The organism is Streptomyces sp. BBFR25 (assembly GCF_044590125.1).
In the GTDB taxonomy this organism is placed as follows: Bacteria; Actinomycetota; Actinomycetes; order Streptomycetales; family Streptomycetaceae; genus Streptomyces; species Streptomyces canus_D.
This window is the reverse complement of sequence record NZ_CP172447.1, coordinates 6,243,045-6,358,111: the sequence shown is the minus strand read 5'-3', so window position 1 is coordinate 6,358,111 and position 115,067 is coordinate 6,243,045. Positions and strand designations below refer to the sequence as shown.

The following is a 115,067-nucleotide window of genomic DNA, read 5'->3' as shown; positions in this document are numbered from 1 at the left end:
CCCTCGCCTCGGTCGGTCTGCGCGCGGCCTGTCAGCCGCTCGACGCACGTCAGGCGAACGCCTGGGCCCGGCTCCAGGGTGACGGCACCGGGCCCGACCTGATGCTGTACGCGCCCATCGACACCCTCACCGTGGGTGACGAGAGCGAAGACGTACCGTGGATCGGTCCGGAGCTGCGCGAGGACATGCGCCCCGCGGCCACCGTCTACGACGACCTGGTGACCGGCCTCGGCGCCTCCAACCCGAAGGGCCACGCGGCCTGCGTGATGATGGCCGCCGAGGCGATCGCCCTGGCCGGAGTCCCCCTGACGGGGAACCTGGTGGCCGCGTTCGGCGCCGGCGGCATGCCCACCAACGCCCGGCCCGGCAGCGATCGGCTCAACACCGGGCAGGGCGCGGGCTGTTCCTTCCTCCTCGAACAGGGGGTGTGGACCGACTACGCCGTCATCGCCAAGCCCGGCTGGACCGTGTCGTGGGACGAGGTCGGCCTGGTGTGGTTCGAGGTCACAGTGCACGGGACCCACACCTATGCGGGCTCGCGCCACCGGCTCCCCTATGACAACGCGATCAACCGCGCAGGGGACGTCGTACGGCACCTGGAGGGATGGTTCGCCGAGTACGCGAAGCGGCACACCTCCGGCACGGTCGCGCCGCAGGGCATCGTGTCGTCGGTGCGGGGCGGCTGGCCACGCATGGCCGCGGTGACCACGGCGGCCTGCACCCTGCGTGTGGACCTGCGGATCGCGCCCGGGACGACGCCCATGCAGGCCAAACGAGAGTTCACCGCGGCGGTGGCGGAGCTGAAACGCTCCCTGCCGGGACTCGACGCCACCGTCGAGATGATTCTCGCCGTCCCGGGGACCACCACCAGCCGGGAGAGCTGGATCTTCCGCAGCGCGGTCGCCGGATGGGAGGCCCTGGAAGGGCGCCCGCACCAGGTCGTGAACGGCAACAGCGGCGCGACCGACGCGAACATCCTGCGCGGACGGGGCATCCCGACCGTCCGCGTCGGCATGCCGAAGGTGACCGAGGCACCCTTCGACATCGACTTCGCCCGCGGCATGAACACCGTCTCCGTACGGGAGATGCAGAGACTGACCCGCCACCTGATCCGCACCGCGGTCGACACCGTCACCCGTTCCCACGAGGAGTGCGACTCCGCCGTGGAGCAGGAAGGAGCAACGGCATGAGCGAGATCGTGTTCGGTGTGGGGGCCTCCCACAGCACGCTGATGAACACGCACTGGGAGGAGACCCTCCACAAGGACCGCGCCGAACGCTTCCGTGACGCGCTCGGCGCGGCCCGCGCGGAACTGGCCCGAAACCGCCCCGACACCGTCGTCCTGATCGGCTCGAACCACTTCCGCGGGTTCTGGCTCGATCTGATCCCGGCGTTCACCCTCGGTGTCGGGGAATGCATCGCGAGCGGCGAGTCCGGGACGCCGAAGGGCCCGCAGCCGGTGGACGTCCCGCTCGCGCAGCACATCGCCGACTCGTTGGTGGAGGGCGGACGGTTCGATCCGGCCTTCTCCGCCCGGCTCCAGATCGACCACGGGCAGTCGCACGCCATCCAGTACCTCCTCGACGGGCTCGACGTGGAGATCGTGCCTCTGGTGGTGAACGTCTTCGCTCATCCGCTACCGACCCTGGCACGGTGCGATGAGTTGGGGCGCGCCATCCGCGAGGCCGTACTCGCCTTCCCCGGCGACCGGCGCGTCGCGGTGGTCGGCTCGGGCGGGCTCTCGCACCGGCTGCCCTGGCCGGACTGGCGCGAGCCGCACGGCGACGACGAGGAGTTCATGGTCGGCGCGTGGCTCAACGGCCGCGAGAACTGGCAGGACTACGACGCGCGTCGCCGCGAGATCGTCCGGGCCGCCGAGGCGTCCCTCACCCCGGAGTTCGACCACGAGTTCCTCACCCTTCTCGAACGCGGCGAGGCCCACCGCCTCACCGCGTACACGACCGAGGAACTGGAGAAGGCCGCGGGCAACGGCGCACAGGAGCTGCGGACCTGGCTCCTGATGGCCGCCGCCCTCGACCACGCGCCCGCACGACGCCTGGCGTACGAACCGATGCCCGAGTGGCTCACCGGCATGGGCGTCGCGGTCATCGACCCGGCTGCCGTGAACGCGGGGCAGTCGGCATGACAGCGCCGGCCGGGGTGGAGAGGGCCGGTGATCACTCCCTCGCCGGCCCGGTGCCGCATGACTGCGTGTTCTCCGCACACCATGCGGCGCCGGAGTCCGAGGCGGTTCCGGGCGATTCCGCGGGCGGCACCGACCCCATGAACTCCGTGCTGGGAAAGGTCCGACCGATCCTGGAGGCGTTCACCTCCGACGACGCCGCCCTCTCGCTCGCAGAGCTGGTGCGCCGATCGGGGGCGGCCAAGGCCACGGTGCACCGGCTGGCCCAGGAACTGGTCAGCTGGGGGCTGCTGGAGCGGGAAGGGTGCGACTACCGGCTCGGCCTCCGCCTGTTCGAGCTGGGGCAGCGGGTGCACCGCCAGCGCATCCTGCGCGAGGCCGTGCAGCCGTACATGGAGGATCTCCTCCTGATCACCAGGGAGACCATCCACTTCGCCATCCACGACAGCCTGGACGTCGTCTACCTCGACAAGATCTTCCCGCACCGCGGGCTGAACGCCGAGTCACGGGTGGCGGGACGGCTCCCGCTGTACTGCACCGGCACCGGCAAGGCGATCCTCGCGTACTCGCCGCCGTCCCTCTTCGTCGACGTGGTGCGGGGCGGCCTCAAGCCGATCACCAGGCACACCGTGGTCTCCCCGGGCCGCCTGCGCGCCCAGCTCGACCGGATCCGGGAAGAGGGCATCGTTCTCGAGTCCGAGGAGATCAGACTCGGTTACGCGAGTCTGGCAGTCCCGGTGTTCGCCGGCAGCACCACGCTGGTGGGCGCGCTGTCCATCACGGCGCCCACCTACCGGATGGACGCGGTGGGGTACGCGACGGCACTGCGGACGGCCGCGCTGGGCATCGGCCGGTCACTGGCCTGAGCCCCGCCGTACAGGCGGGAGCGGAGACGCAGGACACGCGATACGAACACGAAGGGGCCCGCCGGACGGCGGGCCCCTCGCCGCTTCTCGGGGCCGAGCAGCGCGGCCGTCCTGCTCACCGGAACGACTCCATAGGGAGAACCGCCGCCTCGTTCCTACGCTCACCCCATGAGCCAACTCACCGACGACACCGGCGTCCTGACCACCGACGTCCTGATCATCGGCGCCGGTCCGGCGGGCCTCTACGGCGCTTACTACGCCGGGTTCCGCGGCCTGACCGTCACCGTGATGGACGTGCTGCCGCAGCTCGGGGGGCAGATCAGCGCGATGTACCCCGAGAAGCCGATCTTCGACATCGCCGGCTTCCTGTCCGTACGCGGCCGCGATCTGGTGGACGGTCTCGTCGCGCAGGCCGAGCCGTACTCCCCGCGCTACCTCCTGGGCCACCGGGCCGCCGAGTTGACGCACGACGCCGACGGACTGCCGGTCGTCCGCAGCGATCAGGGAACGTCGGTACGGGCCAAGGCGGTCGTCATCACGGGGGGCGTGGGTACGTTCACGCCCCGCCCCCTGCCGGCCGGGGAGGAGTTCCTCGGGCGCGGCCTCGCCTACTTCGTGCCGGACCCGTCCGTGCACGCGGGCCAGGACGTGGTGGTCGTCGGCGGAGGCGACAGCGCCTTCGACTGGGCAGCCCTCCTCGCGCCGATCGCCCGGTCGGTCACCCTCGTGCACCGCACCGCCCGCTTCCGCGCCCACACGGCGTCCGTGGAGAAGGTCCGCGCTCTCGGAGTGGAGATCGTCACGGACAGCGAGGTGAGCCGGCTCATCGGCGCGGAGCGGGTGGAGCAGGCGGAGATCCGACACCGCACGACCAAGGAGACCCGTCTCGTCCCGGCCCAGGCCGTGGTCGCCGCGCTGGGCTTCCTGGCCGACCTCGGCCCCTTGCAGCACTGGAGGCTCGGCCTCCGAGCCCGGAAGATCACCGTCGACACCCACATGGCGACCAACCTGCCCCGGGTCTTCGCCGCGGGCGACATCACCGACTACCCCGGCAAGGTCCGCCTCATCTCCGTCGGCTTCGGTGAGGCCGCCACCGCCGTCAACAACGCGGCCACCGTCATCGACCCGGAGGCGGCCCTGTTCCCCGGGCACTCCACCGAGAAGGAGCACTGAACACCATGGCGTACGTCATCGGCGCGTCCTGCGTCGACATCATGGACCGGTCCTGCATGGAGGAGTGCCCGGTCGACTGCATCTACGAGGGCGAGCGCAAGCTCTACATCAACCCCATGGAGTGCATCGACTGCGGGGCCTGCGAAGTCGCCTGCCCCGAGCAGGCGATCACGGTCGACCGCAAGGCCGACCCCGACTTCCGCGAGGACAACCGGCGCTTCTTCACCGAGGTCCTCCCCGGCCGGGACAGCGCCCTCGGCTCCCCCGGCGGGGCGACACCCCTCGGCCCACTGGGTGTCGACACTCCGCTGGTGAGCGCCCGGTGAGCGCCGCCGCCGCGACGAAGGCAGCCGACGCCCTGCTGACCGCCGAGCGCACGGGCGAGCCCTGTCCCCCCGTACGGTCCCTGCTCCCCGAGGGCGACATCGACGCCGCGTACGGTGTCCAGCGCCTCAACGCCGAACGGGGCCTGGCCGCGGGACGCCGGGTCGCCGGACGCAAGATCGGGCTGACCTCCCCCGCCGTCCAGACGCAGCTCGGCGTCGACCAGCCGGACTTCGGCACGCTCTTCGCCGACATGGCCGTCCCCGACGGCGGCACCGTCACGGCCGGCCGGCTCATCCAGCCGAAGGTCGAGGCGGAGGTCGCGCTCGTGCTCGGCGCGGACCTGCCACACCGGGACTGCACGGTGGCGGACGTGATCCGGGCGACCGACTTCGCGCTCGCCGCCCTGGAGATCGTGGACAGCCGCATCGCCGACTGGGACATCACCATCGTCGACACCGTCGCCGACAACGCCTCCAGCGGCCTCTACGTGCTCGGCGGCACACCCGTGCCGCTGTCGGGCCTGGACCTGCGTGCCGTGCGGATGACCATAACGCGCGACGGCTCGGCCGAACCGGTGTCCGAGGGAACGGGCGCCGACTGCCTGGGCGGCCCGCTCAACGCCGCCGCCTGGCTCGCCTCGACGCTGGCCGCCGCAGGGGACCCGCTGCGCGCGGGTGACGTCGTGCTCACCGGGGCGCTCGGTCCGATGGCCGTCGCCTCGCCCGGCGACCGCTTCGAGGCACGCATCAGCCAACTGGGCCGCATCAGCGTGCGGTTCGCACCGGAAGGAGGCGCCGCATGAGTGCCACGCATTCCCCGAGCGGCCGTACGAAGGTCGCCGTCATCGGCTCCGGCAACATCGGAACCGACCTGATGATCAAGATACTCCGGCTGTCCGAGACGCTGGAGATCGCCGCGATGGCCGGCATCGACCCGGACTCGGACGGGCTGGCCCGCGCCCGCCGCCTGAAGGTCGCCACCACTCATGAGGGCGTCGAGGGGCTGCTGCGGATGGACGAGTTCGCGGACGTGGAGTACGTCTTCGACGCCACCTCGGCCGGCGCCCACCGCCACCACGAGGACGTCCTGCGCCCCCTGGGCCGTACGCTGATCGATCTGACCCCGGCGGCCGTCGGCCCCTACGTCGTCCCTCCGGTCAACGGCGATGCCCACCTGGACGCCACGAACGTCAACATGGTCACCTGCGGCGGTCAGGCCACCATCCCGGTCGTCGCCGCGGTCAACGCGGTCACCCGGGTCCACTACGGCGAGATCGTCGCCTCCATCTCCTCGCGCTCGGCGGGTCCCGGCACCCGTGCCAACATCGACGAGTTCACGGAGACGACCTCCTCCGCCATCGAGCAGGTCGGCGGCGCCGCACGCGGCAAGGCGATCATCGTCCTCAACCCGGCCGAGCCCCCGCTGATCATGCGGGACACCGTGCACTGCGTCGTCACCGCCTGCGCCGAAGAGGCCGTCACCGCCTCGGTCGAGGACATGGTCGGCCGCGTCCAGGCGTACGTGCCCGGATACCGCCTCAAGCAGAAGGTGCAGTACGAGACGGTCCGCCCGGGCGACCCGCTGCACGCCCTCGCACCGGCCGGGAACGGCGAGGCGCTGAAGGTGTCGGTGTTCCTGGAGGTCGAGGGCGCCGCTCACTACCTGCCCGCGTACGCCGGAAACCTCGACATCATGACGTCGGCCGCGCTGCGCACCGCCGAGCGCATGGCCGCGCACCACGCGACGGAGGCCACCAAGTGACCAGTCTCTACGTCCAGGACGTCACCCTGCGCGACGGCATGCACGCCGTACGCCACCGCTACACCGTCGGCCAGGCCCGCGCCATCGCCACCGCCCTCGACGCCGCCGGGGTCGCCGCCATCGAGATCGCGCACGGTGACGGCCTCGCGGGCTCCAGCGTCAACTACGGTGTCGGCGCGCACACCGACTGGGAGTGGATCGAGGCCGTCGTCGACGCCACGCACACCGCCATCCCCACCACGCTCCTCCTCCCCGGCATCGGCACCATTCACGATCTCAGGCAGGCCCACGCGCTCGGCATCCGCTCGGTGCGCGTCGCCACGCACTGCACCGAGGCCGACATCGCCGCCCAGCACATCGCCGCCGCGCGCGAACTGGGCATGGACGTCGCCGGGTTCCTGATGATGTCCCACATGGCCGAGCCCGCCGAACTGGCCCGTCAGGCCAAGCTGATGGAGTCCTACGGCGCGCACTGCGTCTACGTCACCGACTCGGGCGGCCGCCTCACCATGGACGGTGTACGCGACCGCTTCCGCGCCTACCGCGACGCCCTCGACCCCGCCACCGAACTGGGCATCCACGCCCACCACAACCTCGCCCTCGGAGTCGCCAACACGGTCGTCGCCGTGGAGGAGGGCGTCACCCGCGTCGACGCCTCCCTCGCCGGCCAGGGCGCGGGCGCGGGCAACTGTCCCCTCGAGGCGTTCGTCGCCGTCGCCGACCTGATGGGATGGGAGCACCACTGCGACCTGTTCCCCCTGATGGACGCTGCCGACGATCTCGTCCGTCCACTGCAGGACCGCGACGTGCGGGTGGACCGGGAGACGCTGAGCCTCGGTTACGCGGGCGTGTACTCCAGCTTCCTGCGCCACGCGGAGGCCGCCGCGACCCGCTATGGCCTGGACACCCGCAGCATCCTCGTCGAGGTGGGGCGGCGCGGGATGGTCGGCGGCCAGGAAGACATGATCACGGACATCGCTCTCGACCTGACGGCACGGGCCGGCAAGTGAGGCAGTCGGTGCCTCGGTAATGCTCCCCAGTGACGAAAGAGACCCACGCATGAGGGACAAGACGCATACGACCCTGCGGAAGGGCTATGCGCCCAGCCGCTTCGGTCAGTTGCACTACGTGGAGTGCGGTAGCGGCGAGCCCGTGCTGCTGCTCCACCAGACGCCCCGCTCCTGGACGGAGTACCTGGATGTACTCCCCCTGGTCGGAGAACGGTACCGGGCGATCGCCATGGACACGCTGGGCTATGGAGCATCCGCGCGGCCCACCGGGCCGCACACCATCGAACGCTTCGCGGACGCGGCGGAGGAACTGGTCGAAGCACTCGGCTTGGACCGGTTCCACCTGGTCGGGCATCACACGGGCGGGGTGATCGCCGTCGAGCTGGCAGCGCGCCTCCAGAACCGCGTGGCCAGCCTCATGCTCTCCGCGGCATCGTTCGTCGACGACGAGAAGCGCGCCGGCGCGGTCACCCACGGACGCGTCGACCATGTCGACCCCGCGCCGGACGGCACGCATCTGCGGGAGTTGTGGGACAAGCGCCGCGCCTTCTACCGTCCCGGCGAGGAGGCGGCTCTGGGGCGGTACGTCGTGGACGCGCTGACCGTCCTCGACCGCGTCGAGGAGGGCCACGAGGCGGTACGCCGTTATGTCATGGAGCCCCGCCTGCCACAGATCACCGCGCGCACGCTCGCGGTGTGCGCGCCCGACGATCACTACTCGCGACCGTCCCTGGCGAAGTTCGCAGCAGCGCTGGGCTGCCCGACAAGACTGCTGTCCGACGGGCACGTGGCGGCACCTGAGCAAGTGCCTCAGGAGTTCGCCGCGACCATAGTGGACTGGATCGGTCGCACCTGACCTCCACGTAAGGCGACCCCGGAGTCATGAAACCGGGAACCAGACCGACAGGCGCTTGGCAATGGCCGGTACCTCGACTTTGTCCTGCGCGACATCCTCGACGAACGGGCCGGCCACGGAGACGGGCGGCGGGGCGGTACCGGCGCTGACGCCGTTGAACCGCAGGAAGACACGCATGGCGAGCCACGCGGTGCGCTTGTTGCCGTCGATCAGCGCGTGGTTGCGGGCGACGGAGTGCAGCAGTGCCGCAGCCTTCTCGTGCAGCGTGGGATACAACTCGGCCCCGAACACGTTGGTCCGGGGGCGTTCGATCGCCGACACGAGGAGGCCCATGTCGCGCACGCTGTGTTCGGTGCCGTTGACCGTGCGGGCGATGGCCAGGATCTCGTCGATCTGGAGGTAGCGCACGCCGGTCACTTCAGGTAGTCCAGGATCTCCGCATCGCTGTCCATCAGCTCGGCCAGGACGTCATCGACCTTCAGCTCGGCCCGGTCCTGGGCCTCACGGATGGCCTCGATGGCAAGCTCCTGCTTGCTACGGCCCTCCCGACGGGCCCGCTCCGTAAGCTTCGCGTCCAGGTCGTCAGGCAGTCGGAGTGTCATCGCCATACGGCCATGATACCTGACCGGTATCACGCGGTGCGGTCGAGTGTCCCGTTCCCCAACAGTGTGGGCCGAAGATGGCGACTCGCAGCGCCTGCGAAGGTGCAGCAGAGTCTTCCGCTTCGGGCGTCATCCGAGCGTCAAGAATCCCCGAAAGCCCCTCCGAGGGCGTCGCCCCGCAGGCACCTCACCCACGAACCCGCAGGTCAGCGATCCGCAAAGATTGATCCGTCGCTCGAATCGTTCCACGGAGGGAAACGGGTCGAGCAACTCACCCGGACAATAAAAGCGCAGGTCAGGACCCCTTGGCCGAGGGCTCAAGGATCGCCACGCACTCCACGTGCGACGTCATCGGAAACAGATCGAACACCCGCAGCATCCGCACCCGGTACCCCCCGTCCCGGAAGTACGCCAGGTCCCGGGCCAGCGCGGCCGGGTCGCAGGCGACGTAGGCGATCCTGCGGGCACCCAGGGACGACAGGTGCTGGACCGTCTTTCGGCCGGCGCCCGCGCGGGGCGGGTCGAGGACGATGAGGTCGACCTCGTCGATGCCGGTGCGGGGCAGGACGGACTCGACCTTGCCCTGCTCGATGCGGACGCGGTCGAAGCCGGCGAGGTTGTGGCGGGCGTCCTCGACGGAGCGCTTGCCGGACTCGATGCCGAGGACCGCGCCCTGGTCGCCGACGCGGTCGGCCAGGGCGCCGGCGAATAGGCCGACGCCGCAGTAGAGGTCGAGGGCCATGTCGCCCTTGCGGGGCAGCAGGCCCTGCATGACCGCCGTGACCAGGGTGTCGGCCGCCTTCGGGTGGACCTGCCAGAAGCCGCCGGAGCCGACCCGGTACGTGCGGCCGTCGGCGCGCTCGCGCACGAAGGGGCGGCCGTGGACGCGGTGGACGCCGCCGTCCTTCTCGCCGACGCGCATGACCGAGACCGGGCGGTCCAGTTCCACGATGGGCAGGCGGGCGCCGGGGCGCGGGGTCAGGATGACCTGGCGGTCCTGCGAGCCCGTCGCCGCGATCGCCTCGACCGTCGCCATGCCGGGCCACTCGCGGCGCTCGATGCCCAGCTCGCTGACGCCCTCCGCCGCGATCATGCAGTGGTCGATCGGCTCGATCTCGTGGGAGCGGTGGCGGCGCAGACCGGCGCGACCGTCCGCGTCCACCGCGTACTGCACGCGGGTGCGCCACGACGGGACCTGGCCCGCGGGCACCTTGTCGCCCTCGGCCGGCATCACCGTGCCGTCCCAGCCAACCTCCTCGGGGGTGAGGCCCGCCAGGCGCTGGAGCTGTTCGGTGACGACCTCGCCCTTGAGGCGGCGCTGCGCTCCCGGCTTGGCGTGCTGCCAGTCGCAGCCGCCGCAGCGGCCGGGGCCCGAGAAGGGGCAGGGGGCCTCGATGCGGTCCTTGGAGGGGTCCAGGATCTCGACCGCGTCCGCGCGCAGGAAGCGGGCGCCCTCCTCGCCCTCCGTCACCCGGGCGACGACCCGCTCGCCGGGCAGCGTGTGCCGGACGAACAGCACCTGCCCCTCGGACGTGCGGGCGATGCAGTGGCCGCCGTGGGCGACGGGGCCGACCTCGACCTCGTACTCCTCCCCCACCAGCGAGACCGGCTGCGGGACCGGCTCCGCGACCGCTCGCTGCTCCGCCTGCGACTTCTTCGGTTCTGCCTGCATGGCGGGGTGACTCCAGAGAACGGGGACCAAGGGGGGACGACAGGTGCCGCAAAGGACAACAGCCGTCCAGTCTACGTGGACGAGGAGGAGTCCTTCGTACGGTCACGGTCCTGGTGCTGGGCCGGGCCGCGCCGGACCGCACCGGGCGCGCTCCACTCCTGGCGCTTGCGGGCCCGGCGCCTGGCGGCCTCGGAGGACTCCAGCTGGTACGGGACGGACGTGACCATGACGCCGGGTGTGAACAGCAGGCGGCCCTTGAGGCGCAGGGCGCTCTGGTTGTGCAGCAGGTGCTCGTACCAGTGGCCGACGACGTACTCGGGGATGATGACGGAGACCGCGTCGCGCGGGGACTCCTTGCGCAGGCTCTTGACGTACTCGATGACCGGCCGGGTGATCTCGCGGTAGGGCGAGTCCAGGACCTTCAGGGGTACGGCGATGCCGCGGCGCTCCCACTCCTCACGCAGCGCCTTCGTCTCGACCGGGTCGACGTTGACGCTGAGCGCCTCCAGGCTGTCGGAGCGCATCAGCTTGGCGTAGGCGAGGGCGCGCAGCGTGGGGCGGTGGATCTTGGAGATCAGGACCACCGAGTGGACGCGGGAGGGGCGCACCATGTCGTCGCTCTGTGCCTCCTCGGGGTCCTCCGGGGCCGCGATCTCCTCGGCGACGCGGTCGTAGTGCTTGCGGATCGCCGTCATCGTCGCGAAGAAGATGCACATGCCGAGCAGCGCGACCCAGGCGCCGTGCGTGAACTTGGTCGCCAGGACCACGACCAGGACGAGGCCGGTGAAGAAGGCGCCGAAGGCGTTGATCGCGCGGGAGCGCATCATGTGGCGGCGCTTGGCCTGGTCCCGCTCGGTGGCCAGGTGCCGGTTCCAGTGCCGGACCATGCCGATCTGGCTGAGCGTGAAGGACACGAAGACGCCGACGATGTAGAGCTGGATCAGGCGGGTCGAGTCGGCGCCGTAGACGAAGACCAGCAGCATGGCGGCGCCGGCGAGGAGCACGATGCCGTTGGAGAAGGCCAGACGGTCGCCGCGGGTGTGCAGCTGGCGCGGCAGGTAGCGGTCCTGGGCGAGGATCGAGCCGAGCAGCGGGAAGCCGTTGTAGGCGGTGTTGGCGGCGAGGAAGAGGACCAGCGCGGTGGCGGCGGCCAGCACGATGAACAGGAAGCTCCCCTCACCGAAGACCGCCTCGGCGACCTGGGAGATCACCGGGTGCTGGACGTAGTCCGAGCCGACCGCGACGCCGTCGTGGAACAGCTCGGTGGCCGGGTTCTCGGACATGCGGACGTCGGTCGCGGACGCCAGCGCGATGATGCCGCAGAACATGGTGACGGCGAGCAGGCCCATCATCGCGAGCGTGTTGCCCGCGTTCTTCGACTTGGGCTTGCGGAAGGCCGGGACGCCGTTGGAGATCGCCTCGACGCCGGTGAGCGCGGCGCAGCCGGAGGAGAAGGCGCGCAGCAGGAGGAAGACCAGGGCGAAACCGGCCAGGCCGCCGTGCTCCGGCTTGATCTCGTAGTCCGCCGTCGGGGCGCGCATGGTGTCGTCCAGGACCAGGCCGCGGAACGCGCCCCACGCGATCATGATGAAGACGCCCGCGACGAAGACGTACGTCGGGATCGCGAACAGGGTGCCCGACTCCCTGACCCCGCGCAGGTTCATCAGGGTGAGCAGCAGGATGACGGCGACCGCGCACAGGACCTTGTGCTCGACGACGAAGGGGACCGCCGAGCCGAGGTTCTCGATGCCGGAGGAGATGGAGACGGCGACCGTCAGGACGTAGTCCACCAACAGGGCGCTGGCCACGGTCAGGCCGGCCTTGGGGCCGAGGTTGGTGTTGGCCACCTCGTAGTCGCCGCCGCCGCTCGGGTAGGCGTGCACGTTCTGCCGGTAGGAGGCGACCACGGTGAACATCAGGACCACGACCGCGACCGCGATCCACGGGCTGAAGTGGTACGCCGACACGCCCGCGATGGACAGGACGAGCAGCACCTCGCCGGGCGCGTACGCCACGGAGGACAGCGGGTCGGAGGCGAACACGGGGAGGGCGATGCGCTTCGGCAGGAGCGTCTCGCCCAGCCGGTCGCTGCGCAGTGCGCGCCCGATCAGGATCCGCTTGGGCACGTCGGTCAGTTTGGACACAACAGAGGATCGTAAGCGTTCGAACGGGCGGCCGCCCAACCGCCACCCCCGATCGGTCCGCAGTCTGCTCTACGGGTGAATTCGGGGAGTGCTGCGGCTGCGGATTCCGCAGGTGAGGGGGTTCGCATGTCTATATGACTGCTCACCCGACAAGCACCGTCCGGTTTCCGGCCGTTGCCGCCCCTGGAGGTCCCATGCACCTGAGCGCAGAGCTGATCGGCGGCGCCGCCACGCTCGTCGGCCTCGGAATCCTGACGGCCGCCAGCATCCGGAGCATCTGCCGCCGGGGGTCGTCGGCCAGGGGCTGAGACGCCTCCTGCGAGCCCGCGCGGCTTGCCGATACGTTGGATCCGGACGCCGGTACGTCGGCTCCGGACGGGGGAACCCGGCATCCCGGGCCCCTAGCGGCGTCAGTGTCGGTGCGCACCGGCATGATGTTCCCCTGCGGCCCGCACACTGGCCGCGACGTGTCGCCAGGCGAGCCGAAAGAGAGACATGAGCACGACATCCACTAAGGCCGGCGGGCCCGCAGGAAGCGCGGTGTGAGGCGATGCATATTGTCATCATGGGCTGCGGGCGCGTGGGCTCCGCGCTCGCCCAGACCCTGGAGCAGCAGGGGCACACGGTCGCCGTGATCGACCGGGACCCCACCGCCTTCCGACGCCTCGGTTCCTCCTTCGGCGGCCGCCGGGTCACCGGCATCGGTTTCGACCAGGACACCCTGCGCGAGGCGGGCGTCGAGGAGGCCGGCGCCTTCGCCGCCGTCTCCAGCGGCGACAACTCGAACATCATCGCCGCCCGCGTGGCGCGCGAGATGTTCGGCGTGGAGAACGTCGCGGCCCGCATCTACGACCCGCGCCGCGCCGAGGTCTACCAGCGCCTGGGCATCCCCACCGTGGCCACCGTCCGCTGGACGGCCGACCAGATGCTGCGGCGGCTGCTGCCCTCGGGCGCCGAGCCGCTGTGGCGCGACCCCACCGGCGGTGTCCAGCTCGCCGAGGTGCACACCTCAGCGTCCTGGGTCGGTCACAAGATCAGTCGGCTCCAGGAGGAGACGGGCGTGCGGGTGGCGTTCGTCACCCGGCTCGGGGAGGCGATCCTGCCGTCCTCGCAGACCGTCCTGCAGGAGGGCGACCTCGTGCACGTGATGATGCGCACCGACGAGGTCGACAAGGTCGAGGCGGCGTTCGCCAAGGGTCCCGAAGAGGAGGGCGGTCACTGATGAGGGTCGCCATTGCCGGAGCCGGCGCGGTCGGCCGTTCGATCGCGGGCGAGCTGTTGGAGAACGGCCACGAGGTCCTGCTCATCGACAAGGCGCCGACGGCCATCTCGGTCGAGCGCGTCCCGATGGCGGAGTGGCTGCTCGCCGACGCGTGCGAGATCACGTCCCTGGACGAGGCGGCGCTCCAGCGCTGCAACGTCGTGATCGCCGCGACGGGCGACGACAAGGTCAACCTGGTCGTCTCCCTGCTGGCCAAGACGGAGTACGGCGTGCCGCGCGTCGTGGCCCGGGTGAACAACCCGAAGAACGAGTGGCTGTTCAACGAGTCCTGGGGCGTGGACGTGGCCGTCTCCACCCCGCGGCTGATGTCGGCCCTGGTGGAGGAGGCGGTGAGCGTCGGCGACCTGGTCCGGCTGCTGCGCTTCAGCCACGGCGACGCCAACCTCGTCGAGCTGACGCTGCCGGAGGAGTCGGCCCTGGCCGGTACCCAGGTCGGCGACGTCCAGTGGCCCGAGGACACCTCGCTGGTGACGATCATCCGCGGCACCCGGGTGCTGACGCCGTCCCGGGAGGACTCCCTGGAGGCGGGCGACGAGTTGCTCTTCGTCGCCGCGCAGGCCCGTGAGGAGCAGCTGGAGGACCTGCTGTCGGCCCGGAAGCGGCCCGACGGCGTGGTCTGACCGACGCGGCGGACCCGGCTACGGCGGTGGGGCGCCCGGAATGCTCCGGGCGCCCCACCGCCGTACTCAGCTCCGTCAGCGCCGTACCGCTCCCGTCTACGCCGTACCGCTCCCGTCCGCGCCGTACGCCCCGTCTCGCCCGTCAGGCCTTGCGGTGCCTGCCGGCGCGCGGGTCCGCGGCCTCCCCGTCGGCCTCGGACAGCCCCGGCAGGGTCTGGTCGACCGTCCCCTGCTCGCGCCCTTCCCGCTCGGCCTTCTCCGCCTTCTCGGCCTCCTCCGCCGCCTCCATCTCCGCGAAGACGTCGATGGGCGCCGGCGCCTTGGCCAGGAAGACCCAGGTCAGCCAGACGGCGAGCAGGAAGGGCGGGATCTTCAGGGTGACCAGGACCCAGCCGAGCTGCTCGGTGTCCGCCCACCAGTACAGCGGGAAGAGGATCGCGGACTTGGCGAGCAGGATGAAGCCCCAGGCGTAGCTCGCCTTGGTGTACGCCTTCTTGCGGCCCGGGTTGCGGGTGCGCCAGGAGAGGTTCTCCTTGAAGACCGGGCCGAGGATCAGGCCGATCAGCGGCACCCCGGCCAGCGAGGTGACGATGTACGCCAGCGCCAGGCCCAGGGTGTAGAGCATGCCCGGCAGATAGAAGTTCTTGGCGTTGTCGGTCATCATCGCGAAGACCACGCCGAAGGCGACGCCGAAGACCCCGCTGAAGGCGTGCTTGACGGTGTCCTTCATCACGAGCCGGACGACGACCAGCACCACCGACACGGCCAGGGCCGCGATCGCCGACATGTGCAGGTCGTTGTTGAGGGTGAAGATGGTGACGAAGAGCAGGCCCGGCAGCACCGTCTCGACCATGCCCCGCACGCCGCCGAACGCCTCGAACAGCGCGGCCTCCGTCACCGCCCGGGCGTCGTCGGCCTCTGTCGTCTCTTCGGTCGGCTTGTCGAGCGACGTCACCGGCTACTCCCGTCCGAGGGGTCTCAGTTCGTATTTCGGGTTGAAGAGCACCCGGCGGCCGTGGCTCATGGAGATCCGGCCCGATGCGATGAGCTTGCGCCCCGGCTCTATACCCACGATGGAGCGTCTGCCCAGCCACACCACGTCCAGGGCGGCGGAACCGTCGAACAGCTCGGCCTCCAGGGCCGGAACGCCCGCACGCGGTCGCAGGGTGACCGTGCGCAAGGTACCAGTTACCGACACGACCTGCCGGTCCTGGCAGTCTCCGATGCGCGTGCAGCCGGCGGTGTCGGCGTCCTCGCGCAGTTCCTCCGACTCCAGGTCCTCCTGCGAGGAGGAGAGCCGGTCGAACATGCGCCGGAACCGGCCCACCGGCTTGTCGGAACGCGGAGCAGCACTCATATCTGAAGCGTACCGGGGCCCGCCGACAGCCATGCACCCCTGCCGGGACGGGATGGCGAGGCTCACTTCCCCCTCACCTCCCGTGCACGGCCTCTCACTTCTCGAAGCGGTACCCCATGCCCGGCTCGGTGATGAAGTGCCGCGGGTGCGCGGGGTCCGCCTCCAGCTTGCGGCGCAGCTGGGCCATGTAGACCCGCAGGTAGTTCGTCTCCGTCCCGTACGACGGCCCCCACACCTCCTGCAACAGCTGTTTCTGGCTCACCAGGCGCCCCGTGTTGCGCACCAGCACCTCCAGCAGGTGCCACTCGGTGGGTGTCAGGCGTACGTCCCTGCCGCCCCGGTGGACCTTCTTCGCGGCCAGGTCGACGGTGAACTCCGCGGTGTCCACGACGACCTCGTCCTCGCCGCCGGGGACGGGTTCGGCCCGGCGGACGGCGGCCCGCAGCCGGGCCAGCAGCTCGTCCATGCCGAAGGGCTTGGTGACGTAGTCGTCGGCGCCCGCGTCCAGCGCCTCGACCTTCTCGTCGGAGGAGTGCCGGGCGGACAGCACCAGGATCGGCACCCGGGTCCAGCCGCGCAGTCCCCTGATCACCTCGACGCCGTCCATGTCGGGCAGGCCCAGGTCCAGGACCACCACGTCGGGGTGGCGGGCGGCGGCGAGCTGGAGGGCGGTGGCGCCGTCGTGGGCGGCGTCGACCTCGTAGTGCCGTGCCTTGAGGTTGATCACGAGGGCCCGCACGATCTGCGGTTCGTCGTCGATCACGAGCACCCGGGTCACAGGGCGGCCTGCCTTTCTGCTGTCGCGGGACGGGAGGTCGGCGCGGACGAGCCCACCGCGCGGAGGGTGAGGACCATGGTGAGGCCGCCGCCGGGGGTGTCCTCGGCGTTCAGGGTGCCGCCCATCGCCTCGGCGAAACCGCGGGCCACGGCCAGGCCGAGTCCCACCCCGGCCCCGCGCGGGGCGTCGCCGTAGCGCTGGAAGGGCTCGAAGATGCGGTCCTTGGCCTCGTCCGGCACTCCCGGCCCCCGGTCCACGACCCGCACCTCGACGCGGTCGGCGAGGGCGCTGGCGGCGACCAGGACGGTCCGGTCGTCCGGACTGTACTTGACGGCGTTCTCCACCAGGTTGGCCATCGCCCGCTCCAGGAGCCCGGCGTCCACGGCGACCATGGGCAGCGTCTCGGGGATGTCCAGCTCGGCGCTGCCCTCGGGCACCCCGCCGAGCGCCATCGGCGCCACCTCGTCCACGTCGATCTCGCGGATCAGCGGGGTGACGGTGCCGGTCTGCAGGCGGGACATGTCGAGCAGGTTGCCCACCAGGTGGTCGAGGCGGTCGGCGCCCTCCTCGATGCCCTCGAGCAGTTCCGCCTGGTCCTCCTCGGACCAGGCCACGTCGTCGGACCTGAGGCTGGTCACCGCCGCCTTGATCCCGGCGAGCGGGGTGCGCAGGTCGTGGCTGACGGCGGCCAGCAGCGCCGTGCGGATGCGGTTGCCCTCGGCGAGCGCGCGGGCCTGGTCGGCCTCCTCGCGCAGGCGGCGCCGGTCCAGGACGACGGCGGCCTGGGCGGCGAAGGCGGCCAGCACCCGGCGGTCCTCGGCGGGCAGCACCCGGCCGGTCAGCGCGAGGGCCATGTGGTCGCCGACGGGCATGTCCACGTCGGCGTCCTCCGGGCGGTCCACCGGCGGTCCCGACCCGGCGCGCCCCGCGCAGGTCCACGGCGCCACGTCGCCCTCCCGTTCCAGCAGGGCGGCCGACTCCATGCCGAAGGTCTCGCGCACCCGCTCCAGGAGCGTCTCCAGGCTGGTCTCGCCACGCAGCACGTCCCCGGCCAGGAAGGACAGGATCTCCGACTCGGCGCGCAGCCGGGCGGCCTGGTGGGTGCGGCGGGCCGCGACGTCGACGACCGAGGCGACGGAGAGGGCGACGCCCACGAATATGGCGAGCGCAAGGATGTTCTTCGGGTCCGCGATGGTGATCCGGTTGACGGGGGGCGTGAAGAACCAGTTCAGCAGCACGGACCCGACCGCGGCCGAGGCGAGCGCCGGGTACAGCCCGCCGAGCAGGGCGGCCGCGACGGTCAGCGCCAGGTAGAGCAGGACGTCGTTGGCGAGCCCGAGGTGGACGGTGCTGAGCAGCAGCGTCAGCAGCACGGGACCGCCCAGGCCCGCCAGCCAGCCCCAGACGATCCGGGACCGGCCGAGCCGCGCTCCCCTGGCCACCGGCAGCCCGCGCCCCTTGGCGACCTCCTCGTGGGTCACGATGTGGACGTCCAGGTCGGAGCCGGACTCGCGGGCGACGGTGGCGCCGACGCCGGGTCCGAAGACGTACTGCCAGGTCTTGCGGCGCGAGGAGCCGAGGACGATCTGGGTGGCGTTGACGCCGCGGGCGAAGTCGAGCAGGGCGGCCGGTATGTCCTCGCCGAGCACGTGGTGGAAGGTGCCGCCGAGGTCCTCCACCAGGGTGCGCTGCACGGCCAGCTCCTTCGGGGAGGCGGAGGTCAGCCCGTCGCTCCGGGCTATGTAGACGGCCAGCACCTCGCCGCCCGCGCCCTTCTCGGCGAGGCGCGCGGCCCGTCGTATCAGCGTGCGTCCCTCGGGACCGCCGGTCAGGCCGACCACGATGCGTTCGCGCGAGCCCCAGATCTTCGAGACCCGGTGCTCGCTGCGGTACTGCTGGAGGTACTCGTCGGCCCGGTCCGCGACCCAGAGCAGGGCCAGCTCGCGCAGGGCGGTGAGGTTGCCGGGGCGGAAGTAGTTGGACAGGGCCGCGTCGACCTTGTCCGACTGGTAGATGTTGCCGTGGGCCATGCGGCGGCGCAGCGCCTGTGGCGACATGTCGACCAGTTCGATCTGGTCCGCGCGCCGCACCACCTCGTCCGGCACCGTCTCGCGCTGCCGTACGCCGGTGATGGACTCCACGACGTCGCCCAGTGACTCCAGGTGCTGGATGTTGACGGTCGAGACGACGTCGATCCCGGCGGCGAGGAGTTCCTCGACGTCCTGCCAGCGCTTGGCGTTGCGCACGCCGGGGACGTTGGTGTGGGCCAGCTCGTCCACCAGCGCCACCCGGGGGCGGCGGGCCAGCACCGCGTCCAGGTCCAGCTCGGTGAAGGCGGCGCCCCGGTACTCGACCTCCCGGCGCGGCACCTCCTCCAGGCCGCGCAGCATCACCTCGGTGCGCGCCCTGCCGTGGTGCTCGACGAAGGCCACCACGCAGTCGGTGCCCCGTTCGACGCGCCGGTGGGCCTCGGACAGCATCGCGTACGTCTTGCCGACGCCCGGTGCCGCACCGAGGTAGATCCGAAGCTTGCCGCGTCCCATGGCCTCATTGTCTTCCGGTCACCGCTGATTGCGCAGCGTCGACCCTACGACCCAGAATCACGGCAAAAGGGGCGGGGGCGGGGATGCCGGTCGTCCTTGACGGAACTCTGACGCCGGAGCGTCACTGCTCGACGATCTCCCCGTCCCGCAGCTCCAGCACCCGGTCGGCGAGGTCGAGCAGGGTGGCGTCGTGGGTGGCGACCAGGGCGGTGACCTGCTCGCTGCGTACGACGGCCCGCAGCAGCTCCATCACGGAGTGCCCGGTCTCGGCGTCCAGCTGGCCGGTGGGTTCGTCGGCGATCAGCAGCGCGGGGTCGTTGGCGAGGGCCCGGGCGATGGCGACGCGCTGCTGCTGTCCGCCGGACATCTCGCCGGGGCGCTGGGCGGCGTGGTCGGCGAGGCCCACCAGGGAGAGCAGCAGCTCAACGCGTTCCTCGCGTTCCTTCGGCGCGGCCCGGCGCAGCCGCAGCGGCACGCCGACGTTCTCGGCGGCGGTGAGGATCGGGATGAGCCCGAAGGACTGGAAGACGAACCCGACCCGGTCCCGGCGCAGGGCGAGCAGCCCGTCCTCGTCCAGCTCCGCGAGGTTCCGGCCGTCGACCTCCACCCGCCCGGCGTCCGGGGTGTCGAGGCCGCCGACGATGTTGAGCAGGGTGGTCTTCCCGGATCCCGACCGCCCCTTGAGGGCGACCAGCTCGCCGCGCGGCACGTCGAAGGAGACGCCGCGCAGGGCGTGCACGGCGGCGCTGTCCCTGCCGTACGACTTCCGCACGTCCTCGACGCGCACCATGGTCTCCGTGACCACCTGGCTCATGCTGTGCCCTCCCCCGTCGCGCCGCCGTGGACCGGGCGCCAGTATCGCCACCGCGGGCCGGCGGATTCAACGGCCACGGCCCGATCGCCCGACGCGACCGCCCCGGTCCGCACGGCGAAAGGGCCGCGTCCCCCTGGGGAAGCGGCCCTCGTGGCGCGCGTACGGCGAAGAACCGTGCCGGGTCCTCGCCCGGCGAACCTAGCGAACCTCGGTGATCTCCGGCCCGCGCTGGAGCTGGCCCATGCCGCCGGCGAAGCGGGAGCCCTCCTCCTGCTGGACACCTTCGGGGACCATCTGCGCGTCGTTCGGCAGCTTCAGGACGATGGGGTCCCGGGGGGCCATCGGGCCCTCGCCGCGGACGACGACCGTGTCCCGGAAGATCTGCTCCAGCAGACCGGCGGCCTGCGGCTGCACCGCGCCCTGGCCCGAGATCACGCCGCGCAGGAACCAGCGGGGCCCGTCCACGCCGACGAACCGCACGACCTGGAAGCCGCCCGTGCCGTCCGGCAGCTGCACCGGGACCTGGGCCCGCAGCTCCCAGCCCAACGGACCCTCGACCTCGTCGATGATGCCGCCCTGCTGGGTGATGCCGGAGCCGATCTCCTCGCGCACCTCGCCCCAGATGCCCTCGCGCTTGGGTGCGGCGAAGCCCTGGAGCTGGATGGCGCTGTCGCGCAGGACGACGGTCGCGGCGACGATCGCGTCGCCCGCGACCTCCACCCGCAGTTCCATGCCGTCGACCCCGGGAATGAACAGGCCGCCAAGGTCGACCCGGCCCTCGCCCGGGTCGCGGACCTCGGTGCTGTCCCAGGGCCCGTCGGGGCGCGGCTCGGGCTCGAGCCGCACGCGTGCGCGCTCTTCGTCCGCCTCGGTGTCGACGCTGTCGACGACCTGCTCGGTCTCGCCGGCCGCGTCCTCGGCGGCATCCCTCTTCTTGCGACGTCCGAACACGTCACTGTCCTTCCCGGTCGGATACGACCGAAGCGTATCGATTCCCACCCGTCGGGCCGCCCTCGGCGACCTGACCGCTTGTGCCGCTTGCACGGTCCAACCCGGCGTGGCCGCCGGTGGACCCGAAGCCCCCCTCGGCCCGCGCCGAGTCGGGAAGCTCCGCGACCTGACGGAAGCGGACCCTCTCGACCTGCTGGACGACCAGTTGGGCAATCCGGTCGAAGCGCTCGAACCGCACGCTCTCGCGCGGGTCGAGATTCACCACGATCACCTTGATCTCCCCACGGTACCCGGCATCAATCGTCCCCGGGGCATTCACGAGGGCGACACCGCAGCGGGCGGCCAGTCCGGAACGTGGGTGCACGAAGGCCGCGTACCCCTCGGGGAGCGCCACAGACACGCCCGTGGGCAGAACGGCGCGTTCGCCGGGCGCCAGCTCGCAGTCGACGGTGGTGCGCAGGTCGGCACCCGCGTCGCCGGGCTGCGCGTACGCCGGGAGCGGTACGTCGGGGTCGACGCGGCGGATCAGCACCTCGAGGTCGGCACGGCTCACGGGTTCACCTCGAAGGCGCGGGCGCGGCGGAGCTGGTCGGGGTCGTCCATGGCGGCGCGGATCTCCTCCTCGCGGCCGTTCTGGACGAAGTGCTCGACCTTGACCTCGATGAAGAGAGCGTCGGCGCGGACGGCCACGGGGCCGTCGGGCCCGCCGATCCGGCCCGTGGCGGTGGAGTAGATCTTCCGGCCGGCCACCGCGGTGACCTCGGCCTCCAGGTGGAGCGTCGTGTCCACGGGCACCGGCCGCCGGAAGTCGGTCTCCAGCCGTCCGGTCACCGCGATCGTGCGCAGCAGCCAGTTCAGCGAGCCCAGCGTCTCGTCCAGGGCGGTGGCCAGCACGCCGCCGTGCGCCAGGCCGGGAGCGCCCTGGTGGGCGGGGCGGACGGTGAACTCGGCGGTGATCGACACGCCTTCACCCGCCCGCGCCTGGAGGTGCAGTCCGTGGGGCTGGTCGCCGCCGCAGCCGAAGCACTGGCCGTAGTGGGCGCCGAGCAGCTCGCCGGGGGCGGGCGCGTCGGGGTGCCGTACGGGTTTCACGGCGTCGGCGGGGGGCTTGAGACCTGGGGAAGTACCACTCACAGGCGCAGACCTTACCCGCGCGTCGGCCGAACGCCGATACCGTGCCAAGCTTGGTTCATGCAGCTCTCCACGGCCCCGTACGAAGAACGCCTCACCGCGCCCCGCTCCTGGTGGCTGGTCTCCTTCCTGGTGGGGCTGGCCTTCGCGCTGATCCTGCTGCCCCTCGGCACGCTGCCGATGCTGGGCGGCCTGGCGGGCGGCACGGCGGTGGCCGCGGTGGCGGCCAGTTCGTACGGCGCGGTGCGCATCCGGATCGTGGGCGACTCGCTGATCGCGGGCGAGGCGAGGGTGCCGCTCTCGGCGCTGGGCGAGGCGGAGATCCTCGACCCGGAGGAGGCCCGCGCCTGGCGCACGTACAAGGCCGACACCCGGGCGTTCCTGCTGCTGCGCGCCTACATCCCGCGGGCCGTGCGGGTGCTGGTCACGGACCCCGAGGACCCGACTCCGTACCTGTACCTGTCGACGCGCGAGCCGGAGCGGCTGATCGAGGCCCTGACGGCGGCGAAGGCCGCGGCCGCGTAGCGCCTGTCCGGCGGGCGGGACGCGCGAGCGGTGGGCCGCGCGTCAGCGGCCGTCTTTGCCGAAGTTTTCCCCGTGGGCGGAGCCGGGTCCGATTCCCTTGGTGATCTCGCCCATGTCCAGGGCGTCCCGCGGGCGTTCCAGGGCGGGGAGGTCGTCCAGGGCGCTCCAGGGGACCTGGTTCTTGCGCAGGTCGGCCCGGATCCTGGCGGCCAGCTTTCTGGTGTCGCGGCGGTTCATGACCGCGCCCACGGCCGCACCCACCATGAACGGCATCAGGTTCGGCAGGTCGCGCACCATCCGCTTCATGATCTGCTGGCGCAGCTGGCGCTTCATGTGGCTGTTCATCGCCGAGCCGAGGGTCGACGGCTTGGACACGTCCACACCGCGTTCGTCCGACCACGAGTTCAGGTACGCGGTGCTGCGCTGCCCGAGGCCGCCGGGCGGGCGTACGCCGTAGACCTCGTGGAGTTCGGCGATCATCTTGAGCTCGATCGCCGCTACGCCGGTGATCTCGGCGGCGAGTTCGGTGGGCATCGCGGGTGGTACGGGCAGCATCGCCGCCGCTCCGATGCCCGCTCCCACGGTCGCCGTGCCCTTGGCCGCGCCGGCCACGAGGCGGTCGGCGAGCTCTTCGGGGCCGAGGCCGGGGAACTGCCTGCGCAGCGTCGCCAGGTCCCGTACGGGCACGCGCGGGGCCAGGTCGATGATGCGGTCGGCGAGGTGTGCCAGGGCGGCCCTGGCGCGGGCGCCGCCGTTACGGACGCCCTGTCCCGCCTTCTGCCGGAACGCCGCTGCCCGGCGCCGGGCAGCGGGCGCCGGCGGTCGCGTGGTCGCCCGGAGGTCACTCCGGTCGGCCACCGGCTCGAGCGGGGCCTTCCCCGTATCGGTCGGGCCCCGCTCGTCGTCACGCGCGCTGTACGGACCGTCGGACGGCCCTTGGTCCGCTCCTCGTCGGGAGAAACGGCGCTTCCAGGGAGGGGTCGAGCCAGTCACGGCCGACCCCGCCTCAGTCGCAGTCGCGGCAGATGGGCTGGCCGTTCTTCTCCCGGGCCAGCTGGCTGCGGTGGTGGACCAGGAAGCAGCTCATGCACGTGAACTCGTCCTGCTGCTTCGGCAGTACACGGACCGCCAGTTCCTCGTTCGAGAGGTCGGCGCCGGGAAGTTCGAGGCCTTCCGCGGCCTCGAACTCGTCGACGTCGACGGCCGAGGCGGACTTGTCGTTCCGCCTGGCCTTCAGCTCTTCGAGGCTGTCCGAGTCGACGTCGTCGTCGGTCTTGCGTGGAGTGTCGTAATCGGTTGCCATGGTCGCTCTCCCCCTCTGGGTGTCTGCGGTGTCTTCAGCGCACGTAACGCGTGAGAGGCCGGACTTGTGCCCGACCTGAGGCGGAGATTTTGCCTCACATCAAGGTCTGTTACTCAATCGACACCCAACCGGACTCCTCATGAGTGATCGGCTTGGATGGCGATGGGGACCGTACACGGTCCGAATGCCGCACTTCAAAGGCGTCTCACCGTGTACTTCCCGTGATCAGGGCCCCTGAAAACCGGGATTTTCCCGGCTTTCCGACAGGGTGCATGATCACGGAGAGTAGAGGGCGGGAAAGCCTCCGCTGTGATCGATCACACACGCGACTCCAAGGCCGGTGGCCTGGAAATTCCGCTCAAAGCGAACATCCTCGGGTCTCGGTGCGATGTCGGGGTCATGATCTCAGACGGGCAGGGTCACCCGCATCACGAGCCCTCCGCCCTCGCGCGGCTGCGCGTAGATGTGCCCGCCGTGCGCCCGGGCCACGGACCGCGCGATGGACAGCCCGAGCCCGACGCCCTTGTCGCTGCCCGTCCGCTCGGTGCGCAGCCGCCGGAACGGCTCGAAGAGGTTGTCCACCTCGTACGCCGGCACGACCGGGCCCGTGTTGGTGACCACCAGGACCGCCTGGCCGTTCTCCACGGCCGTGGTGACCTCCACCCAGCCCTGGTCGGCCACGTTGTAGCGCACGGCGTTCTGGACGAGGTTCAGGGCGATCCGCTCCAGCAGGACGCCGTTGCCCTGGACCACGGCGGCCTCGCGGGTGCCGCGGATCTCCACACCCTTGGTCTCGGCCTCGCCGTGCACCTGGTCGATGGCCTGGCCGGCCACTTCGGCGAGGTCCACCGGTTTGCGCTCGACGATCTGGTTGTCGCTGCGGGCCAGCAGCAGCAGGCCCTCGACCAGCTGCTCGCTGCGTTCGTTGGTCGCCAGCAGCGTCTTGCCGAGCTGCTGGAGCTCCACCGGCGCGTTCGGATCGGACAGGTGGACTTCCAGGAGGGTGCGGTTGATCGCCAGCGGCGTGCGCAGCTCGTGGGAGGCGTTGCCGACGAAGCGCTGCTGGGCGGTGAAGGCCCGCTGCAGCCGCTCCAGCATGTCGTCGAAGGTGTCCGCCAGCTCCTTCAGCTCGTCGTCCGGTCCGTCCAGCTCGATACGGCGGGAGAGGTCGGACCCGGCCACCGCGCGCGCGGTGCGGGTGATCCGGCCCAGCGGCGACAGCACGCGTCCGGCCATGGCGTAGCCGAAGGCGAAGGCGATCACGGCGAGGCCGAGCAGCGCCAGCAGCGAGCGGCTGAGCAGGTTGTCCAGGGCGACCTTGCGCTGGTGGTCCATGCAGTCGCTGATCGCCGCGTTGAAGTCGGACAGCGACAGGTTGCCGTTGTCGACCACGGGACAGTCGCTGCTGGAGACCTTGAGGTCGGCGAAGTCGACGATCTTGTACAGCGGTTCGTTGCCGGTGCGCACCGCCTGGGCGGCCAGCAGGTAGATGATCGACAGCAGCAGGATGCCGGCGATCAGGAACATGCCGCCGTACAGCAGCGTGAGCCTTATCCGGATGGTGGGGCGCAGCCACGGCAGGGGTGTGGCCGAGCGGGGGTCCCAGGTGGGCTTGGGTGGCGCCCCGGGGGGCGCGGGTGTCGTCGCCACGGCCGCTCAGATCCGGTAGCCGGAGCCGGGGACGGTGACGATGACGGGCGGCTCGCCCAGCTTGCGGCGCAGGGTCATGACGGTCACGCGCACGACGTTGGTGAACGGGTCGGTGTTCTCGTCCCAGGCCTTCTCCAGCAGCTGCTCCGCGGAGACCACGGCGCCCTCGCTGCGCATGAGGACCTCGAGGACGGCGAACTCCTTGGGGGCGAGCTGCACCTCCTTGCCGTCGCGGAAGACCTCGCGGCGGTTGGGGTCGAGCTTGATCCCGGCGCGCTCCAGGACGGGCGGCAGGGGCACGCTGGTGCGCCGGCCCAGGGCGCGCACGCGGGCGATCAGCTCGCTGAACGCGAAGGGCTTGGGCAGGTAGTCGTCGGCGCCGATCTCCAGGCCCTCGACCCGGTCGCTGACGTCGCCGGAGGCCGTGAGCATGAGCACGCGCGTGGGCATGCCCAGCTCGACGATCTTGCGGCAGACGTCGTCGCCGTGCACGAGGGGGAGGTCGCGGTCGAGGACGACCACGTCGTAGTCGTTGACGCCGATGCGCTCGAGGGCGGCCGCACCGTCGTACACGACGTCGACGGCCATGGCCTCCCGGCGCAGTCCGGTGGCCACCGCATCGGCGAGCAGCTGCTCGTCCTCGACGACGAGTACGCGCACGTCGCTTGTCCTTCCTGTGTCCACCCGCGTAGCGCTTCTGGCACGCACGAGGGCAGGGGGCTGGTGGGTGTGTTGCCTCCATCCTGCCCTTTTCGGTCATAAGTCGGCTGTAAGTCGGGGGAAGGGCCGGTGCCGAGGATCGGTGCGGAAAGGCCGCCGGAGCGGGAATGCGAGATTTTCTCGCGCGGTTGAGGTTTCCGCGAAGGGGAGCTGGGGGAGGACGGCTTTACACCCCGCGATCACGCTCTGCCTGTACCGCGTCACCACGCGGTACGCCGCGGTCCGCTTCCGCAGAGCGGGCGTGGGTGTCCGGCACCGTCGCCGCCCGGTGGGGCAGCGCTGGGCACTCCACCGGAGACGTGATCGCCCCTTTCGACCGGCACACCCCCGTGCCAACGACCCACGACCCAGGACGAGGGGGCGCAGCATGGACGCTTTCACCGCAGGACTTCTGCAGCGCATAAAGACGACCGAGTCCGACCTGTCCCGGGCCCGCGACGAGGGCGACGAGTTCCTTGTCGAGGTGGAGCTGGGCGAGCTGGACGATCTGCGCCGTCTCGCGGCCGAGCACGGTGTGGAGGTCAGCGCGACCAACGCCTGATCGGCCCGCGGAAACAAGGCCCCGGTGGGATCCAGCACCGGGGCCTCGTCATGCGCGCCGCGGTGCTGCCGTGCAGCGCGGGTGGGCGGCTGGGGCAGGTCGGGTGACAGGGCCGGGCCCCGCCTCGCAAGGAGGCGGCGCCGACGCGGAGGGGCAGCCCGGACGCACGCGCCCGGCCGTCCGGCCGACGGGACGACCGTGCGAGCCCGGCACGATCCACTCGTCGGCCCACGACGCCGTGCGACCGGGCGCGGGCGTCGACCGGGCGAGCAAGCCGACGTCGGCCCGCTCGGGCGGAGGAACCGCCTGCGGCGGGAGGTGGCGACCAACGGGGCGCGCGGCGGTGCCGGACCCGCGCGGGCGTCGCGTGCCCGCTCAGGTGTCCCACGCCGCACGGTGTCCCGGGCACAGCACCGGACGACGACACTCCCCCGTACCGGCACTGCCGTCCTCCACCCGGCCGCCGGAGGCCTACGCGCCGAAGTCCGTCAGGAGCCGCTGGAGGGGTTCGAAGACGGCCGGGGTTGCGGCGATGGTCAGGGCGCCGGTGGGGCGCTCACCGGGGCGTCCACCGGTCACGGCGCCCGCCTCACGGGCGATCAGGTCGCCCGCCGCGAGGTCCCAGGGATGCAGTCCGCGCTCGTAGTAGCCGTCGAGGCGCCCCGCGGCCACGTCGCACAGGTCGATCGCGGCCGAGCCGCCACGTCGGATGTCCCGCACCAGCGGGATGAGCCGCCGCGCGATCTCGGCCTGCTCCGCGCGGACGTCGGCGACGTAGTTGAAGCCGGTGGAGACCAGCGCCTGGTCCAGCGGTGCCGCGGACCGGCAGGCGAGCCTGCGCTCGCCCTCCCAGGCACCCGTCGCCCAGGCGCCGCCGCCCAGCAGCGCGTGGTAGGACTCGCCCCGCATCGGGGCCACGACCACGCCGGCCACCCGCTCGCCGTCCTGCTCGGCGGCGATGGAGACCGCCCAGGTGGGCAGCCCGTACAGGTAGTTGACCGTGCCGTCGAGCGGGTCGATGACCCAGCGGACACCGCTGGTGCCCTCCGCGGCGGCGCCCTCCTCGCCGAGGAAGCCGTCGTCGGGACGGCGGTCGGCGATCAGTCCGGTGATCAGCTTCTCCGCCGCGATGTCCATCTCGGTGACCACGTCGATCGGGCTGGACTTGGTGGCGGCCACCGCGAGGTCGGCCGGGCGTCCGTCCCGCAGCAGCTCGCCCGCGCGGTGGGCGGCCTCCTGGGCGATCTTCAGCAGGTCGGCATGGAGCGGGTCGGGCGTCACGTCGGTCACGGGGCTCCTCACGCGTAGGGACTGTCGGCGCCCGCGGCGGCGGGCCGGGGGGCACGGGCGGGGCAGCAGCCGACCGGGCACAGGTTGTGGCTAGCGCCGAGCCTGCCGAGGGCGCAGGGCGTGACCTCCTGCCCGCGCTCGTCGCCCGCCCGCTCCAGGACCAGGTCGCGGACGGCCGCGGCAAAACGCGGGTCGGCGCCCACGGTGGCCGAGCGGCGCACCGGCAGGCCCAGCTCCCCGGCCTTGGCGGTGGCCTCCGTGTCGAGGTCGTAGAGCACCTCCATGTGGTCGGAGACGAACCCGATGGGGGCCATCACCACCGCGGGGGCACCGGCCGCCTGCCGCTCCTCCAGGTGGTCGCAGATGTCGGGCTCGAGCCACGGGATGTGCGGGGCACCGGAGCGCGACTGGTAGACGAGCTGCCAGGGGTGGTCGACGCCGGTGCGCTCGCGCACGGCGTCGGCGATCAGCTGCGCCACGTCCAGGTGCTGGCGCACGTACGCCCCGCCGTCACCGTGCTCCTCGACCGGACCGGACGTGTCGGCGGCGGCGGTGGGGATCGAGTGGGTGCAGAACGCGATGTGCGCGCCGTCCCGGACCTCCTCGGGCAGCTCGGCGAGGGACCGGACGACCCCGTCGACCATGGGCTCGACGAAGCCCGGGTGGTTGAAGTAGTGCCGGAGCTTGTCGACCTTCGGCGGCTCCAGCCCCTCGGACTCCAGGGCGGCCAGGGCGTCCGCGAGGTTCTCGCGGTACTGGCGGCAGCCCGAGTAGGAGGCGTAGGCGCTGGTGGCGAGGACCAGGACGCGGCGGCGGCCGTCGCCGGCCATCTCGCGCAGGGTGTCCGTCAGGTACGGCGCCCAGTTGCGGTTGCCCCAGTAGACCGGCAGGTCCAGGCCGTGCTCGGCGAAGTCCTTGCGCAGGGCGTCCAGCAGGGCGCGGTTCTGGTCGTTGATGGGGCTGACGCCGCCGAAGAGGAAGTAGTGCTGTCCGACTTCCTTGAGGCGTTCCTTGGGGATGCCGCGCCCCCGGGTCACGTTCTCCAGGAACGGGACCACGTCGTCCGGGCCCTCGGGGCCACCGAACGAGAGCAGGAGCAGGGCGTCGTAGGGGCTGGCATCGAGCACGTCTGGCATGCCCCGATCCTGCCACCCGGCACTGACAGCGGGGAAACGGTGGGGTACCGACCGTGCGTTCCACCAGGTCGACAGGGGTGTTTCCGAACGTAGGGGCGAGTAAGCTGTATCGACTGTTGTCGCACCTTACTAAGCCGTGACCGAGCCGCTTCCGGAGACCTCGTTGGCCAGTCCTTACCGCGCCCTGTTCGCCCTCCCCGGCACCAAGGGTTTCTCCGCCGCGGGCTTCCTCGGCCGGATGCCGCTGTCGATGATGGGCATCGGCGTGGTGACGATGATCTCGCAGCTCACCGGGCGGTACGGACTGGCCGGGGCCCTGTCGGCCACCATCGCGCTCGCCGCCGCAGTGGCCGGGCCGCAGGTCTCCCGTCTGGTGGACCGGTACGGACAGCGCCGGGTACTGCGCCCGGCGACCCTGGTGTCGCTGACCGCGGCGGCCGTGCTGCTGCCCGCCGCGCACTACGGGTGGCCGGACTGGGTGCTGTTCGTGGCCTGCGTCGGCATCGGCTGTGTGCCGAGCCTCGGGGCGATGGTCCGGGCCCGCTGGGCGGCCCTGTACCGGGGCACACCGCAGCTGCACACCGCGTACTCCTTCGAGTCCGTGGTCGACGAGATCTGCTTCATCTTCGGCCCGATCATCTCCATCGGCCTGTCCACGGCCTGGTTCCCTGAGGCCGGGCCGCTGCTCGCCGCCTGCTTCCTGGCGACCGGCGTCTTCTGGCTGACCTCGCAGCGCGCCACCGAGCCGGAACCGCACCCGCGCGAGCACCAGGGCGGCGGCACGGCGCTGCGCTCCCGGGGGCTCCAGGTCCTGGTCGGCACGTTCGCGGCCACGGGGACGATCTTCGGGTCCATCGACGTCGTCACCGTGGCGTTCGCCGAGGAGGAGGGGCACAAGGCCGCCGCCAGCCTCGTCCTCGCCCTCTACGCGGCGGGGTCGTGCACGGCGGCCATGATTTTCGGGCTGCTGCGCTTCGCCGGACCGCCGGAGCGCCGCTGGCTCCTGGGTGTGTGTGCGATGGCCGTGAGTATGATCCCCCTCCTACTGGTCGGAAGCCTGCCGTTTCTGGCCGCGGCGCTGTTCGTTGCGGGTCTGTCCATCGCTCCCACGATGATCACGACGATGTCCCTCATCGAAGAGCACGTTCCACGCACGCAGCTCACCGAGGGCATGACCTGGGTGAGTACCGGACTCGCGGTCGGGGTCGCGCTCGGCTCCTCCGCGGGCGGCTGGGTGATCGACACCTCCGGGGCGCGCGCGGGGTACGGGGTTCCGGCGGTGGCCGGGGCCGTCGCGGTCGCGGTCGGTTTCCTCGGGTACCGCCGGCTCAAGCGGCCGGAACCGCGTCGGGGAGGGACCGTTGAGCAGCACACGCACGGCGAGCGGCAGGACGAGCGGCCGGAACGGCACATGGCGTAACTGGGGCGGCAACGTCTCGGCGCGCCCCGCGCGGGAGGTCACCCCCGCCTCCGTCGACGAACTGGCCGAGGTCGTACGCCGGGCGGCCGAGGACGGGCAGCGGGTCAAGGCGGTCGGCACCGGGCACTCGTTCACGTCGATAGCCGCGACGGACGGTGTGTTGATCCGCCCTCATCTGTTGACCGGTATCCGTGACATCGATCGTGATGCCATGACGGTCACGGTCGAGGCCGGCACCCCGCTCAAGAGGCTCAACCTGGCGCTCGCGCGTGAGGGCCTGTCGCTCACCAACATGGGCGACATCATGGAGCAGACCGTCTCCGGGGCCACCAGCACCGGCACCCACGGCACGGGGCGGGACTCGGCCTCGATCGCGGCCCAGATCCGGGGCCTGGAGCTGGTCACGGCGGACGGCTCGGTGCTGACCTGCTCCGCGGACGAGAACCCCGAGGTGTTCGCCGCCGCCCGGATCGGCCTCGGAGCCCTGGGCGTCGTCACCGCGATCACCTTCGCCGTGGAGCCGGTCTTCCTGCTCACGGCCCGCGAGGAGCCGATGCCGTTCGACCGGGTCCTGGCCGACTTCGACGCACTGTGGTCGGAGAACGAGCACTTCGAGTTCTACTGGTTCCCGCACACCGGCAGCACCAACACCAAGCGCAACAACCGCAGCGCCGGTCCGGAGCGGCCGGTGGGCCGGTTCCAGGGCTGGCTGGACGACGAGTTCCTCTCCAACGGCCTCTTCCAGGCGGTCAACTGGGTCGGCCGCGCGGCGCCCGCCACCATCCCGGCGATCGCCCGGATCTCCAGCAGGGCACTCTCCGCGCGGACGTACACGGACACTCCCTACAAGGTCTTCACCTCCCCGCGCCGGGTGCGGTTCGTGGAGATGGAGTACGCCGTCCCGCGCGGGGCCGTCGTCGAGGCGCTGCGTGAGCTGAGGGCGATGGTCGAGCGGTCACGGCTGCGGATCAGCTTCCCGGTCGAGGTGCGCACGGCCCCGGCCGACGACATCACGCTGTCCACCGCGTCGGGCCGCGACAGCGCGTACATCGCCGTGCACATGTTCCGGGGGACGCCCTACCAGGCGTACTTCACCGCCGCCGAGCGCATCTTCACGGCGCACGAGGGCCGGCCACACTGGGGCAAGGTGCACACCCGGGAGGCCGAGTACTTCTCCCGGGTGTATCCGCGCTTCGGCGAGTTCACGGCGCTGCGGGACCGTCTTGACCCGGAGCGCCTGTTCCAGAACGACTACTTGCGCCGGGTTCTGGGGCCGTAGCCGAGGCGTCCGGATCGGGGGCCCCGGTGTCACCGGCACCCTCGTCACCGGTGGCGTCCTGGGTGGGCGTCGGGCTGGGGGCCGTACCGCCCTCCTCGGTGGGACCGCCGTCGGGGGACGTGCCGTCGCCGGTCGCCTCCGGGCTCCCGGAAGGGGTGGCGGACGGCGTGTCGTTCCCGGTCCCGGAGCCCTTCTCGTCGCTCGAGTCACCGGAACCGCCCGGGTCCCGGCCGTCCTGCGCTCCCCCGGAGTCGCCGGAGTCGTCGGAATCGCCGGACTTCCCCGAGTCGGGCGCGGACTTGTTGTGCCCCGTGAAGGCGCTGCCGACGGTGGTGCTGTGACCGCCGCTCAGGTTCTGGCCGGAGGCGGCCTCGTAGACGGTGATCCCGGCCATGGTGACGCCGAAGACGAGGGCCGCCGCGAGCAACGGGCGGCGCCGGCCCTTGGCCCGCGCGCGGTAGACGGTGCCCTCGGTGAACTCGCCCGAAGCCGAAGCCGAAGCGGGAGCCGACCCGGAAGCGGAAGCCTCCGTGAGCGAGGCCGGAACCGACGCCGCCCGCCCGCCGATCCGCACCGCGGCGACGGTGCGCTTCACCCGGATCTGCTCCCCGGTGCGCTTGAAGAAGTGCTGGAGCACCGAGCCCCCGCAGGTGGCGACGACACTGATCAGACCGGCGCCGACGATCGTGCCGTAGACACCGAAGGAGGAGGCGAGTTTGGCGGCCACCACCGCGGCCAGGGCGCTGCCCGCGACCTGGGGCACGCTCAGGTCGATACGCCTGGACTCCCCCTTCGAACCCACGTCCGCCTCACCCGCATCATCGGACCTTTCACGCATGGTCGGACCTTGCCTGCCTTTCCGTACGGGAGCGATCAACTGCACGAGAAAGGGACGTGCGACCGAAACCATTAGTTCCGTTTCTGGTGATTGCGTGAAGTACGCCACGTCCAAGATCGCGGAAATCGCGGCGGGGACGGCCGAGCGTCACCTCTTGCCAGAAGTTGGGCGGCGCGCCAATCCACGCACGTGGCCCGAATGGAGTACTGTTGCGAGCCCTGGAGCCGGTCTCCCGCGAGGGGGCTCGGAACCTTGAAGGACCGCCAGGAGGGGAAAGTTGCACAGGGTGACGGAGTTGGTCACTTAGCGTTGCGAACAGGTAACCGTGCCATAACGGCGATCCCGGGCCCCCGCCCGACACGCCGGGCAACTCGGCAAGGTTGTGGCAGGCTGCACCCGGGCAGGCCACACTCGACAGAGCGGAAGCAGCGACGCACGTGACGTCGGCAGGCACCACCCGGGAGGTCCCCATGCCCGAACTGCGTGTCGTGGCCGTCTCGAATGACGGCACACGGCTGGTGCTGAAGGCTGCGGACAGCACGGAGTACACGCTTCCGATCGACGAGCGGCTCCGGGCCGCCGTTCGCGGCGACCGTCCCCGCCTCGGCCAGATCGAGATCGAGGTGGAGAGCCATCTCCGCCCCCGCGACATCCAGGCGCGTATACGTGCCGGCGCGACCGCGGAAGAGGTCGCCCAGATGGCCGGCATCCCCGTCGACCGCGTACGGCGCTTCGAGGGTCCCGTGCTGGCCGAGCGCGCCTTCATGGCGGAGCGGGCCCGCAAGACCCCCGTCCGCCGCCCCGGCGAGAACTCCGGGCCGCCCCTCGGCGAGGCCGTCCAGGAGCGGCTGCTGCTGCGCGGTGCCGACAAGGACACCGTCCAGTGGGACTCCTGGCGCCGCGACGACGGCACCTGGGAAGTGCTGCTGGTCTACCTGGTCGCGGGCGAACCGCACTCGGCGAGCTGGACGTACGACCCGCCCCGGCGGCTCGTCCAGGCCGTCGACGCGGAGGCGCGCGCGCTGATCGGCGAGTCCGACGACCTCGCCGCGCCGGAGCCCAGCTTCCCGTTCGTGCCGCGCATCGCCCGGCTGCCGCGCGACCGGCCGCTGGACCGCACCCTCGACCGGGAGCAGCGGGAGCGGCCGAGCCTGCCCCCGCCGCCGTCGTCCGAACCGGCCGACGACACCGCGGCCACCGCATCGGCCGAGCGCGAACGCGACTCGCTCACCAGCCTGCTGGAGGCCGTACCGAGCTTCCGCGGCGACCTGGTGGTGCCCGAGCGCGCTCCGGAACCGGTGGAGGAGCCCGTCGAGGAACCTGAGGTGGAGGAGCCCCCCGCCCCCGCGGCGTCGGCCGGTTCCGCCTACGCCGACGTGCTGATGCCGCGCTCGGTGGCCAGCCACCGCGACCGCCTGACCGGCTCCACCGACCGCCAGGCCGAGGCCGACGGCGTCCGGCCCGGCCGCCGCGCGGCGGTGCCGAGCTGGGACGAGATCGTCTTCGGCACGCGGCGCAAGAAGCAGGAGTAGCCGAGTCCTCGCCGGACGATGTGCACGAGGTCGGGGCCGCACCCACGGGGGTGCGGCCCCGGCCTCTGCCCTACTGCGGGTCGGGCCCCACCGCGACCGGCCGGGCCGGGTCCGACGACCACTCGGACCACGAGCCCACGTACAGCGCCGCCGGGATCCCGGCCACCGCCAGCGCGAGCACCTCGTGGGCTCCCGACACGCCCGAGCCGCAGTACACGCCGACCGCACCGTCCTCCGTGGCGCCCAGGGCCTCGAAGCGTGCCCGGAGTTCCCCGGCGGGCAGGAAGCGCCCGTCCGTGGCCACGTTGTCGGCCGTCGGCGCGGACACGGCGCCCGGGATGTGGCCGCCGACCGGATCGATCGGCTCGACCTCTCCCCGGTAGCGCTCCCCCGCGCGGGCGTCGAACAGCACCCCGGACCGGGCCAGCGCTGCGGCCCCGTCCGCGTCCAGCAGCCCCCGCGCGCCCGGCACCGGCGCGAAGTCGCCCTCCGCGGGCGTCGGGACGTCCGTCGACAGCGGCGCCTCCCAGGTCGGCAACCCGCCGTCGAGGACCCGCACGTTCGGGTGACCCGTCCAGCGCAGCAGCCACCAGGCGCGGGCCGCCGCCCATCCCTGACCGCCGTCGTAGACCACGACCGGCCGCCCCTGCGACACGCCCGCCCGGCGCATCGCCGCACCGAACTCCCCGACGTCGGGCAGCGGGTGCCGGCCGTGCGCGCCGGGCGCGGCGGCCAGCTCCCCGTCCAGATCGACGTAGACGGCACCGGGAAGATGCCCGGCCGCGTACTCGGCCCGGCCGTCGAACGGCGGGGCCCCGGCCGCCTTCGCCGTGCTCAGTTGCCAGCGGACGTCGAGCAGGACCGGCGGGGTCGTGCCCGCCAGTTCCTCGGCGAGTTCGGATGCGGAGATGATGGCGTTCATGGCCCCATCCTGGCGTACCGAGTGGCCGAGGCGCCGATGTCGGGCTACTCTGCCCGCCGGACAGTACCGATCACGAGGCGTACGGGTTCGGGCACATGCTGTACTGCCCGGACAGACGGGCTGCCCCACGAGCGCGAGCCGGCCCGAACCACGCACCGAAACCCGGTGTCGGTGCCGAGGCCCGTCGGGAGCGGAAGCGGACGCACGGCCCGCGGAGGGCCGAGAAGAGGGTGACGATGACCGACGCACGGGGATCGGACAGCCGGATCGGCGACACGAACGCCCGGCCCGCGCCCGGCACACCCTGCTGGGTGAGTCTGATGGTGCACGGACCGGCCGCCACCCACGACTTCTACGGCGCCCTGTTCGGCTGGGAGTTCCGGCCCGGCCCCCAGCAACTGGGCCCGTACGCGCGGGCCCTGCTCGACGGGCGCGAGGTGGCCGGCATCGGGCAGCTGCCCTCGGACCGGCAACTGCCCACCGCCTGGACGCCCTACTTCGCCTCCGACGACGTCAACCGGACGGCCGAGACGGTGCGCCTGTGCGGCGGCACGGTCGGCGTCGGCCCCCTGGACGCGGGCGAGGCGGGGCGCATGGCCCTCGGCTCCGACCCGACGGGCGCCGTCTTCGGCGTCTGGCAGGCGGCCGCGCACCTCGGCACGGCCATCGCCGGGGTCCCCGGCACACCGGCGTGGAACGAGCTGCTGACCTACGAGACGGCGAGCGTCGCCAAGTTCTACGAGACGGTCTTCGGCTTCGAACTCCTCCCGGACCCCTCCTCCGAGCGCGACTACGTCACCCTGTGCCTCGACGGCCGCCCCGTCGCCGGCATCCACGGCGTCGGCGACGCCCTGCCGCGCGACCGGGGGCCGCACTGGATGACGTACTTCGAAGTGGCCGACACGGACGAGTCCGCGGCACGCCTCGTCGACCTGGGCGGGCACGTCCTCGACCCGGCCCGCGACACCCCGCACGGCCGGGTGGCGACGGTGGCGGATCCGGAGGGGGCGCGGTTCACGCTGCTGCGCCCGGAGCGGTGAGGGGCGGCGGGGGCGGCCGTACGCCCGGCGCACGCCTCGGCGGCGCTCAGCCGCCCAACACCCCGAGCAGGACCCGTACCGTCTCCGCCATCGCCTCCCGGCCGCGGGCGACGTAGGGGCGGGGGTCGGTCAGGTCGGGGCGCGCCGCCAGTGTCTCGCGGACCGCGCCCGTGAAGGCGACGTTGAGGGCGGTACCGACGTTGATCTTCACGATGCCCGCCCGTACGGCGCGCCGCAGTTCGTCGTCCCCGACGCCTGACGAACCGTGCAGGACCAGGGGCACGGGCACGGCCTCCCGCAGTCGTCCGATCAGCGCGTGGTCCAGGGACGCGGAGCGTTCGGTCATCGCGTGGCTGCTGCCGACGGCGACGGCCAGCGCGTCCACGCCGGTGTCCGCCACGTAGCGCGCCGCCTCCTCCGGGTCGGTGCGCACCCCGGCCGCGTGGGCGCTCGCGGGGGCGTCGGGTTTGCCGCCCACGTACCCGAGTTCGGCCTCCAACCACAGGCCCGCGCCGTGGGCCCACTGTGCCGCGGCGCGGGTGGCGGCGAGGTTCTCGGCGTAGGGCTGCGCCCCGGCGTCGAACATCGCGGAGGAGAACCCCGCGTCGGCCGCCATGTGCAGCAGCCGCATGTCCGTCACGTGGTCCAGGTGCAGCGCGACGTCGATGTCACACCCCTTGCCGACCTCGGCCGCGGCGCGCGCGATCGGCTCGACCCGGCCGCCGTGGAACCGCACGGCGTTCTCGCTGATCTGCAGGATCACGGGGGCGCCCGCGGCCGTCGCACCGGAGGTGATCGCCTCCGCGTGTTCCAGCGTGATGACGTTGAACGCCGCGACGGCCCGGCCGGCGGCGGCGGCCGCCGAGACGAGTTCGCGCGTGGGAACCAGGGGCATGGGGGTGTTGCCCTCGCTTTCGTGTTGCTTCGACGGGCGGTCGGTTCGGGTGGGTGGGCGTTCGGGACTACCGGCCGACAGGACTCACGTCGTGGTCCGCCGCGCCCGGTGCCACGGGACTCTCGCCGCTCTTCTCGTCGCTGTAGACCATCAGGGTCGAGCCGGCGAGGGCGAGCACGATGCCCAGGGTGCCCCACACGCTGGGCAGCGTCTGGTAGACCGCCAGGGACAGCACGATGGTCAGGACCGGGGCGAGGGCGTTGGTGACGGGGGCGACGACCGTGGCCTTGCCCCGGCTGAACGCCATCACCAGGAACAGCGCGCCGACCGCGTTGAGGACCTGGGTGACCGCGGTGAGCGCCGGTGCCTGCCAGGGAGCACCGGACGGGAGACCGCCCATGAGGGCGAAGGCCACCGGAACCAGCAGCAGTCCGCTGATCGTCATCCACCCGAAGGTCGTCGCGTCGTTGACGCCGACCAGCGCGGCCTTGCGCATGCAGAACGCCTGCACGCCCCAGGCGACGCAGACCAGGATGGCGATCAGCAGCCACGGGCCGTGCGAGTCGGAGTCGTCCGAGCCACTGGGGATGCTGAGCAGCACGATCGCGACCAGCGCCGCGACCACGCCCACGACAGCGAGCCGGGTGATCCGCTCGCGCAGCAGCACCGTCGCCATGAGCACGGTGATCACCGGGGAGAGCGACACCAGGGGGAAGATCAGGTACGCCGGGCCGTCGGAGAGCGCCTGGAACAGCAGCAGTTGGCCGCCGGCGCCGGTCAGGCCCGCGATCAGTCCGTACATCGCGGCGACCGGCCTGCGGTCGAACCTGTTGCCGCGCATCGCGAAGTACGCGGGGATCAGCATGGTGAAGGCCCAGATGATGTAGATCATCTCGTTGGGGTAGCCGTACCGGCTGTTCGGCTCGCTGGAGAAGGCGCCCCACACACCCCAGAACAGGACCAGCAGCGATGCGTACAGGATCCAGCCTCTTGTGCCGTTCTTCATTGTTCGTCCTCTCCTGAGGCAGGGGCCCCGGAGGTCCCGCGCAGCGCGTCGAGCGCCGGCCGGTCGAGCGGGGTTCCGGCGAGTTTCGCCGCGTACAGGGCGGCGCCCACGACGGGTTCGTACAGGGGATGCCGCAACGTGTAGCCGGTGAAGCGGCCGCGCAGCCCGGCGGTGAACGCCTCCAGGACCGGGGCGGCGCCGAAGGTGCCGCCGGAGTAGGAGACGGGCACGGTCTCGTCCGGGCCGAAGCCCAGGCGTTCGCGGGTGACGTCCACGAGGAGGGCGAGTTCGCGGCCCGCCCCGGCGAGGATCGACGCGGCGGTCTCGTCCCCCAGTGCGGCCGCCTCGGCCACCGAGCGGCTGAGCGCGGCGATCCGGCCCCGGTCGCCCTGCCACCGGTTGTGGACGACGTCGATGACATCGAGGTCCGACTCCAGACCGAGCCCACTGCGGAACACCTCGGCCAGGGGGCCCTCGGGGAGCCGTCCGTCGCTCATCCGGGAGAAGGCGTTGAGGCCGCGGATCGCGATCCAGTACGCCGATCCCTCGTCGCCGAACGTCTCGCTCCAGCCGCCGATGCGCACGCCCCGGCCGAGCCGCTCGCCGTAGGTCATCGAGCCGGTGCCGCTGATGACGTTGATGCCGTCGACCGCGCCCAGCGAGCCCGCCCAGCCGCAGACCATGTCGTTGTCGCAGGCGTAGCGGTCGTGCCCGAGCACCGCTCGCGGTGTCGCGTCGAGGACGGGCAGATCGCGGGCCGCCTCCCCGTAGCCGGGCAGACCGAAGAAGGCGTACTCGATGTCGGCCGGGGCCAGTGCGGCCGCGGCGCAGACGGTGTCGACACCTTCCTTCAGGACACGTTCGACCAGCTCGATACCGTGGGAGAAGTAGTACGAACTCGCCGCCTGTGCGCGCGCAACCACTTGTCCGGACCGGTCGACCAGGCAGAACGCGGTTTTCGTACCGCCGCCGTCGACACCCAGGAACATCGTCGTACCTCCGTCCGGCGCCCTCGATCCGCGCCGTCGCCGCCTTTGATCAGTTGTTCAGGGAGTGCAGGATCACGCCCTGCACCACGCGGTTGACCTCACCCGAGGGGAACGGGTTGTCGGGCCGCAGGCCCCGGGCCTGCGAGGCACGGAGGGCGATGAGCTGGGCGTACACCACGGCGGGCAGGGCCAGGGCGGCGTCGTCGACGTCGTCGAGGCCCGGCAGGGGCCAGGCATCCGCGCTCCCCGCGCCCGCGCCGGTCTCCGCGGAGACCGCGACGACACTGCCGGCGGGCAGGTTTCCTCGCAGCTCCGCGACGATGTCGTGGTCGTACTGGCGGGTGTACGGGTCGTTCGACACGTACACCACCGCGACGGAGCGTTCGTTGAGTACCGCCTTGGGGCCGTGCCGGAATCCCAGCGAGGATTCCGCGACGGCCATGAGCGTCCCGCCGGTCAGCTCCAGCACCTTCAGAGCCGACTCCTCGGCGAGGCCCTTCAGCGGGCCGCTGCCGAGGAAGACGATGCGCTCGGGCGCGCGCTCCACCAGGGCGCCGGCGGTGCGGTCGGCGGCGCCCTGCTCGATGATCGACTCCGCCGCCCGGGCCAGGCGTTCGACGGTCCCGCCGTAGGCGTCCGCGCCCAGCGCGAGCAGTGCCGCGAGCGTCATGCACGTGAAGCTCGACGTCATGGCGAAGCCGCGGTCGTTGGACGCGGGCGGCATCAGCAGGACGTGGGACCGCGGCCGCTCGGCGTGCTCGCGTGCCAGGCGGCCCTGCTCGTTGCAGGTGATCACGAGGTGGTGCACCTCGGAGAGGACCTGGTCGGCCAGGGCGGTGGCGGCGACGGACTCCGGGCTGTCGCCCGACCGCGCGAAGGAGACCAGCAGCGTGGGCAGGTCCTCGGCGAGGCAACCGCGGGGGTCCGCGACGAGGTCCGTGGTGGGGACCGCGTCGACGCGCCGTCCCAGGCGCCGTGCCAGGGTCGGCTGGAGCACCTGCCCGGCGAACGCCGAGGTCCCGGCGCCGGTGAGGACCACGCGCAGATCGCGGCGCGCCACGAGCGGGCTCAGGAACGCGTCCAGCGGTTCCCGGGAGGCGGCGACGATCCGGTCGACCTCCCGCCACAGGGCGGGCTGCTGGGCGATCTCGCGCACGGTGTGGACAGCGCTGTCGTCGACGGGCAGCGTGCCGGAGGGCGTGGTCACACATACTCCTTCTGGTTCTGCTTCTGGTTCTGCTTCTGGTTGCGGTCCGCACGGACGGCGCGGTCGTAGTCCCGCAGGACGTCGCGGACGTGGTCCACGGCCAGGTCGCGCGGGCGCGCGGCCAGCTCACCGCGGCGCACGCGGGCGTACTGGAGCGGAAGATGGGCGCTGAGCAGCGGCAGCGGGACGCCCGTGGCCGAGAGGTTGGCCAGCAGCCGGGCCTGGGCCTCTTCGATCTCGGGGTCGGGCCAGTAGTAGCGCATCCGGTCGCTGTAGCTGTAGCGGCGGGCGAGGCGCTGCTCGGCGTCGCTGCCCGGGTAGTAGCCCTCCCACTGGGCAGGCTCGGCGAGCATCCGCCGCTCGACGACCTCGGCGAGCCGTGACCGCTCACCGGCCGGCACCAGCTCGTCCTCGATCGCGGCGAGGGCGAACAGCGCCTCGCGCAGGGCGAAGGTCAGTCCGGGGCCCACCTTGAGGACCGCCCAGTGGTCCTCGACCAGCGCGGTGAGCGCCTCGGCGGTCTGGTAGTCGGTCGAGTGTGCCTCGTAGACCATGGTGGGCTCGTCGTCGAGGACCTTGCACAGCTGCTCGGTCGCTTCCCGCCGGTAGTCGACGACCCGCAGGTGGTCGAACTCCACGGCCGGCTGCACCACCAGGGCCATGACGCGCGGCCAGACCCCTTCGACGCCGTGCCGGGCGAACGCCTTCCGGTGCTGCTCCAGAGTCGTGCGCGCCGCCTCGGGCGTGGTGGGTACGAGAGCGCCGAGCGTCTCGTGCGCGCCGCCGGGCGTGGGCACCTCCGTGCCGATCACGTACCGGATCCGCTCCGCGCGCTCCGGGCCCACCGTGTCCTCGGCCGCCCGGATCAGCCGCGCGGCGCGTTCGGCGACCACGTCGTCGGTCAGCGGTACGGGGTCGCCGGCGCAGGCGAAGCTGCAGTCCAGGTGGATCTTGGTGAAACCCGCCGCCGCGTAGGCCGCGACCAGGGCTTCGGCCTGCTCCATCGCCTCGTCGGGCGGCAGGGACTGCCACCGGTTCGGTCCGAGGTGGTCGCCGCCGAGGATCACGCGGTCCAGTGGCAGACCACGCGCCGTCGCGATGCCGTGCACGAGGTCGCGGAAGTCGCCGGGCCGCATGCCCGTGTATCCGCCGTACTGGTCGACCTGGTTCGAGGTCGCCTCTACCAGTACCGGACCACCGCTCTCCCGCGCCTGCACCACAGCCGCTTCGATGACCAGCGGATGGGCGGAACACACGGAGGTGATGCCCTGTGGCCGCCCGGCCTTCTGGTGCCGAACGACCTCGTCCAACGGGCTCTGCATGGCCAACCCCTCACTGAAGTGCAGTTCGAGCTGGTCCGCCGCGACGGCCGAAGCTCACCCGGGACGTTACTGGTCTTAATTCCGGCCGTCAATAGGTCTCTATTGGTCTGCTTCTGGTATTCCTTCGTATTCCTTGCCGACCAGGGTGCCGCCTGGTGAAACGGCGCCGAGCCGGGCGTCGGCCACTCCGACGCCCGGCTCGGGCGGGGCTGCAGGGGACCCGTTCGGATCCGGCCAGTGCCGGGTCGTTCAGGTCTCGTTGGTGATGGAGGCCCGGAACCGGTAGCGGTCCCCCCGGTAGACCTGGACGGTCAGTTCGATCGGGCGGGCGTCCTGGTTGGAGGTCAGCTGGGTCGCGACGAGCATCGGCATGGTGGCGCCGATCTCGAACAGCTCGATCTCCCGTGCCGTCGGATGGCGGGCCTCGACCGAGTAGTCGGCCACGCGGGGGAGCTGCGGCGGGTCGGCGGCGCGCAGGGTGGCGTACAGCGAGGCGGTGTTGAAGTCGGCGTCGGCCAGGGCGGGGCAGGCGGACAGGGGGAGCCGGTTGTGCTCCAGCACGACCAGCAGGCCGTCCAGGAAGCGCAGCCGGTGGAGATCGAAGAGGTCGGCGCCCGGCGCGATCCGGAGCTGTTCGGCCTCCGCCACCGTGGCGGGGCGGACGGTGGCCGAGAGCACCTTGCTGGCCGTGGTCAGGCCGTTGGCCTCGGCATAGTCGGCGAACCCCTGGACCTGGGGAGCGGCCACGGCGGGCGCGGGTGCCGCGTCGGCGAACAGACCGGGCTCGGCGACGAACCACCCGCGTGACGACGACGGCCGCACGACGCCCCGCGCCTCCAGCTGGGCGAGGGCGGCCCGCAGGGTCACGCGCGAGACGGCGTACCGGGCGACCAGGGCCCGCTCGGAGGGCAGCCGGTCGCCGGGGCGGGCGGCGGCGGCCCGCAGGTCGTCGAGGAGCCGCGCGGCTGTGCGCTCGTACAGCGGGAGGGCGTCGTCGGCGAAGAGGCCCCTGGGCATCGGCGTACTCGCTTCGGTCATACCAGAAGCATACCGGTTCGCGCGCCCGCGCAGGCGCCCGCGTCCCGCACTTCCCCACCCGCACCCCCACCTGCACGAGCTGAACTCCTCGGCCGTGACGGCCCTTTGGACCATTGACAGGCCAATCGCATACCACTTACGTTCTCGATGCAGTCCACCCAGAGCCCGATGGTGCCTCCTAGAGAGAGATCGACATGACGGATGTGAACCGGCGCAGCGTACTGAAGGTGGCACTGGGGGGTGCCGGGCTGGCCGCCCTCCCCTCCGTGGTTCCGGGCGCCGCCCCCGCGGTCGCCGCACCGCACCGCGCCCCCGACCTCGTCGGGGTCGGCGACACCTCCATCACCTTGGAGTTCGACGACCGGTTGCACAGCCGCGTGGCGTTGGGGGGCGTCGACGTCACGCGCTTCGACGCCGGTGAGGCCCTGCTGGTGGGCGACGGGGCGATCGACGAGTTCGCCTACGGCGGGCACGAGACCCGTAGGACCAGGCATTCCCGGCACGGCGCGGGCGTCACGGTGGCCGTCTGGGGCGAGTCCGCGACCGGCGTGCGCAAGACGGTGGAGCTGACCTCCTTCCGGCGGCTGACCGGGATGCTCGTGATGAAGGTGGCCTACACCAACGGGACCGGCGCCGACCTGCCCGTCACCGGGTGGCGCAGCGGAGCCCACGAACTCCTGGAGGTCCCCGGCGGCTTCTACACCTTCTCGGGTACCACGTACGAGGACCGTCGCGACTGGGTGCGGCCGATGACGGACGGGTTCGACCAGGAGAACTCGCTGGGGATGGACGCCTCCGACTACGGCGGCGGCACCCCGGTGGCGACCGTGTGGCGGCCGGGAGCCGGTCTCTCCGTCGGGCACGTCGAACCCGTGGCCAGGATGCTGCGCCTGCCGGTTCGCAGGACGGCCGGCGGAGCGAGCATCGCCGTCGAGGGGGACACCCCTCGCACGCTGAAGCCGGGCCGGCGCCTGACCACCGACACCACGTTCCTGACCGCCCTGCCGGGCGACCACTTCGTACCGCTTCAGCGCTATCGCGACTACATGGCGGACATCGGCCAGCGTGCACCCAGGACGCCCGGGCCGGCGCTGGAACCCATGTGGTGCGCCTGGGGCTACGAACGCGACTTCACCGTCGAGCAGGTCGTCGCAACGCTCCCCAAGGTGCGCGAGGTCGGCCTCAAGTGGGCGGTGCTCGACGACGGCTGGCAGACCAACGAGGGCGACTGGGAGCTGGACCCGCGGAAGTTCCCGCGCGGCGACAGCGACATGCGTGCCTTCACCCGGCAGATCCGGGAGGCCGGCCTGCGCCCGCGCCTGTGGTGGGCTCCGCTGGCGGCGGACCCGGAGAGCGACCTGTACCAGAACCGTCCCGACATGCTCCTGCTGGACCGCGAGGGCAACAAGCAGCGCGTGAGCTGGTGGGACGCCTGGACCCTGTGCCCCGCGTACCAGCCGACGGTGGACTACTTCGTCGGGCAGGTGAAGCGGTTCATCGGCGACTGGGGATACGAAGGGCTCAAGATCGACGGCCAGCACCTCAACGCCGTCACGCCCTGCTACAACCCGGCGCACGGGCACGCCCGCCCCGAGGAATCGACCGAGGGGCTCGCGCGGTTCTGGAAGGCGGTGTACGAGGCCGCGCACCGGGCGGACCGCGACGCCGTGGTCGAACTCTGCCCCTGCGGCACCGCCTTCGCCTTCCACAACCTGCCCTACGTCGACCAGTACCCGAGCTCGGACCCGCTCTCGTCCTACCAGGTCCGGACGAAGGGCAAGACGATGAAGGCGCTGATGGGCCGGGGCAGCAGCTACTCCGGCGACCACGTCGAACTGAGCGACGGCGGCGACGACTTCGCCTCCAGCTACGGTGTGGGAGCCGTCCTGTCGACGAAGTTCACCTACCCCACGGGCCCGGACGACGGCATCGTGCTCACCCCGGAACGAGAAGCGCTCTGGCGCCGGTGGATGAACCTCTACGAGGAGAACATGCCGGCCACCGGCGAGTACCGGGGCGAGCTGTACGACATCGGTTTCGACAAGCCCGAGACGCATGTGGTGGCCAAGGGCGCGGTCCTGCACTACGCCTTCTACGCCGAGCAGTGGGACGGGACGGTCGAACTGCGTGGCCTGGGCCGCGGCAGGTACCGCCTGACCGACCCGTTCAACGGCACCTCTCTGGGCACCGCCGACGCTCGGCACAACACCGTGCGGCTGGCCTTCGAGCGGTTCCAGCTCATCGTGGCCGAGCGCATCGGCTGATCAGGGGGCGAGTGCGCCGGTCCCGGCACCCACTCACGTGGCGGTGACCGGCAGCACGTCCGGCGACAGCGCCGCCGCCCGCGCCGTCCCGCTCGTCATCCGCCGGCGGTGATGGCGGCGGCACAGCACCTCGTAGCCGATCTCGTCCGGGGACTGGGCGACGTCGCCGACGACGACCTGGGCGCCCTCGACGACCATGACGCCGCCGACTGTGCGGGCGTTGTGCGTGGCGCGGGCGCCGCACCAGCACAGGGCCTCGACCTGGAGCACCTCGACGCGGTCGGCGAGTTCCACCAGCCGCTGGGAGCCCGGGAAGAGCTTGGAGCGGAAGTCGGTGGTGATGCCGAAGGCGTACACGTCGACGTCGAGGTCGTCGACCACCCGCGCGAGCTGGTCGATCTGGTCCGGGGCGAGGAACTGCGCCTCGTCCGCGATGACGTAGTCCACCCGGCCGCCCTGCGAGAGGTGGTCGACGACGTGGGCGTACAGGTCCTGGCCGTCCCCGACCTCGACCGCGTCGGTGACGAGGCCGAGGCGGGAGGAGAGCTTGCCCTCGCCCGCGCGGTCGTCGCGGGTGAAGATCATGCCGACCAGTCCGCGTGCCGAGCGGTTGTGCTCGATCTGGAGAGCCAGTGTCGACTTCCCGCAGTCCATCGTTCCGGAGAAGAAGACCAGCTCGGGCATGAGGGGTTGGGCACCTTTCGGCATCGGGCAGACCTGCGTGGGGTCAGGAGCGTACTTCGAGCAGCGGGACGAGCTGCTCGGCGGGGGTCATCGAACCGTGGTTGCCGACCATCGCCGACTCCTTGGGCTCGCGCTCGGAGGCGATGAGCAGGACGTCGTCGCGCGCCGCGGCGACCACGTCGCCGATGCGGCCGTACACCCGGTCGTCGATGCGGGGGCCGAACCAGCCCGCCGCGATCGCCTCGTCCCGGGAGGCCACCCAGAACTGCTCGCCGAGCACCTCGCGCCAGCAGGTCAGCACGTCGTTGTGGGCGCCGGGGACGGCGTAGACGTGGCGGGCGCGGCCCTCGCCGCCGAGGAGGGCGACGCCCGCCTTCAGCTCCCAGTCCTCGTCGAAGTCGATGCGGTGCTCCTCGTCGAAGGGCACGTCGACCATGCCGTGGTCGGCGGTGACGTACAGGGCGCTGCGTGGCGGCAGCTGCTCGGCGAGGCGCTGGACGAGGCGGTCGACGTGGCCGAGCTGCCCGCGCCAGGTGTCGGAGTCGACGCCGAAGCGGTGTCCGGCGCCGTCGACCTCGGCGTAGTACGTGTAGACGAGGGCGCGGTCGGCGCGGGCCAGCTGTTCGGCGGCACAGTCCATCCGGTCCTCGCCGGACAGCCGTCCGTGGAACTCGCCGCCGCTGAGCGCGACCTTGGTCAGCGGGGTGTTCGCGAAGGTGGGCGAGGAGACCTGGGCGGCGTGCACCCCGGCCTCGTGGGCGAGGCCGAAGACGGTCGGATACGGCTGCCAGGGGCCCGGCGCGGTCCACGGCTGCCAGCGCAGCTGGTTCATCAGGGCACCGGTGGCGGGATCGCGCACCGTGTAGCCCGGCAGGCCGTGGGCGCCCGGCGGCAGTCCGGTGCCGACGGAGGCGAGGGAGGTCGCCGTGGTCGCCGGGTAGCCGGCGGTGATCGGGCGCCCGGTGCCGCCGCGCGAGCTGCCCAGGAGGGAACTCAGGAAGGGGGCGTCCTCGGGGTGGGCGCGCAGCTGCTCCCAGCCGAGTCCGTCGATCAGGAAGACGCAGTTGCGGTCGGCCGGGGTCAGTTCGGTGATCCCCGCGGTCATGCCGGGGACGCCGAGGCCGGCGGCCAGGGTGGGCAGCAGATCGGCGAGGGACCCCGTGCCGTACTCGGGTACGGGGGCGGAGTCGACGGGGAGCGGTTCCGGGTGGGTGTCCCAGGCGGTGTGCTGCACCATCAGCGGGTGGAGTCCGCGGTCGCCTCGGACAGGGACTGGGCGAAGGCGAGCGCCTGGCGCACCGTCTCCGGGCCGTCCCCCGCCTCGCTGACGCGCAGGCTGAGGTCGTCGGCCGTCGAGCTGCCCGTGTAGCCGTGGTCGGCCTCGCAGTTGGGGTCGCCGCAGGCGGCGGGCTCCAGGTCGAGGCGGGAGACGGCGCCCCAGCCGATGGTCAGCACGATCTCGCGGGGCAGGGTGCCCGGCTTGTACTGCTCCGGGTTGGCGACGACGCGGCTGACGACGATGGACGAGATCCGGCCGAGCTTGACGGACTCCGTGGACGTCGTGGCGTACGGCGTCGGGGAGGTGTCGTCGGCGGCCTGCTCGTCGGTGTGGCTGACGATGAAGCGGTTGCCGGTGAGGACCAGCACGGTCACGTGCCGGCGCACCTCGTTCTGGTCGAACGTCGTCTCCTGATGGACCAGGTACGACCGCACGGGCTCGCCGCCCACGGCGGCTTCCACCGCCTCGGCCACGAGGGCCGGGTAGTAGCCGCTGCGCTCGATCGCCGCTCGCAGCCCCTGGGTCGTCGTACTGGTCTTGGCCATGCCGTCCATCCTACGGGGACCCACTGACTGCGAGGGACGCTCCCGCGGTACCCGCTGCGGGCCTGGCCCGGCGCGGGGGCCGGGCAGGTGCGGGGTGTGGCCGGTCAGTACGCCGGCAGGGTCCGCGGGCCCAGGTCGTCGCGGGCGGGAGGGGGTGCGAGGCGGACGGAGGCGCCGAGGACGCTCAGGCCGTGCGGGGCAACCACGACCGGTTCCAGGGTGACCGCGACGACCTCCGGGTGGTCGTCGACCAGCCGGGAGACCCGCAGCAGCAGCTCCTCCAGGGCGGCGGCGTCGACGGGGGCGGAGCCTCGCCAGCCGAAGAGGAGGGGCGCCGTGCGGATGGAGCGGATGAGCGAGGTGGCGTCCCGGTCGGTGACCGGGATCAGCCGGTGCGCCATGTCGCCGAGCAGTTGGGTGGCGGCGCCGGCGAGGCCGAAGGAGAGCACCGCCCCGGCCGCCGGGTCGATGACCGCCCGTACGACGGTGTCGACGCCGCGCGGTGCCATGCCCTGCACCACCGGTCGCAGCTCGGCGGGCGTCCCGAACAGCTCGGTCAATTCGGCGTAGGCCCGGCGCAGTTGCTCCTCGTCCGCCAGATCGAGGCGTACGCCGCCCAGGTCCGCGCGGTGCCGCAGGTGCGGGGCGGTGGCCTTGAGGGCCACAGGGTAGCCAAGGGTCCGGGCGGCGGCCGCGGCGTCGTCGGGGGCGGGGGCGGGCAGGGCGCGGTGGACGTGGACGCCGTACCGGCCCAGCAGCTCGCAGGTCTCCTCGGTACCGAGGGCGAGCCCCTGACCGCGCGCGAGGTACCCCGCGATCTGCTGGGCGGCGCCCCTCTCGTCGATGTCCTCGTACTCCGGGACCTTGCCGGGGTCGGCGGCGTCGCGCCGCCACTGGGCGTAGGCGACGGCCTCGCCGAGGGCGCGGACGGCGCGCTCGGCGGCGGGGTAGGCGGGGATGAGGTGGGCTCCGTCCGGGGCCGGGGCGGCGGACGGCGGCGGGGCCGAGGCGGCGGGCGGACGGGGCGGGCCGGACGGGCCGGGCCTACCGGACGCGGGCTCCTCGGCGGGGCCGGGGGCGGCGTGGGCTGCGGTGCCCGGGGCGGCCTGCGGGACGGCGCTCGGATCGGCCGGGGCTGCCGTACGCGGGGCCGCTTGCGGGGCGGTGCTCGTCGCCGCGGACAGGGCCTCCGCCAGGCCGCCCAGCTCCACGTGGACCACGAGGACCGGCTTGGTGGGGACCGCGGCCGCCGCCGAGCGCAGCGCCTGAGCCAGCGCGGCGTCCCCGGCCGCCCCCTCCCCCACCGTCGGGATGGCGGTCACGACGACCGCGTCGCACGTGTCCTCGGCCAGGGCCCTGGCCAGGGCCGCGTGGAAGTCGTCGGCCGAGGCGGCGGTCGTCAGGTCCAGCGGGGGCTGCGGGCGCAGGCCCTCGGAGAGGCACGCGTCGTAGGTGAGCAGTCCCAGGGACTCCGAGTTGCCCAGGATGGCGACCCTGGGTCCGGCGGGCAGCGGCTGGCGGGCGAGGAGCAGCCCCGCGTCGACCAGGTCGGTGATGGTGTCGACCCGGATCACGCCGGCCTGCCGCAGCAGCGCGGAGACCGTCGCGTGCGGCAGCCGTGTCGCCCGTACGGCGTGCCCCTGGGGTGCCACGCCGCCGTGCCGGGCGCCCTGCACCACGACCAGGGGCTTGGCGGCCGCGGTGCGCCGGGCCAGGCGGGTGAACTTGCGGGGGTTGCCGATGGACTCCAGGTACATCAGCGCGACGTCGGTCTCCGGGTCGTCGTACCAGTACTGCAGGACGTCGTTGCCGGAGACGTCGGCGCGGTTGCCGGAGGAGACGAAGGTGGACACGCCGGTGTGGCCGGTGACCCCGCCGCCGCGCCGGTGCAGCCGGGAGAGCAGGGCGATGCCGATGGCGCCGGACTGGGCGAACAGGCCGATCCGGCCGGGGCGCGGCATCTCGGGGGCGAGGGAGGCGTTGAGCCGTACGTCCGGGGAGGTGTTGATGATCCCGAAGGCGTTGGGCCCGATGATGCGCATCCCGTACGTGCGCGCGTGCCGCACGAGGGCCCGCTGGCGTTCGCGTCCCTCGGGCCCGCTGTCGGCGTATCCGGCGGAGATCACCACCAGCCCCTGCACGCCGTGTTCGCCGCACTGGGTGACGACGTCCGGGACGTGCTCGGCGGGCACGGTGACGACGGCGAGGTCGACGGGCCCGTCGATGTCCCGCACGGAGCGGCACGCCGGGACCCCGTCGAGGTCCTTCCGGTCCTCCGGGAAGGCCCGGTTCACGGCGTACAGGCGCCCCGTGTACCCCGCGTCCCGGATGTTGCCGAGGATGCTGCGGCCGACGCCGCCCGGGGTGCGGCCGGTGCCGACGACCGCGACCGAGCCGGGCTGCAGCAGCCGCTGGACGGAACGGGCCTCCGCGCGGTGCTCGCGCGCGTACTGCACGGCGAGCGAGCGGTCGGTGGGTTCCAGATCGAACTCCAGGCGGACCACCCCGTCCTCGAAGCTCCGCTTCTGGGTGTACCCGGCGTCCATGAAGACTTTGATCATCTTGTTGTTGGCGGGCAGCACCTCGGCGGCGAAGCGGCGGATGCCCCGCTCGCGGGCGACGGCGGCGATGTGCTCCAGGAGGGCCGAGGCGACGCCGCGCCCCTGGTGGGCGTCCTGGACGAGGAAGGCGACCTCGGCCTCGTCGGCCGGGGAGGTGGCGGGTGTTCCGCCGGACCCGATCCGGTCGTAGCGTACGGTGGCGATGAACTCGCCGCCGATGGTGGCCGCGAGTCCCACCCGGTCCACGAAGTCGTGGTGCGTGAAGCGGTGGACATCCTTGGCGGACAGACGGGGATACGGCGCGAAGAAGCGGTAGTACTTCGACTCGTCGGACACCTGCTCGTAGAAGCTGACCAGGCGCTCGGCGTCATCGACGGTGATGGGGCGGACGCGCGCGGTGCCGCCGTCGCGCAGCACCACGTCGGCTTCCCAGTGGGCGGGATACTCGTGCCGGTCCGACGAGGTCTGCATGGGCCCCAGAGTACGGCTCGCGTCCGACAACGGCGCGGGGCAGTCTGTGGGGGCGGAGGCTCGGGGCGAGGCCGCGGTCCGAGCACCGCACGGGACGGCGCACGCGGCCGTCCCGGCTTGCTTCACGATGTGGGAAACTGGTCTAGACAACACAGGTCTAGACAACTCCAACCCCTCTGAACACCTGAAGGGCAGCATCACATGGCTGAGCGCCGCGTCAACGTCGGCTGGGCCGAGGGCCTCCACGCCCGCCCCGCCTCCATCTTCGTCCGAGCCGCCACGGCCACAGGCGTCCCGGTGACGATCGCCAAGGCCGACGGGTCCCCCGTCAACGCGGCCTCCATGCTGGCCGTCCTCGGCCTCGGCGCCCAGGGCGGCGAGGAGATCGTCCTCGCCTCCGACGCCGAGGGCGCGGAAGCCGCCCTGGACCGGCTGGCGAAGCTGGTCGCCGAGGGGCTCGAGGAGCTTCCCGAGACCGTCTGAGCCGGCGGACAGCACCACCGAAAGGCCCGCCGGGACACCGGACGGGCCTTTCTTTTCTTTTCTCTTTCTTTTCCCTGCTCTTTCGGCTCGCCCGCCTGTTCGTCCCGTTTCACGGACAGCGGAGAACAACGGCCGGAATTCCCCGTCCTTTGTATACGGCACCCGCGTTACCGGCGCGGGCCCGCCGTGTTTACGGGATGTTGCGCATTCCTCACATGCTCCGCCCGCCCGCCGTCGGAGGCGAAGCGCAGCCGGTGCGCGGAGGCCGACCGCTCGATGTGCAGGGTCATCAGCGCCCGCGCGCGTTCGCCGTCGCCCCGGGCCACGGCATCGGTGATCGCGCCGTGTTCCGCCCAGTACTCCACCGGGCCGACCGGTGTCTCCACGACGTACATCCAGGCGATCTTGTGGCGGAGCTGGGTCAGCAGCGCCGTCAGGGAGGGGCTGTCGGCCGCCCGGGCGAGGGTCTCGTGGAACCAGCCGCCCAGGGAGCGCAGCTCCTCGCCGGTGCCCTGCCTGGCCCGCTCCTGCCCCAGCCTGACCAGGCCGCGCAACACCTTGAGGTGGGCCTCGGTGCGCCGCCGGGCGGCCCGGGAGGCCCCGAGCGGCTCCAGGAGCATGCGCGTCTCCAGCAGGTCGGCGGCCTCCCGCTCGGTCGGTTCCGCCACGCACGCGCCCGCGTGCCGCCGGGTCACCACGAAACCCTCGGCCTCCAGCGTGCGCAGGGCCTCGCGGACGGGGACGCGGGAGACGCCGTAGCGGCGGGCGAGGAGTTCCTCGGTGAGCCGGCTCCCGCGACCGTGTACGCCGGTGACGATGTCGTCCCGGATCGCCGTGCACACCGAATGCGCCGGAATACGCATGAGCGACCTCCCCTTGACCCCCGTGAAATGCCGACGATCGACGTGTGTGGCACGACCCCGGACCGATCAAGCGATATTAAATGCGAAAAGCCCCGGCTCGGGAAGCCGGGGCTTTCGGACGACGCCTGCGTCAGACGTTCACGCCGTGGGAACGGAGGTAGGCGACGGGATCCATGTCCGAGCCGTACTCGGGGCTCGTACGGGCCTCGAAGTGCAGATGCGGCCCGGTGACGTTGCCGGTGGCGCCGGAGAGGCCGATCTGCTGGCCGGGCTCGACCGACTGGCCGACCGAGACGCCGATGGACGACAGGTGCCCGTACTGCGTGTACGTGCCGTCGTGCATCCTGATCACGACCTGGTTGCCGTACGCCCCGCCCCAGCCGGCCTCGACGACGGTGCCGACGCCCACGGCGTGCACGGTCGTACCGCTGGAGGCGTGGAAGTCGATGCCGGTGTGGCTGCCGGAGGACCACAGGGAGCTGCCGGCCTGGTAGGCGGTGGAGACGTACGAGGCGGTGATCGGCGCGACGAAGGTGTTGAGGCGCTTGCGCTCCGCCTCCCGCGCGGCGCGCTCCTTGGCCTCGCGCGCCTCCTTGGCCGCCTCGGCCGCCCGCTCGCGGGCCGCTTCCCGGGCCGCCTCGCGGGCGGCGGCGTCCGCGGCCGCCTGCTGCTGGGCGAGGGCCTGGGCGTCGATCTCGTCGGCTATGGAGTCGCCGATGGCGACGACCGGGGTGAGTCCGCTCTGCTCCACCGCGGGCTCGGCGGCGAGCGCCGGAGCGGCGAGGGTGCCGACGACGCCGGTGGTGGCGAGGGCCGCGACTCCCGCCGCGCGGGCGGTGGTGCGGTGCACCCGGCTGGGACGGCGGTGCTTCCCGGGGGCGCGCGTGAACGCCATGTAGAGGCTTGTCCTTTCCTTCCCTCTCGCCTACCGGGTTAGCTGACGGGTTCGGAGGTGGAAGGTCTCCTACGGACCCCCTCGCGGTGCGCGCGGGCGTCCGATTCACCCCAGGGACTGCGTTGGGTCCCCGGCTCCCCTGGCTCGCGCCGTACGGGGACTCGGCGATGGCTGTCCGGTGCCGCGGGTGCGGCGCACTGCCTGACGAACAGCCCGGAAGACGCTAAACGCGGCTGCGTTCAATTCTCAAACGCAACAGGCGTTTTGTAGCGCACGCCACAGGGCAGACGGGCAACCACTCCCCCAATCCGGACAAACGGCGGCCCTGGTGACACTCCGGTCACCAGGGCCACCGCACGCGCGTGCCGCTACTCGGCCGACACCACGGTGACTTCGCCGATGCCGAGGGCCTCGACGGGCTCCTTGATCTGCGCAGCGTCGCCGACGAGGACCGTCACGAGGCGGTCCACCGGGAAGGCGTTCACGACCGCCGCGGTGGCCTCCACGGTGCCCGTGGCGGCCAGTTGGCGGTAGAGGGTGGCCTGGAAGTCGTCGGACAGGTGCTGCTCGACCTGGTCGGCCAGCGTGTCGGCCACGGCCGCCGCCGTCTCGTACTTCAGCGGCGCCACGCCCACCAGGTTCTGCACGGCCACGTCACGCTCGGCGTCGGTGAGCCCCTCCGCGGCGAGCTTGCGCAGCACCGTCCACAGGTCCTCCAGGGCGGGACCGGTGTTGGGGGTGTCGACGGACCCGCTGATGGCGAGCATCGCGGCGCCCGTGCCGTCCGGCGCGGACCGCAGGACCTGGCCGAACGCCCGTACGCCGTAGGTGTAGCCCTTCTCCTCGCGCAGGACGCGGTCCAGGCGCGAGGTGAGGGTGCCGCCGAGGCAGTACGTGCCGAGCACCTGCGCGGGCCACACGCGGTCGTGCCGGTCGGCGCCGGTGCGGCCGATCAGCAGCTGCGTCTGGACGGCGCCGGGACGGTCCACGATGACGACCCGGCCGCGGTCGTCGGCGGTCACCGGGGGGACGGGGCGCGGCTCGGCGGCCGAGCCGGTCCAGGCGCCCAGGGTGTCGCCGAGCAGCGCGTCCAGGTCGACGCCGGTGAGGTCGCCGACGACCACCGCGGTGGCCGTGGCGGGGCGCACGTGCCGCTCGTAGAAGGCGCGTACGGCCGCCGAGTCGATGGCCTCGACCGTCTCCTCGGTGCCCTGGCGCGGGCGCGACATGCGCGAGCCGGCCGGGAACAGCTCCTTGGAGAGTTCCTTGGCGGCGCGCCGGGCCGGGTTGGCCAGCTCGTGCGGGATCTCGTCGAGCCGGTTGCGCACCAGTCGTTCGACCTCGCCGTCCGCGAACGCGGGCGCCCTGAGGGCGTCGGCGACCAGGCCGAGGGCCTTGGCGAGGCGCGAGGCGGGCACCTCCAGGCTCAGCCGGACGCCGGGGTGGTCGGCGTGCGCGTCGAGGGTGGCGCCGCAGCGCTCCAGCTCGGCGGCGAAGTCCTCGGCGGAGTGCTTGTCGGTGCCCTCGGAGAAGGCGCGCGCCATGATCGTGGCCACGCCGTCGAGACCGGCGGGCTCGGCGTCCAGTGGGGCGTCGAGGAGCACCTCGACGGCGACGACCTGCTGGCCGGGGCGGTGGCAGCGCAGCACGGTGAGGCCGTTGTCGAGGCTGCCGCGCTCGGGGGCGGGGAACGCCCACGGCTTGGGCTCGCCGGCCTGCGGGCGGGCGTGGAATTCCATGGTGGCGAGCTCGGTCACTTGGCCGCCTCCTCGTTCTCGTCGGTGGCGTCGGTCACGGAGACGGTGACGGTGCTCTCGTCGGCGTCGTCCTCGTCGGCGGGGGCGGTGGGCTCGTAGACGAGTACCGCGCGGTTGTCGGGGCGCAGGCGGGCCTTGGCGACCTCCTGGACCTCCTCCGCGGTCACCTCCAGGACCCGCTGCACGGCGGTGAGGGCCAGCTGCGGATCACCGAACAGGACGGCGTACCGGCACAGTTCGTCCGCGCGGCCCGCGACCGTGCCCAGGCGGTCCAGCCACTCGCGCTCGAGCTGGGCCTGGGCGCGCTCCATCTCCTCGGCCGTGGGACCCTCTTCGGCGAACCGGGCCAGCTCCTCGTCGATGGCCGTCTCGATGACCGGCACCTCCACGTCACCGGACGTCTTCACGTCCAGCCACCCCAGGGAGGGTGCCCCGGCGAGGCGCAGCAGGCCGAACCCGGCGGCGACGGCCGTGCGGTCGCGGCGTACGAGCCGGTTGTACAGGCGGGACGACTCGCCGCCGCCCAGGACGGTCAGGGCCAGGTCGGCCGCGTCGCACGCGCGCGTGCCGTCCTCCGGCAGGCGGTAGGCCGCCATCAGGGCGCGGGCCGGGACCTCCTCCTCGACGATCTCGCGCAGCTGCCCGCCCATGACGTCGGGCAGCGAACCGTCCCGGGGAGGCTGCTTGCCGTCGTGCGAGGCGATGGAGCCGAAGTACTTCTCGATCCAGGCGAGCGTCCGCTCCGGGTCGATGTCGCCGACGACCGACAGCACCGCGTTGTTCGGCGCGTAGTAGGTGCGGAAGAACGCGCGCGCGTCCTCCAGGGTCGCCGCGTCGAGGTCGGCCATCGAACCGATCGGCGTGTGGTGGTAGGGGTGGCCCTCCGGGTAGGCGAGGGCGGTCAGCTTCTCGAAGGCCGTGCCGTAGGGGACGTTGTCGTAGCGCTGGCGCCGTTCGTTCTTGACGACGTCACGCTGGTTCTCCATCGACTCCTCGTCCAGGGCGGCCAGCAGGGAGCCCATGCGGTCGGCCTCCAGCCAGAGGGCGAGCTCCAGCTGGTGGGCGGGCATGGTCTCGAAGTAGTTGGTCCGCTCGAAGCTGGTGGTGCCGTTGAGCGAGCCGCCGGCGCCCTGCACCAGCTCGAAGTGACCGTTGCCCTTGACCTGGGCGGAGCCCTGGAACATGAGGTGCTCGAAAAGGTGAGCCAGGCCGGTACGCCCCTTGACCTCGTGGCGCGAGCCGACGTCGTACCAGAGGCACACCGCCGCGACCGGGGTCAGGTGGTCCTCGGAGAGCACCACGCGCAGGCCGTTGGCCAGGCGGTGCTCGGTCGCTGTCAGGCCGCCGGAGCCTGCCTGGGCGGTGGCCGTGTGACCCATGGGCATGTACGTCCCTTCGATCGCGAGATTCTCGGTGGACCACTGGGTGGACCACCGGGTGGAATCAGTGGGCGGAACTGCGGAATTCCGCCGATCCTGCCACTGTATGCAAGCGTGCGGGCCACCGGTGGAGTTCCCGGACCTCGTACGCCGAGAGCGAGCACGCGGTTGGCGGGCCGCCGGGGACGGCGGCGCGGAGGGCGCCCCGGGATGGGCGTACCCTGCGGGCAGCGCCGGGCCGGCAGCCCGTGACGGGTCCTGGTCGGTCGCTGTCAGTGCCGCAGTCCACAATGGACGGCGTCAGTTCACCGTTCACGCTTCAGCAAGGAGCCGGCAGCGATGGCCCGCCGTAGTACGAAGACCCCGCCGCCCGACGACTCGTACGAGGAGAAGATCCTCGACATCGACGTCGTCGACGAGATGCAGGGCTCCTTCCTCGAGTACGCGTACTCGGTCATCTACTCCCGTGCGCTGCCGGACGCCCGCGACGGCCTCAAGCCGGTGCACCGCCGCATCGTCTACCAGATGAACGAGATGGGCCTCAGGCCCGAGCGCGGCTATGTGAAGTGCGCCCGCGTCGTCGGCGAGGTGATGGGCAAGCTGCACCCGCACGGCGACGCGTCGATCTACGACGCGCTGGTGCGCATGGCCCAGCCGTTCTCGATGCGCGTGCCCCTGGTGGACGGCCACGGCAACTTCGGCTCGCTGGGCAACGACGACCCGCCGGCCGCCATGCGGTACACGGAGTGCCGGATGGCCGAGGCCGCCGGGCTGATGACGGAGTCCATCGACGAGGACACCGTCGACTTCGCCCCCAACTACGACGGCCAGGAGCAGGAGCCGGTGGCGCTGCCCGCCGCCTTCCCGAACCTGCTGGTCAACGGCGCCTCGGGCATCGCGGTCGGCATGGCCACGAACATGCCGCCGCACAACCTGCGCGAGGTGATCGCGGCCGCCCGGCATCTGATCCGGAACCCGAACGCCGACCTGGACGCGCTGATGAAGCACGTGCCGGGCCCCGACCTGCCCACCGGCGGCCGGATCGTCGGCCTGCCCGGCATCCGGGACGCGTACGAGACGGGACGGGGCACCTTCAAGATCCGCGCGACGGTGTCGGTGGAGACGGTGACGGCCCGCCGCAAGGGCCTCGTCGTCACCGAGCTGCCCTTCGCGGTCGGGCCCGAAAAGGTCATCTCGAAGATCAAGGACCTGGTCGGCTCGAAGAAGCTCCAGGGCATCGCGGACGTCAAGGACCTGACCGACCGCGCGCACGGACTGCGCCTGGTCATCGAGATCAAGAACGGCTTCGTGCCCGAGGCGGTCCTGGAGCAGCTCTACAAGCTGACGGCCATGGAGGAGTCCTTCGGCATCAACAACGTCGCCCTGGTGGACGGCCAGCCCCTCACCCTGGGCCTCAAGGAGCTGCTGGAGGTCTATCTCGACCACCGCTTCACCGTCGTCAGGCGCCGCAGCGAGTTCCGCCGCAGCAAGAAGCGCGACCGGCTGCACCTGGTGGAGGGCCTGCTCACCGCCCTGGTCGACATCGACGAGGTCATCCGTCTCATCCGCTCCAGCGAGAACTCGGCGCAGGCCAAGCAGCGCCTGATGGAGCGCTTCTCGCTGAGCGACGTCCAGACGCAGTACATCCTGGACACACCGCTGCGCCGGCTCACCAAGTACGACCGCATCGAGCTGGAGTCCGAGAAGGACCGGCTGAACGCGGAGATCGAGGAGCTGACCCGGATCCTCGACTCGGACGCGGAGCTGCGCAAGCTGGTCTCGGCCGAACTGGCTGCGGTGGCGAAGAAGTTCGGCACCGACCGCCGTACGACGCTGCTGGAGTCGGGCGGCGCGCCGGTCGCCGCCGTGCCGCTCCAGGTGGCGGACGACCCGTGCCGGGTGCTGCTCTCGTCGACGGGCCTGCTGGCCCGCACCGCGGGCGACGAGCCCCTCGTCACGGAGGCGGGCGCCAAGCGGGTCAAGCACGACCTGATCGTCTCCGCGGTGCCGGCGACGGCGCGCGGCGAGGTGGGCGTGGTGACGTCCGCGGGGCGGCTGCTGCGGGTGAACGTGGTGGACCTGCCCCAGCTTCCGGAGTCCATGCCGACGCCGAATCTCGCGGGCGGTGCGCCGCTGGCGGAGTTCGTGTCCCTGGAGGACGACGAGGACGTCGTCTGCCTGACCACGCTGGACGAGTCCTCACCGGGGCTCGCGATCGGCACGGAGCAGGGTGTCGTCAAGCGGGTGGTGCCCGACTACCCCTCCCACAAGGACGAGTTGGAGGTCATCACCCTCAAGGAGGGCGACCGCATCGTCGGCGGGGTCGAGCTGAGCACCGGTGACGAGGACCTGGTCTTCATCACGGACGACGCCCAGCTCCTGCGCTACCAGGCCTCGCAGGTCCGCCCGCAGGGCCGTCCCGCGGGCGGTGTGGCGGGCGTCAAGCTCGCCGAGGGCGCGAAGGTCATCTCCTTCACGGCGGTGGACCCGGCGGCGGACGCGGTGGTCTTCACGGTGGCCGGATCGCGCGGCACGCTGGACGACTCCGTGCAGACCACGGCCAAGCTCACGCCGTTCGACCAGTACCCGCGCAAGGGACGTGCCACGGGCGGTGTGCGCTGCCAGCGGTTCCTGAAGGGCGAGGACTGCCTGGCCTTCGCCTGGGCGGGCGCCACCCCGGCCCTCGCCGCGCAGAAGAACGGCGCGCCGGCCCAGCTCCCGGAGGTCGACCCGCGCCGCGACGGCTCGGGCGTGTCGCTGCCGAAGACGGTGGCGGTGGTGGCGGGCCCGGCGTAGACAGACCCTAGGGGGTGTCCGGCGGCTCCTCGCCGTCGGGCACGTAGCGCAGGACGCCCCACATGCCGTGCTCGTCGGCGGGCGGGGCGTCGGCGCCGCGGCGGCACGCGTCGAGTTCTCCCCGGAGGGCCGCCGCGTCGATGCCGGAGCCGATGAGGACGAGCTGGGTACGGCGGGCGTCGGCGGACGTCCAGGGCTCCGGGTGGAAGCGCAGGAAGCGTCCGACGGCGTGGACGGCGTACCGGTTGCGCGTGTCGTACGGCCCGAAGTCGACGTACCCCTTGATCCGGTAGAGGCCCTCGGGCCGGCTGTCGAGGAAGCGCATGAGCCGGCGCGGGTCGATCGGGAGGTCGGAGACGAACGACAGCGTGTCGTAGGCGGCGTGCAGGTGCCCGGGGTGTGCGCCGCCCTCGCCGCCCTCGGAGTGGTCGTGCAGGTCGTCGAAGGACAGTTGCCCCACCCGCTCCTCACTCGGCCGGCAGTCGTAGAGGAACTCCGGGTCGATACGGCCGTAGGTCGCGGGCACGACGGCGGCGCCGTCGGCGAGCGAGTGCACGAGGGCGAGCACGCGCTCGGCGTCCGGAGCCCGGTCGGTCTTGTTGACCACGACCAGGTCGGCGAGGGCCAGGTGCCGGTCGATCTCGGGGTGCTTGGCGCGGGTGTCGTCGAACTCGGCGGCGTCGACGACCTCGACGAGCCCGCCGTACACGACCCTTGGTTGTTCGCTGGCGAGCAGCATGCGCACCAGTTCCTGCGGTTCGGCCAGGCCGCTGGCCTCGATGACGATCACGTCGATGCCGGCCTCGGGGCGGGCGAGCCGCTCCAGGTACCCGTCGAGTTCACTCGCGTCGACGGCACAGCACAGGCATCCGTTGCCGAGGGACACGGTGGAGTCGCCGAGGGCGCCCGCGACGGCCATCGCGTCGATCTCGATCGACCCGAAGTCGTTGACGACGGCGCCGATACGGCTGCCTCCGCTGCGGTGGAGGAGGTGGTTGAGCAGGGTGGTCTTCCCGGAGCCGAGGAACCCGGCGAGTACGACGACCGGGATCTGCTGCGGAGTCGGGCGCTGCCCCACCGTGCGACCTCTCTCTCACCCACGCGTGCGGAATTGCCTGCTCAGGATACGGTCCGCCGCGGTCGGCACGGAGTGAACGATTGTTAGCAGCGTGCGCGGGGCAGACGTTCTCCAAGGCGCCGGACCGTGCGACCCTCGCTTCCCTCCGTGCGCCTCCTCTCCGCCTCCCCGTCGATCAGCGCCGCTCGGCACTCTGGAGGCGGCAAGCGCCGCCCATCGCTCGCCGGTCCCCGTCAGCCGACCCGCACTCGACGACCGGCGGGCGGCGGCCTGATTCGGGGGTTGACATGGTCACACGGAAGAACATCACGGGGAGGTTCGGCGCCGTCGCGGCCGGCATGCTGCTGGCCGCGCGGCAGCGGCGGCTGGACAGGGCCCGACTGCACGAGCGTCAGCTGCGGCTGGAGGAGCTGGCGCTCCGGCGCGAGGCGCTGCGGCACCAGCAGCGCATGCACTGGGAGTTGCTGAGCAGGGCGCTCGACGACCCTTCACTGGCGGAGGTCATCGACGCCTACGACAAGAGCATCCCGGCGCGGAAACGGCGTCAGTTCTTCTACGCCAACGCCTGGTACGTCAACCTCTACCACCTCCACCAGGCGGGGATCCTGGACCAGGAGGAGTTGTTCGGGCACCTGCGCGAACTCTTCCAGACGCCGCTGATGCGGGAGTACTGGGAGGCTTCCAGGGAACAGCGGGCGTCGTTCAAGGCCACGTCCGTCGAGTCACGTGTGGGCACCATGGTGGACGGGCTCCTCAAGGACCTGGACGAAGCCGACACGGACGAGTGGTGGGTGGTGGGCACCCCGCCGTCCGACTGAGGCCCCCGAACCGGTCACGCTTCTCGGGAGTGTCTTCGCTTGTGGGGCCCACCGGGCCCGCGGATCCCAGTAACGTGCTCCCAGCACAACGGCCAACCCAGAAGGACCGGTACCCCTTGAAAATCGTGCGCCGCATCGGTGTGCCGCCAAGCTCGCGCGGCAGTACCTCGGGAGCCAGCTGTCCGGACCTCTTCGAGCTGAGTGACGGGAATTTCGCCGTCATCGGCACCGAGGCCACCGAGACCCTGGAGCGCGAACTCCCCGCCGATGCCTCCCGCGCCGACTACGAACGCATCGTGGTCGTCAGCCGGGAGACCCTCATCCGGGCCAAGGCGGACATCCCCGACGCCTGACGTCAACCGTGGCTCCGGCCGTACCCACCGACGACGGCGCACGGAGCCACCACCGGCGAGCAACCCGGCACCCCGTCCTTGCTCGACGCTCCCCCGACCAGGCCTGGCGCCCGAACGGCACCAGGCCGCTCGTGCTTCTCAGGCCACCGCCGGCACGCCCACCGGGGCCCCCGGCCCCACGTACCGTGCCGCAGGCCGGATGATCTTCGAGTCGCGCGCCTGTTCCAGGATGTTCGCGCTCCAGCCCACCACCCGCGCCGCCGCGAACGTGGGCGTGAACATCTCGCGAGGCAGGCCGCACAGTTCCATGACCACGCCCGCGTAGAACTCGACGTTGGTGTGCAGTTCGCGCCCCGGCTTCAGCTCCGCGAGGATCGCCTCGACCTGCCGCTCCACCTCGACCGCGAACTCCACGCGCGGGCCGCCGAACCGCCGCGCCACCTCGCGCAGCATCCGTGAGCGCGGGTCCTCCGTGCGGTAGACGGCGTGGCCGAAGCCCATGATGCGGTCACCGGCGAGCACCCGTTCGCGGATCCACCCGTCGATGCGGTCGGGGGTGCCGATCGCGTCCAGGGTGTCCAGGGCCCGGCTGGGCGCGCCGCCGTGCAGCGGGCCGGACAGCGCCGACACCGCACCGGCCAGGCAGGCCGCGACATCCGCGCCCGTCGACGCGATGACCCGCGCGGTGAAGGTGGACGCGTTGAACCCGTGGTCGATGGTGGAGATCAGGTACTGCTCGATCGCCCGGGTGCGCGCCTGGTCCGGCTCCTCGCCGGTCAACATGTACAGGTAGTTCGCGGCGTACGAGAGATCCTCGCGGGGCTCCACCGGCTCCAGGCCCCGCCCCAACCGGTGCAGCGCGGTCAGCAGCGTCGGTACGGCCGCGGCGGCCACCAGGGTGTCCTGACGGCGACGGCCGTCCGAGAGGTCGTACACCGGCCCGAAGCCGAGGGCGGCGCCCAGCAGGGACAGGCCCGTGCGCATCCCGGCGAGGGGTCCGGAGCGTCCACCGGCCTCGGCGATGGCGGGCAGGGCGGCGCGCACCGCGTCGGGGAGTCGCCGCAGCGCCGCGGTCTCGGCGGCGAAGGCGGCCCCGCGTCGTGCGTCGGGGAGTTCCCCGTGGACCAGGAGATGCCAGACGTCTTCGAAGCCGCGACTCTGCGCGAGTTCGACGGCCGAGTACTGGCGGTAGTGGTAGAAGCCCTCCAGCCCTCGCACGTCGCCGACCTCGGTGTCGGCCACCACGACACCGGCGAGCCCGCGCGGCACCTCGACGAGCTTGGGAGCCGCGGCGGTTCTGTTGACAGACATGATTACCTCCTCGAACGTGACTCCACTGTCCATACTTGACTTCAAGTCTGTCAATATTGATTGAATCAATACACAGTCGTCCGAGAACTCAACACGAACCGCCTCCGATCGATACGGTGACCTCATGCGCGATCAAGAGCCCGACCACACCGGCGACAGCGAGCGGCGCCTGACCACCAGGGAGGCGGCCGAACTGCTCGGGGTGAAGCCCGAGACCGTGTACGCCTACGTCAGCCGCGGCCAGCTCGGCAGCCGACGTGCGCCGGGCTCCCGGGGCAGCACCTTCGACGCCGACGAGGTGCGGGCCCTCGCCCGGCGCAACCGGCGCGACGGCGGCACGACCGCGGCCTCGGCCGCCGGGCAGGAGCTGACCGTGCGCACCCGCCTCACGCTCATCGAGAGCGACCGGTTCTACTACCGGGGCGTCGACGCGGTCGAACTCGCCGCTCGCCACACCTACGAGGAGGTGGCCGAGTGGCTCTGGACCGGGCAACTGCGTCCCGGCACCGCCTTCCCGGTCCCCGAATCCTCCGTGGCCGCGGCCCGCCGTGCCGTCGACGCCCTGCCCGAACACGCCGGCCCCGCCGACCGGCTCCGCGTTGCGGCGATCGCCGCGGCGGTCACGGACCCGCTCCGCTTCGACCTGTCCGAGGACGCGGTCCTGGGCACGGCGCGCGCCCTCATCCCCACCCTCGTCGCCGCGCTGCCCCCCGTACTGCGCGACGGACGGGACCAGGACGCGATCGCCCGGCGGCTGTGGACCCGGCTCAGCGGGCAGGACGCCGACGAACCGACCCTGCGCGCCCTCGACACGGCGCTCTGTCTCCTCGTCGACCACGACCTGGCGGCCTCCACGCTCGCCGTGCGCGTCGCCGCGTCGGCACGGGCGCACGCCTACGCGGCCGTGTCCGCCGGACTCGGCGTGATCGAGGGACCGCTGCACGGCGCCGCCGGAGGACTCGCGCACCGGATGCTGCTGGAGGTACTCGATCTGGGCAGCGCGGCTCCGGTGGTCGCGGAGGAGTTGCGGGCCGGCCGGCGCATCCCCGGGCTCGGCCACCGGCTCTACCCCGGCGAGGACCCGCGCGCGCGTGCCCTGTTCGCGCTCCTGGAGGACATCCCCCGGGCGGCGCCCGCACTGGCGGCGGCCCGGGACGTCCAGGCCACCGCCGCCCGCCACACCCCGCTGCACGCCAACGTCGACCTGGCGCTCGCCGTGCTCACCGTGTCCTCCGGCATGGCCCCCACCGCGGCCGAGACCATCTTCGCGGTGGCCCGTACGGCGGGCTGGATCGCGCACGCGCTGGAGGAGTACGGGGAGCGCCCCCTGCGGATGCGGCCGAGCGGGCTGTACTCGGGTCCGAAGCCGCCGCGGCCACTGCCGGAGTAGTGCTCAGGCGCGGCTGGAAGTCGCCACGGGGGAAGTCAGGTTAGGCTCACCTCTGTGAGTACGTGCTCAACCGTCTCCCGGGACCTCGACGAGCCCGTTTCGGGCACCGCGCCCGTCGCGAGGACCTGGTTGCTGCTCGAACAGCCCGGCCCGTGGGGCGCCAAGGCGCTCACCGCGAGCCACCTGGACACCGCGCTGGGGCGCGCCCTCGACGCCGCGGTGAAGGGGACGGGCGTTCGCGTGGCGCTCGTACGCCGCCCCGGCCGCCACGCGGACCAGGGCACGCCCGCCGAACGCACGGTGTACGCGGCCCACACCGTGCCGGGAAACGTGTGGCTGCACGGCACCACGATCAGCGACCCCGGCCGGCTGCTCGGCCTCGATTTCGCGGCGCTCGGCCGGGGCGACCACCACACCTTCGACTCGGTGCTGGACGGCCGCCCGCACACGGGCGATCCGCTCGCCCTCGTCTGCACCAACGGAAAGCGCGACCGGTGCTGCGCCCTGCTCGGCAGGCCCCTCGCGGCCGAACTCGCCGCCTCCGGAGCCGACGGCGTCTGGGAGGTCACCCACCTGGGCGGACACCGCTTCTCACCGACCGTGCTCGTCCTGCCCCACGGATACGTCTACGGCCGGGTCCAGGCCCACGCCGTGAAGGAGATCCTGCACAGCGCGCGGGAGGGCCGGATCGTCGTCGAGGGCTGCCGCGGGAACTCCGCGTGGGAGCGCCCGGGCCAGGCGGCCGAGCTGGCCCTTCGGTCGGCCGTCGGCGAGGACGCGGCCCAGGCTCTGACCGTCGTACGCACGGACGGCGCCGCGCCGCGCTGGGAGGTGACCCTCGCCCACCGCGACGGCCGGCACTGGCGGGTCACCGTCGTCCAGGGGGCGTCGGCGCCGCCGCGACCGGAGAGCTGCGGGGCGTCGGTGCTGGGCTCGCCGGCGCGGATGGAGGTCACCGCGGTGCGCGCCCTGCCGGTGGCGGCGGCACTGGCGAGCTGACACCCGGGGGACATGCGCGCTGCCCACGGGAGATACACGCCACACCCCACTACGGCATGCCATCGGCCCCACGTACCGTCGTGACCATGAGCTCCACTCCCCCCGTACGCCGACTGCGCCTGGGCCTGCCGCGGCGGGTGTTCTCACAGGTGCTGCTTATGCAGCTGGCGATCGCCGCGGGCGTCGCCGTACTGGCGACCGGGCTGTTCCTGGCGCCGCTCGGCGACCAGCTGGACGACCAGGCGATGCGCCGGGCGCTGGCGATCGCGCAGACCACCGCGCAGCAGCCGCAGGTCGTCCGGGACCTGCGGACCACCCGGCCGACGGCGAAGGGTCCGGTGCAGCGGGAGGCGGAACGGGTCCGCGAGGCCACCAAGGCGGAGTACGTCGTGGTGATGGACCGCGAGGGCGTGCGCTGGTCGCACACCGACCCCCGGCGGATCGGCGAGGTCGTCTCCACCGACCCCGGCCAGGCCCTGTCCGGCCGCGAGGTCATGGAGATCGACGACGGCACCCTGGGCCGCTCCGCCCGCGGGAAGGTGCCGCTGCGCGACGGCGACGGCGAGATCGTCGGGGCGGTCTCGGTGGGCATCGCGTATGACAGTGTCCGGGCGCGGCTGATCCACGCCATCCCGGGACTGTTCGCGTACGCCGGTGGCGCGCTGGCCGTCGGCGCCCTGGCGTCCTGGATCATCTCGCGCCGGGTGCAGCGGCAGACCCGGGACCTCGCCTTCTCGGACATCGCGGGGCTGCTGGCGGAGCGCGAGGCCATGCTGCACGGCATCCGGGAGGGCGTCGTCGCGCTCGACCGCGGCGGCCGGGTACGCCTGCTCAACGACGAGGCGCAGCGTCTGCTGGACATCGGCGGCGAGGCCGTCGGCCGCTCCCCCGACGAGGCCCTCGGGGCGGGGCGCACGGCCGACGTCCTGGCGGGGCGGGTGACCGGCACCGACCTGCTGACCGTGCGCGGCCAGCGGGTCCTGGTCGCCAACCGGATGCCCACCGACGACGGCGGGGCCGTCGCCACGCTGCGGGACCGCACCGAGCTGGAGCAGCTCGGCCGGGAGCTGGACTCCACGCGGGGCCTGATCGACGCGCTGCGCGCGCAGGACCACGAGCACGCCAACCGCATGCACACCCTGCTGGGGCTGCTCGAACTGGAGATGTACGACGACGCCGTGGAGTTCGTCGGCGAGGTGGTCGGCGATCACCGGGTCACCGCGGAACAGATCACGGAGCGGATCCAGGACCCGCTGCTCGCCGCTCTGCTGGTCGGCAAGGCCACCGTCGCGGCCGAACGCGGGGTCGCCCTGTGGGTCTCGGACCGGACGCGACTGCCGGACCGCCTGGTCGATCCCCGGGGGCTCGTGACGATCGTCGGCAACCTGGTCGACAACGCCCTCGACGCCGCCGCCGGGACGCCGCACGCGCGCGTGGAGGTCGAACTCCGGGCCGAGGGGCGGGCCGCCACGCTCACGGTGCGCGACACGGGGCCCGGGATTCCGGCGGACCACCGGGAGCTGGTGTTCACCGCGGGCTGGTCCACCAAGGAGTCACCGGCACACCGCGGGCGCGGCATCGGGCTGTCGTTGGTGCGCCGCCTGGCCGAACGGCAGGGCGGCAGCGCCACCGTCGGCCAGGCGTACGGCGGCGGCGCGGAGTTCGTCGTCGTCCTCCCGGAGGCACTGGCCGAAGCGTCCCCGGAACCCGCCCTCACCGCCCCCGTCACCACCGCCGTACCCGAGGAGGAGTCCCGATGATCGAGGTCCTGGTCGTGGACGACGACACGCGGGTCGCGCGCGTCAACGCCGCGTACGTCGAGAAGGTGCCGGGCTTCCGTGTCGCCGGTGAGGCACACAGCGCGCGGGAGGCACTGGACGCGGTGGAGCGGCTGCCCCGCCTCGATCTGATCCTGCTGGACCACTACCTGCCCGACCGGACCGGTCTGGAGGTCGTCCGGGAGATGCGGCGGCGGGGACGCCAGATCGACGTGATCATGGTGACGGCCGCCCGGGACGTGTCGACCGTGCAGGCGGCGATGCGCCAAGGGGCTCTCCAGTACCTGGTGAAACCGTTCGCCTTCGCCGGTCTGCGCGCCAAACTGGACGCGTACGCCGCACTGCGCCGCACCCTCGACGGGGGCGGTGAGGCGGAACAGGCCGAGGTCGACCGGATCTTCGGCGCCTTGTCGGCACCCTCCGAACCCGGGCTGCCCAAGGGCCACTCCCCGACCACCGCCGAGCTGGTACGCCAGTGCCTGCTGAAGGCCGACGGGCCGCTCTCCGCCCAGGAGATCGCCGAACGGACCGGCGTGAGCCGCCAGACCGCCCAGCGCTATCTCAAGCTGCTGGAACGCACCGGCCGGGCCGTCCTGACACTCAAGTACGGCGAGGCGGGCCGCCCCGAGCACCGTTACGCGTGGGCGACCCGAACCTGAGTCGACCGCTGGACACCTCGGCGGCGGTGCCGCGAGGGCCGCAGGGGCCGCCGTGGCCGCTTGGCCGTCCCTACACGGCCCCCGCCCCCGTCAGCGACCGCACCTCGGTCTCGGCGTGCTTGGCCGCGTCCGGGGCCTCCGGCGAGGTGACCGTGCCCAGCCAGCCGGCGACGAAGCCCAGCGGGATCGAGACGAGCCCCGGGTTCTGCAGCGGGAAGTACTGGAAGTCGAGGCCCGGGAAGAGCGACTGCGGGCTGCCGGAGACCACCGGGGACAGCAGCACGAGCACCACGGACGGCACCAGACCGCCGTAGACCGCCCACACCGCACCGCGCGTGGTGAAGCCGCGCCAGAACAGCGAGTAGAGCAGCACCGGCAGGTTGGCGGAGGCGGCCACGGCGAAGGCGAGGCCCACCAGGAAGGCGACGTTGAGATCGCGGGCGAGCAGACCGAGCCCGATCGCGACGGCGCCGATGCCGACCGCGGCGACCCGCGCCACGGCGACCTCGCTGCGCGGCTTGGAGTGGCGGCGCCGCAAGGACGCGTACAGGTCGTGGGCCACGGACGCCGAGGACGCCAGGGTGATGCCGGCCACCACCGCGAGGATGGTCGCGAACGCGACGGCGGCGACGACCGCGAACAGGACCGTCCCTCCGGTGGACCGCGCGCCGCCGCCCAGGTCGAGGGCGAGCAGCGGTACCGCCGTGTTCCCGGCGGCGTTGGACGCGCGTACGGCGTCCGGCCCGACCAGGGCGGCGGCACCGAATCCGAGCACGATCGTCATCAGGTAGAAGCCGCCGATGAGACCGATCGACCAGACCACGGACCGCCTCGCCGCCCGAGCGGTGGGCACGGTGTAGAAGCGGGACAGGATGTGCGGCAGCCCGGCCGTGCCCAGCACCAGGGCGAGCCCCAGGCTGATGAAGTCGAAGCGGGAGACCCAGTCCCCGCCGTACGCCAGGCCGGGCGCGAGGAACGCCTCACCGTGGCCGCTGCGCTCGGCAGCCGTGCGCAGCAGCCGGTCGACGTCGCCGTGGAAGCGCACCAGAACGAGCGTGGTCAGCGCCACGGTGCCACCGAGCAGCAGCACCGCCTTCACGATCTGGATCCAGGTGGTGGCGCGCATCCCGCCCAGCGACACGTAGATCACCATGAGGGCGCCGACGCCGATGACGGTCCACGTCCGCGCCGCCTCGCCGGTCCCGCCCAGCAGCAGCGCGACCAGGCTGCCCGCGCCCACCATCTGCGCCACCAGGTACAGGACGGAGACGGTGACCGAGGAGGTCCCCGCCGCGATCCGGACCGGCCGCTCCCTCATCCGGGCGGCGACGACGTCGGCGAGGGTGAACCGCCCGCAGTTGCGGACCAGTTCGGCGACGAGGAACAGGACCACGAGCCACGCCACCAGGAAGCCCACCGAGTAGAGCATGCCGTCGTAGCCGTAGAGGGCGATGAGCCCCGAGATGCCGAGGAAGGACGCGGCCGACATGTAGTCCCCGGAGATGGCAAAACCATTCTCCATCGGTGAGAAGAGGCGCCCTCCCGCGTAGAACTCCTCCGCGGAGCCCTGCCGGTGGCGGCCCACCCAGGTGGTGATCCCGAGCGTGACGGCGACGAAGGTGCTGAACAGCAGCAGGGCCAGCGTCTGGTGGTCGCCCGTCACGACGCACCGCCTCGTGCCCCGCGGGTCAGTTCTTGGGTGTCCCAGCGCAGTTCGAGCGCGGCCCGGTCCCTGCGCAGCCGGGCGTGCCGGGCGTAGGCCCAGGTGAGCAGGAACGTGGTGAGGAACTGCCCGAGCCCGGCGGCCATCGCCACGTTCACCGATCCGGCCACCGGCCGGGCCATCAGGGAGGGCGCCGACGTGGCGGTCACCACGTAGGCGACGTACCAGAGGAAGAAGCCGACGGCGGCCGGCACCACGAACCTCCGGTACCGGCTGCGGACCTCCTGGAAGGCCGCGCTGCGCTGGACCTCCAGGTACACGTCGGCCGCGGCCCGGGGCTGCTCCGCCGGGGCGTCCCGACGCATCGGCGGCACCGTCGGCTCGGGGGCTGAGGAGCCGGCCGACTCGCCCCAGCCGGAGGCGAGGGCGTCGTACCACGGGTCGTCGTACCTCGGCGCGCCGTACGGCGCGCCGGGGGCCGTCTCTACATAGGCCCTGCCCGGCACCGCGCAGTGGTCGGCCGCGCTTTCGGGACCGCCCCCGGCAGCGCGGGACCGGTCGTTGCTTGACTGCATGCCCAAGGATGGACAGAACGGGAAGATCCCCGACTCTTCTTCCCCCGGCACTTCACCCCATCAGGTGATTCATCCCCCTGGTGACCGCACCAGCCCCTTCACATAGGCGTAACGCACCGCCCGAGCACGGTCCTTGATGCCCGTCCTGGTGCGTGGAGCCGCGCCCGGCCCGCGCATACGCCGGACCGGGCCCGGTTCTCGCTCCCGGGCCCGGTCCGACGGCTGAGCTGCCTCACGCGTCGATGCGCGACCGGTCCAGCGTCGCCGCCGAGCTGGAGATGAACTCCTTGCGGGGTGCGACGTCGTTGCCCATCAGCAGGTCGAAGACCTGCTCGGCGGAGTCCAGGTCGGTCAGGTTGATCCGGCGCAGGGTGCGGCGGCGCGGGTCCATGGTGGTCTCCGCCAGCTGGTCGGCGTCCATCTCACCGAGGCCCTTGTAGCGCTGGATGGAGTCCTTGTACCGGATGTTCTTGCTCTGGAACTCCATGAGCCTGTCGCGCAGCTCTCGGTCCGAGTACGTGTAGACGTACTTGTCCTGGCCCTTCTTCGGCTGGACCAGCTCGATGCGGTGCAGCGGCGGCACCGCGGCGAACACCCGGCCGGCCTCGACCATGGGCCGCATGTAGCGGTGGAAGAGGGTCAGCAGCAGGGTGCGGATGTGGGAGCCGTCCACATCGGCGTCGGTCATCATGATGATCTTGCCGTAGCGGGCGGCGTCGATGTCGAACGTACGGCCCGAGCCCGCCCCTATGACCTGGATGATCGCCCCGCACTCGGCGTTCTTCAGCATGTCCGTGACGGACGACTTCTGGACGTTGAGGATCTTGCCGCGGATCGGCAGCAGCGCCTGGAACTCGGAGTTGCGGGCGAGCTTGGCCGTGCCCAGCGCGGAGTCGCCCTCGACGATGAACAGCTCGCTGCGGTCGACGTCGTCGCTGCGGCAGTCCGCGAGCTTCGCGGGCAGGGACGACGACTCCAGGGCCGTCTTGCGGCGCTGGGCGTCCTTGTGCTGGCGCGCGGCGATACGGGTACGGGCCGCGGCGACGGCCTTCTCCATGACCACGCGCGCCTGCTGGGCCGCGTCGCGCTTGGTCGAGGTCAGGAACGCCTTCAGTTCCTTGGTGATCACGTTGTTCACGATCCGGCGGGCCGCCGAGGTGCCGAGGACCTCCTTGGTCTGGCCCTCGAACTGCGGCTCGGCGAGCCGGACGGTGACGACGGCCGTCAGGCCCTCCAGGGCGTCGTCCTTGACGATGTCGTCCTCGGCGACGCGCAGCATCTTCTTGGTGCGCAGCACCTCGTTCATCGTCTTCGCCACCGCCTGCTCGAAGCCGGCGACGTGGGTGCCGCCCTTGGGCGTGGCGATGATGTTGACGAACGACCTGATCGTGGTGTCGTAACCGGTGCCCCAGCGCATCGCGACGTCGACACCGAGGTCACGCGTGACCTCCGTCGGCGTCATCTGCCCTTCCTCGTCCAGCACCGGGACCGTCTCCTTGAAGCTGCCCTGCCCGCTGAAGCGGAGGGTGTCGCAGACGGGCCGGTCACTGGCCAGGTACTCACAGAACTCGCTGATGCCGCCGTCGAAGCGGAACGACTCCTCACCCTTGCTGCCGCCGTCGCCGAGACCGAACTCGTCCCGCACGACGATGGTCAGCCCGGGCACCAGGAAAGCGGTCTGGCGGGCCCGCTGGTGCAGCGTGTCCAGGGAGAGCTTGGCGTCCTTGAGGAAGATCTGCCGGTCCGCCCAGTACCGCACGCGTGTGCCGCGGCGGCTCTTGGGGATCTTCTTGGCCTTGCGCAGCCCGCTCCCGGCGTCGAACTTGGCGTCCGGGCCCGCTCCCGCGAACGCGCCCGGCACCCCGCGGCGGAAACTGATGGCGTGGGTGTGCCCACCGAGGTCGACCTCGATGTCCAGGCGGGCGGACAGGGCGTTCACCACGGAGGCGCCGACACCGTGCAGACCACCGGACGCGGCGTAGGCGCCACCGCCGAACTTGCCTCCGGCGTGCAGCTTGGTCATGACGACCTCGACGCCGGACAGGCCGGTCTTGGGCTCGACGTCGACCGGGATGCCCCGGCCGTTGTCCCGGACCTCCACCGAGGCGTCGTCGTGGAGGATCACCTCGATGTGGTCGCAGTAACCACCCAGGGCCTCGTCGACGGAGTTGTCGATGATCTCCCACAGGCAGTGCATCAGACCGCGGCTGTCGGTGGATCCGATGTACATGCCCGGACGCTTGCGCACGGCCTCGAGCCCCTCGAGGACGAGCAGGTGCCGCGCGGTGTAGTTGGACCCGTCCCGGTCTGCTCCTGCCAGCAGCGCAGTGGACGGCACAGAAGTCTCGGCGGTCACGCGGTTCGCTCCTCGCTGAATTTCAGATGGGGCCCCGCTGGGTAAGGGCGTGGCTCGGTTCACCGGTCAGAGGGTACCGAGGCCTGGTAGAGCCGTTGTAACGCCACCCTCGTCACGCACTCACCCTAGTCCAGCGTCGCATGTCTGTTCGATCCCTCGATGGGGTGAAGTACACATCACGTTCCCTTCGAGGCATGAACCATTTAGGCTCCGGGCACGTCCTCATGAACAAACCGGCAACCCAGCCGGCGGGACCGACCCTGACCGACTGCGCGAACCCGTACGACACAGAGACACGCAATACGGCACATTCGCCGCCAATCGGCAACAACCGGCCCCTCGGAAATTTTTTTCGAGGAAAAGCCACGAGCGGGAACGTTTTGGGGCTGGTTGGATGTTGACCCTGGTACGACAGCTCGTCGAGCTAGAGAAGAGGCGACGTGACTACTGTTCTGACTTCCGCAAGCCCGCTGACGGCCGCCGATCGCTGCGACCGCTGCGGCGCCCAGGCATATCTGCGCGTCGTCCTGCTGAGCGGCGGAGAACTGCTCTTCTGCGCCCACCATGGTCGCAAGTTCGAGCCGGAACTCAAGAAGATCGCCGCTGAGATACAGGACGAGACGGAGCGGCTGACGGCCGTTCCGGCATCTTCCACCGAGGAAGAGCGCTGACTCAACGCGCCCGACGACGAGCCGAATCGGCACAGGCCGATGAACGGGCGGCCGCCTCCGGATCCCGGAGGCGGCCGCCCGTGCTCGTGCCCGAAAGGCTCTCAGCGGCCGTCAGACGCCCCCGCGCTGCCGCACGGCCGTGCCGTCCCAGCCCAGCGTCCGCAGTATCGAGGAGACCCTCGTGTACACGCCGGGACTGCCCGGGCGCCCGCAGCCGCTCCCCCAGGACACCAGACCGATGAGTCTCCCCCGGCCGACCAGCGGCCCGCCGCTGTCCCCCTGACAGGCGTCGCGGCCACCGGCCTCCTCCCCCGCGCAGAGCATGGTGCTCGGGAGGTACCGCCCGTCGTCGCTCCCCGGATACGCCCGCTCGCAGGACGCGTCGGGAAGCACGCGCACACGGGCCGCGTGCAGACCGTTCGCGTAGTCACCGGCGCCGGAGGTGTCCCCCCAGCCGTAGACGAGGGCCCCCGTGTCCGGCGTGTACGCGGGGTCGCCTTCCGCCGCCATCCCTATGACCGAACCGGCGGGGAGGGCTTCGGAGAGAGTGAGTACCGCGAAGTCGCCGGCGTTGCTGCCGTCGTCGTGCTCCGGATTCACCCACACGGAGCGGACGCGGATCTCCTGCCCCTGGTCCGACAGCAGGTCGGTCCGGCCGGCGATGACCCTCAGGTCGTCCACCTGCTCCGGCGGCGACCCGAGCACCTCCTCCCCGAGGCAGTGCGCGGCCGTGAGCACGGTGGTTCTGCCGACGGCCACTCCCCCGCAGAACTGTCCCGCCCGCGTACCCCCGAACCGGTCACGACTGGACAGGGCGACGGTCCACGGGCTGTCGGACACTTCGACCGGGAATCCTCCGACGACGATGCTGTCGGCGGCCGCGGGGGCGGCGGACCCCAGCGGTATCGCGGTCGCGGCGGCCGCCAGCACCAGCGGCCGGGCCAGTGTCCGGGCAAAGAGACGACGCATGCGGGCTCCTCACTCCTAGGTGGTCATGGGACACCCAGAGTGATCCAGCGCGTCGGGTCGCGCACCCGCTGCCCAGCACGAAGGCCCGGTTCCGCACTGGGCGGGACCGGGCCTTCGTCACTCGTACCGTCTTCTCGCACCGGCCGCTCGTACGGCCTGGCACGACCTAGTCGAGGTAGTCGCGCAGCACCTGGGAGCGCGACGGGTGCCGCAGCTTCGACATGGTCTTCGACTCGATCTGGCGGATGCGCTCACGCGTGACGCCGTACACCTTGCCGATCTCGTCGAGGGTCTTCGGCTGACCGTCGGTGAGACCGAAGCGCATGGAGACGACGCCCGCCTCACGCTCGGAGAGGGTGTCGAGCACGGAGTGCAGCTGTTCCTGCAGCAGGGTGAAGCTGACCGCGTCGGCCGGGACGACCGCCTCGGAGTCCTCGATGAGGTCACCGAACTCGCTGTCGCCGTCCTCGCCCAGCGGGGTGTGCAGCGAGATGGGCTCGCGGCCGTACTTCTGGACCTCGATGACCTTCTCCGGGGTCATGTCGAGTTCCTTGGCCAGCTCCTCCGGGGTGGGCTCGCGGCCCAGGTCCTGGAGCATCTGGCGCTGCACGCGCGCGAGCTTGTTGATGACCTCGACCATGTGCACCGGGATACGGATGGTGCGGGCCTGGTCGGCCATCGCGCGGGTGATCGCCTGCCGGATCCACCAGGTGGCATACGTGGAGAACTTGTAGCCCTTGGTGTAGTCGAACTTCTCGACGGCGCGGATCAGACCGAGGTTGCCCTCCTGGATGAGGTCCAGGAAGAGCATGCCGCGGCCGGTGTAGCGCTTGGCCAGCGAGACCACCAGGCGGAGGTTGGCCTCCAGCAGGTGGTTCTTGGCGCGGCGGCCGTCCTCGGCGATGATCTCCAGCTCGCGCTTGAGCTTGGGCGCGAGCTTGTCGGAGTTCGCCAGCTTGTCCTCGGCGAACAGACCGGCCTCGATGCGCTTGGCGAGTTCGACCTCCTGCTCGGCGTTGAGCAGGGGGACCTTGCCGATCTGCTTGAGGTAGTCCTTGACCGGGTCGGCGGTGGCGCCGGCCGCGGCGACCTGCTGGGCCGGAGCGTCGTCCTCGTCCTCGTCGGACAGCACGAAGCCCGCGTTCTCGGTGCCCTCGGGCTCCTCCGTCGCGGCCTTCGGCTCCTCGGTCGCCTCGTCCTCGAGAAGCTCGCCGTCTTCCTTCTTGGCGGTGGTCTTCTTGGCCGCGGTCTTCTTGGCGGTCGTCTTCTTCGCCGTCGCCTTCTTGGCGGTGGTCTTCTTGGCCGCCGCCTTCTTGGCGGGCGCCTCTTCCTCGACGGCGGGCTCGGCGGCGGGCGCCGCCGGGGCGGCGGGAGCGGTCGCCTTCCTGCTGGTCACCGTCTTGGCCGCGACCGCCTTCGTGGCGGTGCGCTTGGCGGGGCTCTTCGCTGCGACGCTCTTTCGGGTGCGCTTGGGCTCTGCGGCACTGACCATCAGCGTCACACCCTCTTCCTCGAGGATCTGGTTGAGGCTGCGCAGTACGTTCTTCCACTGAGTGGCCGGAATCTGGTCAGCTTCGAAGGCCCGACGCACGTCATCGCCGGCGATCTGCCCCTCAGCCTTTCCCCGCTCAATGAGCGCCATGACAGAGACGGACTCGGCGATCTCCGGCGGGAGCGTACGGGATGTGCTGGCCGACACGAACAACCTCTCGGAACGTTGAAAAACGGCTTCCGGCCCCGTCCACGGCGGACTGGGGCCGACCACCGGCTTGGGAATGGGCCGACGGTGCGGGCGGGCCGGGGAGATGCACAGCGCCGTGAACGGCGTCCGTATTCCCTCCGCGGCTGTCACCTCTTAGGTCATCGTGTTGTTCCCAAGAGCGTTACGCCCAATCCGCGTGGCCCGAGTCACACCCCGTAAGCGATCAAAACCGGTCAGATGCAGACGAACAAGGTCAGCAACTCGTGTGTCCCGGTCACGTCGGGAAGGCTCAGCCTCTCATCACACCGTCGGACCCCGCGGAACCAGGTGCGGTTCCGCGGGGTCCGACGGTGACGGCGGCGGCCGGCCACGGCCACAGGAGGGGTTTGGCGTGCCCGGACGGCGCCGTTCCGGCGGAAGCGATCAGTGCTCGCGGGGGGCGGGCACCACGCGCTCCACCTCGGGGTGGACGGTCAGAAGTTGACGCATGGCCGCCTCGGCCGCCGCGCCGTCGCCGGTGGCGAGGGCGTCGACGATCCTGCCGTGCTGCGCGAGCGACGCGTCGTTCGGCCGGTCACAGCCCGTGACCGGACCGCCGGAGACGTGGAGGGCGGCGGAGACGATCCCGGAGAGGTGGTCCAGCATCCGGTTGCCCGCGATCTGGATGAGCAGACTGTGGAACTCGGCGTCGGCGCGCGAGAAGGTGAGCGCGTCGCCCTGCCCCATGGCGTGGCCCATGATCCCGACCATGTCGGAGAGCCGCTGCTGGATGTCCTCGCGTCCGTGCCCGGCGGCCAGGCGCGCGGCGAGCGGCTCGATCGTCCAGCGCAGCTCGCTCAGCTCGCGGCGCTGGTCGTCGCGCTGCGGGCCGAAGGCACGCCATTCGATGATGTCCGGATCCAGGAGGTTCCAGTCACTGACGGGGCGGACCCGGGTGCCGACGTTGGGGCGGGCACTGACCAGTCCCTTCGCCTCCAGCACGCGCAGGGACTCACGCACCACGGTGCGGGAGACCTCGAAACGCTGTCCGATCTCCTCGGGCACCAGCGGGCGGTCGGCGCCCAGGTCGCCCGAAACGATCATCTGGCCAAGCTGCTGGACGAGTTGCCCGTGCAGTCCGCGGCCACGGTTGCCCGCGGTGCGCCGGCCCACGCGGCCCAGCTCGGGCTCCACCCCTTCCCAGGAGGGCGCTCCGACGCGGTCGACGGTGGGCGTCTCCGCGTACGGGTAGCGGTCGAGTTCGCCCGGGTTCGCGAGGCCGGAGTCGGCGGAACGGGCGGCGGTCATCATGGTGTGCGCAAGGGTACTCACGCATCCTTTGTCGGCGCCCGCCTCAACTCCCTTGAGGTCTTTGGTGAAAAGCACACGAAAGGGTGATCGCTCACCCCGTCGCAATTGACGCCTTATCGGAAAGAAATGGGCTTTCCCCGGGGAGTTGCGCACACGGTCGGAACGGAAGGGTGGGACAGGGGTCGTCAAACCCTGCTGCGCAGGGTCATGAGCAGATAGGCGCAGAGCAGAGCGGTCAGCGACAACGTCATTGCACCGCCCACCGGTTGGGCGATCACGCGCAGGATCTCGGCCACGTACCGCTCACCGCCGAACGGCCACTGGGTCAGGAGGACTTCGCGCACCCGCATCGGGAACCCGGCGGCCGTCCGTACGGACGGGCCCGCCCAGAGCTTCTGTACGAGCGGTACGACGACGACCGGGACGGCGACCACGGCCGCCAGCCCCGCGGTGGTGGACCGGAAGACACCGGCGGCGAGCACTCCGGACCAGGCGCACCCGACGACGAGGGCGAGCCAACCGGCGCTCAGTGCGGGCCAGTCGGCGGGGACCTCAGCCAGCTCCGGCCCGTAGAAGAGACGGAGCAGCTCGGCGTCGCACCCCACCGTCAGGGCGGCCAGCAGCAGTGCGGTCGCCGCGGAGACGAGGAGTTTGGCGGTCAGCAGGCCCATACGGCGGGGGACGGTGCCGCGGTCCGCCGCCAGGGCGGGGTGGCGGAACTCGTCACCGAAGGCGAGGGCGCCGAGCAGCCCCGCGCCGAGTGCGGCGGGTGGCAGCGGGAGCTCCCGCGGCCACGCGGCCAGGAGCCGGGGCTGCGGGGTGTGTCCGACACGGGCCAGGATCACGGCGGTGACGGCGGACACGAGGAGCACGACCGCACCGGTGACGAACCCGGTACGGACACCCGCTGCACGACGGAGTTCGTAGCGCAGCGGACGGAGGGGGCTGGGGGCGGAGCGAACGGAGATGGGAGGCGGAAGCGCGGCGGCCGTTTCCCGGGCCGCCGTCGCTCTGCCGGGGGTGAGGCTGCTGGAGTGGTGTGGAGTGCGGGGCGGGGCGGCACCGGGTGCGGAGCCGTCAGGACCTCCGGTGGTGTCCGCGGCCCCGTCTTCCTCCGTGGCGGGTGACGGGCGCGGCGTGCTGGGCGACTCGGTGTCCTCTGCGCGCTCGGCGTCCGTCTGCCGTTGCTCCTGCCGCCGGACTGCCGGGATCCCACCGGCTCCGGGGCCCATGTCACCGATCTCGTCGGCCAGTTGGTGTACGAGGATCCCGTGCCGGAAAGCCGTCTCGCCGATGTCCGCGCACGTACTGCCGTAGACCGCGAGCCGGTTGCCGCCCTCGCGGACCACCTCGACGGAACGGCGTGCCGCGCGCGCCTCCTTCGTCACCAGGGCGGCGAGGCGGGCGGCGTGCGGGCTGCGCACGGCGACGCGGGGGCGCAGCCGGGTACGGGAGAACTCCGCCGCGTCCTGGTCGGCGACAACCCTGCCCCGTTCCAGCGTGACGACGTGGTCGGCACTGCGCGCGGCCTCCTTGGGGTCCGCCGTGCTGAACAGGACCGTGCCGCCCTGGGCGGCATGGGCACGCAGTGCGCCGTGCAGCCGTCGGGCGTCCTGGGCGGAGAGCGCGCCGGCGGGGTCGTCGAAGACCAGGGTGTGCGGGTCGGGGACCAGCGCGCAGGCCAGTCCGAGGCGTCGGTCCATGCCGCGGGAGAGGGTGCCGAGGCGTTCGTCGCGCAGGTTCTGGAGATCGACCGACTCCAGGACCTCGTCCGCCCGGCCGACGGGAACGCCGGCCGCCGCGCACAGCATGCGCAGATGACCGCGCACGGTACGGGCGGGGTGGCCCGGAACGTCGCCCAGCAGCACGCCCACCTCGCGTGCGGGGTGGGCGATGCGGTGCAGGGGGCGGCCTCTGAAGTAGGTGAGACCGCGGCCCTGTTGGAGCTCGAGCATGAGTCTGAGTGCCGTCGTCTTGCCGGCGCCCGATGCTCCGAGCAGTGCGGTGACGCGGCCCGCTCGCGCCTCGAACGAGACGTCGTCGACGGCGGGCGGAAGCTCCTTGCGGGGGTTGCTGGTCAGTCCGAAGGCCTGGATCACCTGTAGCAGAATAGCGTGTGATATCCGGTTTTTCGGGCATCGCGGGGGCCCGGCGTCACACCTCGGGACGGAGCATCGGGGGGTTGAGGAGGGTCGCGCCGCCCGCGCGGAAGAGCTGGGCGGGACGGCCGCCCTGGCGGGTGGTCGTCCCTCCGGTGGGCACGAGGAAGCCCGGCGTGCCCGTCACCTTGCGGTGGAAGTTGCGGGGGTCGAGCGCCACGCTCCACACCGCCTCGTAGACACGGCGCAGCTCGCCCACGGTGAATTCGGGCGGGCAGAAGGCGGTGGCCAGGGACGAGTACTCGATCTTGGAGCGGGCTCGCTCCACCCCGTCCGCCAGGATCCGGGCGTGGTCGAAGGCGAGCGGGGCCACCGCCTCGCCGGTCCGACCGTAGCCGCTCTGTGCCAGCAGTTCCTCGACCGGTGCCCAGCGGGCGTTGCTGGCGTCACCGCCCGCTCGCGGTGCGGGCAGGTCGGGGGCGAGCGCGAGGTGGGCGACACTGACCACCCGCATGCGGGGGTCGCGCTCGGGGTCGCCGTAGGTCGCGAGCTGCTCCAGGTGGGCGCCGTTGTCCTGGGTGGGCGCGGCCGGGTCGTGGACGCACAGCCCGGTCTCCTCGGCCAGTTCCCGCGCCGCCGCCTGCGCCAGGTCCTCGTCGGCCCGTACGAACCCGCCGGGCAGGGCCCACCGGCCCTGGAACGGAGGCTCCCCCCTGCGCACCGCCAGCGCGCACAGGGAGTGACGACGCACGGTCAGCACGACCAGGTCCACAGTGACGGCGAAGGGCGGAAAGGCTGACGGGTCGTAGGGCATGCGGCGATCATAGTCGTCTGCCTGACGATAAACACTCCCTTCGCCCACCGCCTCGGGTACTGCTCCACTCCCTTCCGACGTGCGTCCCGCCGCCCGCTCCCGCGCACCCCGCCAGGGCGCGTCGCACCAGGTCAGGCCCGCGACGTCGGCGAGCCGACCGCCCCTTGGCCCCGGCGCGCGTCCCCGAGGCCGCGGGCGCCCCTCTCAGGTGCACTCGCTGTCCCCCAGGCTCCCGCGTCCTGCCGTACCCGCGCCGTCCGGGCGGGCCGTCTTCCGGCCTGTGACCGGCGCCCCCGTGGCCCGTGGGCGGGCCCGGTCCGTCCGTGCGGTCCCGGGGTGCCCGGCCCCCGAGGCAGGGCGGGGACGCGGGGTCCCGGTGCCGGGCTCGCGGTCCTGTCCCCTCGCGCGGCGGCGGACGGCACGGGGCGGCGGGGCGAGGGTGCGGGTGCGCCGCCGACCACCGGGCGGTGAGGCAGACGAAGACGGGGACCGGGCGGGCTCCCGCTTCCCCGAGGGGCCGTCGTGTGCGTCGTCGTCCGCAGGGGCGGCTCGCCTGCTTCCACCGTCTTCCCCGCCCTCGCGCAGGCAGCGGCGGATCGACTCGGGGTCGAGACCCTCGTTGCACGCCTGGTGCAGGAGCCGGGCGAAGAGGTAGTCGGGGTCCGCGCCGAGGGCCATGGCCAGTGCTTCCCGTGCCTCCAGTTCGTCACCGGTGGACCAGGCGACCCAGCCCGCGAGGGTGAGGGGCGCTGCCGCGTGTTCGCCGTACGGCCCGACGCAGCGCCGGGCCAGGGCCCGCCAGAGGCGCAGCGCGGGGGCCGCCGCGTCGCCCTCCATCCATGCGGCGGCGCGGTCGCGTGTCGTGCGGTCCTGAAGCCCCAGGATCAACGCCGCCGCCTCGTCGTGCCCCAGCATCCGGTCGTCACGCAGGTCCTCGGCCGGCACGCCGGGCACGGACGGCGCCTCGGCGAGGCGTCGCATGATCCGCTCCGCCGCTTCCAGCGTCTCCTCGGCCACCTCGGCGCGGCCGTGGGCGTCGAGGATCCGGGGGACCAGCGTCGCGGCGGCCGTGTCCAGGGCAGCCGCCTGCTCGACCGCCACCGCGTCCTCCCTGGGCAGCATCCTGGCCCGCAGCTCACGGAGTGAGCCGCGCACCTGGATACCGGCGTAGGTGGCCGCCGCGGCCAGCACCGACGTACCCGGCAGCCCCATGGGGAGGCCCTCGGCCGGGCAGCAGGCCTCTTCGTCGCAGCAGTAGGACCAGAAACGCCCGTCCGAGATGCACAGTGCCTCGACCACGGGAATGTCCAGGGCGCCGCACTCGACGCGCAGCCGCTGGGCGAGCGGCCGCAGCCGCGCCATCACGTCCCGGCCCGTCTCGCCCCGGCCCGGCTCCTGGCAGAGGTAGGCGACCATCTGCTCGGGACGCGCCCCGCGCCGCTCGCTTCCGGTCACCAGACCGTGGACCAGTTGCCCGGCCGCGGGCGCCCAGTCGTCCGGGCTCGCCGGGATGCCGAGCCGTGCACGGCCGCCGAACCGGCCCCGCCCGTCCCTGTCGCGCAGGGCGGCCAGGACGATGCTGTCCTCGGGGCGGTATCCGAGCAGGTACGGCAGGGCGTCGGCGAGTTCGGCGGGGGTGCGCAGGGTGACCTGGTGTTCGTCTCCGGGGCTTTCGTGCGGGGCGCGGTGCGTGCGGCCCGGCTGTGGGGCCTGCGAGATGTCACCGTTCTCGGAGGAGCCAGTCGTTTCGCTGTGGTTCGTCATGGCTCGACGATCTCGCGGATCGGAAAGTTCCGCTTTGCCCTGTGGACAACTGTCCGCAGGGACACGTCACCTTGGGCGATCCCGGCCCGGCTCCGAGGACCGGGCCCCCTATCCGGCCAGGGCCAGGACGAGCGGGAGCACCTCGTCGGCACCCGCCTGGCGCAGGAGGCGTGCGCCCACGGCCAGGGTCCAGCCGGTGTCGCTGTAGTCGTCGACGAGCAGGACCGGGCCGGTAGTACCGGCCAGGGCCGTGGCGAGGTCGCCGGGCACGGTGAACGACTCGGCCAGGGCGCGCAGCCGCTGGGCGGAGTTGCTGCGGTGAGCGGCGTACTCGTCGGCGTGCGGGGTGTGGGCGAGGCTGCCCAGCAGCGGGAGCCTGCCGACCCGCGCCACTCCCTCGGCCAGTGAGGCCACCAGCTGGGGGCGGGTACGGGAGGGCATGGCGACGACGCCCACGGGCCGCGCCACCGCGTCGGGGGAGCCGGTGGCCCAGCCGCCCGGTGAACGGGCCCAGTCGGCCAGCACCGTCACGACGGCGCGCAGCACGTCGTCCGGGACCGGGGCGTCCGTCGCCTGCGCCGACAGGAGCGGCCGCAGACGGTTGCCCCAGCCGATGTCCGACAGCCTCCCCAGCGCCCGCCCGGTGAGGGCCTGCTGCCCCGCGGGAATGCGGCCCTTGAGGTCCATCCCCACCGCGGCGAGCCCGGTCGGCCACATCTTGCGCGGCTCGACCTCCACGCCCGGGCGGTCCAGCTCGCCCGTCGCCGCCGCGAGGGCCGCGGAGGAGACGGCCGGGTCGAGCCAGGGACCGGCGCAGGTGTCGCAACGACCGCAGGGGGCCGCCTTCTCGTCGTCGAGCTGCCGCTGCAGGAACTCCATCCGGCACCCCGTGGTCGCCACGTAGTCCCGCATGGCCTGCTGCTCCGCCTGCCGCTGTCGGGCCACCCACGCGTACCGCTCCGCGTCGTAGGCCCACGCCTGTCCCGTGGCGGTCCAGCCGCCCTTGACCCGCTTGACCGCGCCGTCCACGTCCAGGACCTTGAGCATCGTCTCCAGCCGCGAACGGCGGAGGTCCACCAGCGGTTCGAGCGCCGGGAGGGACATCGGCCGCCCCGCCTCCTCCAGCACGGCCAGCGTGCGCCGGACCTGCTCCTCCGGCGGGAAGCCGACCGAGGCGAAGTACGCCCAGATCGCCTCGTCCTCCCGCCCCGGCAGCAACAGGACGTCCGCGTGGTCCACCCCACGCCCCGCACGCCCCACCTGCTGGTAGTACGCGATGGGGGACGAGGGCGACCCCAGGTGCACGACGAAGCCCAGGTCGGGCTTGTCGAAGCCCATGCCCAGCGCCGAGGTCGCCACGAGCGCCTTCACCCGGTTCGCCAGCAGGTCCTCCTCCGCCTGCAACCGGTCGGCGTTCTCCGTCTTGCCCGTGTAGGAGGCCACCGGGTAGCCGCGCTGGCGCAGGAAGGCCGCGACCTCCTCCGCCGCCGCCACCGTCAGCGTGTAGATGATCCCGGAACCGGGCAGATCTCCCAGCCGCTCCCCCAGCCACGCCAGCCGGTGCGCCGCGTCCGGCAGCTGGAGCACGCCCAACCGGAGGCTCTCCCGGTCGAGCGGCCCCCGCAGCACCAGCGCGTCCCCGCCCCCCGTGCCCAACTGCTCCGCCACGTCGGCCGTGACCCGAGCGTTGGCGGTCGCGGTGGTGGCCAGCACGGGCACCCCGGCCGGCAGCTCGGCCAGCATCGTGCGCAGCCGGCGGTAGTCGGGGCGGAAGTCGTGGCCCCAGTCGGAGATGCAGTGCGCCTCGTCCACCACGAGCAGACCGGTGGTGGAGGCGAGCCTCGGCAGCACCTGATCGCGGAAGTCCACGGAATTGAGGCGCTCCGGGCTCACCAGGAGTACGTCGGTCTCACCCCGCTCGACCTCTCCGTGGATCGTCTCCCAGTCCTCGGGGTTCGCCGAGTTGATCGTGCGCGCCCGGATCCCCGCTCGCGCCGCCGCCTCGACCTGGTTGCGCATCAGCGCCAGCAACGGGGAGATGATCACCGTGGGCCCCGCGCCACGTCGGCGCAGCAGGGCGGTGGCGACGAAGTACACGGCCGACTTGCCCCAGCCGGTGCGCTGCACCACCAGAGCCCGCCGGTGCTCCTCCACCAGGGCCGCCACCGCCTGCCACTGATCCTCCCGCAGCCGTGCCGAGCCCGCAGGATCGCCGACGAGCTCGGCGAGGACGGTGTCGGCTTCGGTACGGAGTTCCACGTGGTCCATCCCCCCATGCAACCCGATGGCACTGACAAACGGCGAATCCGGAACCGGCCGTGACGCGTGCCGTGCCCCATGCGTCGTCCGGTGACACTCCGGGTAGGGATATAGGACGCACATCAGCCGATATGGGTCCTCGGACTCAATTGCTCGTTGCCGCATCCCAGTTCGACAGGAAGAATTGAAGTCCGCTCCCCGCACGGCCCTTCCGTGACCCGGCAGGGCTTCGTTGCGGTGCGCGCTCCCCGAATCCGACCCTGCCCGCAGTGTGGGCGCGTAGCCGAAGGGAGGAACGTGACCTTCGGATTCGCTCCGTCCTCGGCGGCCTCGCTTTCGTCGTCCGCCGTTTCCGCCACTCGCATGCTCGAACCGGCGGAGTGGGCCGCCGCCGGGATCCCGCTGCTGCGCAATCCTCGCGAGGTCGTCACCGGACTGCACTCGCGGCACCGCCCCGAACCGGCGACGGCCGTCGTGGCCGTACTCGACCCGGACGAACGGCTGCGCGCCAGCGCCTCGTTCACCAGCCGCCGCTCCCCCGCCGACGGGTGGATGTTCCGCAACGCGCTGCTCTCCCAGCTGCGCCGGGTCATCCCCCACGACCTGCGGCGTCGCACCCCGGTACGCACCGCCGTGCTGCTCTACGCCCGTGAGGGCGACGCGCGTTGGACGCCGGAGGACGGCGCGTGGATGTGGGGGCTGCGGGACGCCTGCACACTGCACGGGCTGCGCTGCGGCGCGTACATCACACTGACCCGGGACGGCTGGCAGGTCCTCGGCGAGGACCGCGGCGGGCGTCGGCCCAACGCGGCGTCGACGCCGGAGCCCTTCGCCACGGCGGAGGCACCGCCCCCGCCGCCCCGCACCGGCGGGGTCGCGTCGGACGTGCTGCGCCGCGCCGCGGCCCGCTGAGAGCCTCGGACGTCCGGGCTCGGGGGGCCACGGCGGGCCTGCCGGAGCGGCTGACCCGACTCGTCCTTCACGTGAGCGGTGACCCGACTCGCCCGTGACCCGACCGGCGTGCGATCCGCCGTCCCGGCCCGCCGGGCCCGGCAGCGCCCGTACCGTCGCACCTCACCCGAGTCCTCACCGTCGGCGCGCCCACCGGTTCCCCGGCGGGCCCGATCCGCTATGGCGCCGGATGCCGTCGGCGTTCCCGGGCATGCCGGGAACGCCTCCGTGCGGGGCTCCGGGCAGGCGCCCCGGGGTCACACCGGCGTCCGCCGCGCTCGGCGGACCGGACTCAGACGCCCGCGCCCAGCACCGAGTTGATCCGCTGCGGGTCGCCGCAGACGATCAGCAGGGCGCCGGCCCGCGAGTGGGCCACGGTCAGGGCGGTGACAGCGGCGTCCTCGGGGCCGCCGTTGAGCGCGACCACGACCACGGCCCGCGACGCGGCACGGTCCGCGACGGCGGCGTCGGCGTAGAAGACGTCGTCGCCCGCGTCGTGCTGCGCCCAGTAGGCGGCATCGCCGAAGGACAGTTCGTGGGCCGCCCACGGGTGGGCTTCGCCGGTGGTGATCACCAGCACGTCACCGGGGGTTCGGCCCGAGTCCAGCAGAAGGTCCACGGCCTCTTCGGCGGCGTCGAGCGCACCGTCCGGCGTGGCCGGGATCAACTGGATCTGCGGGGCGGCCGAGGTGGCTGCCGGGGCGGCCGGACCCGAGGGTCCGGGTGTGGCCGCGGCCGTGTCGCGCGACGCGCGTTGCGCCGGCGGTGCCGGCCGCACCGGGCCGGGACGGCCGGGGCGCGGCGGAGCCGCGGGACGGGGGCCGGGTACGGGGCGGGGGGTCGGCGCGGTGCGGCCACTGGCCGGAGTGGCGCGGGGACCCTGGGCCTTCTCGTGAATCTGAGGCTCCTCGGGAATGAGAGGCATGAGCTGATATCTATCAAACGTTGGTGCGGCTCGCGTCGGCGGGTGGCACATGCCTGCGAGCGGAACCGTCAGAAATCGAATCCGAGCTGACCCTCGATTTCCGGAACGCTTCCGTCCACCCAACTGCGGACCTTCTTGAGGTGCCGCCACTGGGGCAGCGCATCAAGATACGCCCACGACAACCGGTGGTGCGGGGTGGGGCCCCGTTCCGCCAGTGCGGCCTTGTGCACGGGCGACGGATACCCGGCGTTGTCCGCAAAACCGAAGTCTGCATGGTCGAGACCCAGTTCGGCCATCATTTTGTCGCGCTGGACCTTGGCGAGCACCGAGGCCGCCGCGACGGCGACGCAGGACTGATCGCCCTTGATCACCGTACGGACCCGCCAGGGGGCACCGAGGTAGTCGTGCTTGCCGTCGAGGATGACGGCGTCGGGGCGGACCGGCAGGGTCTCCAGGGCACGTACCGCCGCCAGGCGCAGCGCGGCGGTCATGCCCAGCGCGTCGATCTCCTCCGGAGAGGCGTGCCCCAGGGCGTAGGACGTGACCCAGGTCCGCAACTCCACGGCGAGTTCGGTGCGTCGCTTGATGGTGAGCAGCTTGGAGTCGGTCAGGCCGACCGGGGGTCGGCGCAGTCCGGTGATCGCCGCACAGACGGTGACCGGACCGGCCCACGCGCCGCGCCCCACCTCGTCGACACCGGCAATGATCTTCGCTCCGGTCGTGGCGCGAAGAGAGCGCTCGACGGTGTGAGTAGGTGGTTCGTACGGCATGGCGCCCCCAGCCTACGCCGCCGCGATCCCCGGGCGACACCCCGGTTGCCCGAACGGAGCCGGTCTCCTCGCCGATCGGGATCAGGGGCCGTCGGGCCGCAGCAGCGGGGCCATCAACTGGTCGATCACCATTCACTTGCACAAATCTTCGAGCGATGCATCATCATCGCCGGAATGGCGTCGAAGACGTATCCGTTGGCCGCGTCACGCCGGACCTCTCCCCGCTCCATTCCGCGGGTGATGACCCCACGCAGCATCTCGAGGGTCGACTCGACCACCCCCTTGATGATCACGGCATGGAAGCGCTCGGCCTGCACGGCGTCGCATTCGTGAATCACGGAACGCAGAGCGAGGTCCGCGACGAGGTCTTCCTTAGAAAGCGGGCGAAAACGGGTATTCGGTGACGAAGCACTCATCGCACGGCCACGACGGGGGACCGGACACGCGACGACACGACCAGTGAACGCAAGCCTTCACTAAGTCATTCGTGGGGGACACATAGTGCCAACCTCTTCTCTGATCAAAGACCAGAAGCCGGGAGCGGCCCGCCGGGAGGGGCATCCCGGCATCGCACTCACCGTCATCGCGGCCTGCCAACTCATGGTCGTACTCGACGCGACGATTGTGAACATCGCGCTCCCGCACATCCAGAACGCGCTCGCCTTCAGCACCACCGATCTCACCTGGGTCATCAGCGCGTACACGCTCACTTTCGGCGGTCTGCTCCTGCTCGGCGGCCGAGCCGGTGACATCCTCGGCAGGCGCCGGGTCTTCATGACCGGCATCCTGCTCTTCACCTTCGCCTCGCTGCTCGGCGGCTTCGCCCAAGAGCCCTGGCAGCTCCTCGCGGCGCGCGTACTGCAGGGCATGGGAGGCGCGATCGCGTCGCCCACGTCGCTGGCCCTCATCACCACCACCTTCCCGGAGGGGCCGGAACGCAACCGGGCCTTCGGCGTCTTCGCCGCCGTCTCCGCAGGTGGCGGCGCCATCGGCCTGCTGGCGGGCGGCATGCTCACCGAGTGGCTCGACTGGCGCTGGGTGCTCTTCGTCAACGTGCCGATCGGGGTGCTGATCGCCGTGCTGGCGCCGCTCTACATCAGCGAGTCCGAACGGCACTCCGGCCGCTTCGACATCGCCGGGGCGGTGACCTCGACGGCGGGCATGGCGTCTCTCGTCTACGGCTTCATCCGGGCCGCCGACGAGGGCTGGCGGGACAAGTTGACCATCGGCTCCTTCGCGGCAGCCGCGGTCCTGCTGCTGGCCTTCGTCCTCATCGAGCAACGGGCCAAGGAACCGATCACGCCGCTGAAGATGTTCGCCGACCGCAACCGGTCCGGCACGTACGTGATCATGCTGAGCCTGGCCGCGGCGATGTTCGGCATGTTCTTCTACATCGTGCTGTTCGTGCAGAACGTGCTCGGCTACACGCCCATCGAGGCCGGTCTGGCCTTCCTGCCTGTCACGGTCGTGATCGCGCTCGGCGCGGGTCTGTCGCAGCGCTTCCTGCCCGTCTTCGGCCCCAAGCCATTCATGGTCGTGGGTTCGGCCCTCGCCGCACTCGGGCTCGGCTGGCAGGCCCTCATCACCTCCGACAGCTCGTACGTCGGCGGGATCCTGGGGCCGATGCTGATCTTCGGCTTCGGCATGGGGCTCAACTTCGTGACGCTGACGCTGACCGCGGTCTCCGGGGTCGCCCGGCACGAGGCGGGTGCGGCGTCGGGCCTGCTCAACGCGATGCAGCAGGTGGGCGGATCGATTGGTCTCGCCATCCTGACGACGGTCTTCGGCACGGCCAGCAGGGACGAGGCGGAGAAGCAGGTGCCGGACTTCATCGCCAACGGCTCGCCGGAGCAGAAGGCGGAGTTCGCCCGGACCCAGCAGCTGCCCGCGCCCTGGTCGCACGACGTGCTGGCTCAAGGCATCTCGGCCGCCTTCATCCCGGCCGCCGCCATGGCCGTGCTCGCCCTGGCCACGGCCTGGCTGGTGATCCGGGTACGCAAGAGCGACCTGGAGGCCCTGTCCGGCACGGCCGGACCGGGCATGGGCTGACCTCGCGGGGCCCCGGGCCGGGCGGGGTCCACCGAGCAGGGCGGCGGACAGCACGAAGGACAGCAGGGCGAACACCGACAGCGCCTCCACGACCCACCCCCATGACCTCCAGACCTGCCCGGGGCCATGCCCCGGGCAGCGCTTGTCATGACAACGGGCCGCGGTTACGCAGAGTTCCCGCCGCACACGGTGAGTTTCCGTGAAGAGCCGGTCAGGCCGTGGCCGTCATCCACGCGGGCAGCGCCTCGACCCGCTCCACCCACTCGGCCGGGGGCGCCCCCGCCTTCCCGGCCGCGATCACTCCGCCCACGATGGCGCAGGTCGTGTCCACGTCCCCGCCGACCTGCGCGGTCGTCCAGAACGCGGTCTCGTACTCGCCGAGGGCGCGGGCCGCGGACCAGAGGGCGAAGGGGACCGTGTCATGCGCGGTCGTACGCCGGCCACTGCCCAGCACCGCCGCCACGGTGGTCGCGTCGCCGTAGTCGAGCATGTCCCGGGCGCGCCGCAGTCCGGCGCCCACCGCGCTCTTCGGCACCAGCGCGATCACACCGTCGAGGAGCGCGTGCGAGGAGGGCGGGCCGGCCGGATCGGCGGCCAGCGCCGCGGCCGCCGCGACGGCCATCGCGCCGACCACCGCCTCACGGTGCTGGTGCGTCGGGTAGGCCGAGATCTCCGCCTGGTGGGTCGCCTGTTCGGGGTCGTCCGCATACCAGGCGCCGAGCGGCGCGATGCGCATGGCGGCGCCGTTGCCCCAGGAGCCCTGCCCGTTGAACAGCGCCGCGGCGAGTTCGCGCCAGTCGCCGCCCTCCCGGACCAGCCGGAGCAGCCGGTTGACCGCGGGACCGTACCCCCGGTCGAAGTCGTGGTGCCGGGCGAAGGAGAGGGCCAGCGCGTCCTGGTCGATGCGGTGGTGGGCGGCCAGGACGGAGACCACGGAACACGCCATCTCCGTGTCGTCCGTCCACTGCCAGGTGCCGGGCGGCAGCTCGCGGCGCCCCAGCAGCGGATAGTTCGCGGGGACGAAGAACTGTGAGCCCAGCGCGTCCCCCACCGACAGTCCGCGCAGGCTGGCCAGGGCCCGGTCCAGGCGCCCTTCAGGAGAAGAATGAGCGGTCATCGCCCTGCCACTCTATCCGGTGATCCCGTACGGTTCCGGATCTCGCCAGCGTTCGAAGGGCCGGTCAAGGGTGTACTTGCCGTCCTCACCGAGAACGAGCATCCGCATCTCGGCGTTCCCGGGGTTCGACAGCGACTCGAACTCCGCGACCGTCCAGTGGAACCACCTCATGCAGAACAGCCGCATGGCGAGCCCGTGCGTCACCAGCAGCACGTTCGGCGGATGGTCGGGGTCCTCGAAGCTGCGGAACAGGCTCTCCAGGAAGCCGCCGACCCGGTCGTACACGTCGGCACCGGACTCGCCCTGGGCGAAGCGGTAGAAGAAGTGCCCGTAGGCGTCCCGGTAGGCCTTCTGCAGGCGCACGTCGTCGCGGTCCTGCCAGTTTCCCCAGTCCTGCTCGCGCAGCCGGGGCTCCTCACGTACCCGTATGAGCTGCGGGTCGAGGCGGAAGGCGCGGAGGGTCTCGTGGGTGCGGCGGTACGGGGAGACGTACACGCTGATCCGCTCGTGTCCGAACACCTCGCGCAGCACCTTGCCGGTCTCCTCGGCCTGCGCCCGGCCCCGGTCGGTGAGGGCGAGCGCGTGGTCGGGTTCGCGCTCGAACACGGTGTCATCGACGTTGCCGATCGACTCGCCGTGCCGGACAAGAACGATGCGCCGTGGTCGTGCCATGCCAGAACCCTAGATCGAGACGGCCGGAACCGAGCACTCGTACGGGCTCCGTACGGCGTAGGTCACACAGTCTCCACACCTGGGCGAGTCGGGGCGGGCCCGGATCTCAAACGGTCCAGGAGGGTTCCAGTTGCACGATGTCGCCCGTCAGCGCCGCGACGTCGGCCTCCGTCTGGGCGCGCAGGGCCAGCCGCTCCACCCGCTCGGTGCGGTACTTTCCGTGCTCGGCGGCCGACAGCCACATGGACAGCACGAGGTACTCGTTGTACCCGCTGCCCGGGGCCTCGCCGAACAGGCCGCGGATCATGCCGGGCGAGCCGGCCATCGCCGGGTTCCAGACCTTCTCCTGCATGAGGACGTAGTGCTCGGCCCGTTCCTCGTGGACCCGGCACAGCGCCACCCGGAGCAGGTCGGCGTCGGTGAAGCGCGGCTCGAAACCGGTCTTCACGTCGAACCGGTGGTCGAAGAGCCTGACCTGGGCGTCCTTGAAGGTGCCCACCTGCGCCGAGGCCAGCCGGTCGTGGGAGCGGGCCATGAAGGAGTCGTAGAAGGCGCGGCTCTCCCAGAAGGCGAAGACGTGCGCCACGTCCGGCCGCCCCCGGCTCCAGCCACCCCCCTGCCCCCGAAAACCCGGCTCCCCCGGAAGCCCCGCCCACTTCCGCTGCCCCCGCTCGAAACCGCGGCGGTCCACCACGGTGCAGCGAATCCACTTGACCAGCACCGCGCCATGGTAAGGCCAGGAGCACGGCACCGGACGCTCTCCGGAGGAGCACTTGCCCGCGCGTTCGTCCCGCTGCGTGGCAGGATGGACAACCGGCCGTCATCGTCCGGCAGTTCAGGGGGCCGGGCAGGGCGGGGGACCTGGGAAGGGGAAGTCTGTGAACGGCCTCAGCAAGGGCTTGGGCAAGGTCGAGGTCGCGCTGCGGTGGGACCCGAGTCCGGCGGGACAGCCGGCCACCGACCTGGATCTCGTCGCCGGGACCTATCCGGCGGACGATCCGTACGGCGCCCCCGCCTACGTGGTGCACTTCGACAGTCGCTCACCGGACGGCACGATCTATCTCAACCGGGACAGCAAGGACGGCAAGGGCTTCGGTTTCGACGAGGTCATGACGCTGGAGCTGGAGCGGCTGGACGCCCGGTACGCGCGCGTGGTGGTGGGTGTCGCCATACAGCAGCACACCGAGGAGCGGACCTTCGGCGACGTGACCAACCCGGGCCTGCGCATCCGTGAGGGTTACACGGACCTGGCCGCGGAGGACTTCGCCGCCGTCCCGGGTGCCACCGCGGCGACGGTCGCGGAGTTCGTCCGGGACGAGACGGGGGCGTGGGAGTTCCGGCCCGGCCTGCACGCGTTCGAGGGGGACCCCGCGACGTTCACTCGGGTGATGGGCGCGGCTCGCCGTCCTTGACGGCGGCTTGGAGCGTGAGCATCGCCTCGGCGACCTCGCCGACCGCCGCTTCGGGGATCGCGGTGGCGGCCTCCTCCAGGACGAGCAGCCGCGCCCGGGGAATCTCGCGCGCGATCGCCTCACCGTTGCCGACGGGGAAGAACGGGTCGCGGCGACCGTGGACGACGAGCGTGGGGATCCCGATCTCCGGCAGGCGCTCACGCCACCGGGGCGCGCAGTCGAGCCTGGAGAACACCATGCCCAGCTGGTTGGCCATCTGGACCGGGGCAGCGGTGCCGGGCGTGCGGTCCCAGACGCGGGCGGCGGTCGCGCGCGCGGCGACGGGGTCGTCGCCGCGGATCTCCGCTCCGGTGGCGGCGAACTCGGCCACCGCCTCGCGGTGGGCCCAGTCGGGCATCGGCCTGGCGAACAGCCGGCTCATCGTCGCCCGGTCGTGGTCGGGGAGGTCGTCGTCGGGCGGGCCGGGCGCGACCGCGCGGGTGCCGACCAGGGTGAGCGCCGAGAACGCGCCCGGGTGGTCGAGCGCGGCCACCTGGGCGACCATCCCTCCGACGCCGATCCCGGCGAGGTGCGCGGGCCCGGCGCCGAGCGCGTCGGGAAGGGCCGCCGCGTCGGCGGCGAGGTCGCGCAGGGTGTAGGCGGGCGCCTCCGGGTCCATCGTGGTCGACTCTCCGCTGTCGCGCAGGTCGTAGCGCACGACGCGGCGCCCACCGGCGGCGAGGCGCTCGCAGAGCGCGTCGGGCCACGAGAGCATCGTCGTCCCGCCGACGAGCAGGACGAGTGGCGCATCGTCGTCACCGAACGACTCGACGCCCAAGGCGATGTCGCGGACGCTGACCGTTGTCATAGAGGCCCCGGAAGGTGTTGTGGGTCGGGTGTGTCGTGAGGGCAGACCCGATCCGGCGCCCGAAGTCATCGCTCAGGCGTGAACCGTGTGCCGGAGGTGGGGCAGGCAGATCACCGGCACACGTGGAAGGGGACCGGCCGGTGGCCGGTCCCCTTCCGAGAACCCGCGGGTCACCCCCGCGGGTCACCTCTCAGGTCAGCTGCAACCGCTGGTCGAGCCGCAGCCCTCGCAGATGTAGCAGGACCCGGCGCGCTGCATCTTCGTGCCGCAGGAGAAGCACAGCGGGGCGTCGGCCTGGATGCCGAGCTGCATCTCCACCAGCTCGGCGCTGGTGTGCGCCTGCTGCGGAGCGGGCTTGGCGGCCTCGACCTCGGCCTTCGGCGTGGCGACGGCCTTCAGTTCCTGGGCGCGCGGCGCCGACTGGGCCAGGCCCTCGACGTCCATCTCGTCGTCGGACGGCTCGTACGAACCGGTCTCCAGGTGGCGCTGACGCTCCTCGGCGGAGTGGATGCCGAGCGCGGAGCGCGTCTCGAAGGGCAGGAAGTCCAGCGCCAGGCGGCGGAAGATGTAGTCGACGATCGACTGCGCCATCCGCACGTCCGGGTCGTCCGTCATCCCGGCCGGCTCGAAGCGCATGTTGGTGAACTTCGAGACGTACGTCTCCAGCGGCACGCCGTACTGGAGGCCGACGGAGACCGCGATGGAGAAGGCGTCCATCATGCCCGCGAGGGTCGAACCCTGCTTGGACATCTTGAGGAAGACCTCGCCGAGACCGTCGTCCGGGTAGGAGTTGGCGGTCATGTAGCCCTCGGCGCCGCCGACGGTGAAGGACGTGGTGATGCCGGGACGTCCCTTCGGGAGGCGCTTGCGGACCGGGCGGTACTCGACGACCTTCTCGACCGTCTCGCGGATGGCCGCCTCGGTCTTCTCGGTGATCTCCGCCTTCTCCGTGTCCTTGACCGACTTGGTCTTGGCGGAGAGGGGCTGGCCGACCTTGCAGTTGTCGCGGTAGATGGCGAGCGCCTTGACGCCCATCTTCCAGGCCTCGAAGTAGACCTCCTCGACGTCCTCGACGGTCGCCGACTCCGGCAGGTTGACCGTCTTGGACAGGGCGCCGGAGATCCAGGGCTGGATGGCGGCCATCATGCGGACGTGGCCCATCGCGGAGATGGAGCGCTCGCCCATCGCGCAGTCGAACACCTCGTAGTGCTCGTGCGCGAGGCCGGGCGCGTCGATCACGTTGCCGTTCTCGGCGATGTGGGCGACGATCGCCTCGATCTGCTCCTCCTGGTAGCCCAGGCGGCGCAGGGCCTGCGGGACGGTGCCGTTGACGATCTGCATCGAGCCGCCGCCGACCAGCTTCTTGAACTTGACCAGCGCGAGGTCGGGCTCCAGGCCGGTGGTGTCGCAGGACATCGCGAGACCGATGGTGCCGGTCGGGGCGATGACGGAGGCCTGGGAGTTGCGGAAGCCGTTCTTCTCGCCGAGGCGCAGCACGTCCTGCCAGGCCTCGGTGGCGGCGGCCCAGATCGGCGTGTCGAGGTCGTCCATGCGGACGGCCTTGGCGTTCTCGTCGGAGTGCTGCTTCATGACCCTGAGGTGCGGCTGCGCGTTGCGGGCGTAGCCGTCGTACGGGCCGACGATCGCGGCCAGCTCGGCGGAGCGGCGGTACGACGTGCCGGTCATCAGGGAGGTGATGGCGCCGGCCAGGGCACGGCCGCCGTCGGAGTCGTAGGCGTGGCCGGTCGCCATCAGCAGGGCGCCGAGGTTGGCGTAGCCGATGCCGAGCTGGCGGAAGGCGCGGGTGTTCTCGCCGATCTTCTGGGTCGGGAAGTCCGCGAAGCAGATGGAGATGTCCATCGCCGTGATGACCAGCTCGACGACCTTGGAGAAGCGCTCGGCGTCGAAGGACTGGTTGCCCTTGCCGTCGTCCTTCAGGAACTTCATCAGGTTCAGCGAGGCGAGGTTGCAGGACGTGTTGTCCAGGTGCATGTACTCGCTGCACGGGTTCGAGCCGTTGATGCGGCCGGACTCCGGGCAGGTGTGCCAGGCGTTGATGGTGTCGTCGTACTGGATGCCGGGGTCGGCGCAGGCCCAGGCGGCCTCGGCCATCTTGCGGAAGAGCGCCTTGGCGTCGACCTCCTCGATGACCTCGCCGGTCATGCGGGACGTCAGGCCGAACTTGCCGCCGTCCTGCACGGCCTTCATGAACGTGTCGTTCACCCGGACCGAGTTGTTGGCGTTCTGGTACTGGACGGACGTGATGTCGTCGCCGCCCAGGTCCATGTCGAAGCCCGCGTCGCGCAGGGCGCGGATCTTCTCCTCTTCCTTCACCTTGGTCTGGATGAAGTCCTCGATGTCGGGGTGGTCGACGTCGAGGATGACCATCTTGGCCGCGCGGCGGGTGGCACCGCCGGACTTGATCGTGCCGGCGGAGGCGTCGGCACCGCGCATGAAGGAGACCGGTCCCGAGGCGTTGCCGCCGGAGGAGAGCAGTTCCTTGGAGGAGCGGATCCGGGAGAGGTTCAGGCCGGCGCCGGAGCCGCCCTTGAAGATCATGCCCTCTTCCTTGTACCAGTCGAGGATCGACTCCATGGAGTCGTCGACGGACAGGATGAAGCAGGCGGAGACCTGCTGCGGCTGGGGCGTGCCGACGTTGAACCACACCGGGCTGTTGAAGCTGAAGATCTGGTGCAGGAGGGCGTAGGCCAGCTCGTGCTCGAAGATCTCGGCGTCGGCGGGCGAGGCGAAGTACTTGTTGTCCTCACCGGCCTTCCGGTACGTCTTCACGATGCGGTCGATGAGCTGCTTGAGGCTCACCTCGCGCTGCGGGGTGCCCACGGCGCCCCGGAAGTACTTGCTGGTGACGATGTTGACCGCGTTCACCGACCAGAACTCGGGGAACTCGACGCCACGCTGCTCGAAGTTGACCGAGCCGTCGCGCCAGTTGGTCATGACGACGTCACGACGCTCCCAGGCCACCTCGTCGTAGGGGTGGACGCCGGGAGTGGTGTGGACGCGCTCGACGCGGAGTCCCTTGCCCGCCTTGGTGCCCTTGGCGCGGGAACTCCGTGCCGGACCGCTCGCCGTCTCTGTCATGCCGCCTCCCTGTACGGGCGAAAACGCCCTGAAGTGCCCCGATTGTTCCCGTGGGCACGGTGTTCTGTCTGGTGTTGCGGGCATCGCTCGCGCCGCCCGCAACAGGTCTTGTTCACTCGCCGCCGTCCGGCCGGGCCCGGGCGCCGAAGTCCGGGTCCGGCCCGCCGATCAGTCGGCGGCGCCTGCGGGCTCGGGGACCTGTCCCGCCCCCGTGGACCCGCGGTCGTTCTCCTGGCTCCCCGCACCGGTGTCGTCGTCCTCGCCGGGGTGCCCCGTCGTCTCCCTCAGTTCCGTGATCGCGGCCTCGAAGTCCTCGAGCGAGTCGAACGCCCGATAGACGGAGGCGAATCTCAGATAGGCGACGAGGTCGAGCTCCTGCAACGGTCCGAGGATGGCCAGACCCACGTCGTGGGTGGTCAGCTCGGCGCTTCCGGTGGCCCGCACCGCCTCCTCGACCCGCTGGCCGAGCTGGGCGAGCGCGTCCTCGGTGACGGGCCGGCCCTGACAGGCCTTGCGCACACCGTTGATCACCTTGGTGCGGCTGAACGGTTCGGTGACCCCGGACCGCTTCACCACCATGAGCGAGCACGTCTCCACGGTCGTGAACCGACGGGAGCAGTCAGGGCACTGGCGGCGCCTGCGGATCGACGTGCCGTCGTCGGTCGTACGGCTGTCGACGACACGGCTGTCGGGGTGCCTGCAGAAGGGGCAGTGCATGGACTCCGAACCCTCCTCACAGCAGACTCAACGGCCTCGAAAGGCCCTTCAGGCCCCTCGAAGCAGCCCCCAGCATAGGCGATCGCGGCGGGCCCGAAGACCCGGGGGACCACAACTTGTGGGCTGCTCGCGCTATCCAACCACTAGATGTGGGGATTGGCCCATACAAACACGCCCCGCACGCGTGTCGCGCCTGTGCGTGCGCGGCCACCCGTGCGGCAACACGCCTCGCGAGCCGTGTCGCGGCCGTATCGCCCGGAGGCATGCGGAGATACCGTGGGCACCGCGGGGAGGGGACGTGGGACTACCGCAACAGATGGGAGCCCCACCCCGTCGAACGGGATGCCGGGTGGCAGACTGGAGCGACATCCCGGAGGTTGTCACCACGGCGGTGAAGAGTACAGCAATAAGCCCTTTTGTCCGCCAGGCACCACGGTAGCCATACACCCAGATATGCAAAACGGGCGAGCGATTCGCGTTTTTTCACTCGAACGTGTGTTTGGCGCAACCTTTCGAAAGCTACTACCGTTGTGCAGCAGGGAGACCATCGAGAGGGGCCGACGTGACCACCACCGCCGACAGTGCCACCATCACTGCCCAGGAACGCCCCCAGGGCCGACCTGAGCCGGTGCATGCGATGAGCGACGCCGCGAATCCCGAGGGGCACAAGCGCTCCCTGCCAGGACGACCTCCCGGCATCCGGGCGGACAGCTCGGGGCTCACCGACCGCCAGCGCCGGGTGATCGAGGTCATCCGCGACTCCGTGCAGCGACGCGGGTACCCGCCGTCGATGCGGGAGATCGGCCAGGCCGTCGGCCTTTCCAGCACCTCGTCGGTGGCGCACCAGCTGATGGCACTGGAGCGCAAGGGCTTCCTGCGCCGGGACCCGCACCGCCCGCGCGCCTACGAGGTGCGCGGCTCCGACCAGGCCGCCTCGGTGCAGCCCACGGACACCGCCGGCAAGCCGGCCGCCTCGTACGTCCCGCTGGTGGGTCGGATCGCCGCCGGTGGTCCGATCCTCGCCGAGGAGTCCGTCGAAGACGTCTTCCCGCTCCCCCGGCAGTTGGTCGGCGACGGTGAGCTGTTCGTCCTCAAGGTCGTCGGCGACTCGATGATCGAGGCCGCGATCTGCGACGGCGACTGGGTCACGGTCCGCCGCCAGCCGGTCGCGGAGAACGGCGACATCGTGGCGGCCATGCTCGACGGCGAGGCCACCGTGAAGCGCTTCAAGCGCGAGGACGGCCACGTCTGGCTCCTCCCGCACAACTCGGCGTACGAGCCGATCCCCGGTGACGACGCGACCATCCTCGGCAAGGTGGTGGCCGTACTGCGTCGCGTCTGAGCGCCACGGCGGGCGGGTACGCGCGACAGCGCCCCCGCCGACCCGACCGGGCCCCGGGACCTCTGCGCCGGTTCCGGGGCCCAGCGCTGTCCCGGGGCCGACGGCGCCGGGGGCCGCCCGCCCGGTGCGCGGGCCGCGCTCAGTCCCCCTCGGCCTGCTTAGCGCCCTCGTTCTGCCTCGCCTTCGCGTCGATCGCGGCGAGTGACTTGCGGACCTGGTTGCGGTCCGTGGTGAACCAGAAGTCGGGCAGGGACGCCTTCAGATAGCTGCCGTACCGGGCTGTCGCCAGCCGCTGGTCCAGTACGGCGACCACTCCTCGGTCGCCCGACGCGCGGACCAGGCGACCCGCGCCCTGGGCCATGAGCAGCGCGGCGTGGGTGGCGGCGACCGCCATGAAGCCGTTGCCCCCGGCCTCCTCCACCGCCTTCTGGCGGGCGCTCATCAAGGGGTCGTCCGGACGCGGGAACGGGATCTTGTCCATGACGACCAGCTGGCAGCTCGGCCCGGGGACGTCGACGCCCTGCCACAGGGACAGGGTGCCGAAGAGGCAGGTCTGGGGGTCGGCGGCGAAGTTCTTGATCAGCTCGCCGAGGGTCTCCTCGCCCTGGAGGAGGATCGGGTACTCCGGGATGCGCGAGCGCAGCTCCTCGGCGGCCAGCTGGGCCGCGCGCATCGAGGAGAACAGGCCCAGTGTGCGGCCGCCCGCCGCCTGGATCAGCTCGGTGAGCTCGTCGAGCATGTCGCCGCGGTCGCCGTCCCGGGCGGGGCGGGCCAGGTGCTTGGCGACGTAGAGGATGCCCTGCTTGCGGTAGTCGAAGGGCGAGCCCACGTCGACGCCCTTCCACTGGGGCACGTCGTCGCCCTCGGTGCCCTCCGGGGCGAGGCCCAGCGACGCCCCGACACCGTTGAAGTCACCGCCCAGCTTCAGGGTCGCGGAGGTCAGGACGACCGAGCGGTCGGTGAAGAGCTTCTCCCGCAGCAGCCCGGAGACGGACATCGGAGCGACCCGCAGCGAGGCACCACTGGGCCGATACGCGGCTCCGCCGCGGGGCTCGTGGCGCTCGTACCAGACGACGTCCCACTCGGAGCCGTTGGTGATCCGCTCCGCGACGTCGTGCACGGACTCCACGGAGGCCAGCGCCTGCTTGCGGACCGCGTCCTCGTCCTGCACGGACTTGTCCCGGGTGCTCCCGATCGCCGAGATGACCGTACGGCAGGCGTCCCGCAGCGCCATCAGCGCATAGCCCAGGTCCTCCGGAATCTCCTCCAGACGGCCCGGCAGCGCCAGCTCCATCAGCCGCTCGAAGCCCTCGGAGGCGGTCTGGAGCTGGTCGGCGGCCTTCTCGTTGACCAGCTTCGCGGCTCGGCGCACCGCGCGGTTGACCTGGCCGGGGGTCAGCTCCCCGGTGGCGACCCCGGTGACCCGGGAGACCAGTTCGTGCGCCTCGTCGACGATCAGCACCTCGTGCTGCGGCAGGACGGGCGCGCCCTCGATGGCGTCGATCGCGAGCAGCGCGTGGTTGGTGACGACGACGTCGGAGAGCTTGGCGCGCTCACGGGCCGTCTCGGCGAAGCACTCCGCGCCGTAGGCGCACTTGGAGGCGCCCAGGCACTCCCGGGAGGACACCGACACCTGCGCCCAGGCACGGTCGGACACGCCGGGCGTCAGGTCGTCGCGGTCGCCGGTCTCGGTCTCGTCCGCCCAGTCGCGCATCCGCAGCAGGTCCTGGCCCAGCTTGCTGGTGGGGGCGGCGGCCTCGAACTGGTCGAAGAGGCCCTCCTCCTCGTCCTGCGGGACGCCCTCGTGCAGCCGGTGCAGGCACAGGTAGTTCGACCGGCCCTTGAGCATCGCGAACTCCGGGCGGCGGCGCAGCTGCGGGTGGAGCGCGTCGACCGTGCGGGGCAGGTCCCGCTCGACCAGCTGGCGCTGCAGGGCCAGGGTCGCCGTGGCCACGACCACGCGCTCCCCGTGCGCCAGCGCGGGCACCAGGTAGCCCAGCGACTTTCCGGTGCCGGTGCCGGCCTGGACCAGCAGATGGGAGCCGCCGTCGATGGCTTCCTCGACGGCTTCGGCCATGGCCACCTGGCCGGGACGCTCCGTGCCGCCGACGGCGGTGACGGCGGCGTGCAGGAGTTCGGGGAGTGAGGGCTTCGTCATAGCGCGACCACCCTACGGCCCGGGACTGACAAACGGGTCGGCGAGGCGGATGCGAGGGGCGTGAGTGACGGTGCGGACGGGCGGGACAAGGGGGGCTCCTGGGCGGCTGGCCGGCGAGTCGGGGCGGGAGGGCCGGGGGGCGGCCGACGGGACGGCGGAGGCGATGGGCGCGGCGTGTCACGGAGACTCCCGCGCCGCCCGTTCCCGGATCATCAGGGCGGCGCGCTTGGCGGGCAGGTCCACCTCGGCCACCAGTCGGAACCCGGCGCCGAGGAAGGCGGCGACGGACGACCGGTTGCGGACGTCGGGCTCGGCGAGCACCCGCGTGCAGGCGGGGCGCCCCGCGAGGACGAGGTCGGCGACGGTCCTGATCAGCTCGGTCCCGAGGCCCCGCCCGCGGTCGGCGTCCTCGCCGATCAGCACGTGGACGCCGGTGTCGTGCGGCCGGACGGGGCAGTACCGGGCCAGCGGATCGAGGTCGGCCCGGTAGATCTCCCAGTAGCTCATCGGCACCCCGTCCAGCGTCCCCAGGCACGGGACGCTGCGTCCGTCCCCGGTCAGCTGGGCCCGCAGGTGGTCGGCGGTCACGCGCTGCGGGCCGGTCAGCTCCCAGTACGCGGCGACGGCGGGGTCGTTCATCCAGCGGGCGACGAGCGCGGTGTCCCGTTCGACGTCGACGGGCACCAGGTGGAAGAGGCCCGCGGGGGTGTCGCTCGGGCCCCAGTCGGCGAGGCCGTCGAGCAGGTCCTCACGCGCGCGTGCCGTCGCCGCCTCCGCGAGGTCGTCCGCCGCGGTGTCGTCCCCCTCGGCCCGGAAGAGGGCGAGGAACTCCTCGGGCAGGTGCAGGTCCAGGGTGTCGTCGGCGCTCGCGTCGGTGGGATTCACGGTGTCGCTCCTTCGGGACGGCGGCCCGCTCAGGCGTGCAGGGGGTTGGCGATGGTGACGTAGACGGACTGGGTGTCCACCGGGCCGACGAGTTCGTCGAGGCCGTACAGCCGGGTCAGCAGGTTCGCCTTGCAGCGCAGGACCGGCGAGTCGAGGAGGTGTGCGGGGAGCGGGCCGCCCGGTGCGGAGGGGTCCGAGGCCAGCTCGCCGAGGAAGCGGTGGAAGGCGGCCAGCAGTGTTTCCTCCCCGGCGAGACGCTCGGCGCCGAAGGCGCCGATGAGACCGAACACGTTATTGACGGCGAGGTAGTAGGCGAAGCGTTCGTCGGTGACGGCGTCGGCCACGAACGTGTCGCTGTGTGCTCCGATCCCGGGCAGCCGGGCGTCGAGTTCCGCGCGCCGGGACTCGCGGAAGTAGTAGCCCTGGTTGTCGCGGTAGCGGCCGCCCGCGGGCCAGCCGTCGGCGTCCAGCAGGACGAGCGTGTTCTGCTGGTGGGCCTCCAGGGCGATGCCCGCGCGGGCGTCCAGCCACAGGACGGGGCGTACGACGTGGTGGAGGTAGCGCAGGAACCACTCGACGGCGACGGCTCCGCGCGGGCGGCCGGTCCGTCCGGCGAGCCGGGTGACGACCTCGGCCAGCCGGGTGCGCGCGGTGGCGCCGGACACGCCGTTCCCGGGCCCGCGGTACCCCGGGGACTGGTCCTCCGCGCGGGTGTGCGGCCGCGGCGCGACGAGAGAGGCCACGCAACAGACGTCGTCCGAGGGCCGGAAGGGGTTGTGCCGTACGACGACGTCGAGGCCACGCACGGGTGTGCCGTCCGGTCCGTCGACGGCGAGCCAGGCCGGGTCGCGGACGATGTCGAAGTCGGGGTGGGCCGCCCGCCACTGACGGGCCAGGCCGCGGCGCAGCAGCCGGTGGACCTCGACGCCGCGGTGCAGCTCCTTGCGGAGGTTCTCCCGCCGGGAGTTGGTGATGTGCAGGGCCAGCGAGAGCTTGAGCATGGCTGGGGCACCGCTGCGATGGACTGTGCGCACGGAGGACGTGGGATGCCAGGCCGGGCCCCGGGTGCCGAGGTCCCTGACCAGCCCGGTGTCCATGAGGGTGGCGAGGTCGGGCTGGTGCAGCACCGCGCGGAACTGCCAGGGGTGCAGCGGCAGGAGGGCGAACCCGTCCGGCGGCACCGGACCGTCCTGCGATGCCGGGCCGTCCCCCGGTGCCGGGCCGTCCGCGGCCAGGCGTGCGGTGAGCGCGGGAGCGGTGACCGGGCGGCCGCGCTCGGTCCAGGCCGAGTCGGTGACGAGCACGGAGGGGGCGACCGCCAGCCAGTGCAGCGGGAAGGACCCGCGCAGTTCCGGTGAGTACCGGCGTGCCTCGGCCTCGGTCAGGCCCTCACGGCTCTTCGGGGTGGGATGCAGCGGGTGTCCGAGGAGGAGCGCCTGCTCGGCGGCGAGGAAGAGGTCGGCGCCATCGCGGCCGCCCGGACCGCCGGGAGCGTCCACGGGTGCCGCGCGGTCCCGGAGGAACACGGCGGTGCGGCGGACGGAGTCGGCGACGCGCGCGACGAGGTCGGGGCCGTCGGGCCCCGAGGCACCGGCCGTCTCGCGCACGAGCAGCGCGGCGAGCGTGACCGCGTCCACGGGCGGCGCCGAGTCGGGGGCGCCTGCCATACGCGGAGGGCCGAAGCGGTGCCGACCCGTCGGGGACCAGTAGTGCACGGGAACAGCGAGGGCCGTACCGGAGGCCGGGAGCGGCACGCGGAGGACGCCGTCGTCGGGGGCGGGCACGTCGGTCTCGCGGGCCCAGCAGCGGATCAGGTTCTCCGTGCCCGCGGCCTGGGCAGCGGCGTAGGGATCGAGGTGGTCCAGGGGATCGGCCGCGGGGTGCGGGGCGAGCGGCGCGGACCGCGGCCCGGGGAGGGCTCCGTGCCCGGGGGCGGGCGGCTCCGGAGCGGCCGTGACCCCGGACGCGGGGGGTGGTTCGGGGGCGGAGTCGGTGTGCAACGCGGGTTCTCCTGGCGTGCCGTGTCCTGGGGGTGGGTCTCGTCGCGGGGCGCGCTACCCGGGTATCGGGGCGGAGCCGTCGCGGCGGTGGCGGTCCACGGCCCGCACGGCGTCGGCGAGTCGGTCCAGGACGGCCGACATCTGCTCCTTGGTGACGATGAGCGGCGGCAGCAGCCGTACGACGTTGGCGCGCGGCCCCGTGACGTCCACGATCAGCCCGCGGCGCAGGCACTCCCGGCGCACGGCGGCGGCGAGTTCGGCGGCGGGACCGGAGCGGGTGGAACCGGGACGGACGCCGTGGGCGAAACCGCGACGGGCGTCGGGGGCGGGGCCGTCGGGCGCGCCGTCCGGCGCCACCAGTTCGAGTCCGGCCATCAGGCCCCGCCCGCGCACCTCGCCCACGCACGCGAACTCCGCGGCGAGGTCGCGCAGTCGGGCCAGCATCCGGCCGCCCAGCGCGGCGGCGTGTTCGGCGAGGCGGTGTTCGCGGACGTGGGCGAGGGTGGCGGCGCCCGCGGCCAGGGCGAGTTGGTTGCCGCGGAAGGCGCCGACCGCGGGTCCTTTGTGCCGGTCGGGGTCGCCCAGGTCGTCCCGGTGGACCACCACGGCGAGCGGCAGGCTGCCGCCGATCGCCTTGGCGAGGACCAGCACGTCGGGCGTGACTCCGCTGTGCTCGAACGCCCAGTAGGCACCGGTCCGGCCGACACCCGTCTCGGTCTCGTCGACGATGAGCGGGACGGCCCGTCCGTCCGCGCGGGCCCGCACGCACCGCACCAGGGCGTCCGGTGCCGGAGGAAGCACTCCGGCCTCGCTCCGGACCGACTCCAGGAGGAACCCGGCGGGCGGCTCCGGAGCGGGCTCGTCGTCGAGAACCGGCTCGTGGGCGTCGGCAAGGGTGACCACCCGGGTCCGTCCGGTGGCGGCGCGGACCAGCGCGACGGCGGTGGCGACCGGGTCCGCGCCGGTCGGGCCGCAGAACCGCACCCGCGCGCGGTCGGCGAGTTCCGGCGGCAGGGTGCGCAGCAGCTCGGCGACGAAGGCGTCCTCGACCGGGGTGGTGAGGTCCATGACGTGCAAGGGGGCACCCGAGTCGAGGACCGCGCGGATCGCCTCCAGGACGACGGGGTGGTTGTGGCCGAGGGCCAGAGTGCCCGCACCGGAGACGCAGTCCAGGTAACGGCGGCCGTCGGCGGCCTCGATGGTGAGTCCCCGGGCCCGGACGGGTACGACCGGGAGGGCGCGCGCGTAAGTACGCGCGGCCGGTTCACGCGCCGGTCCACGCGCCGACTGACGCCTCGAAGCGCCGCCTCGCGCGGCGCGCTCCCGCGCGGTTCCCTCGTGCCCGGCGTGCGCCCGCGCGGGCGTCCCGTCCGCGGGTTCCCGCGTCACGACCGGCCCGGCGTTCCCGCCTTTGGACGCACGGCTCCCGTACGGGGATCCCGCCACGGCTTGTCGACCTCCCGCCGTCCGGACGCGCTGCGACGTGCCGGCGCTCCCGGCATGGGGGACCGCGTCCGGACAGCGGCCCCCGCCGCTACAACCGAGGACGGTTCCCGGGGTTACGGTCTGCGCGAAGATCGTTGCCGCGGCGGTGATTTCCTCGGTCCGCTCCGGCTCCGCGGCCCGGCCGTCCGCACCGGCGGGCGGCGCGTGCCTGGTCAGGCGGCTGTATCCGAACCGTTGCCGTTCCGTCGGAACTCCCCCACAGCCACCGCATAGTGTGTGGTGCCGTTCCCGGTCGCCGCCGCTCGGCGGTTCGACCGCGGCACCACGTTCGTTCACAGCAGGGGGAGTCAACACCATGCGATCCATACGGCCGTCGTTCAGCACGCGCGGGACCAGGCGCGGGCGGCGCGGAACCTCCTCCGCGGCCGCCGCCGTGGCGCTCGTCTCGGCGCTCGCGCTCACCGCCACGGCGTGCGAGGACGGCGACCCCGAGGCGGCCGGCGACGCCTCGGCCTCCGCTTCCGCCGTCGACGACGGCAAGGGCGGCATCCGGATCCCGGACCACCTCAGGAAGAAGCTCGAGGAACACGGGATCGACGTCGACGACTGGAAGAACGGCGCCTGGAAGAACTGGAACAAGGACGACTGGCTGCGCGAGGCGCAGGACTTCGTCAACCCGATCATCGAGGGCCTGTGGGACCCGGACCGGATGCGGGACGCCGAGGAGCCGGACCAGGAGGTCGACGAAAACGACATCTCCGGCGACCAGGGCGTCACCGACCCGGAGCCCGCCCCCGTCGAGGCGGCGGCCGTACCGGCCAAGTACCACGACAACGCCGCCACGGCCGGCAAGCTCCTCTTCGACTCCCCCAAGGGTTCGATGGTGTGCTCGGCGACGGTCGTGAAGGACCCGGCCCACCCCGGCAGGTCCAACATGGTCTGGACGGCCGGCCACTGCGTGCACGCCGGCAAGAGCGGCGGCTGGTACCGCAACATCGCCTTCGTCCCCTCGTACAACGACGACGACATGTCGGCCGAGGAACTGCAGACCGCCACCAAGGAGGAGATCGCTCCCTACGGTGTCTGGTGGGGCGACTGGGCGCAGACCTCGGACCAGTGGATCGAGCAGGGCGGTGCGACCGGCGGTGACGGCGCCCCCTACGACTTCGCCGTGATCCATGTGACGCCGGAGAAGGGCAGCGGCGGCAAGTCGCTGGAGGAGACGGTCGGCGCCGCGCTGCCGGTGGACTTCGACGCGCCGGCCGTGCCGGACGTCGAGAGCATGAAGGCGATCGGCTACCCGGCCGCGCCGCCGTACGACGGCCAGAAGCTGTACCAGTGCCAGGACAAGCCCGGACGGCTGTCGATCAACACCTCCGACCCGACGATGTACCGCATCGGCTGCACCATGACCGGCGGCTCGTCCGGCGGTGGCTGGGTCACCGCCGGTTCGGACGGCAAGCCCGCGCTGGTCTCCAACACCTCGATCGGCCCGGTGACGGCCGGCTGGCTCGCCGGTCCGCGCCTGGGCAAGGAGGCCAAGGGCGTGTTCGACGCGGTGAGCGGCAAGTTCACCGACCAGTGATCGCGCGGCGAGCGCCGCGTTTCATCAGACGTTCATTCGTTTCAACGGGGGTTGTCCCACCATGCGTTCCACACCTGTGTCCACCGCGCCACGGCGCGGACGGCGCACCGCACTCGCCGCGGCCGGTCTGGCCGCCGCGCTCACGCTCACCGCGACCGCCTGCGGCGGGTCCGAGAAGGACGAGGCCGACGCCAAGCCCGGCGGCGGCACCTCCCAGGCCGCCGACGCCGGGGGCACCGGTGGCGGCGAGGGCGATCTGGCGGCCGGTCTCGCGGGTCGGCTCAAGGAGCACGGCATCGACGTCGACCGGTGGAAGGACGGCGGCTGGAAGAACTGGGACCGGGACAAGTGGCTCAGTGAGGCCAAGGACTTCGTCAACCCGATGATCGAGGGCCTGTGGAAGCCGGACCGGATGAAGTCCGCGAAGGAGGCCGACAAGACCCTCACCACCAAGGACGCGGCCGCCGACCAGGGCGCCACCGACCCGGAGCCCGCGCCCGTCGAGGCCGTGGCCGAGAAGAAGCCCTACCACGAGAACGCGGCCCCGGTCGGCAAGGTCTTCTTCGACTCCCCCGAGGGCTCGATGGTCTGCTCCGGCACGGTCGTCAAGGACGTGAACCACCCGGGCAAGTCCAACCTGGTGTGGACGGCCGGCCACTGCGTGCACGCCGGTGGCAGCGGCGGCTGGTACCGCAACATCGCCTTCGTCCCGTCGTACAACGACCACGGCAAGTCCGAGGCCGAGCTGGCGAACGCGACGACCACCGAGATGGCGCCGTACGGCACCTGGTGGGCCGACTGGGCGTCGACCTCGGACCAGTGGATCGAGGGTGGCTCGGAGAGCGGCGGTGACGGGGCTGCGTACGACTACTCGGTACTGCACGTGAAGCCGGAGCAGGGCGCCAAGTCGCTGGAGGAGACCGTCGGCGCCGCGCTGGAGGTGGACTTCTCGGCCCCGTCGGCGACGGAGGTGCCCAGCATGGGTGCCTGGGGTTACCCGGCGGCGCCGCCGTACAACGGCCTGGAGATGTTCAAGTGCGTCGACCGGCCCGGCCGGCTGTCGCTGAGCCCTTCGCTGCCGACGATGTACCGCATCGGCTGCACCATGACCGGCGGTTCGTCGGGCGGCGGCTGGTTCCGGGTGGTGGACGGGGAGACCAAGCTGGTCTCGAACACGTCGATCGGCCCGCAGGAGAACACCTGGCTGGCGGGCCCGCAGCTGGGCCGGTCGGCCGAGGCGATGTACCAGAGCATGAGCAAGACGTACGGCGGTCAGTGAGCCGCAGGTGACGAGGGCCCGTCCCCTGCCTCGGCAGGGGACGGGCCCTCGGTCGTCGGCCGCTCTTACGGCCGCGCGGGTCTCAGGCGAGGGGCGCCGGAACGTACGGCGCGAACTCGGCCGCCAGTTCCTCGTGCACCCGCACCTTGAGCAGGGTGCCCTCCGGGGTGTGCTCCTCGGAGATCACCTCGCCCTCGTCGTGCGCGCGGGCCACCAGCTTGCCGTGCGTGTACGGCACGAGCGCCTCGATCTCGACCGAGGGACGCGGCAGCTCGTTGTCGATCAGCGCGAGCAGTTGGTCGATGTTCTGGCCGGTGCGCGCCGAGACCGCGATGGACCGCTTCTCGACCCGCAGCAGCCGCTGGAGCACCAGCGGGTCGGCCATGTCGGCCTTGTTGATCACGACGATCTCGGGTACGTCGGTGGCGCCGACGTCCCTGATCACCTCGCGCACGGCGGCCAACTGCTCCTCCGGGACGGGGTGCGAACCGTCGACCACGTGCAGGATCAGGTCGGAGTCGCCGACCTCCTCCATCGTGGAACGGAACGCCTCGACCAGGTGGTGCGGCAGATGCCGGACGAAGCCGACGGTGTCGGCCAGGGTGTACAGACGGCCGCTGGGCGTCTCCGCGCGGCGCACCGTCGGGTCGAGGGTGGCGAACAGCGCGTTCTCCACCAGCACGCCCGCGCCGGTGAGGCGGTTGAGCAGCGAGGACTTGCCGGCGTTGGTGTAGCCCGCGATGGCGACGGAGGGCACCTTGTGGCGCTTGCGCTCCTGGCGCTTGATCTCGCGGCCGGTCTTCATCTCCGCGATCTCCCGGCGCATCTTCGCCATCTTCTCGCGAATCCGGCGCCGGTCCGTCTCGATCTTGGTCTCACCGGGACCACGGGTGGCGAGGCCGCCGCCCTTGCCGCCGCCCATCTGCCGGGACAGCGACTGGCCCCAGCCGCGCAGCCTCGGCAGCATGTACTGCATCTGCGCGAGCGCTACCTGTGCCTTGCCCTCTCGGGACTTGGCGTGCTGGGCGAAGATGTCCAGGATCAGGGCGGTGCGGTCGATGACCTTGACCTTGACCACGTCTTCGAGGTGGATGAGCTGCCCCGGGCTCAGCTCACCGTCGCAGATGACGGTGTCCGCGCCCGTGTCGAGGACGACCTCCCGCAGCTCCTCGGCCTTGCCGGAGCCGATGTAGGTGGCGGCGTCGGGCTTGTCGCGGCGCTGGATCACGCCGTCGAGCACGAGCGCGCCCGCCGTCTCCGCGAGGGCGGCCAGTTCGGCCAGCGAGTTCTCCGCGTCCTGCACGGTGCCCGAGGTCCAGACGCCGACGAGGACGACCCGCTCCAGGCGGAGCTGGCGGTACTCGACCTCGGTGACGTCCTCGAGCTCGGTGGACAGGCCCGCCACCCGGCGCAGGGCCGCGCGGTCGGAGCGGTCGAACTGCTCGCCGTCCCACTGCGAGTCGTTTTCGTGGTTCCAGGCGACGTCCTCTTCCATCAGGGCATCGGCCCGGAGGCCCTCGGGATAGGTCTGCGCGAGACGCTTGGTGTCCTGGGAGGGGGAAGAAGAGGAGGTCATTGGATCCTTACGCAGCTGGGAAACGGTGGGCGCGGCACATGCTCCGCGACATCTTGTACAACGTGCGAGCCGCCGGGGAGATTCCCGGGGCCCGTACCGCGCCGTCCCGAAGATGGTCGCACGGCACGGGCCGTCTCGTCACCGGCTTATTCCCCGTGTGCCGTCCCGGAGGCCTTGGCGGGCGCCTGCTCGGCCGGAGTCTGCTTCCAGTCCGGGTGGCCGGGCATCGGCGGGGTCTTCTCGCCGTACAGCCAGGCCTGGAAGAAGCCGCCCAGGTCGCGGCCTGCGGTCTCGGAGGCGAGCCGGACGAAGTCGGCGGTCGTCGCCGTGCCGTCCTGGTTGCGGGCGACCCAGGCGCGCTCCAGCCCCGCGAAGGCGGTGCGGCCGATCTCCTGGCGCAGGGCGTAGAGCACGAGCGCGGCGCCGTCGTACACGTTGGAGCGGAAGATCCCGGTCTTGCTGCCGTTCTTCGGCGGTTTGGGGGCGGCGGGCGGCCCGCCCGCGGTGCGCCAGCGGTCGGAGGCCCCGTAGGCGGCCTTCATGCGCGCCGCCACGGTCTTGTCCGCGGTCTCCTCCGCGTACAGCGCCTCGTACCAGGTGGCGTGCCCCTCGTTGAGCCACAGGTCGGACCAGGTGGCGGGGCTGACGCTGTTGCCGAACCACTGGTGGGCCAGCTCGTGCACCATGATCGACTCGACGTACCACTGGGGGTAGGCGGGCTCGGTGAACAGCTCCCGTTCGAAGAGGGAGAGCGTCTGGGTCTCGAGTTCGAAGCCGGTGGTGGCGTCGGCCATGAGCAGGCCGTACGTCTCGAAGGGGTAGCGCCCGACCTTCTCCTCCATCCACGCGATCTGGTCCGGGGTCTTCTCCAGCCAGGGTTCGAGCGCCGCGCGGTGCTTCGTCGGCACGACGTCCCGGACGGGCAGCCCGTGCGGCCCCGCGCGGTGCAGCACTGTGGAGCGGCCGATGGACACCTGGGCCAGCTCGGTGGCCATGGGGTGGCCGCTCCGGTAGGTCCAGGTGGTCGAGTCGCCGGTCCGGTCCACGCGGGTCGGCAGGCCGTTGGCGACGGCCGTGAGCCCGTCGGGCGCGGTGATGTGGAAGGTGAACCGCGCCTTGTCGGAAGGGTGGTCGTTGCAGGGGAACACCAGGTGGGCGACGTCCGCCTGGTTGGCCATGGCGAGGCCGTCGGCGGTGCGCACCCAGCCGCCCTGGCGGTCCTCGGGATACACGGGGTCGCTGCTGTGCCGCACGGTGATCCGCGTCCGCTCGCCCTCGTCGAGCGCGTCCTCGGGCGTCACGACGAGGTCCTCACCGGCGGTGGCGAAGGCGGCGGGCTCGCCGTCGACCTCGACGGAGTCGACCTTCCCGTGGGCGAAGTCGAGGTTGAGCCGGTCCAGGTCGGCCGTGGTCCGGGCGTCGATGACGGTGACGGCCGCCAGCGGTTCGCTGTTGCTGCCGGAGTAGGTGAAGGAGAGGTCGTACGCCGTCACGTCGTAACCGGGGTTGCCCAGCTGCGGGAAGAGGCGGTCGCCGACACCCAGCGGGGTCGGCGGGGCGCTCGCGGCGACCAGGCAGACGGAGACGGCGGAGGCGAGCAGCGCCGCGGCCCTGAACCGGCGCCGGGAGCGTGCGCGGGGTCGCGGGGTCGGGGGATGAGGGGTGTGCAGCATCCCTCACGGCTATCAGCGCGCGCCCGCCCCGCGGCGACGGCGCGCGCCCGGGCCACCCGAACGGGTCCCCGCGCGGCGTGCCGGTTCAGGTTCCGGGCCGGGCGGGGCGGTCAGGCCCCTCGTGCTCAGGCGCCGGTCGGCTGCGGCTGGGCCCGGCTGACGTCGTACACACCGGCCACGTCGCGCATGGCCCGCATGAGGGCGGGCAGCCGGGCGGCGTCCGGGAGCACCACGGTGTAGCTGTGCCGGACCCGCTGGCGGTCGGGTGGCTCGACAGTCGCGGAGACGATTTCGGCGCCTTCGAGGGCCATCGCCTCGGTGAGGTCGGCCAGGAGGTGCGGGCGGCCGAACGATTCGGCGAGGAGGGTCACCCGGCATCCGGTGCTCTCGCCCCAGCGCACACCGACCTCCGCGCGCCCGGCGTCCTTCATGCGCTCCACCACCGCGCACTGGGCACGGTGCACGGTCACCACTCCCCCGCGCACGGCGAAGCCGGTGATCTCGTCCGGCGGTACGGGGGTGCAGCAGCCCGCCAGCCGCACGGTCGCGCCCGGCGGGTCGACGAGGACGTCGGCGGAGGCGGGGCGGACGGGTGCGGTGCCCGCGGCCGGGCGCGGGGCGTCGGGGTGGGCGTGGGTCTCGGGTGCGGCGGGGCCGCGGGGCGGCGCCTCGGCCTCGGGCACCGGCTGTGGATGGGCCGCGAGCCTGCGCTGGATGGCGATCCGCGCGGCGGGCGTGTGCGCGTGCTCCAGCCAGTCCCTGGACGGTTCGGAGGCGGGGTCCTGTCCCATCAGGAGCTGCACGGTGTCGCCGTCCCGCAGCACCGTGCTCATGGTCGCCAGGCGGCCGTTGACCCGGGCGCCGATGGTCGCGTGGGCGTCCTCGCCGTACTGGGCGTAGGCGGCGTCGACGCAGGTCGCGCCTTCGGGGAGGCCGAGGGTGCCGCCGTCGGGGCGGAAGACGGTGATCTCGCGGTCCTGGGCGAGGTCCGCGCGGAGGGTGGACCAGAAGGTGTCGGGGTCGGGGGCGCCGCGCTGCCAGTCGAGCAGCCGGGACAGCCAGCCGGGCCGGGTCGGGTCGGCGCGCTCGCCGTCGCCCGCGCCCTGCTCCTCGGACGGAGGCGCGTACGGGTTGCCGAGCGCGACCACACCGGCCTCGGCGACCTTGTGCATCTGGTGGGTGCGGATGAGGACTTCGACGACCTGTCCGTCCTCCGCGCGGGCCACCGCCGTGTGCAGCGACTGGTAGAGGTTGAACTTGGGGACGGCGATGAAGTCCTTGAACTCCGAGACGACGGGCGTCATACAGGTGTGCAGTTCACCGAGGACCGCGTAGCAGTCGGCGTCCTCCTGGACGAGCACCAGGAGGCGGCCGAAGTCCGCGCCGCGGAGGGTGCCGCGCTTGCGGGAGACGCGGTGCACGGAGACGAAGTGGCGCGGGCGGATGAGGACTTCGGCCTGGATGTCGGCCTCGCGCAGCACCTCCCGCACCTCGGCGGCGACGGCGGCGAGCGGGTCGTCCGCGCGGGTGGCGTTCTCCTGGACCAGCTCCCGCGTGTGCGTGTACTCCTCGGGGTGCATGACCGCGAAGACGAGGTCCTCCAGCTCGGACTTGAGCGCCTGGACGCCGAGCCGTTCGGCGAGCGGGATGAGGACGTCGCGGGTGACCTTGGCGATGCGTTCCTGCTTCTCGCGGCGCATGACGCCGAGGGTGCGCATGTTGTGCAGCCGGTCGGCGAGTTTGATCGACATCACTCGGACGTCGTTGCCGGTGGCGAGGAGCATCTTGCGGAAGGTCTCGGGTTCGGCTGCGGCGCCGTAGTCGACCTTCTCCAGCTTGGTGACGCCGTCGACGAGGTAGCGGACCTCGGCGCCGAACTGCTCGCCGACCTGGTCGAGGGTGACCTCGGTGTCCTCGACGGTGTCGTGCAGCAGCGAGGCGGTCAGGGTGGTGGTCTCCGCGCCGAGTTCGGCGAGGATCAGGGTGACGGCGAGGGGGTGGGTGATGTAGGGCTCGCCGCTCTTGCGCATCTGCCCGCGGTGCGAGGACTCGGCCAGGACGTAGGCGCGGCGCAGCGGGTCGAGGTCGGCGTCGGGGTGGTGGGCGCGGTGGGCCTCGACGACGTGGCCGATGGCGTCGGGCAGGCCCCGGCTGCGGGTGGTGGAGCCGAGCAGGGCGGCGCGGCCGAGGCGGCGCAGGTCGATCCGGGGGCGGGCCTTCCTGCGGGGCGCCGGCGCGGCGGCACCGGTGGCCGCGGGCGGCACGGGGCCCGGGCTCGCTGGGTTCACGGCCTCCGCGTTCATGGGCACCTCCGGCTGCGCGGACCGGCGGACGGGTAATCCCAGGGCGGACACGGCTCAGGGGATGCTGTCGGTCCCCCGTCCGGGCCGGTGCTTGATGCTATCGAGCCCATCACGTGCCGCCGACCGCCTCTCGCCGAGCGTGAAACGGATCACCCATTCGAGCGATGGTCCGAGGGTTTACGTTTTCGTACTGAGTGTCATGGACCGGGCTGTGGTTCACCTCGGCCATGGTCACCTGGTCCTCGTTCAGGCGCGTACCCCCTCCAGCCAGGCGGAGTCGAACTCGCCCTCCGCGACGATCACGGCGGGACCGGTCATCTCGATCTCGCCGTCCGGGCGCTCGGTGATCACCAGCGTGCCGCCGGGCACGTCGACGGTGTAGGTGGCCGGGGTGCCGGTGACCGCCGGGTCGGCACCGTCCCGGCGGGCGGCGGCGACGGCGACGGCGCACGCGCCGGTGCCGCAGGAGCGGGTCTCACCGGAGCCGCGCTCGTGCACGCGCATCGCGACGTGGCCGGGGCCCCGGTCGACCACGAACTCGACGTTGACCCCGCCCGGGTAGGCACCGGCGGGCGCGTAGGACGGCGGGGCGTACAGGTCGCCCGCGTGGGCGAGGTCGGCGACGAAGGCGACCGCGTGCGGGTTGCCCATGTTCACGTTCCGCGCGGGCCAGCTGCGCTCGCCCACGCTCACCTCGACGTCGCCCTCGGGCAGCAGCGCGCGGCCCATGCCGACGGTGACGTCGCCCGCGGCGGAGCCGCCCTCGGACACCGACTTGGCGATGTGCACGCGCTTGACGCCCCCGCGCGTCGCGATGGCGAGGTCCCCCTCGGCGGCGTGCCCGGCGCGCTGGAGGTAGCGCGCGAAGACCCGCACGCCGTTGCCGCACATCTCGGCGACCGAGCCGTCGCCGTTGCGGTAGTCCATGAACCACTCCGCCTCGGCGGCCATGTCCCGGGCCTCGGGGTGGGCCGCGGACCGCACCACGTGCAGCAGTCCGTCCCCGCCGAGCCCCGCGCGGCGGTCGCACAGAGCGGCCACGGCGGCGGGCGGCAGGTCGATGGCGTTCTCCGGGTCGGGAACGATCACGAAGTCGTTCTCGGTGCCGTGACCCTTGAGGAAGGCGATCCGCGTGCTCATTCCTCGATCGTACGGGGTGAGTGCGGTACGACGACGAGGGCGGAGGACGCCCCCCGGGCGCGGGGCTTCGTCAGCCCCGCAGGCGGGCGACCCGCCACACGGCCAGGACGACGACCGCGGCGACCGCAAGGGCGTACACGAGGATCGTCCGCCAGTCGGCGCGGCGACCCGACCCGCGCTGGGGCAGGCCCGGCCAGGTGTATCCGACCCGGCGGGCGGCCATCATGCCCCAGCCGGCCGCGCAGGAGCAGATCAGCAGGCCCAGCATCGCGATCACGGCGCCGCTGTCGCCGAAGTCGAAGGCGAGCGGGAAGGCGAACATCAGGGAGCCGAGCGCGGCCAGGCACACGATGGGGGCGAGCTGCCAGATCCGCAGGCGGCGCTGGGGCCGCAGCTCGACCTCGACCTCGTCCCCGTACATCTCGTCGGGCGCGGGACCGTCGACTGCGACGCCCTCCGGCGTCTCGTCGGGGCCGTCGGGGCTCAGGGCGCCGCCGTCGGACTCCGGCCCGCCGGGTCCGACGGTGCCGTGTTCGGTGCTCGGTGCGGTGTCGCGAGGGCCGGCCTCCATCGCCACGCGCCCTCCCAACTAGGACTCACTCGGTCGATCGAAGCTCGATGATGGCACGCCGCCGAAGGCCCGGATGACGGCCGGGGCGTCCCGATGCCATCACGTGATCAGGCTGTAACCGGTCGTTCGACCAACGACAGGGCGAGCCGCGGAAGTTCCGTGCGATCCGCCACACCCCCACTCAGCCAATGCACCCGCGGGTCGCGTCTGAACCACGAATCCTGACGGCGCGCGAAGCGCTTGGTGGCACGGACGGTCTCGGCTCGCGCCTCGTCCAGCGTGCACTCGCCCGCGAGCGCCGCGAGGACCTGCTGGTAGCCGAGCGCCCGCGACGCCGTACGCCCCTCGCGCAGCCCCTGCGCCTCCAGTGCGCGGACCTCGTCGACCAGACCGGCCTCCCACATCCGGTCGACGCGCAGGGCGATGCGCTCGTGCAGTTCGGGGCGTGCCACGTCGACGCCGATCTGCACGGTGTCGTAGACGGAGTCGTGACCGGGGAGGTTGGCGGTGAAGGGCCTGCCGGTGATCTCGATCACCTCGAGGGCGCGCACGATCCGGCGCCCGTTGCTGGGCAGGATGGCCCGCGCCGCCTCCGGGTCGGCGGCGGCCAGGCGGGCGTGCAGCGCACCCGAGCCGCGCAGTTCCAGCTCCTCCTCCAGGCGGGCCCTGATCTCGGGGTCGGTGCCGGGGAACTCCAGGTTGTCGACGGCTCCGCGGACGTAGAGACCGGAACCGCCGACCAGGACCGGCCAGCGCCCTTCGCCGAGCAGCGTGTCGATCCGCTCCCGCGCGAGGCGCTGGTACTCGGCGACGGACGCGGTGACCGTCACGTCCCAGATGTCCAGCAGGTGGTGCGGTACGCCACCGCGTTCCTCGGGCGTCAGCTTGGCGGTGCCGATGTCCATCCCACGGTAGAGCTGCATGGAGTCGGCGTTGACGACCTCACCGCCGAGCCGTTCGGCCAGGAAGACGCCCAGATCGGACTTTCCGGCCGCGGTGGGTCCGACTACGGCGATGACGCGGGGGGCGGGGGGTGCGCTGCTCACCGCACCAGTCTCGCAAACCTCTCACCTCACCCTCGAACGAGTTAGGTGACGGTCCGCGTCCGGGGTCGTTGCCCGTTGCGAGGTTCCCGCTCCCCGGACCACCGGGTCATGGCCCCGGCCACGCAAACGGACGCACCGGATGCCGCGGGATTTCGCCCGCACGAGTAACGTATGGAGTTGATATGGGCGTTTTTGCACGGCTTTTTCGGAGGTCGAAGAACACCGAGGAGGCGTCGGGCGCGGAGACGCGGACCGACACCCCGGACACCGAGGGCGCGGCGGAGGTGAAGGCGGCC

General features: G+C 72.0%; 98 protein-coding genes, 1 pseudogene and 1 riboswitch (2 of these 100 cut by a window edge). Of the genes and pseudogenes, 34 read left to right on the top strand and 65 right to left on the bottom strand.

The window, feature by feature from the left end:
- The 9 genes from ACGH52_RS29030 to ACGH52_RS28990 form a co-directional block, all read left to right on the top strand.
- A protein-coding gene (locus ACGH52_RS29030) for a M20 family metallopeptidase (protein WP_059298058.1) crosses the window boundary here: on the top strand, positions 1-1,190 show its 3' portion. It extends 169 nt beyond the left edge of the window; 1,190 of the gene's 1,359 nt are visible here — the last part of the coding sequence; its start codon lies off the left edge, out of view; the stop codon is at positions 1,188-1,190.
- Positions 1,187-2,146, top strand: coding sequence for a catechol 1,2-dioxygenase (locus tag ACGH52_RS29025; RefSeq protein ID WP_121702066.1), 960 nt, complete (start codon positions 1,187-1,189; stop codon positions 2,144-2,146). Before ACGH52_RS29030 ends, ACGH52_RS29025 begins: the two co-directional genes overlap by 4 nt.
- Positions 2,147-2,283: 137 nt before the next feature.
- On the top strand, positions 2,284-3,009 hold the full coding sequence (locus ACGH52_RS29020) for an IclR family transcriptional regulator (RefSeq protein WP_238696742.1): 726 nt from the start codon (positions 2,284-2,286) through the stop codon (positions 3,007-3,009).
- Between the two features lie 168 nt (positions 3,010-3,177).
- Positions 3,178-4,182: an NAD(P)/FAD-dependent oxidoreductase gene (locus tag ACGH52_RS29015; protein WP_121702068.1), complete on the top strand. Its 1,005-nt coding sequence runs from the start codon at positions 3,178-3,180 to the stop codon at positions 4,180-4,182.
- Positions 4,183-4,187: 5 nt separating this feature from the next.
- A complete protein-coding gene (gene fdxA / locus ACGH52_RS29010) occupies positions 4,188-4,508 on the top strand; it encodes a ferredoxin (protein WP_059298050.1) in 321 nt (106 codons plus the stop codon).
- Positions 4,505-5,311 (top strand): 2-keto-4-pentenoate hydratase, encoded by an 807-nt coding sequence (locus ACGH52_RS29005; RefSeq protein ID WP_121702069.1) that lies wholly within the window; start codon positions 4,505-4,507, stop codon positions 5,309-5,311. Before fdxA ends, ACGH52_RS29005 begins: the two co-directional genes overlap by 4 nt.
- On the top strand, positions 5,308-6,270 hold the full coding sequence (locus ACGH52_RS29000; RefSeq protein ID WP_121702070.1) for an acetaldehyde dehydrogenase (acetylating): 963 nt from the start codon (positions 5,308-5,310) through the stop codon (positions 6,268-6,270). The genes ACGH52_RS29005 and ACGH52_RS29000 overlap by 4 nt, the downstream gene beginning before the upstream one ends.
- Entirely contained in the window at positions 6,267-7,280 is a 1,014-nt protein-coding gene (gene dmpG / locus ACGH52_RS28995; protein WP_121702071.1) for a 4-hydroxy-2-oxovalerate aldolase, read from the top strand. The genes ACGH52_RS29000 and dmpG overlap by 4 nt, the downstream gene beginning before the upstream one ends.
- 49 nt (positions 7,281-7,329) lie before the next feature.
- The gene (locus ACGH52_RS28990; protein WP_121702072.1) at positions 7,330-8,136 is read left to right on the top strand and encodes an alpha/beta fold hydrolase; all 807 of its coding nucleotides are present in this window, start codon (positions 7,330-7,332) and stop codon (positions 8,134-8,136) included.
- Positions 8,137-8,160: 24 nt separating this feature from the next.
- On the opposite strand, the gene ACGH52_RS28985 is transcribed toward ACGH52_RS28990, so the two are convergent.
- The 4 genes from ACGH52_RS28985 to ACGH52_RS28970 all read right to left on the bottom strand — a co-directional run bounded on the left by ACGH52_RS28985 (position 8,161) and on the right by ACGH52_RS28970 (position 12,554).
- A complete protein-coding gene (locus ACGH52_RS28985) occupies positions 8,161-8,553 on the bottom strand; it encodes a type II toxin-antitoxin system death-on-curing family toxin (protein WP_121702073.1) in 393 nt (130 codons plus the stop codon).
- Positions 8,550-8,744 carry a ribbon-helix-helix protein, CopG family gene (locus tag ACGH52_RS28980; RefSeq protein WP_030862426.1) on the bottom strand — a complete coding sequence of 65 codons (195 nt, stop codon included), beginning with the start codon at positions 8,742-8,744 and terminating at the stop codon, positions 8,550-8,552. Before ACGH52_RS28980 ends, ACGH52_RS28985 begins: the two co-directional genes overlap by 4 nt.
- Positions 8,745-9,033: 289 nt before the next feature.
- Positions 9,034-10,410, bottom strand: coding sequence for a class I SAM-dependent RNA methyltransferase (locus tag ACGH52_RS28975; RefSeq protein WP_399943531.1), 1,377 nt, complete (start codon positions 10,408-10,410; stop codon positions 9,034-9,036).
- A 71-nt stretch (positions 10,411-10,481) separates the two neighbouring features.
- Complete coding sequence (locus tag ACGH52_RS28970; RefSeq protein WP_121702075.1) at positions 10,482-12,554, bottom strand: APC family permease; 2,073 nt, start codon at positions 12,552-12,554, stop codon at positions 10,482-10,484.
- A 550-nt stretch (positions 12,555-13,104) separates the two neighbouring features.
- On the opposite strand from ACGH52_RS28970, the gene ACGH52_RS28965 reads away from it, so the two are divergent.
- A complete protein-coding gene (locus ACGH52_RS28965) occupies positions 13,105-13,776 on the top strand; it encodes a TrkA family potassium uptake protein (protein ID WP_059298040.1) in 672 nt (223 codons plus the stop codon).
- Positions 13,776-14,456, top strand: a complete 681-nt coding sequence (locus ACGH52_RS28960) for a TrkA family potassium uptake protein (RefSeq protein ID WP_059298038.1) — start codon at positions 13,776-13,778, stop codon at positions 14,454-14,456. The genes ACGH52_RS28965 and ACGH52_RS28960 overlap by 1 nt, the downstream gene beginning before the upstream one ends.
- A gap of 142 nt (positions 14,457-14,598) precedes the next feature.
- Here the strand turns inward: ACGH52_RS28960 and ACGH52_RS28955 are convergent, their stop codons facing one another.
- The 8 genes from ACGH52_RS28955 to ACGH52_RS28920 all read right to left on the bottom strand — a co-directional run bounded on the left by ACGH52_RS28955 (position 14,599) and on the right by ACGH52_RS28920 (position 22,033).
- Positions 14,599-15,411, bottom strand: coding sequence for a DUF3159 domain-containing protein (locus tag ACGH52_RS28955; protein ID WP_210975810.1), 813 nt, complete (start codon positions 15,409-15,411; stop codon positions 14,599-14,601).
- Between the two features lie 3 nt (positions 15,412-15,414).
- A complete protein-coding gene (locus ACGH52_RS28950; protein WP_076976707.1) occupies positions 15,415-15,813 on the bottom strand; it encodes an OB-fold nucleic acid binding domain-containing protein in 399 nt (132 codons plus the stop codon).
- 94 nt (positions 15,814-15,907) lie between these two features.
- Positions 15,908-16,591 carry a response regulator gene (locus ACGH52_RS28945; protein WP_059298035.1) on the bottom strand — a complete coding sequence of 228 codons (684 nt, stop codon included), beginning with the start codon at positions 16,589-16,591 and terminating at the stop codon, positions 15,908-15,910.
- A complete protein-coding gene (locus ACGH52_RS28940; RefSeq protein WP_399943526.1) occupies positions 16,588-19,134 on the bottom strand; it encodes an ATP-binding protein in 2,547 nt (848 codons plus the stop codon). The genes ACGH52_RS28945 and ACGH52_RS28940 overlap by 4 nt, the downstream gene beginning before the upstream one ends.
- Before the next feature lie 121 nt (positions 19,135-19,255).
- Complete coding sequence (locus tag ACGH52_RS28935; protein ID WP_076976705.1) at positions 19,256-19,948, bottom strand: ABC transporter ATP-binding protein; 693 nt, start codon at positions 19,946-19,948, stop codon at positions 19,256-19,258.
- A gap of 198 nt (positions 19,949-20,146) precedes the next feature.
- Positions 20,147-20,899 carry a DUF3710 domain-containing protein gene (locus ACGH52_RS28930; protein WP_059298030.1) on the bottom strand — a complete coding sequence of 251 codons (753 nt, stop codon included), beginning with the start codon at positions 20,897-20,899 and terminating at the stop codon, positions 20,147-20,149.
- A 1-nt stretch (position 20,900) separates the two neighbouring features.
- A complete protein-coding gene (gene dut / locus ACGH52_RS28925; RefSeq protein ID WP_052840058.1) occupies positions 20,901-21,452 on the bottom strand; it encodes a dUTP diphosphatase in 552 nt (183 codons plus the stop codon).
- Positions 21,449-22,033 carry a PaaI family thioesterase gene (locus tag ACGH52_RS28920; protein WP_059298027.1) on the bottom strand — a complete coding sequence of 195 codons (585 nt, stop codon included), beginning with the start codon at positions 22,031-22,033 and terminating at the stop codon, positions 21,449-21,451. Before ACGH52_RS28920 ends, dut begins: the two co-directional genes overlap by 4 nt.
- A 57-nt stretch (positions 22,034-22,090) precedes the next feature.
- On the opposite strand from ACGH52_RS28920, the gene ACGH52_RS28915 reads away from it, so the two are divergent.
- Positions 22,091-22,555, top strand: coding sequence for a DUF3093 domain-containing protein (locus ACGH52_RS28915; protein ID WP_076976704.1), 465 nt, complete (start codon positions 22,091-22,093; stop codon positions 22,553-22,555).
- Between the two features lie 42 nt (positions 22,556-22,597).
- Here the strand turns inward: ACGH52_RS28915 and ACGH52_RS28910 are convergent, their stop codons facing one another.
- The 4 genes from ACGH52_RS28910 to ACGH52_RS28895 form a co-directional block, all read right to left on the bottom strand.
- Entirely contained in the window at positions 22,598-23,548 is a 951-nt protein-coding gene (locus tag ACGH52_RS28910) for a hypothetical protein (RefSeq protein WP_399943522.1), read from the bottom strand.
- A gap of 13 nt (positions 23,549-23,561) precedes the next feature.
- The gene (locus ACGH52_RS28905; protein WP_003993510.1) at positions 23,562-23,858 is read right to left on the bottom strand and encodes a DUF4193 domain-containing protein; all 297 of its coding nucleotides are present in this window, start codon (positions 23,856-23,858) and stop codon (positions 23,562-23,564) included.
- A gap of 405 nt (positions 23,859-24,263) precedes the next feature.
- Positions 24,264-25,508, bottom strand: a complete 1,245-nt coding sequence (locus ACGH52_RS28900) for a HAMP domain-containing sensor histidine kinase (protein ID WP_076976702.1) — start codon at positions 25,506-25,508, stop codon at positions 24,264-24,266.
- 6 nt (positions 25,509-25,514) lie between these two features.
- Positions 25,515-26,168: a response regulator transcription factor gene (locus ACGH52_RS28895; protein WP_003993508.1), complete on the bottom strand. Its 654-nt coding sequence runs from the start codon at positions 26,166-26,168 to the stop codon at positions 25,515-25,517.
- Between the two features lie 427 nt (positions 26,169-26,595).
- Between ACGH52_RS28895 and ACGH52_RS28890 the strand changes: the two genes are divergently transcribed.
- Positions 26,596-26,769, top strand: coding sequence for a hypothetical protein (locus tag ACGH52_RS28890; protein WP_007387792.1), 174 nt, complete (start codon positions 26,596-26,598; stop codon positions 26,767-26,769).
- A gap of 471 nt (positions 26,770-27,240) precedes the next feature.
- On the opposite strand, the gene ACGH52_RS28885 is transcribed toward ACGH52_RS28890, so the two are convergent.
- Together ACGH52_RS28885 and ACGH52_RS28880 are read right to left on the bottom strand one after the other, a co-directional pair.
- Positions 27,241-28,059, bottom strand: a complete 819-nt coding sequence (locus tag ACGH52_RS28885; protein ID WP_059298021.1) for an inositol monophosphatase family protein — start codon at positions 28,057-28,059, stop codon at positions 27,241-27,243.
- 8 nt (positions 28,060-28,067) lie between these two features.
- Positions 28,068-29,195 (bottom strand): ferrochelatase, encoded by a 1,128-nt coding sequence (locus tag ACGH52_RS28880; protein ID WP_210975813.1) that lies wholly within the window; start codon positions 29,193-29,195, stop codon positions 28,068-28,070.
- 163 nt (positions 29,196-29,358) lie between these two features.
- Here ACGH52_RS28880 and ACGH52_RS28875 point away from each other — a divergent pair, with 163 nt between their 5' ends.
- On the top strand, positions 29,359-30,615 hold the full coding sequence (locus ACGH52_RS28875; protein WP_121703374.1) for an MFS transporter: 1,257 nt from the start codon (positions 29,359-29,361) through the stop codon (positions 30,613-30,615).
- On the top strand, positions 30,557-31,894 hold the full coding sequence (locus ACGH52_RS28870) for a D-arabinono-1,4-lactone oxidase (protein ID WP_399943518.1): 1,338 nt from the start codon (positions 30,557-30,559) through the stop codon (positions 31,892-31,894). Before ACGH52_RS28875 ends, ACGH52_RS28870 begins: the two co-directional genes overlap by 59 nt.
- On the opposite strand, the gene ACGH52_RS28865 is transcribed toward ACGH52_RS28870, so the two are convergent.
- Positions 31,818-32,732, bottom strand: coding sequence for a hypothetical protein (locus ACGH52_RS28865; protein WP_399943515.1), 915 nt, complete (start codon positions 32,730-32,732; stop codon positions 31,818-31,820). The two genes, ACGH52_RS28870 and ACGH52_RS28865, sit on opposite strands and share 77 nt — an antisense overlap.
- Positions 32,733-33,202: 470 nt before the next feature.
- Here ACGH52_RS28865 and sepH point away from each other — a divergent pair, with 470 nt between their 5' ends.
- The gene (gene sepH, locus ACGH52_RS28860; protein WP_076976697.1) at positions 33,203-34,264 is read left to right on the top strand and encodes a septation protein SepH; all 1,062 of its coding nucleotides are present in this window, start codon (positions 33,203-33,205) and stop codon (positions 34,262-34,264) included.
- A gap of 70 nt (positions 34,265-34,334) precedes the next feature.
- Here the strand turns inward: sepH and ACGH52_RS28855 are convergent, their stop codons facing one another.
- A complete protein-coding gene (locus ACGH52_RS28855; protein ID WP_399943512.1) occupies positions 34,335-35,186 on the bottom strand; it encodes a sulfurtransferase in 852 nt (283 codons plus the stop codon).
- 236 nt (positions 35,187-35,422) lie between these two features.
- On the opposite strand from ACGH52_RS28855, the gene ACGH52_RS28850 reads away from it, so the two are divergent.
- Positions 35,423-36,226: a VOC family protein gene (locus ACGH52_RS28850; RefSeq protein ID WP_399943509.1), complete on the top strand. Its 804-nt coding sequence runs from the start codon at positions 35,423-35,425 to the stop codon at positions 36,224-36,226.
- Between the two features lie 46 nt (positions 36,227-36,272).
- On the opposite strand, the gene ACGH52_RS28845 is transcribed toward ACGH52_RS28850, so the two are convergent.
- From ACGH52_RS28845 to ACGH52_RS28820, 6 genes are all read right to left on the bottom strand, one after another.
- Positions 36,273-37,121, bottom strand: a complete 849-nt coding sequence (locus ACGH52_RS28845) for a class II fructose-bisphosphate aldolase (RefSeq protein ID WP_121703379.1) — start codon at positions 37,119-37,121, stop codon at positions 36,273-36,275.
- A 67-nt stretch (positions 37,122-37,188) separates the two neighbouring features.
- A complete protein-coding gene (locus ACGH52_RS28840) occupies positions 37,189-38,127 on the bottom strand; it encodes a DMT family transporter (protein WP_076976693.1) in 939 nt (312 codons plus the stop codon).
- Complete coding sequence (locus ACGH52_RS28835; protein ID WP_399943505.1) at positions 38,124-39,116, bottom strand: N-acetylglucosamine kinase; 993 nt, start codon at positions 39,114-39,116, stop codon at positions 38,124-38,126. Before ACGH52_RS28835 ends, ACGH52_RS28840 begins: the two co-directional genes overlap by 4 nt.
- A gap of 49 nt (positions 39,117-39,165) precedes the next feature.
- Entirely contained in the window at positions 39,166-40,323 is a 1,158-nt protein-coding gene (locus tag ACGH52_RS28830) for an SIS domain-containing protein (RefSeq protein WP_399943502.1), read from the bottom strand.
- Positions 40,320-41,645, bottom strand: coding sequence for a D-tagatose-bisphosphate aldolase, class II, non-catalytic subunit (locus ACGH52_RS28825; RefSeq protein ID WP_399943499.1), 1,326 nt, complete (start codon positions 41,643-41,645; stop codon positions 40,320-40,322). Before ACGH52_RS28825 ends, ACGH52_RS28830 begins: the two co-directional genes overlap by 4 nt.
- Positions 41,646-41,894: 249 nt before the next feature.
- The gene (locus ACGH52_RS28820) at positions 41,895-42,683 is read right to left on the bottom strand and encodes a GntR family transcriptional regulator (protein WP_399943496.1); all 789 of its coding nucleotides are present in this window, start codon (positions 42,681-42,683) and stop codon (positions 41,895-41,897) included.
- 194 nt (positions 42,684-42,877) lie between these two features.
- On the opposite strand from ACGH52_RS28820, the gene ACGH52_RS28815 reads away from it, so the two are divergent.
- Positions 42,878-44,947: a glycoside hydrolase family 36 protein gene (locus ACGH52_RS28815; RefSeq protein ID WP_399943493.1), complete on the top strand. Its 2,070-nt coding sequence runs from the start codon at positions 42,878-42,880 to the stop codon at positions 44,945-44,947.
- Between the two features lie 33 nt (positions 44,948-44,980).
- On the opposite strand, the gene ACGH52_RS28810 is transcribed toward ACGH52_RS28815, so the two are convergent.
- The 4 genes from ACGH52_RS28810 to ACGH52_RS28795 form a co-directional block, all read right to left on the bottom strand.
- A complete protein-coding gene (locus ACGH52_RS28810; protein ID WP_059297994.1) occupies positions 44,981-45,631 on the bottom strand; it encodes a thymidine kinase in 651 nt (216 codons plus the stop codon).
- A gap of 43 nt (positions 45,632-45,674) precedes the next feature.
- Entirely contained in the window at positions 45,675-46,868 is a 1,194-nt protein-coding gene (locus ACGH52_RS28805) for an alkaline phosphatase family protein (RefSeq protein WP_076976688.1), read from the bottom strand.
- Entirely contained in the window at positions 46,868-47,464 is a 597-nt protein-coding gene (locus tag ACGH52_RS28800) for a DUF5998 family protein (RefSeq protein WP_059297990.1), read from the bottom strand. The genes ACGH52_RS28805 and ACGH52_RS28800 overlap by 1 nt, the downstream gene beginning before the upstream one ends.
- 95 nt (positions 47,465-47,559) lie before the next feature.
- Positions 47,560-50,487, bottom strand: coding sequence for a GNAT family N-acetyltransferase (locus ACGH52_RS28795; protein WP_399943488.1), 2,928 nt, complete (start codon positions 50,485-50,487; stop codon positions 47,560-47,562).
- A gap of 201 nt (positions 50,488-50,688) precedes the next feature.
- On the opposite strand from ACGH52_RS28795, the gene ACGH52_RS28790 reads away from it, so the two are divergent.
- A complete protein-coding gene (locus ACGH52_RS28790) occupies positions 50,689-50,970 on the top strand; it encodes an HPr family phosphocarrier protein (protein WP_007445064.1) in 282 nt (93 codons plus the stop codon).
- Between the two features lie 167 nt (positions 50,971-51,137).
- Here ACGH52_RS28790 and ACGH52_RS28785 read toward each other — a convergent pair whose 3' ends face one another.
- The 4 genes from ACGH52_RS28785 to ACGH52_RS28770 all read right to left on the bottom strand — a co-directional run bounded on the left by ACGH52_RS28785 (position 51,138) and on the right by ACGH52_RS28770 (position 55,870).
- Entirely contained in the window at positions 51,138-51,833 is a 696-nt protein-coding gene (locus ACGH52_RS28785) for a GntR family transcriptional regulator (protein ID WP_399943485.1), read from the bottom strand.
- Between the two features lie 130 nt (positions 51,834-51,963).
- Positions 51,964-52,728 carry a M23 family metallopeptidase gene (locus ACGH52_RS28780; RefSeq protein WP_399943482.1) on the bottom strand — a complete coding sequence of 255 codons (765 nt, stop codon included), beginning with the start codon at positions 52,726-52,728 and terminating at the stop codon, positions 51,964-51,966.
- Positions 52,729-52,740: 12 nt separating this feature from the next.
- Positions 52,741-52,905, bottom strand: a riboswitch (cyclic di-AMP (ydaO/yuaA leader).
- A 191-nt stretch (positions 52,906-53,096) separates the two neighbouring features.
- Entirely contained in the window at positions 53,097-54,485 is a 1,389-nt protein-coding gene (locus ACGH52_RS28775) for a pitrilysin family protein (RefSeq protein ID WP_121701266.1), read from the bottom strand.
- Entirely contained in the window at positions 54,482-55,870 is a 1,389-nt protein-coding gene (locus ACGH52_RS28770) for a pitrilysin family protein (protein ID WP_059297981.1), read from the bottom strand. The genes ACGH52_RS28775 and ACGH52_RS28770 overlap by 4 nt, the downstream gene beginning before the upstream one ends.
- Before the next feature lie 333 nt (positions 55,871-56,203).
- Between ACGH52_RS28770 and ACGH52_RS28765 the strand changes: the two genes are divergently transcribed.
- Positions 56,204-58,660, top strand: coding sequence for a DNA topoisomerase (ATP-hydrolyzing) subunit A (locus ACGH52_RS28765; RefSeq protein WP_076976683.1), 2,457 nt, complete (start codon positions 56,204-56,206; stop codon positions 58,658-58,660).
- Between the two features lie 7 nt (positions 58,661-58,667).
- On the opposite strand, the gene ACGH52_RS28760 is transcribed toward ACGH52_RS28765, so the two are convergent.
- Positions 58,668-59,738 carry a CobW family GTP-binding protein gene (locus ACGH52_RS28760; protein ID WP_399943478.1) on the bottom strand — a complete coding sequence of 357 codons (1,071 nt, stop codon included), beginning with the start codon at positions 59,736-59,738 and terminating at the stop codon, positions 58,668-58,670.
- A gap of 287 nt (positions 59,739-60,025) precedes the next feature.
- Between ACGH52_RS28760 and ACGH52_RS28755 the strand changes: the two genes are divergently transcribed.
- Both ACGH52_RS28755 and ACGH52_RS28750 read left to right on the top strand, forming a co-directional pair.
- Entirely contained in the window at positions 60,026-60,556 is a 531-nt protein-coding gene (locus ACGH52_RS28755) for a DUF6082 family protein (RefSeq protein WP_076976679.1), read from the top strand.
- Between the two features lie 116 nt (positions 60,557-60,672).
- Positions 60,673-60,909, top strand: coding sequence for a hypothetical protein (locus tag ACGH52_RS28750; protein ID WP_076976678.1), 237 nt, complete (start codon positions 60,673-60,675; stop codon positions 60,907-60,909).
- A gap of 138 nt (positions 60,910-61,047) precedes the next feature.
- Here the strand turns inward: ACGH52_RS28750 and ACGH52_RS28745 are convergent, their stop codons facing one another.
- Complete coding sequence (locus tag ACGH52_RS28745; RefSeq protein ID WP_399943474.1) at positions 61,048-62,220, bottom strand: citrate synthase/methylcitrate synthase; 1,173 nt, start codon at positions 62,218-62,220, stop codon at positions 61,048-61,050.
- Positions 62,221-62,344: 124 nt separating this feature from the next.
- Here ACGH52_RS28745 and ACGH52_RS28740 point away from each other — a divergent pair, with 124 nt between their 5' ends.
- From ACGH52_RS28740 to ACGH52_RS28725, 4 genes are all read left to right on the top strand, one after another.
- Positions 62,345-63,610: a citrate synthase gene (locus tag ACGH52_RS28740; RefSeq protein ID WP_121702505.1), complete on the top strand. Its 1,266-nt coding sequence runs from the start codon at positions 62,345-62,347 to the stop codon at positions 63,608-63,610.
- A 54-nt stretch (positions 63,611-63,664) separates the two neighbouring features.
- Complete coding sequence (locus tag ACGH52_RS28735; RefSeq protein ID WP_121702506.1) at positions 63,665-64,609, top strand: sucrase ferredoxin; 945 nt, start codon at positions 63,665-63,667, stop codon at positions 64,607-64,609.
- Positions 64,610-64,695: 86 nt separating this feature from the next.
- Entirely contained in the window at positions 64,696-66,369 is a 1,674-nt protein-coding gene (locus ACGH52_RS28730) for an ATP-binding protein (protein WP_399943471.1), read from the top strand.
- Positions 66,366-67,046 carry a response regulator gene (locus tag ACGH52_RS28725; RefSeq protein WP_399943468.1) on the top strand — a complete coding sequence of 227 codons (681 nt, stop codon included), beginning with the start codon at positions 66,366-66,368 and terminating at the stop codon, positions 67,044-67,046. Before ACGH52_RS28730 ends, ACGH52_RS28725 begins: the two co-directional genes overlap by 4 nt.
- Positions 67,047-67,116: 70 nt before the next feature.
- Here the strand turns inward: ACGH52_RS28725 and ACGH52_RS28720 are convergent, their stop codons facing one another.
- The 3 genes from ACGH52_RS28720 to ACGH52_RS28710 all read right to left on the bottom strand — a co-directional run bounded on the left by ACGH52_RS28720 (position 67,117) and on the right by ACGH52_RS28710 (position 71,640).
- Positions 67,117-68,709 (bottom strand): cation acetate symporter, encoded by a 1,593-nt coding sequence (locus tag ACGH52_RS28720; RefSeq protein WP_399943465.1) that lies wholly within the window; start codon positions 68,707-68,709, stop codon positions 67,117-67,119.
- Positions 68,706-69,284, bottom strand: coding sequence for a DUF485 domain-containing protein (locus ACGH52_RS28715; RefSeq protein WP_399943462.1), 579 nt, complete (start codon positions 69,282-69,284; stop codon positions 68,706-68,708). The genes ACGH52_RS28720 and ACGH52_RS28715 overlap by 4 nt, the downstream gene beginning before the upstream one ends.
- A 232-nt stretch (positions 69,285-69,516) precedes the next feature.
- Positions 69,517-71,640 (bottom strand): type IIA DNA topoisomerase subunit B, encoded by a 2,124-nt coding sequence (locus tag ACGH52_RS28710; RefSeq protein ID WP_121702511.1) that lies wholly within the window; start codon positions 71,638-71,640, stop codon positions 69,517-69,519.
- Between the two features lie 440 nt (positions 71,641-72,080).
- Between ACGH52_RS28710 and ACGH52_RS28705 the strand changes: the two genes are divergently transcribed.
- Positions 72,081-72,311: a hypothetical protein gene (locus tag ACGH52_RS28705; protein ID WP_059297960.1), complete on the top strand. Its 231-nt coding sequence runs from the start codon at positions 72,081-72,083 to the stop codon at positions 72,309-72,311.
- Between the two features lie 111 nt (positions 72,312-72,422).
- Here ACGH52_RS28705 and ACGH52_RS28700 read toward each other — a convergent pair whose 3' ends face one another.
- From ACGH52_RS28700 to ACGH52_RS28670, 7 genes are all read right to left on the bottom strand, one after another.
- A complete protein-coding gene (locus tag ACGH52_RS28700; protein WP_121702512.1) occupies positions 72,423-73,280 on the bottom strand; it encodes a trypsin-like serine protease in 858 nt (285 codons plus the stop codon).
- Between the two features lie 166 nt (positions 73,281-73,446).
- Entirely contained in the window at positions 73,447-74,979 is a 1,533-nt protein-coding gene (locus tag ACGH52_RS28695) for an RNA polymerase sigma factor (protein ID WP_076976682.1), read from the bottom strand.
- A gap of 426 nt (positions 74,980-75,405) precedes the next feature.
- The gene (gene whiH / locus ACGH52_RS28690) at positions 75,406-76,293 is read right to left on the bottom strand and encodes a sporulation transcriptional regulator WhiH (protein WP_059297956.1); all 888 of its coding nucleotides are present in this window, start codon (positions 76,291-76,293) and stop codon (positions 75,406-75,408) included.
- A 164-nt stretch (positions 76,294-76,457) separates the two neighbouring features.
- Entirely contained in the window at positions 76,458-78,371 is a 1,914-nt protein-coding gene (locus ACGH52_RS28685) for an ATP-binding cassette domain-containing protein (protein ID WP_399943456.1), read from the bottom strand.
- Between the two features lie 55 nt (positions 78,372-78,426).
- Complete coding sequence (locus ACGH52_RS28680; RefSeq protein WP_059297952.1) at positions 78,427-79,185, bottom strand: NUDIX domain-containing protein; 759 nt, start codon at positions 79,183-79,185, stop codon at positions 78,427-78,429.
- Positions 79,186-79,389: 204 nt separating this feature from the next.
- Positions 79,390-80,949, bottom strand: coding sequence for a DUF4192 domain-containing protein (locus ACGH52_RS28675; RefSeq protein WP_399943453.1), 1,560 nt, complete (start codon positions 80,947-80,949; stop codon positions 79,390-79,392).
- A gap of 108 nt (positions 80,950-81,057) precedes the next feature.
- The gene (locus ACGH52_RS28670; protein WP_399943450.1) at positions 81,058-83,217 is read right to left on the bottom strand and encodes a DEAD/DEAH box helicase; all 2,160 of its coding nucleotides are present in this window, start codon (positions 83,215-83,217) and stop codon (positions 81,058-81,060) included.
- Positions 83,218-83,505: 288 nt separating this feature from the next.
- Between ACGH52_RS28670 and ACGH52_RS28665 the strand changes: the two genes are divergently transcribed.
- Entirely contained in the window at positions 83,506-84,120 is a 615-nt protein-coding gene (locus ACGH52_RS28665) for a hypothetical protein (RefSeq protein ID WP_076976666.1), read from the top strand.
- 331 nt (positions 84,121-84,451) lie between these two features.
- Here the strand turns inward: ACGH52_RS28665 and ACGH52_RS28660 are convergent, their stop codons facing one another.
- The 3 genes and pseudogenes from ACGH52_RS28660 to ACGH52_RS28650 form a co-directional block, all read right to left on the bottom strand.
- A complete protein-coding gene (locus ACGH52_RS28660; RefSeq protein WP_063124338.1) occupies positions 84,452-85,084 on the bottom strand; it encodes a hypothetical protein in 633 nt (210 codons plus the stop codon).
- A gap of 68 nt (positions 85,085-85,152) precedes the next feature.
- Positions 85,153-85,854 carry a ribonuclease HII gene (locus tag ACGH52_RS28655; RefSeq protein ID WP_059297943.1) on the bottom strand — a complete coding sequence of 234 codons (702 nt, stop codon included), beginning with the start codon at positions 85,852-85,854 and terminating at the stop codon, positions 85,153-85,155.
- A gap of 81 nt (positions 85,855-85,935) precedes the next feature.
- Positions 85,936-86,204, bottom strand: a pseudogene (locus tag ACGH52_RS28650) (TetR-like C-terminal domain-containing protein); the annotation flags it as partial.
- Positions 86,205-86,355: 151 nt separating this feature from the next.
- Here ACGH52_RS28650 and ACGH52_RS28645 point away from each other — a divergent pair.
- On the top strand, positions 86,356-87,903 hold the full coding sequence (locus ACGH52_RS28645; RefSeq protein ID WP_399943445.1) for an MFS transporter: 1,548 nt from the start codon (positions 86,356-86,358) through the stop codon (positions 87,901-87,903).
- A gap of 211 nt (positions 87,904-88,114) precedes the next feature.
- Here ACGH52_RS28645 and ACGH52_RS28640 read toward each other — a convergent pair whose 3' ends face one another.
- The 3 genes from ACGH52_RS28640 to ACGH52_RS28630 all read right to left on the bottom strand — a co-directional run bounded on the left by ACGH52_RS28640 (position 88,115) and on the right by ACGH52_RS28630 (position 90,413).
- Positions 88,115-89,020 (bottom strand): ADP-ribosylglycohydrolase family protein, encoded by a 906-nt coding sequence (locus ACGH52_RS28640; protein ID WP_399943442.1) that lies wholly within the window; start codon positions 89,018-89,020, stop codon positions 88,115-88,117.
- A 12-nt stretch (positions 89,021-89,032) separates the two neighbouring features.
- A complete protein-coding gene (locus tag ACGH52_RS28635; protein WP_121700725.1) occupies positions 89,033-89,692 on the bottom strand; it encodes a histidine phosphatase family protein in 660 nt (219 codons plus the stop codon).
- A 106-nt stretch (positions 89,693-89,798) separates the two neighbouring features.
- Positions 89,799-90,413: a YdbC family protein gene (locus tag ACGH52_RS28630; protein WP_076976661.1), complete on the bottom strand. Its 615-nt coding sequence runs from the start codon at positions 90,411-90,413 to the stop codon at positions 89,799-89,801.
- A 157-nt stretch (positions 90,414-90,570) separates the two neighbouring features.
- Here ACGH52_RS28630 and ACGH52_RS28625 point away from each other — a divergent pair, with 157 nt between their 5' ends.
- A complete protein-coding gene (locus ACGH52_RS28625; protein ID WP_059297934.1) occupies positions 90,571-91,104 on the top strand; it encodes a TerD family protein in 534 nt (177 codons plus the stop codon).
- Here the strand turns inward: ACGH52_RS28625 and ACGH52_RS28620 are convergent.
- From ACGH52_RS28620 to nrdR, 3 genes are all read right to left on the bottom strand, one after another.
- Complete coding sequence (locus ACGH52_RS28620) at positions 91,070-91,951, bottom strand: alpha/beta fold hydrolase (protein ID WP_210975832.1); 882 nt, start codon at positions 91,949-91,951, stop codon at positions 91,070-91,072. The two genes, ACGH52_RS28625 and ACGH52_RS28620, sit on opposite strands and share 35 nt — an antisense overlap.
- A 195-nt stretch (positions 91,952-92,146) precedes the next feature.
- Positions 92,147-95,050 (bottom strand): vitamin B12-dependent ribonucleotide reductase, encoded by a 2,904-nt coding sequence (locus tag ACGH52_RS28615; RefSeq protein ID WP_059297930.1) that lies wholly within the window; start codon positions 95,048-95,050, stop codon positions 92,147-92,149.
- A gap of 168 nt (positions 95,051-95,218) precedes the next feature.
- Positions 95,219-95,767, bottom strand: a complete 549-nt coding sequence (nrdR, locus tag ACGH52_RS28610) for a transcriptional regulator NrdR (RefSeq protein ID WP_059297929.1) — start codon at positions 95,765-95,767, stop codon at positions 95,219-95,221.
- A gap of 562 nt (positions 95,768-96,329) precedes the next feature.
- Between nrdR and lexA the strand changes: the two genes are divergently transcribed.
- Positions 96,330-97,109, top strand: coding sequence for a transcriptional repressor LexA (lexA, locus tag ACGH52_RS28605; protein ID WP_003973219.1), 780 nt, complete (start codon positions 96,330-96,332; stop codon positions 97,107-97,109).
- A gap of 139 nt (positions 97,110-97,248) precedes the next feature.
- Here the strand turns inward: lexA and ACGH52_RS28600 are convergent, their stop codons facing one another.
- The 4 genes from ACGH52_RS28600 to ACGH52_RS28585 form a co-directional block, all read right to left on the bottom strand.
- Positions 97,249-99,267 carry an ATP-dependent DNA helicase gene (locus ACGH52_RS28600; protein ID WP_210975833.1) on the bottom strand — a complete coding sequence of 673 codons (2,019 nt, stop codon included), beginning with the start codon at positions 99,265-99,267 and terminating at the stop codon, positions 97,249-97,251.
- A 177-nt stretch (positions 99,268-99,444) separates the two neighbouring features.
- Entirely contained in the window at positions 99,445-100,152 is a 708-nt protein-coding gene (locus ACGH52_RS28595; RefSeq protein WP_399943436.1) for a GNAT family N-acetyltransferase, read from the bottom strand.
- Between the two features lie 29 nt (positions 100,153-100,181).
- The gene (locus ACGH52_RS28590) at positions 100,182-102,152 is read right to left on the bottom strand and encodes an IucA/IucC family protein (protein ID WP_399943433.1); all 1,971 of its coding nucleotides are present in this window, start codon (positions 102,150-102,152) and stop codon (positions 100,182-100,184) included.
- A gap of 54 nt (positions 102,153-102,206) precedes the next feature.
- A complete protein-coding gene (locus ACGH52_RS28585) occupies positions 102,207-103,541 on the bottom strand; it encodes an aminotransferase class III-fold pyridoxal phosphate-dependent enzyme (protein WP_399943430.1) in 1,335 nt (444 codons plus the stop codon).
- 412 nt (positions 103,542-103,953) lie between these two features.
- On the opposite strand from ACGH52_RS28585, the gene ACGH52_RS28580 reads away from it, so the two are divergent.
- The gene (locus ACGH52_RS28580; protein WP_210975837.1) at positions 103,954-105,183 is read left to right on the top strand and encodes a serine protease; all 1,230 of its coding nucleotides are present in this window, start codon (positions 103,954-103,956) and stop codon (positions 105,181-105,183) included.
- A gap of 61 nt (positions 105,184-105,244) precedes the next feature.
- The gene (locus tag ACGH52_RS28575; protein ID WP_210975838.1) at positions 105,245-106,462 is read left to right on the top strand and encodes a serine protease; all 1,218 of its coding nucleotides are present in this window, start codon (positions 105,245-105,247) and stop codon (positions 106,460-106,462) included.
- A gap of 82 nt (positions 106,463-106,544) precedes the next feature.
- On the opposite strand, the gene hflX is transcribed toward ACGH52_RS28575, so the two are convergent.
- The 6 genes from hflX to miaA form a co-directional block, all read right to left on the bottom strand.
- Positions 106,545-108,038, bottom strand: a complete 1,494-nt coding sequence (gene hflX, locus ACGH52_RS28570; protein ID WP_076976651.1) for a GTPase HflX — start codon at positions 108,036-108,038, stop codon at positions 106,545-106,547.
- 146 nt (positions 108,039-108,184) lie between these two features.
- Positions 108,185-109,711: a M1 family metallopeptidase gene (locus tag ACGH52_RS28565; protein WP_210975839.1), complete on the bottom strand. Its 1,527-nt coding sequence runs from the start codon at positions 109,709-109,711 to the stop codon at positions 108,185-108,187.
- 125 nt (positions 109,712-109,836) lie between these two features.
- Positions 109,837-112,014 (bottom strand): bifunctional (p)ppGpp synthetase/guanosine-3',5'-bis(diphosphate) 3'-pyrophosphohydrolase, encoded by a 2,178-nt coding sequence (locus ACGH52_RS28560; RefSeq protein WP_059297910.1) that lies wholly within the window; start codon positions 112,012-112,014, stop codon positions 109,837-109,839.
- Between the two features lie 246 nt (positions 112,015-112,260).
- Positions 112,261-113,154 carry a diaminopimelate epimerase gene (gene dapF, locus ACGH52_RS28555; RefSeq protein ID WP_399943425.1) on the bottom strand — a complete coding sequence of 298 codons (894 nt, stop codon included), beginning with the start codon at positions 113,152-113,154 and terminating at the stop codon, positions 112,261-112,263.
- Positions 113,155-113,224: 70 nt separating this feature from the next.
- Positions 113,225-113,725 (bottom strand): hypothetical protein, encoded by a 501-nt coding sequence (locus tag ACGH52_RS28550; RefSeq protein ID WP_210975857.1) that lies wholly within the window; start codon positions 113,723-113,725, stop codon positions 113,225-113,227.
- 107 nt (positions 113,726-113,832) lie between these two features.
- Positions 113,833-114,771 carry a tRNA (adenosine(37)-N6)-dimethylallyltransferase MiaA gene (miaA, locus tag ACGH52_RS28545; RefSeq protein WP_059297905.1) on the bottom strand — a complete coding sequence of 313 codons (939 nt, stop codon included), beginning with the start codon at positions 114,769-114,771 and terminating at the stop codon, positions 113,833-113,835.
- Between the two features lie 182 nt (positions 114,772-114,953).
- Here miaA and ACGH52_RS28540 point away from each other — a divergent pair, with 182 nt between their 5' ends.
- Positions 114,954-115,067, top strand: partial view of a hypothetical protein gene (locus tag ACGH52_RS28540; RefSeq protein ID WP_059297903.1) — the 5' portion only. The gene runs 165 nt beyond the window's last position; only the first 114 of its 279 coding nucleotides appear in the window; its start codon is at positions 114,954-114,956; its stop codon lies beyond the right edge, outside the window.

Excerpts from the sequence above, each read along its gene's own strand:
- ACGH52_RS29025 (WP_121702066.1), top strand. The coding sequence starts at position 1,187 with ATGAGCGAGATCGTGTTCGGTGTGGGGGCCTCCCACAGCACGCTGATG.
- ACGH52_RS29020 (WP_238696742.1), top strand. The coding sequence starts at position 2,284 with ATGAACTCCGTGCTGGGAAAGGTCCGACCGATCCTGGAGGCGTTCACC.
- ACGH52_RS29015 (WP_121702068.1), top strand. The coding sequence starts at position 3,178 with ATGAGCCAACTCACCGACGACACCGGCGTCCTGACCACCGACGTCCTG.
- fdxA (WP_059298050.1), top strand. The coding sequence starts at position 4,188 with ATGGCGTACGTCATCGGCGCGTCCTGCGTCGACATCATGGACCGGTCC.
- ACGH52_RS29000 (WP_121702070.1), top strand. The coding sequence starts at position 5,308 with ATGAGTGCCACGCATTCCCCGAGCGGCCGTACGAAGGTCGCCGTCATC.
- ACGH52_RS28990 (WP_121702072.1), top strand. The coding sequence starts at position 7,330 with ATGAGGGACAAGACGCATACGACCCTGCGGAAGGGCTATGCGCCCAGC.
- ACGH52_RS28980 (WP_030862426.1), bottom strand. The coding sequence starts at position 8,744 with ATGGCGATGACACTCCGACTGCCTGACGACCTGGACGCGAAGCTTACG.
- ACGH52_RS28975 (WP_399943531.1), bottom strand. The coding sequence starts at position 10,410 with ATGCAGGCAGAACCGAAGAAGTCGCAGGCGGAGCAGCGAGCGGTCGCG.
- ACGH52_RS28965 (WP_059298040.1), top strand. The coding sequence starts at position 13,105 with ATGCATATTGTCATCATGGGCTGCGGGCGCGTGGGCTCCGCGCTCGCC.
- ACGH52_RS28960 (WP_059298038.1), top strand. The coding sequence starts at position 13,776 with ATGAGGGTCGCCATTGCCGGAGCCGGCGCGGTCGGCCGTTCGATCGCG.
- ACGH52_RS28950 (WP_076976707.1), bottom strand. The coding sequence starts at position 15,813 with ATGAGTGCTGCTCCGCGTTCCGACAAGCCGGTGGGCCGGTTCCGGCGC.
- ACGH52_RS28940 (WP_399943526.1), bottom strand. The coding sequence starts at position 19,134 with ATGGGACGCGGCAAGCTTCGGATCTACCTCGGTGCGGCACCGGGCGTC.
- ACGH52_RS28935 (WP_076976705.1), bottom strand. The coding sequence starts at position 19,948 with ATGAGCCAGGTGGTCACGGAGACCATGGTGCGCGTCGAGGACGTGCGG.
- ACGH52_RS28915 (WP_076976704.1), top strand. The coding sequence starts at position 22,091 with ATGCAGCTCTCCACGGCCCCGTACGAAGAACGCCTCACCGCGCCCCGC.
- ACGH52_RS28905 (WP_003993510.1), bottom strand. The coding sequence starts at position 23,858 with ATGGCAACCGATTACGACACTCCACGCAAGACCGACGACGACGTCGAC.
- ACGH52_RS28890 (WP_007387792.1), top strand. The coding sequence starts at position 26,596 with ATGGACGCTTTCACCGCAGGACTTCTGCAGCGCATAAAGACGACCGAG.
- ACGH52_RS28880 (WP_210975813.1), bottom strand. The coding sequence starts at position 29,195 with ATGCCAGACGTGCTCGATGCCAGCCCCTACGACGCCCTGCTCCTGCTC.
- ACGH52_RS28865 (WP_399943515.1), bottom strand. The coding sequence starts at position 32,732 with ATGCGTGAAAGGTCCGATGATGCGGGTGAGGCGGACGTGGGTTCGAAG.
- sepH (WP_076976697.1), top strand. The coding sequence starts at position 33,203 with ATGCCCGAACTGCGTGTCGTGGCCGTCTCGAATGACGGCACACGGCTG.
- ACGH52_RS28855 (WP_399943512.1), bottom strand. The coding sequence starts at position 35,186 with ATGAACGCCATCATCTCCGCATCCGAACTCGCCGAGGAACTGGCGGGC.
- ACGH52_RS28850 (WP_399943509.1), top strand. The coding sequence starts at position 35,423 with ATGACCGACGCACGGGGATCGGACAGCCGGATCGGCGACACGAACGCC.
- ACGH52_RS28845 (WP_121703379.1), bottom strand. The coding sequence starts at position 37,121 with ATGCCCCTGGTTCCCACGCGCGAACTCGTCTCGGCGGCCGCCGCCGCC.
- ACGH52_RS28840 (WP_076976693.1), bottom strand. The coding sequence starts at position 38,127 with ATGAAGAACGGCACAAGAGGCTGGATCCTGTACGCATCGCTGCTGGTC.
- ACGH52_RS28835 (WP_399943505.1), bottom strand. The coding sequence starts at position 39,116 with ATGTTCCTGGGTGTCGACGGCGGCGGTACGAAAACCGCGTTCTGCCTG.
- ACGH52_RS28825 (WP_399943499.1), bottom strand. The coding sequence starts at position 41,645 with ATGCAGAGCCCGTTGGACGAGGTCGTTCGGCACCAGAAGGCCGGGCGG.
- ACGH52_RS28820 (WP_399943496.1), bottom strand. The coding sequence starts at position 42,683 with ATGACCGAAGCGAGTACGCCGATGCCCAGGGGCCTCTTCGCCGACGAC.
- ACGH52_RS28815 (WP_399943493.1), top strand. The coding sequence starts at position 42,878 with ATGACGGATGTGAACCGGCGCAGCGTACTGAAGGTGGCACTGGGGGGT.
- ACGH52_RS28810 (WP_059297994.1), bottom strand. The coding sequence starts at position 45,631 with ATGCCCGAGCTGGTCTTCTTCTCCGGAACGATGGACTGCGGGAAGTCG.
- ACGH52_RS28805 (WP_076976688.1), bottom strand. The coding sequence starts at position 46,868 with ATGGTGCAGCACACCGCCTGGGACACCCACCCGGAACCGCTCCCCGTC.
- ACGH52_RS28800 (WP_059297990.1), bottom strand. The coding sequence starts at position 47,464 with ATGGACGGCATGGCCAAGACCAGTACGACGACCCAGGGGCTGCGAGCG.
- ACGH52_RS28795 (WP_399943488.1), bottom strand. The coding sequence starts at position 50,487 with ATGCAGACCTCGTCGGACCGGCACGAGTATCCCGCCCACTGGGAAGCC.
- ACGH52_RS28790 (WP_007445064.1), top strand. The coding sequence starts at position 50,689 with ATGGCTGAGCGCCGCGTCAACGTCGGCTGGGCCGAGGGCCTCCACGCC.
- ACGH52_RS28785 (WP_399943485.1), bottom strand. The coding sequence starts at position 51,833 with ATGCGTATTCCGGCGCATTCGGTGTGCACGGCGATCCGGGACGACATC.
- ACGH52_RS28780 (WP_399943482.1), bottom strand. The coding sequence starts at position 52,728 with ATGGCGTTCACGCGCGCCCCCGGGAAGCACCGCCGTCCCAGCCGGGTG.
- ACGH52_RS28770 (WP_059297981.1), bottom strand. The coding sequence starts at position 55,870 with ATGCCCATGGGTCACACGGCCACCGCCCAGGCAGGCTCCGGCGGCCTG.
- ACGH52_RS28765 (WP_076976683.1), top strand. The coding sequence starts at position 56,204 with ATGGCCCGCCGTAGTACGAAGACCCCGCCGCCCGACGACTCGTACGAG.
- ACGH52_RS28755 (WP_076976679.1), top strand. The coding sequence starts at position 60,026 with ATGGTCACACGGAAGAACATCACGGGGAGGTTCGGCGCCGTCGCGGCC.
- ACGH52_RS28745 (WP_399943474.1), bottom strand. The coding sequence starts at position 62,220 with ATGTCTGTCAACAGAACCGCCGCGGCTCCCAAGCTCGTCGAGGTGCCG.
- ACGH52_RS28740 (WP_121702505.1), top strand. The coding sequence starts at position 62,345 with ATGCGCGATCAAGAGCCCGACCACACCGGCGACAGCGAGCGGCGCCTG.
- ACGH52_RS28730 (WP_399943471.1), top strand. The coding sequence starts at position 64,696 with ATGAGCTCCACTCCCCCCGTACGCCGACTGCGCCTGGGCCTGCCGCGG.
- ACGH52_RS28725 (WP_399943468.1), top strand. The coding sequence starts at position 66,366 with ATGATCGAGGTCCTGGTCGTGGACGACGACACGCGGGTCGCGCGCGTC.
- ACGH52_RS28715 (WP_399943462.1), bottom strand. The coding sequence starts at position 69,284 with ATGCAGTCAAGCAACGACCGGTCCCGCGCTGCCGGGGGCGGTCCCGAA.
- ACGH52_RS28700 (WP_121702512.1), bottom strand. The coding sequence starts at position 73,280 with ATGCGTCGTCTCTTTGCCCGGACACTGGCCCGGCCGCTGGTGCTGGCG.
- ACGH52_RS28680 (WP_059297952.1), bottom strand. The coding sequence starts at position 79,185 with ATGCCCTACGACCCGTCAGCCTTTCCGCCCTTCGCCGTCACTGTGGAC.
- ACGH52_RS28675 (WP_399943453.1), bottom strand. The coding sequence starts at position 80,949 with ATGACGAACCACAGCGAAACGACTGGCTCCTCCGAGAACGGTGACATC.
- ACGH52_RS28670 (WP_399943450.1), bottom strand. The coding sequence starts at position 83,217 with ATGGACCACGTGGAACTCCGTACCGAAGCCGACACCGTCCTCGCCGAG.
- ACGH52_RS28660 (WP_063124338.1), bottom strand. The coding sequence starts at position 85,084 with ATGCCTCTCATTCCCGAGGAGCCTCAGATTCACGAGAAGGCCCAGGGT.
- ACGH52_RS28655 (WP_059297943.1), bottom strand. The coding sequence starts at position 85,854 with ATGCCGTACGAACCACCTACTCACACCGTCGAGCGCTCTCTTCGCGCC.
- ACGH52_RS28640 (WP_399943442.1), bottom strand. The coding sequence starts at position 89,020 with ATGACCGCTCATTCTTCTCCTGAAGGGCGCCTGGACCGGGCCCTGGCC.
- ACGH52_RS28635 (WP_121700725.1), bottom strand. The coding sequence starts at position 89,692 with ATGGCACGACCACGGCGCATCGTTCTTGTCCGGCACGGCGAGTCGATC.
- ACGH52_RS28620 (WP_210975832.1), bottom strand. The coding sequence starts at position 91,951 with ATGACAACGGTCAGCGTCCGCGACATCGCCTTGGGCGTCGAGTCGTTC.
- ACGH52_RS28615 (WP_059297930.1), bottom strand. The coding sequence starts at position 95,050 with ATGACAGAGACGGCGAGCGGTCCGGCACGGAGTTCCCGCGCCAAGGGC.
- nrdR (WP_059297929.1), bottom strand. The coding sequence starts at position 95,767 with ATGCACTGCCCCTTCTGCAGGCACCCCGACAGCCGTGTCGTCGACAGC.
- ACGH52_RS28600 (WP_210975833.1), bottom strand. The coding sequence starts at position 99,267 with ATGACGAAGCCCTCACTCCCCGAACTCCTGCACGCCGCCGTCACCGCC.
- ACGH52_RS28580 (WP_210975837.1), top strand. The coding sequence starts at position 103,954 with ATGCGATCCATACGGCCGTCGTTCAGCACGCGCGGGACCAGGCGCGGG.
- ACGH52_RS28575 (WP_210975838.1), top strand. The coding sequence starts at position 105,245 with ATGCGTTCCACACCTGTGTCCACCGCGCCACGGCGCGGACGGCGCACC.
- hflX (WP_076976651.1), bottom strand. The coding sequence starts at position 108,038 with ATGACCTCCTCTTCTTCCCCCTCCCAGGACACCAAGCGTCTCGCGCAG.
- ACGH52_RS28565 (WP_210975839.1), bottom strand. The coding sequence starts at position 109,711 with ATGCTGCACACCCCTCATCCCCCGACCCCGCGACCCCGCGCACGCTCC.
- ACGH52_RS28560 (WP_059297910.1), bottom strand. The coding sequence starts at position 112,014 with ATGAACGCGGAGGCCGTGAACCCAGCGAGCCCGGGCCCCGTGCCGCCC.
- dapF (WP_399943425.1), bottom strand. The coding sequence starts at position 113,154 with ATGAGCACGCGGATCGCCTTCCTCAAGGGTCACGGCACCGAGAACGAC.
- ACGH52_RS28550 (WP_210975857.1), bottom strand. The coding sequence starts at position 113,725 with ATGGAGGCCGGCCCTCGCGACACCGCACCGAGCACCGAACACGGCACC.